This is a genomic window from Ancylobacter mangrovi (assembly GCF_024752335.1).
GTDB lineage: Bacteria > Pseudomonadota > Alphaproteobacteria > Rhizobiales > Xanthobacteraceae > Ancylobacter > Ancylobacter mangrovi.
The window spans coordinates 57246-169252 of sequence record NZ_JANTHY010000003.1 but is presented as its reverse complement, the minus strand read 5'-3'; the positions used below and the strand labels follow the sequence as shown (position 1 = coordinate 169252).

At 69.9% G+C, this 112007-nt stretch carries 103 protein-coding genes and 1 other annotated feature (2 of these 104 cut by a window edge); of the genes, 36 read left to right on the top strand and 67 right to left on the bottom strand.

What is annotated here, in order from left to right; all coding sequences use genetic code 11:
• Both NVS83_RS10500 and NVS83_RS10495 read right to left on the bottom strand, forming a co-directional pair.
• Positions 1–603: the 5' portion of an NAD(P)/FAD-dependent oxidoreductase gene (locus tag NVS83_RS10500; RefSeq protein ID WP_258739255.1), read on the bottom strand. 672 nt of this gene lie to the left of the window's left edge; the window shows 603 of its 1275 coding nt (coding positions 1–603); the start codon lies at positions 601–603; its stop codon lies off the left edge, out of view.
• A gap of 3 nt (positions 604–606) precedes the next feature.
• Positions 607–2190 carry a GMC family oxidoreductase gene (locus NVS83_RS10495; protein ID WP_258739254.1) on the bottom strand — a complete coding sequence of 528 codons (1584 nt, stop codon included), beginning with the start codon at positions 2188–2190 and terminating at the stop codon, positions 607–609.
• A 373-nt stretch (positions 2191–2563) separates the two neighbouring features.
• Here NVS83_RS10495 and NVS83_RS10490 point away from each other — a divergent pair, with 373 nt between their 5' ends.
• On the top strand, positions 2564–4492 hold the full coding sequence (locus NVS83_RS10490) for a sigma-54-dependent Fis family transcriptional regulator (protein ID WP_258739253.1): 1929 nt from the start codon (positions 2564–2566) through the stop codon (positions 4490–4492).
• Positions 4493–4505: 13 nt separating this feature from the next.
• Here NVS83_RS10490 and NVS83_RS10485 read toward each other — a convergent pair whose 3' ends face one another.
• From NVS83_RS10485 to NVS83_RS10445, 9 genes are all read right to left on the bottom strand, one after another.
• Entirely contained in the window at positions 4506–5768 is a 1263-nt protein-coding gene (locus NVS83_RS10485) for an NAD(P)/FAD-dependent oxidoreductase (RefSeq protein ID WP_258739252.1), read from the bottom strand.
• An 8-nt stretch (positions 5769–5776) separates the two neighbouring features.
• Positions 5777–7369, bottom strand: coding sequence for a GMC family oxidoreductase (locus NVS83_RS10480; RefSeq protein WP_258739251.1), 1593 nt, complete (start codon positions 7367–7369; stop codon positions 5777–5779).
• Between the two features lie 10 nt (positions 7370–7379).
• Positions 7380–8921, bottom strand: a complete 1542-nt coding sequence (locus NVS83_RS10475) for an FAD-dependent oxidoreductase (protein WP_258739250.1) — start codon at positions 8919–8921, stop codon at positions 7380–7382.
• The gene (locus tag NVS83_RS10470; protein WP_258739249.1) at positions 8918–10024 is read right to left on the bottom strand and encodes an LLM class flavin-dependent oxidoreductase; all 1107 of its coding nucleotides are present in this window, start codon (positions 10022–10024) and stop codon (positions 8918–8920) included. Before NVS83_RS10470 ends, NVS83_RS10475 begins: the two co-directional genes overlap by 4 nt.
• A 246-nt stretch (positions 10025–10270) precedes the next feature.
• The gene (locus NVS83_RS10465; RefSeq protein ID WP_258739248.1) at positions 10271–11365 is read right to left on the bottom strand and encodes an ABC transporter ATP-binding protein; all 1095 of its coding nucleotides are present in this window, start codon (positions 11363–11365) and stop codon (positions 10271–10273) included.
• Positions 11362–12156: an ABC transporter permease gene (locus NVS83_RS10460; RefSeq protein ID WP_258739247.1), complete on the bottom strand. Its 795-nt coding sequence runs from the start codon at positions 12154–12156 to the stop codon at positions 11362–11364. Before NVS83_RS10460 ends, NVS83_RS10465 begins: the two co-directional genes overlap by 4 nt.
• Positions 12157–12185: 29 nt before the next feature.
• On the bottom strand, positions 12186–13031 hold the full coding sequence (locus NVS83_RS10455) for an ABC transporter permease (protein WP_374115040.1): 846 nt from the start codon (positions 13029–13031) through the stop codon (positions 12186–12188).
• A 64-nt stretch (positions 13032–13095) separates the two neighbouring features.
• Entirely contained in the window at positions 13096–14265 is a 1170-nt protein-coding gene (locus tag NVS83_RS10450) for an ABC transporter substrate-binding protein (RefSeq protein WP_258739245.1), read from the bottom strand.
• 222 nt (positions 14266–14487) lie between these two features.
• Positions 14488–16083 carry a GMC family oxidoreductase gene (locus NVS83_RS10445; RefSeq protein WP_258739244.1) on the bottom strand — a complete coding sequence of 532 codons (1596 nt, stop codon included), beginning with the start codon at positions 16081–16083 and terminating at the stop codon, positions 14488–14490.
• Between the two features lie 360 nt (positions 16084–16443).
• Between NVS83_RS10445 and NVS83_RS10440 the strand changes: the two genes are divergently transcribed.
• Positions 16444–17622 (top strand): MFS transporter, encoded by a 1179-nt coding sequence (locus NVS83_RS10440; protein WP_258739243.1) that lies wholly within the window; start codon positions 16444–16446, stop codon positions 17620–17622.
• 7 nt (positions 17623–17629) lie between these two features.
• On the opposite strand, the gene NVS83_RS10435 is transcribed toward NVS83_RS10440, so the two are convergent.
• Positions 17630–19117, bottom strand: a complete 1488-nt coding sequence (locus tag NVS83_RS10435) for an aldehyde dehydrogenase family protein (RefSeq protein ID WP_258739242.1) — start codon at positions 19115–19117, stop codon at positions 17630–17632.
• A 318-nt stretch (positions 19118–19435) separates the two neighbouring features.
• Here NVS83_RS10435 and NVS83_RS10430 point away from each other — a divergent pair, with 318 nt between their 5' ends.
• Positions 19436–19933, top strand: coding sequence for a flavin reductase family protein (locus tag NVS83_RS10430; RefSeq protein ID WP_258739241.1), 498 nt, complete (start codon positions 19436–19438; stop codon positions 19931–19933).
• A 48-nt stretch (positions 19934–19981) separates the two neighbouring features.
• Here the strand turns inward: NVS83_RS10430 and NVS83_RS10425 are convergent, their stop codons facing one another.
• The gene (locus NVS83_RS10425; protein ID WP_258732904.1) at positions 19982–21301 is read right to left on the bottom strand and encodes an MFS transporter; all 1320 of its coding nucleotides are present in this window, start codon (positions 21299–21301) and stop codon (positions 19982–19984) included.
• Between the two features lie 196 nt (positions 21302–21497).
• On the opposite strand from NVS83_RS10425, the gene cyoA reads away from it, so the two are divergent.
• The 5 genes from cyoA to NVS83_RS10400 are packed head-to-tail and all read left to right on the top strand — an operon-like array spanning position 21498 to position 26500.
• On the top strand, positions 21498–22697 hold the full coding sequence (cyoA, locus tag NVS83_RS10420; RefSeq protein ID WP_258732905.1) for a ubiquinol oxidase subunit II: 1200 nt from the start codon (positions 21498–21500) through the stop codon (positions 22695–22697).
• An 8-nt stretch (positions 22698–22705) separates the two neighbouring features.
• Positions 22706–24715 (top strand): cytochrome o ubiquinol oxidase subunit I, encoded by a 2010-nt coding sequence (gene cyoB / locus NVS83_RS10415; protein WP_258739240.1) that lies wholly within the window; start codon positions 22706–22708, stop codon positions 24713–24715.
• Entirely contained in the window at positions 24712–25338 is a 627-nt protein-coding gene (cyoC, locus tag NVS83_RS10410) for a cytochrome o ubiquinol oxidase subunit III (protein ID WP_258739239.1), read from the top strand. Before cyoB ends, cyoC begins: the two co-directional genes overlap by 4 nt.
• On the top strand, positions 25335–25754 hold the full coding sequence (gene cyoD / locus NVS83_RS10405; RefSeq protein WP_258739238.1) for a cytochrome o ubiquinol oxidase subunit IV: 420 nt from the start codon (positions 25335–25337) through the stop codon (positions 25752–25754). The genes cyoC and cyoD overlap by 4 nt, the downstream gene beginning before the upstream one ends.
• A gap of 35 nt (positions 25755–25789) precedes the next feature.
• The gene (locus NVS83_RS10400; RefSeq protein ID WP_258739237.1) at positions 25790–26500 is read left to right on the top strand and encodes an SURF1 family protein; all 711 of its coding nucleotides are present in this window, start codon (positions 25790–25792) and stop codon (positions 26498–26500) included.
• Positions 26501–26523: 23 nt separating this feature from the next.
• Here NVS83_RS10400 and NVS83_RS10395 read toward each other — a convergent pair whose 3' ends face one another.
• Entirely contained in the window at positions 26524–26883 is a 360-nt protein-coding gene (locus tag NVS83_RS10395) for a winged helix-turn-helix transcriptional regulator (RefSeq protein WP_374115039.1), read from the bottom strand.
• A 103-nt stretch (positions 26884–26986) separates the two neighbouring features.
• Between NVS83_RS10395 and NVS83_RS10390 the strand changes: the two genes are divergently transcribed.
• Positions 26987–27571 (top strand): FMN-dependent NADH-azoreductase, encoded by a 585-nt coding sequence (locus NVS83_RS10390; RefSeq protein WP_258739236.1) that lies wholly within the window; start codon positions 26987–26989, stop codon positions 27569–27571.
• 54 nt (positions 27572–27625) lie between these two features.
• Here the strand turns inward: NVS83_RS10390 and NVS83_RS10385 are convergent, their stop codons facing one another.
• Both NVS83_RS10385 and NVS83_RS10380 read right to left on the bottom strand, forming a co-directional pair.
• Positions 27626–28090 (bottom strand): nuclear transport factor 2 family protein, encoded by a 465-nt coding sequence (locus tag NVS83_RS10385; protein WP_258739235.1) that lies wholly within the window; start codon positions 28088–28090, stop codon positions 27626–27628.
• Between the two features lie 62 nt (positions 28091–28152).
• On the bottom strand, positions 28153–29040 hold the full coding sequence (locus NVS83_RS10380; protein WP_258739234.1) for an aldo/keto reductase: 888 nt from the start codon (positions 29038–29040) through the stop codon (positions 28153–28155).
• Positions 29041–29284: 244 nt separating this feature from the next.
• Here NVS83_RS10380 and NVS83_RS10375 point away from each other — a divergent pair, with 244 nt between their 5' ends.
• On the top strand, positions 29285–30127 hold the full coding sequence (locus NVS83_RS10375; RefSeq protein WP_258739233.1) for a PPK2 family polyphosphate kinase: 843 nt from the start codon (positions 29285–29287) through the stop codon (positions 30125–30127).
• A 37-nt stretch (positions 30128–30164) separates the two neighbouring features.
• Here the strand turns inward: NVS83_RS10375 and NVS83_RS10370 are convergent, their stop codons facing one another.
• The 7 genes from NVS83_RS10370 to NVS83_RS10340 all read right to left on the bottom strand — a co-directional run bounded on the left by NVS83_RS10370 (position 30165) and on the right by NVS83_RS10340 (position 39065).
• The gene (locus NVS83_RS10370) at positions 30165–32489 is read right to left on the bottom strand and encodes a Tex family protein (protein WP_258739232.1); all 2325 of its coding nucleotides are present in this window, start codon (positions 32487–32489) and stop codon (positions 30165–30167) included.
• A gap of 175 nt (positions 32490–32664) precedes the next feature.
• Positions 32665–33600, bottom strand: a complete 936-nt coding sequence (locus NVS83_RS10365) for an acetamidase/formamidase family protein (RefSeq protein ID WP_258732915.1) — start codon at positions 33598–33600, stop codon at positions 32665–32667.
• A 35-nt stretch (positions 33601–33635) separates the two neighbouring features.
• Entirely contained in the window at positions 33636–34328 is a 693-nt protein-coding gene (gene urtE / locus NVS83_RS10360; protein WP_258739231.1) for an urea ABC transporter ATP-binding subunit UrtE, read from the bottom strand.
• Between the two features lie 2 nt (positions 34329–34330).
• Positions 34331–35059 carry an urea ABC transporter ATP-binding protein UrtD gene (urtD, locus tag NVS83_RS10355; protein ID WP_258739230.1) on the bottom strand — a complete coding sequence of 243 codons (729 nt, stop codon included), beginning with the start codon at positions 35057–35059 and terminating at the stop codon, positions 34331–34333.
• Positions 35059–36153 (bottom strand): urea ABC transporter permease subunit UrtC, encoded by a 1095-nt coding sequence (urtC, locus tag NVS83_RS10350; RefSeq protein ID WP_258739229.1) that lies wholly within the window; start codon positions 36151–36153, stop codon positions 35059–35061. The genes urtD and urtC overlap by 1 nt, the downstream gene beginning before the upstream one ends.
• Positions 36150–37757, bottom strand: a complete 1608-nt coding sequence (urtB, locus tag NVS83_RS10345) for an urea ABC transporter permease subunit UrtB (protein WP_258739228.1) — start codon at positions 37755–37757, stop codon at positions 36150–36152. The genes urtC and urtB overlap by 4 nt, the downstream gene beginning before the upstream one ends.
• A gap of 66 nt (positions 37758–37823) precedes the next feature.
• Entirely contained in the window at positions 37824–39065 is a 1242-nt protein-coding gene (locus NVS83_RS10340; RefSeq protein WP_258739227.1) for a transporter substrate-binding protein, read from the bottom strand.
• A gap of 424 nt (positions 39066–39489) precedes the next feature.
• On the opposite strand from NVS83_RS10340, the gene NVS83_RS10335 reads away from it, so the two are divergent.
• The 5 genes from NVS83_RS10335 to NVS83_RS10315 all read left to right on the top strand — a co-directional run bounded on the left by NVS83_RS10335 (position 39490) and on the right by NVS83_RS10315 (position 43843).
• A complete protein-coding gene (locus NVS83_RS10335; RefSeq protein WP_258739226.1) occupies positions 39490–39873 on the top strand; it encodes a transposase in 384 nt (127 codons plus the stop codon).
• Positions 39874–40147: 274 nt separating this feature from the next.
• Positions 40148–41170: an ABC transporter substrate-binding protein gene (locus tag NVS83_RS10330; RefSeq protein WP_258739225.1), complete on the top strand. Its 1023-nt coding sequence runs from the start codon at positions 40148–40150 to the stop codon at positions 41168–41170.
• A 2-nt stretch (positions 41171–41172) separates the two neighbouring features.
• Positions 41173–42000, top strand: coding sequence for an ABC transporter ATP-binding protein (locus tag NVS83_RS10325; RefSeq protein ID WP_258739224.1), 828 nt, complete (start codon positions 41173–41175; stop codon positions 41998–42000).
• A 13-nt stretch (positions 42001–42013) separates the two neighbouring features.
• Entirely contained in the window at positions 42014–42877 is an 864-nt protein-coding gene (locus tag NVS83_RS10320; RefSeq protein WP_258739223.1) for an ABC transporter permease, read from the top strand.
• 42 nt (positions 42878–42919) lie between these two features.
• Complete coding sequence (locus NVS83_RS10315) at positions 42920–43843, top strand: acetamidase/formamidase family protein (RefSeq protein ID WP_258739222.1); 924 nt, start codon at positions 42920–42922, stop codon at positions 43841–43843.
• A gap of 61 nt (positions 43844–43904) precedes the next feature.
• Here the strand turns inward: NVS83_RS10315 and NVS83_RS10310 are convergent, their stop codons facing one another.
• From NVS83_RS10310 to NVS83_RS10275, 8 genes are all read right to left on the bottom strand, one after another.
• Positions 43905–44873: a carbohydrate kinase family protein gene (locus NVS83_RS10310; protein WP_258739221.1), complete on the bottom strand. Its 969-nt coding sequence runs from the start codon at positions 44871–44873 to the stop codon at positions 43905–43907.
• A 65-nt stretch (positions 44874–44938) separates the two neighbouring features.
• A complete protein-coding gene (locus NVS83_RS10305) occupies positions 44939–46381 on the bottom strand; it encodes a mannitol dehydrogenase family protein (protein ID WP_258739220.1) in 1443 nt (480 codons plus the stop codon).
• Complete coding sequence (locus NVS83_RS10300) at positions 46382–47377, bottom strand: ABC transporter ATP-binding protein (protein WP_258739219.1); 996 nt, start codon at positions 47375–47377, stop codon at positions 46382–46384.
• Positions 47378–47390: 13 nt separating this feature from the next.
• On the bottom strand, positions 47391–48221 hold the full coding sequence (locus tag NVS83_RS10295; RefSeq protein ID WP_258732929.1) for a carbohydrate ABC transporter permease: 831 nt from the start codon (positions 48219–48221) through the stop codon (positions 47391–47393).
• 1 nt (position 48222) lies between these two features.
• Positions 48223–49095 carry a carbohydrate ABC transporter permease gene (locus NVS83_RS10290; RefSeq protein ID WP_258739218.1) on the bottom strand — a complete coding sequence of 291 codons (873 nt, stop codon included), beginning with the start codon at positions 49093–49095 and terminating at the stop codon, positions 48223–48225.
• A gap of 246 nt (positions 49096–49341) precedes the next feature.
• Entirely contained in the window at positions 49342–50655 is a 1314-nt protein-coding gene (locus tag NVS83_RS10285) for an ABC transporter substrate-binding protein (RefSeq protein ID WP_374114564.1), read from the bottom strand.
• Positions 50656–50925: 270 nt separating this feature from the next.
• Positions 50926–51891, bottom strand: a complete 966-nt coding sequence (locus tag NVS83_RS10280; protein ID WP_258739217.1) for a sugar-binding transcriptional regulator — start codon at positions 51889–51891, stop codon at positions 50926–50928.
• A complete protein-coding gene (locus NVS83_RS10275; RefSeq protein ID WP_258739216.1) occupies positions 51888–52580 on the bottom strand; it encodes an HAD family hydrolase in 693 nt (230 codons plus the stop codon). The genes NVS83_RS10280 and NVS83_RS10275 overlap by 4 nt, the downstream gene beginning before the upstream one ends.
• A gap of 136 nt (positions 52581–52716) precedes the next feature.
• On the opposite strand from NVS83_RS10275, the gene NVS83_RS10270 reads away from it, so the two are divergent.
• Positions 52717–53679 carry a GntR family transcriptional regulator gene (locus NVS83_RS10270; RefSeq protein WP_258739215.1) on the top strand — a complete coding sequence of 321 codons (963 nt, stop codon included), beginning with the start codon at positions 52717–52719 and terminating at the stop codon, positions 53677–53679.
• A gap of 60 nt (positions 53680–53739) precedes the next feature.
• The gene (locus NVS83_RS10265) at positions 53740–54414 is read left to right on the top strand and encodes a GntR family transcriptional regulator (RefSeq protein WP_258739214.1); all 675 of its coding nucleotides are present in this window, start codon (positions 53740–53742) and stop codon (positions 54412–54414) included.
• A 35-nt stretch (positions 54415–54449) separates the two neighbouring features.
• On the opposite strand, the gene NVS83_RS10260 is transcribed toward NVS83_RS10265, so the two are convergent.
• The 8 genes from NVS83_RS10260 to NVS83_RS10225 all read right to left on the bottom strand — a co-directional run bounded on the left by NVS83_RS10260 (position 54450) and on the right by NVS83_RS10225 (position 60895).
• Positions 54450–55226, bottom strand: a complete 777-nt coding sequence (locus NVS83_RS10260; protein WP_258739213.1) for an SDR family oxidoreductase — start codon at positions 55224–55226, stop codon at positions 54450–54452.
• Between the two features lie 3 nt (positions 55227–55229).
• On the bottom strand, positions 55230–56162 hold the full coding sequence (locus NVS83_RS10255; RefSeq protein ID WP_258739212.1) for a dihydrodipicolinate synthase family protein: 933 nt from the start codon (positions 56160–56162) through the stop codon (positions 55230–55232).
• Positions 56163–56170: 8 nt separating this feature from the next.
• Positions 56171–56845, bottom strand: coding sequence for a GntR family transcriptional regulator (locus NVS83_RS10250; RefSeq protein ID WP_258732938.1), 675 nt, complete (start codon positions 56843–56845; stop codon positions 56171–56173).
• A gap of 99 nt (positions 56846–56944) precedes the next feature.
• On the bottom strand, positions 56945–57733 hold the full coding sequence (locus NVS83_RS10245; protein ID WP_258732939.1) for a transporter substrate-binding domain-containing protein: 789 nt from the start codon (positions 57731–57733) through the stop codon (positions 56945–56947).
• Between the two features lie 80 nt (positions 57734–57813).
• Complete coding sequence (locus tag NVS83_RS10240; protein WP_258739211.1) at positions 57814–58755, bottom strand: agmatinase; 942 nt, start codon at positions 58753–58755, stop codon at positions 57814–57816.
• A gap of 27 nt (positions 58756–58782) precedes the next feature.
• Entirely contained in the window at positions 58783–59445 is a 663-nt protein-coding gene (locus tag NVS83_RS10235) for an amino acid ABC transporter permease (protein WP_258732941.1), read from the bottom strand.
• Positions 59442–60269, bottom strand: a complete 828-nt coding sequence (locus NVS83_RS10230) for an amino acid ABC transporter ATP-binding protein (RefSeq protein ID WP_309486189.1) — start codon at positions 60267–60269, stop codon at positions 59442–59444. The genes NVS83_RS10235 and NVS83_RS10230 overlap by 4 nt, the downstream gene beginning before the upstream one ends.
• On the bottom strand, positions 60269–60895 hold the full coding sequence (locus tag NVS83_RS10225; RefSeq protein ID WP_258739210.1) for a DUF1989 domain-containing protein: 627 nt from the start codon (positions 60893–60895) through the stop codon (positions 60269–60271). The genes NVS83_RS10230 and NVS83_RS10225 overlap by 1 nt, the downstream gene beginning before the upstream one ends.
• 270 nt (positions 60896–61165) lie before the next feature.
• Between NVS83_RS10225 and pxpB the strand changes: the two genes are divergently transcribed.
• The 4 genes from pxpB to NVS83_RS10205 all read left to right on the top strand — a co-directional run bounded on the left by pxpB (position 61166) and on the right by NVS83_RS10205 (position 64435).
• Positions 61166–61936: a 5-oxoprolinase subunit PxpB gene (pxpB, locus tag NVS83_RS10220; protein WP_258739209.1), complete on the top strand. Its 771-nt coding sequence runs from the start codon at positions 61166–61168 to the stop codon at positions 61934–61936.
• A complete protein-coding gene (locus NVS83_RS10215) occupies positions 61926–63002 on the top strand; it encodes a 5-oxoprolinase subunit C family protein (RefSeq protein ID WP_258739208.1) in 1077 nt (358 codons plus the stop codon). Before pxpB ends, NVS83_RS10215 begins: the two co-directional genes overlap by 11 nt.
• Positions 63003–63018: 16 nt before the next feature.
• Positions 63019–63792 carry a LamB/YcsF family protein gene (locus NVS83_RS10210; RefSeq protein ID WP_258739207.1) on the top strand — a complete coding sequence of 258 codons (774 nt, stop codon included), beginning with the start codon at positions 63019–63021 and terminating at the stop codon, positions 63790–63792.
• A gap of 127 nt (positions 63793–63919) precedes the next feature.
• The gene (locus NVS83_RS10205; protein ID WP_258739206.1) at positions 63920–64435 is read left to right on the top strand and encodes a c-type cytochrome, methanol metabolism-related; all 516 of its coding nucleotides are present in this window, start codon (positions 63920–63922) and stop codon (positions 64433–64435) included.
• Between the two features lie 37 nt (positions 64436–64472).
• Here the strand turns inward: NVS83_RS10205 and NVS83_RS10200 are convergent, their stop codons facing one another.
• From NVS83_RS10200 to NVS83_RS10180, 5 genes are all read right to left on the bottom strand, one after another.
• Positions 64473–65741 (bottom strand): Zn-dependent hydrolase, encoded by a 1269-nt coding sequence (locus NVS83_RS10200; RefSeq protein WP_258739205.1) that lies wholly within the window; start codon positions 65739–65741, stop codon positions 64473–64475.
• 38 nt (positions 65742–65779) lie between these two features.
• Positions 65780–66754, bottom strand: coding sequence for a hydroxyacid dehydrogenase (locus tag NVS83_RS10195; RefSeq protein ID WP_258739204.1), 975 nt, complete (start codon positions 66752–66754; stop codon positions 65780–65782).
• Between the two features lie 27 nt (positions 66755–66781).
• Positions 66782–67990 carry a glutamine amidotransferase-related protein gene (locus NVS83_RS10190; RefSeq protein WP_258739203.1) on the bottom strand — a complete coding sequence of 403 codons (1209 nt, stop codon included), beginning with the start codon at positions 67988–67990 and terminating at the stop codon, positions 66782–66784.
• A gap of 154 nt (positions 67991–68144) precedes the next feature.
• Positions 68145–69047, bottom strand: a complete 903-nt coding sequence (locus NVS83_RS10185; protein WP_258739202.1) for a GntR family transcriptional regulator — start codon at positions 69045–69047, stop codon at positions 68145–68147.
• Positions 68995–69204: a hypothetical protein gene (locus tag NVS83_RS10180; RefSeq protein ID WP_258739777.1), complete on the bottom strand. Its 210-nt coding sequence runs from the start codon at positions 69202–69204 to the stop codon at positions 68995–68997. Before NVS83_RS10180 ends, NVS83_RS10185 begins: the two co-directional genes overlap by 53 nt.
• 151 nt (positions 69205–69355) lie before the next feature.
• Between NVS83_RS10180 and NVS83_RS10175 the strand changes: the two genes are divergently transcribed.
• The 7 genes from NVS83_RS10175 (at position 69356) to NVS83_RS10145 (ending at position 76187) form a co-directional block, all read left to right on the top strand.
• Positions 69356–70165 carry an ABC transporter substrate-binding protein gene (locus NVS83_RS10175; protein ID WP_258739201.1) on the top strand — a complete coding sequence of 270 codons (810 nt, stop codon included), beginning with the start codon at positions 69356–69358 and terminating at the stop codon, positions 70163–70165.
• Between the two features lie 53 nt (positions 70166–70218).
• Positions 70219–70947, top strand: a complete 729-nt coding sequence (locus tag NVS83_RS10170) for an amino acid ABC transporter permease (protein ID WP_258739200.1) — start codon at positions 70219–70221, stop codon at positions 70945–70947.
• A 10-nt stretch (positions 70948–70957) separates the two neighbouring features.
• Positions 70958–71746, top strand: coding sequence for an amino acid ABC transporter ATP-binding protein (locus NVS83_RS10165; protein ID WP_309486187.1), 789 nt, complete (start codon positions 70958–70960; stop codon positions 71744–71746).
• 77 nt (positions 71747–71823) lie between these two features.
• Entirely contained in the window at positions 71824–72954 is a 1131-nt protein-coding gene (locus tag NVS83_RS10160; protein WP_258739199.1) for a M20 family metallopeptidase, read from the top strand.
• Between the two features lie 3 nt (positions 72955–72957).
• Positions 72958–74067, top strand: a complete 1110-nt coding sequence (locus tag NVS83_RS10155) for a mandelate racemase/muconate lactonizing enzyme family protein (protein WP_258739198.1) — start codon at positions 72958–72960, stop codon at positions 74065–74067.
• A 1-nt stretch (position 74068) separates the two neighbouring features.
• A complete protein-coding gene (locus tag NVS83_RS10150; RefSeq protein ID WP_258739197.1) occupies positions 74069–75244 on the top strand; it encodes a M24 family metallopeptidase in 1176 nt (391 codons plus the stop codon).
• Positions 75245–75263: 19 nt separating this feature from the next.
• Entirely contained in the window at positions 75264–76187 is a 924-nt protein-coding gene (locus NVS83_RS10145; protein WP_258739196.1) for a dihydrodipicolinate synthase family protein, read from the top strand.
• A gap of 80 nt (positions 76188–76267) precedes the next feature.
• On the opposite strand, the gene NVS83_RS10140 is transcribed toward NVS83_RS10145, so the two are convergent.
• The 11 genes from NVS83_RS10140 to NVS83_RS10090 all read right to left on the bottom strand — a co-directional run bounded on the left by NVS83_RS10140 (position 76268) and on the right by NVS83_RS10090 (position 90485).
• Positions 76268–77488 carry a pyridoxal phosphate-dependent aminotransferase gene (locus NVS83_RS10140; RefSeq protein ID WP_258739195.1) on the bottom strand — a complete coding sequence of 407 codons (1221 nt, stop codon included), beginning with the start codon at positions 77486–77488 and terminating at the stop codon, positions 76268–76270.
• Between the two features lie 116 nt (positions 77489–77604).
• Complete coding sequence (locus NVS83_RS10135) at positions 77605–79953, bottom strand: acetamidase/formamidase family protein (protein ID WP_258739194.1); 2349 nt, start codon at positions 79951–79953, stop codon at positions 77605–77607.
• 79 nt (positions 79954–80032) lie between these two features.
• Positions 80033–81280 carry an acetamidase/formamidase family protein gene (locus NVS83_RS10130; protein WP_258739193.1) on the bottom strand — a complete coding sequence of 416 codons (1248 nt, stop codon included), beginning with the start codon at positions 81278–81280 and terminating at the stop codon, positions 80033–80035.
• Positions 81281–81341: 61 nt separating this feature from the next.
• On the bottom strand, positions 81342–82982 hold the full coding sequence (locus tag NVS83_RS10125; RefSeq protein ID WP_258739192.1) for an amino acid ABC transporter permease/ATP-binding protein: 1641 nt from the start codon (positions 82980–82982) through the stop codon (positions 81342–81344).
• Positions 82983–83055: 73 nt separating this feature from the next.
• Entirely contained in the window at positions 83056–83919 is an 864-nt protein-coding gene (locus tag NVS83_RS10120; RefSeq protein WP_374115050.1) for an ABC transporter substrate-binding protein, read from the bottom strand.
• Positions 83920–84176: 257 nt separating this feature from the next.
• Entirely contained in the window at positions 84177–85574 is a 1398-nt protein-coding gene (uxaC, locus tag NVS83_RS10115) for a glucuronate isomerase (RefSeq protein WP_258739740.1), read from the bottom strand.
• Between the two features lie 18 nt (positions 85575–85592).
• Positions 85593–86882 carry a TRAP transporter large permease gene (locus tag NVS83_RS10110; protein WP_258739191.1) on the bottom strand — a complete coding sequence of 430 codons (1290 nt, stop codon included), beginning with the start codon at positions 86880–86882 and terminating at the stop codon, positions 85593–85595.
• Positions 86879–87370, bottom strand: coding sequence for a TRAP transporter small permease (locus tag NVS83_RS10105; protein ID WP_258739190.1), 492 nt, complete (start codon positions 87368–87370; stop codon positions 86879–86881). The genes NVS83_RS10110 and NVS83_RS10105 overlap by 4 nt, the downstream gene beginning before the upstream one ends.
• Before the next feature lie 64 nt (positions 87371–87434).
• The gene (locus tag NVS83_RS10100; protein ID WP_258739189.1) at positions 87435–88427 is read right to left on the bottom strand and encodes a C4-dicarboxylate TRAP transporter substrate-binding protein; all 993 of its coding nucleotides are present in this window, start codon (positions 88425–88427) and stop codon (positions 87435–87437) included.
• Between the two features lie 73 nt (positions 88428–88500).
• Complete coding sequence (locus NVS83_RS10095) at positions 88501–89775, bottom strand: AGE family epimerase/isomerase (protein ID WP_258739188.1); 1275 nt, start codon at positions 89773–89775, stop codon at positions 88501–88503.
• Entirely contained in the window at positions 89772–90485 is a 714-nt protein-coding gene (locus NVS83_RS10090) for a GntR family transcriptional regulator (RefSeq protein WP_258732964.1), read from the bottom strand. Before NVS83_RS10090 ends, NVS83_RS10095 begins: the two co-directional genes overlap by 4 nt.
• 105 nt (positions 90486–90590) lie before the next feature.
• Between NVS83_RS10090 and uxuA the strand changes: the two genes are divergently transcribed.
• Genes uxuA through NVS83_RS10075 form a run of 3 tightly spaced genes read left to right on the top strand, consistent with a single transcriptional unit; the run spans position 90591 to position 94236 of the window.
• Entirely contained in the window at positions 90591–91808 is a 1218-nt protein-coding gene (uxuA, locus tag NVS83_RS10085) for a mannonate dehydratase (RefSeq protein ID WP_258739187.1), read from the top strand.
• Complete coding sequence (locus NVS83_RS10080; protein WP_258739186.1) at positions 91805–93289, top strand: mannitol dehydrogenase family protein; 1485 nt, start codon at positions 91805–91807, stop codon at positions 93287–93289. Before uxuA ends, NVS83_RS10080 begins: the two co-directional genes overlap by 4 nt.
• Positions 93286–94236, top strand: a complete 951-nt coding sequence (locus tag NVS83_RS10075) for a sugar kinase (protein WP_258739185.1) — start codon at positions 93286–93288, stop codon at positions 94234–94236. The genes NVS83_RS10080 and NVS83_RS10075 overlap by 4 nt, the downstream gene beginning before the upstream one ends.
• Here NVS83_RS10075 and NVS83_RS10070 read toward each other — a convergent pair.
• The 4 genes from NVS83_RS10070 to NVS83_RS10055 form a co-directional block, all read right to left on the bottom strand.
• Complete coding sequence (locus NVS83_RS10070) at positions 94229–95467, bottom strand: CaiB/BaiF CoA transferase family protein (protein WP_258739184.1); 1239 nt, start codon at positions 95465–95467, stop codon at positions 94229–94231. The two genes, NVS83_RS10075 and NVS83_RS10070, sit on opposite strands and share 8 nt — an antisense overlap.
• 131 nt (positions 95468–95598) lie before the next feature.
• Positions 95599–97080 (bottom strand): SulP family inorganic anion transporter, encoded by a 1482-nt coding sequence (locus NVS83_RS10065; RefSeq protein WP_258739183.1) that lies wholly within the window; start codon positions 97078–97080, stop codon positions 95599–95601.
• Between the two features lie 64 nt (positions 97081–97144).
• Positions 97145–97200, bottom strand: a sequence feature (sul1 is cis-regulatory element that is thought to sense ions involved in sulfur or methionine metabolism; They are found in Alphaproteobacteria).
• 118 nt (positions 97201–97318) lie between these two features.
• Complete coding sequence (locus NVS83_RS10060; protein WP_309486186.1) at positions 97319–97717, bottom strand: ArsR/SmtB family transcription factor; 399 nt, start codon at positions 97715–97717, stop codon at positions 97319–97321.
• Positions 97718–97722: 5 nt separating this feature from the next.
• Positions 97723–98376, bottom strand: a complete 654-nt coding sequence (locus NVS83_RS10055; RefSeq protein ID WP_258739182.1) for a peroxiredoxin — start codon at positions 98374–98376, stop codon at positions 97723–97725.
• Between the two features lie 167 nt (positions 98377–98543).
• On the opposite strand from NVS83_RS10055, the gene NVS83_RS10050 reads away from it, so the two are divergent.
• Both NVS83_RS10050 and NVS83_RS10045 read left to right on the top strand, forming a co-directional pair.
• A complete protein-coding gene (locus NVS83_RS10050) occupies positions 98544–100244 on the top strand; it encodes a bifunctional protein tyrosine phosphatase family protein/NAD(P)/FAD-dependent oxidoreductase (protein ID WP_258739181.1) in 1701 nt (566 codons plus the stop codon).
• Positions 100241–101029, top strand: a complete 789-nt coding sequence (locus NVS83_RS10045) for a sulfite exporter TauE/SafE family protein (RefSeq protein ID WP_374115038.1) — start codon at positions 100241–100243, stop codon at positions 101027–101029. The genes NVS83_RS10050 and NVS83_RS10045 overlap by 4 nt, the downstream gene beginning before the upstream one ends.
• A gap of 14 nt (positions 101030–101043) precedes the next feature.
• Here the strand turns inward: NVS83_RS10045 and NVS83_RS10040 are convergent, their stop codons facing one another.
• The gene (locus tag NVS83_RS10040) at positions 101044–103671 is read right to left on the bottom strand and encodes an AAA family ATPase (protein WP_258739180.1); all 2628 of its coding nucleotides are present in this window, start codon (positions 103669–103671) and stop codon (positions 101044–101046) included.
• The gene (locus NVS83_RS10035; protein ID WP_258739179.1) at positions 103668–104798 is read right to left on the bottom strand and encodes a metallophosphoesterase family protein; all 1131 of its coding nucleotides are present in this window, start codon (positions 104796–104798) and stop codon (positions 103668–103670) included. Before NVS83_RS10035 ends, NVS83_RS10040 begins: the two co-directional genes overlap by 4 nt.
• 408 nt (positions 104799–105206) lie before the next feature.
• On the opposite strand from NVS83_RS10035, the gene NVS83_RS10030 reads away from it, so the two are divergent.
• Positions 105207–105671, top strand: a complete 465-nt coding sequence (locus NVS83_RS10030) for a cupredoxin domain-containing protein (protein ID WP_258739178.1) — start codon at positions 105207–105209, stop codon at positions 105669–105671.
• A 51-nt stretch (positions 105672–105722) separates the two neighbouring features.
• On the top strand, positions 105723–105995 hold the full coding sequence (locus NVS83_RS10025) for a hypothetical protein (protein ID WP_258739177.1): 273 nt from the start codon (positions 105723–105725) through the stop codon (positions 105993–105995).
• A gap of 93 nt (positions 105996–106088) precedes the next feature.
• Here the strand turns inward: NVS83_RS10025 and NVS83_RS10020 are convergent, their stop codons facing one another.
• Entirely contained in the window at positions 106089–106355 is a 267-nt protein-coding gene (locus tag NVS83_RS10020; RefSeq protein ID WP_258739176.1) for a DUF2934 domain-containing protein, read from the bottom strand.
• 206 nt (positions 106356–106561) lie between these two features.
• Here NVS83_RS10020 and NVS83_RS10015 point away from each other — a divergent pair, with 206 nt between their 5' ends.
• Positions 106562–107599 carry a hypothetical protein gene (locus NVS83_RS10015; RefSeq protein ID WP_258739175.1) on the top strand — a complete coding sequence of 346 codons (1038 nt, stop codon included), beginning with the start codon at positions 106562–106564 and terminating at the stop codon, positions 107597–107599.
• A gap of 102 nt (positions 107600–107701) precedes the next feature.
• Here NVS83_RS10015 and rpe read toward each other — a convergent pair whose 3' ends face one another.
• From rpe to fba, 5 genes are all read right to left on the bottom strand, one after another.
• Positions 107702–108373: a ribulose-phosphate 3-epimerase gene (gene rpe, locus NVS83_RS10010; RefSeq protein ID WP_258739174.1), complete on the bottom strand. Its 672-nt coding sequence runs from the start codon at positions 108371–108373 to the stop codon at positions 107702–107704.
• Between the two features lie 47 nt (positions 108374–108420).
• Positions 108421–109374 carry a CbbX protein gene (gene cbbX / locus NVS83_RS10005; RefSeq protein WP_258739173.1) on the bottom strand — a complete coding sequence of 318 codons (954 nt, stop codon included), beginning with the start codon at positions 109372–109374 and terminating at the stop codon, positions 108421–108423.
• 198 nt (positions 109375–109572) lie between these two features.
• The gene (locus tag NVS83_RS10000; RefSeq protein WP_258732979.1) at positions 109573–109992 is read right to left on the bottom strand and encodes a ribulose bisphosphate carboxylase small subunit; all 420 of its coding nucleotides are present in this window, start codon (positions 109990–109992) and stop codon (positions 109573–109575) included.
• A gap of 26 nt (positions 109993–110018) precedes the next feature.
• Positions 110019–111488, bottom strand: a complete 1470-nt coding sequence (locus NVS83_RS09995; RefSeq protein WP_258732980.1) for a form I ribulose bisphosphate carboxylase large subunit — start codon at positions 111486–111488, stop codon at positions 110019–110021.
• A gap of 215 nt (positions 111489–111703) precedes the next feature.
• Positions 111704–112007, bottom strand: the 3' portion of a protein-coding gene (gene fba / locus NVS83_RS09990; protein WP_258739172.1) for a class II fructose-bisphosphate aldolase. 782 nt of this gene lie beyond the right edge of the window; 304 of the gene's 1086 nt are visible here — the last part of the coding sequence; the start codon falls outside the window, past its right edge; it ends in the stop codon at positions 111704–111706.

Below are 112007 nucleotides of genomic sequence, written 5' to 3'. Positions count from 1 at the left end.
GTTCTGCTGGAACAGCACGCCGATCGTGTAGTCGTGCGAGATGCTGGGCTCGAACTGCCACAGCTCGTCCTCGCGCAGCACGTCGAACGCGATCCCGTTGTCGCGGCGGAGCTGATAGCCGAGCGCGTCGCCGGCGAAGTCCTGTTCGGTGCGGTAGACCACCAGATGGCCCTGCCGCAGGATCAGCCCCTCGGCGCCGGCATGGCGCACCAGCGGCAGCCAGGCGCCGTAGGAATCGTCGAGCAGCGGCTTGAGCGCGCGCGCCTGCGCCTCGACCCGCGCCCGCGTGCCGGCCCGCACGAAGCGGGCGAGCCAGGGGGCCAGCGTCGGCAGGTAGCGCCAGCGGATCGACAGCGGGCCCAGCGGGTCGAACAGATAGCCCGGCACCTTGGCCAGCGTGCCGGGCATCGACATCGGCACCACGGAGGACGGGTTGAGGCAGCCGGCATTGCCGAACGAGGCGCCCTCGCCGATGCCGCCGCGCTCGATCAGCACCACGTCGTGGCCGTCGCGCAGGAGGAAGCTCGCCGTCGCGACGCCCACCGCGCCGCCGCCGATGACGGCGACGGTGCGTCGCCCGTTCGTCCGTGGTGATGAAGCCATGGTTCAGGCCGCCCTTACGAAGTCGGCGCATCGCTCGCCGATCATGATGCAGTTCGCGTTGAGGTTGCCGCTGACGATGACCGGCATGATGGAGGCGTCGGCGACGTAGAGATTGGCGAGGCCGCGCACCTTCAGCTTCTCGTCCACCACCGCCATCGGGTCGCTGCCCATCTTGCAGGTGCCGGCGGGGTGGTAGATGCCGATCGCGGTGGAGCGGACATAGTCGGCCCATTCGTCGTCGCTTCGCACCTCGTCGCCCGGCTTGAACTCGCCGAGCACGTGGCGGGCCATGGCCGGCGACTGGAAGATGCTGCGCAGCTTGCGTCCGCCGGCAATGAGGGTCGCGACGTCGCGCGCGTCGCCGAGAAGGTTCGGCTGGATCGCCGCGGGCGCCTTCGGGTCGGCGCTGCGCAGCCGGACATGGCCGCGCGACCACGGCCGGTGGATGTTGTTCAGCGCCGTCACCGCCGGCCGGTCGAACAGGATCGGGCCGGTGTCGGTGAGATCGTAGCCCACCGGCGTGAAGTGATACTGCAGGTCGCAGCGCGGCAGGTCGGGATCGGAGCGCAGGAAGGCCAGCACATGGGTGTCGGGCGTCGTTCCCGGCCCGCGCCCGGCGAACAGCCACTGCGCGCCGTAGAGGAGCGCGTGGAACAGCGTGTGCTGCACGTTGTAGGTCGGCTGGTCGACCCAGACGATGTGGCTGGTGCCGGGATGGTCGTGGAAGTTCTCGCCGACGCCGGGCAGGTCGTGCACCACGTCGATGCCGTGGGTGCGCAGCTGCGCCTGCGGCCCGACACCCGAGAGCATCAAGAGCTGCGGCGAGCCGAACGCGCCGGCCGCCAGCACCACCGCCTTCGCCGCCCGCGCCGTGACGATGCGCCCGCCGCGCTCGAACTCGACCCCGCTCGCCCGCTTGCCCTCGAACAGCACGCGGCGGGCATGGGCGTTGGTGAGAACGGTGAGGTTGGGGCGGCGGCGCCAGAGATAGGCGCGCGCGGAGCTGCACCGCCAGCCGCGGCGCTGCGTGGCCTGCACGAAGCCGATGCCCTGCTGCGGCGGGCGGTTGAGGTCCGCCGTCTCGGCGAGCCCCCGCTCGACGCCGGCGCGCAGGAACGCCTGCGACAGCGGGTGCGAGGTGCGCAGGTTCTCCACGCTGAGCGGCCCGTCGGCGCCGTGAATGTCGCTGCCGCCGTTCTCGTTCGCCTCCGCGCGCCTGAAATAGGGCAGCACGCTGGCGAAGTCCCAGCCGGGGCAGCCATCCGCCGCCCAGCCGTCGAAATCCTCCGGCTGGCCGCGCACATAGAGCATGCCGTTGATCGAGCTGGAGCCGCCGAGCACCTTGCCGCGCGGCATGTAGTCGGTGCGCCCGTTGCGCGAGGGGTCGGGCGCCGAGGTGAGCCGCCAGTCGAAGGCGGGGTTGCCAATCGCATAGAGATAGGTCGCGGCCGGCATCAGCACCGGCAGGCGGCGGTCCGACCCGCCCGCCTCCAGCACCAGCACGCGCGCGCCGTCCTGCTCCGCGAGACGCCCGGCGACGGCGCTGCCGCCCGAGCCGGACCCGATCACGATATAGTCGACTTCCATAGACCTGCACGCTTGACTGAAAGCTTATCGGCTTATGCTGGATACAACGCTACGATATGTTGGCAAACACGTTAAGTATAGCATAATTCTTTATTTCATTACTTCTCAATCGTGAGACAGATTGTTCTCACGATTGAGAAAAACGTGGCACGTCTCGAGGCACGACATCGCGAATGACGATCGCCATATTCGTCTTGCTATGAATTTGGGCGTGCCGCATTATGGGTCAAATCGTGCGCCGGAAAGCCGAACGGGAATCCGGTTCGTCTGCCAGAGACCTGGCTGCTGTCACGCAGCTTCGGATGTGAGCCGGCGCTGGCGCGCACCGCGCCGTCGACCCGAATGGCTCACCTACAGAGCGGGATCGAGCGTCATGATGCATCACGGTCGAAAGATATTGGAGGCGGTGCGCCTCGGGCCGGGCCGGCTGCCGCTCGCGCAGGACTTCCCCTACCGGTCCTGGTCGCGCTGCGTCGAGGAATATGGGCTGGAGCCCGGCCGCTGCGGACCGATCCCCCTTGTCAGCCACCGCGAGATCAACACCGCGCGCGAGGCGCTCGAGGACAAGCTGGTCTTCGCCTATGAGGAGGTGGACTTCCTCTATTCCGTGGTCGGCAAGATCGGCTATTGCGTGACGCTGACCAATGCCGACGGCCTCACCCTCGCCGAGCGGGCCGACCGTTCCTCGCGTTTCTATTCGGACACCGAGCGACCCGGCTCGGTGTGGACCGAACGCTTCGCCGGCACCAACGGCGTGGGCACGTGCCTGCGCGACGGCGCGGTGACCTCGGTCTATCAGGACGAGCACTTCTTCGAGGACTTCATCGAGATGTCCTGCGCGGCGGTGCCGCTGTTCGCGCCCGACGCCTCGCTCTGGGCCGCGCTCAACGTCACCGTGCGCAATCCCTCGCTCCAGCGCGAGACCCACGCCATCGCGCTGGAGGTGGTCCGCAAGTCCGCCGAGCGGCTCTCGGAGGCGATCTTCCGGCGCAGCCATGGCGAGCGCACCATCCTCAAGCTGTGGAAGCCGGACGGCGAGCCGTGCCTGCTGGCGGTCGACGCCGACCATGCCGTCGTCGGCGCCGACGTCGCCGCGCGCGCCTTCCTGAAGCTGCCGCGCACCGATTTCTCGCCCTTCTCGCTGTGGCGCCTGTTCGCCCGCGACCCGGCCGCGATCCGCAACGATCCCGGCCCGTCGCTGCCGATGCACCTGACCCGCCTCGACGGCACGGAGCTGCGCGGCTACGTCTATGGCCCGAGCGCGCCCAACGCCGCGCCCCGCGCCCGCCCTGCCCCCGCCCGGGCGCCTGCCGGGGCCGCCGAGGCGGGCGGCGTCACGCTCGACCAGTGGGCCGGCGCCGAGCCGCGCATGACCCGCAGCGTCGACATACTGCGCCGGCTCAGCCGCACCGGCCTGCCGATCCTGCTGCTCGGCGAGACCGGCGTCGGCAAGGACACGCTGGCGCGCGCCTACCACGCCGAATCCCCGCGCGCCGCCCAGCCCTTCGTCGCCCTCAACTGCGCGGCGATGCCCGAGACGCTGATCGAGAGCGAGCTGTTCGGCTATGCCGGCGGCGCCTTCACCGGCGCACGCAAGGAGGGCTCGGCCGGGCGCTTCGTGCAGGCCCATGGCGGCACGCTCTTCCTCGACGAGATCGGCGACATGCCCCCGCACCTGCAGACCCGCCTGCTGAGGGTGCTGGAATCGGGCGAGGTCGCCCCGCTCGGCTCGGGCAAGATCCGCAAGGTCGACGTCCAGGTGATCGCCGCCACCAATCACAGGCTGGAGCAGCGCATCGCCGACGGTGCGTTTCGGGCGGATCTCTACTACCGGCTGGCCGGGGTCATCATCCACGTGCCGACGCTGCGGGAGCGGGCGGACAAGGAGGCGGTGATCGACGCCTGCATCGCCCGCACCGCGGGCCGGCTCGGCGTGCGGGTGGCGCCGGCGGCGCGGCGGATCCTGCTGCAGCACAGCTGGCCGGGCAATCTGCGCGAGCTCTACCTCGTGGTCAGCCGGGCGGTCTCGCTCGCCGAGGGCAAGCTGATCGAGCCGCACGATCTCCTCCTCGCCGTCCCGGCCATGCCGCCCGACCCGCTCCACGCCCCGCCCGAGGCGCGGACACCGGCCGGCCCCGCCGCCGACGTGCGGGCGCGGCTCGACGAGGCCGAGCGCGCGGCGATCCTCGACAACATCAATGCCTGTCGCGGCGACGTGGCGGCCGCCGCGCATAATCTCGGCATGAGCCGGGCGACGCTCTACCGCCGCCTCAAGGCACACGGCATCACCCGCCGCGGCTAGCACCCGCACCCGTTTACCGGCCCCCGCGATTGAACCGCGTCAGGCTGTAGGGAGCGGGATCGATGACCGGCGCCGCGCCGGTGACGAGGTCGCGCACGAGGCGGGCCGTCGTGCTGGCGCCGACGATGCCGGTATGGCCGTGCCCGGCGGCGACGAACAGGCCCCGCATGCCCGGCACCGGGCCGATGGCGGCGACGCTGTCGGGCAGGGACGGGCGGAAGCCCAGCCATTTGCGGTAGGAGGCGCTGCGCAGCGTCGGGAACACCTGCCGCGCGCGGTCGAGCAGCTGGCGCGCGCGCTTCTCGTCCGGCGGCGCGTCGAGCCCGGCGATCTCCACCGTTCCCGCCAGTCGCAGCCCCTCCTCCATCGGCGTGATCGCGAGGCCGCCGTCGCGCAGCAGCAGCGGCAGCCGGGGCGAGATGTTGGCGTCCTCGAGCATCAGGTGGTAGCCGCGCTCGGTCTCCATCGGCAGCTTCACCCCCAGCGGGTGGAGCAGCCGCCCGGTCCAGGCGCCGGCGGCGAGGATGACCGTGTCGGCCCGCCAGTCGCCGAGATTGCCGAACAGCTCGATGCCTCCCTCCATGGGCCGCACCGACAGGACCTTCTGCGACACCATCCTGCCGCCGGCCTCGGTGAAGAGCCGCGCCACGGTCGCGGCCAGCCGGCTGGGATTCACGGTCCAGCCATTATGGGGGAAGAACAGCCCGCGCTGGGCGATCGGCCCGATCTCCGGCATCATCTCCTTGAGGTCGGCATGGTCGAGCTCGTCGATCGCAATGCCGTGCCGGGCGATGAGGTGGCGGATGAACAGTTCGTTCCGCCCCGGCGCGTCGTTGTAGAAGACGTTGAGGCTGCCCTCGGTGCGGATCAGGTCGGCGAAGGGCTCGGGTCCGAGGACCTCGCGATAGGCGTCCATCGTGTCCTTGTGCAGCGCCCGCAGCGCGTCGGAGGCCGCATGAACGGTCGAGGTGCCGCTGGCGAGGATCCATTTCGCCAGCCACGGCGCGGCCTTCGGCAGGTAGGAATAGCGCACCGCCAGCGGGCCCTGCCGGTCGAGCAGCCATTTCGGCACGTTGCGCCAGATGCCGGGCAGCGCAGCGGGCATGTTGGTGCCGGCGCTGAGCAGCCCGGCATTGCCGTAGGAGGTGGCCGTGCCCGGCGGCAGCGGATCGGCGATGGTGACCGACCGGCCCGCGCGCTGCAGCAGCAGCCCGGCGCACAGCCCGACGATGCCGGCCCCGACGATGACGACGTCGCTCTGGCGATCCGAAGACATGCTGTCCCTCAACCCCTGTTGCCGCGGATGAAGTCCGCCGCCCGCTCGCCGATCATGATGGTGGGTCCGTTGAGATTGCCCGAGACCACGAACGGCATGATCGAGGAATCGGCCACCCTCAGCCCGTCGACGCCGTGCACGCGAAGCTGCGGATCGACCACCGCCATCGTGTCCGTCCCCATCTTGCAGGCACCGGACAGGTGCAGCGCGCCCTGCGTCTCGCGCCGTACATACTCGTCATAGTCGGCATGGGTCCTCAGCGGGCCGGAAGGCTTGTGCGAGGCCTTGATGTATTTAGCGATGGAGGGCTTCGACATGATCTCCTCGCCCTTCTTCACCCCCTCGATCAGCACCTCGACGTCATGCGGGTCGGCGAGATAGTGCGGGTCGATCTTCAGCGGCACCGAGGGGTCGGCCGAGCGCAGGCTCACAGTGCCGCGCGAGCGCGGGCGGCAGCCATAGACGTTGAGCGTGCAGCCGTTTCCGCTCGGCGTGCCGTCGACGCCCACCTCCACCCCGGCGCCGGCGAGGAAGTGGTACTGCAAATCCGGCAGCGGGTCGGCGCTGTCGCCCCACCAGAACGCGCCGCCCTCGCAGACATTGGAGGTCACCGGCCCGGTGCGGAACAGGGCGTATTCCAGCCCCGCCACCGCCTGCCAGCGCAGCTTCTTGTACTTGTCGTAGCTGTAGGGGCCGTTGAGGTCGTAGATCAGGAAGCAGTCGGTGTGGTCCTGCAGGTTCTGCCCGACTCCGGGCAGGTCCTGCTTCACCTCGACGCCCACGCCCTTCAGGTCGTCGGCCGGGCCTATGCCGGAGAGCAGCAGCAGGCGCGGCGAGCCGATCGCGCCGGCGCTGACGATCACCTCGCGCCCGGCCCTCAGCACCTTGCGCTCCCGCCCGTCGCGATATTCGACGCCGACCGCCCGCCCCTTCTCGACGAGGATGCGCACCACCGGCTTGCCGGTGAGCACGGTGAGATTGGCCCGCCCGCGCGCCGGCTTGAGATAGGCCACCGCCGCGCTGCACCGCCGGCCGTCGCGCATCGTCACCTGGTAGAGCCCGCAACCGGCCTGCCGGCCGGAATTGAAATCGGTGTTGTAGGGCAGGCCCGCCTCCTGGCACGCCTTCAGCCATTCCTTGGTCAGCGGGCTGGTGTAGCGCTGGTCGGAGACCGAGAGCGGACCTTCGGTGCCGTGCGCCTCGCCGGAGAGGCTCTCGTTGGATTCGGCTTTGCGAAAATAGGGCAGCACCTCGCGATAGGACCAGCCGTCGGCGCCGGAGGCCTCCCAGCGGTCGTAATCCTCCGGGCAGCCGCGGATATAGACCATGGCGTTGACGGAGCTGCCCCCGCCCAGCACACGCGCCTGCCCGGTGGTCGGCGTCATGTTGAACTGGTGCGTCAGCGGCTCGAGCTGGAGCCGGCGCAGCATGCGCTGGGTCTTGTAGTAGGTCACCGGCATGTGGATGAACGGGCTGCTGTCCGACGGGCCGGATTCGAACAGCACCACCGAGGCGTCCACGTCCTCCGACAGGCGCGCGGCGATGGTGCACCCCGCGGAGCCGCCGCCGACGACGATGTAGTCGCATGTGCCGTTGGTCATCTTGGCTCCGTCAACGCGTTCCGATCGTGAGATTGAGCAGGCGCGGCAGCGCGGCGATGGCGCGGGCGGCGGCCGGCGCGCCCCGCCCCTCCTCCTCCGCTTCCTCGCAGGCGAGGATGGCCCGCCTTATGGCGCAGCCGGCAAAATAGCGCGCCGGCTCGGGCGGCAGTGCCGGCAGCCGGCGGGCGCAGAAGGGCGAGCGGGTCCATTCGTCGACCTGCCCCAGCACCAGCGAGGCGAGGCACTGGCCGAGGATCCAGCTCGGATTGACCCCGTGCCCGGAATAGCCGAGCCCGTAGGCGACCCGCCCGCGCTCCAGCAGCCCGGCGAAGGGGAAGCGGTCGGACGACACGTCGATGGCCCCGCCCCAGCGCCCGGCCACCGGCACGTCCGCCAGCGCGGGTAGCAGGCGGGCGAGACCGCGCGCGGTCCGCGCGAAGGAGGCGGCGTCGCCCGTCATCGCCGTGGCCTCGACATGGCCGCCATAGGCGATCGGCCCGGAGCCGGAGCCCATCAGCACCCGCCCGTCGGGGGTGCGGCGGAAATAGTGCGGGAAGGAGCGCGCATCGACGATGCTGATGTCCGATGTCCAGCCGATCCCGGCGAGCCGCTCGGGCGCCGGCCCGGTCATCATCGCGTAGCTGGAGAACGCCATGAAGCGGCGGGCGAGCTCGCCCTGCCCGAGCTGGCCGACATTCCTCGCGAGGATCACCGCATCGGCGACGATCTCGCCGCCGGGCGTGGAAACCCGGCTGGGCTCGGCGCGGTCGAGCCCGGTCATCGGCGTGTGCTCGTGGATCCGCACGCCCGCCGCGAGCGCCGCCGCGCGCAGCGCCCGCACCAGCCGCGCGGGATGGACCGTCGCCTCCTCGGGATAGTAGATGCCGGCCCGGAACGCCGGCGCTTCGCAGATGCCGGCGACCTCGGCGCGCGAGAGCAGGCGCGCCTGGTGCCCGGCGCCGAGGGCGGCCATGGCGCGCGCCGCCGCCGTGACAGCGTTGTCCTGCGCCGGCGCGGCGGAGACCTTGAGCCCGCCGCCCTCGCGCCACCACAGGTCACGCCCGCAATCCCGGGCGAAGGCACGGATCGCCGCCTGCGCGCGCGAGCCGAGGCGCGCCATCTCCCAGGCGTCGTCGGGCCCCAGCAGCCGGGCGAGGCGCGGCAGCGACGACCAGTAGCCATGGACCTTGCCCGCATTCTTGCCGCTGGCGCCAGCGCCGCAGATCTCGTGCTCGATCAGCGTCACCGACAGGTCGGGCCGGCGCTCGCGCAGCGCCAGCGCCGCCCACAGCCCGGTGAAGCCGCCGCCGACGATGGCGATGTCGGTGCGGACCATGCCGGACAGCGGCGGGCAGGGGCGCACCTGCCCCTCGCTCTCCAACGCCTCGTTCAGCCACCAGGAGGGATAGCCCCCGCCCGGAAGCCGATCCTCGCCCATCGTGGCGAAGGTAGCGTGGGCAGCGCGCGGGCGAGTGGCGCGCGGGTCTGCGTCGAAAGCCGCGATCGCGGCTTTCCGTACCCCGACGCTGACCCCCGCGCCGCCGATCGTCATGCGGCGGCGGCCTTCGAGGCGCAGTAGTCGCGCAGCTTCGGCATCACGTCCTGCGCCAGCAGGCGCATCGAGTTTTGCTGCAGCGCCGGCTTGTCCCATTCCTTGAAGCCCTGAAGCAGCGTGCCGAACGGCCCGCCGAGATAGTCGACCAGCGCCACGAGCTGATCCAGCACGCTCGCGGGCGAGCCGGCGATGATCATCGTGTCCATGCAGTATTTCAGCGTCACCTCCTCGTCGCTCATCGAGGGATCGCGCTTCAGCACCGGCAGGATGTCGTAGGTGCGCATGTCGTCGAGCACGAAGTCGTAGTACCAGCGATAGGCGTTGCCCTCGCTCGCCAGATACTCGGCCGCCTCGGCGTCGGTGTCGGTGACGAGGATCGAGCGCGCCACGCGCCACTTCTTTCGGTCCGGCTTGCGGCCCGCCTGCTCCGAGCCGATGACGTACTGCTCCCAGTGCGACTTCACCCAGCAGTCCTGGATGAAGTTGGCGGAGGCGAAGCCCCAGCCGTGCAGCCCCGCCTGCCGGGCGCTGCCGGAATTGGGCGTCATGGCCGAGATGGCGACCTCGGGATAGGGCTTCTGGTAGGGCTTGGCCATCGGGCCGAAGCCGAGCTTGGGCACCACCGTCTCCTCGATCTTGACGTGCCAGTACTTGCCCTTGATGTCGTAGGGCGCATCCGATGCCCAGATCCGGTGGATGATGTCGATCGAATCGACCAGCATGTCCGCGCGGTTCTTGTCCATGATGCCGAACAGCTCGAAATCGCTGGCGAGCCCGCCCGGGCCGATGCCCATGATGAGCCGCCCCCGGCTCAGATGGTCGAACTGCGCCACGTCGCCGGCGATCTTGGCGGGATGGTGCTGGGGCAGCGCCAGCACGCCGGTCGCGAACTTGATGTTCGCCGTCACGTCGATCAGCGAGGCGAAGAACTGGAGCGGGTTCACGATGGGTTCGATGCTGGACGAGTAGTGCTCGCCGACCCAGACCTCGGCATAGCCGAGCTTGTCGGCGAGGATGGCCGCCTGGCGGTCCTCGGCCAGCATGTCGGTGATGCTCCGCTCCGGGTTGTGAAGCGGTTGCATGAAAAGCCCGAGATCCATCTGCCTCTCCCTGGCGCGATTCCGGCCCGGCGCGGACCGGCCCCATCGCTGTTGTGTCACCAATGACGGCCCCGCCGGGGCGTCCCCTCCGGCCTTGCGCGCCGCCTGCCTCTCTGGCGCAAGCGCCGTGCCAGCGGAAAAAAGTTCTTTGAATCAGAGAGGTAGATCGATCGAAGGATTCCGGTACGGCACCCGTGAGACGCCGGCGCGATGAGACGTTTCATCTGCGTGAGACCGCCGGCGCCGTCAGTGGGTGAGCAGCACCGCCGCCTCCGGCCGCCAGCAGGCGCGCACCTCCTCGCCCTGGGCCAGCATGACGCCGTCGACCGAGCGGGTCGCCTGGTACTTGAGCGTCTCGACCGGGGTGCGGATCGAATAGAGCACGCGACTGCCCATGAAGACGACGTCCTCGACCGTGCCTTCCAGCGCGTTGGCGTCGCCCTCCGCTGCGGCGGGCTGGGCGCGCCGGCACACCTGCAGCGCCTCGGGCCGGATGGCGAGCGAGACCTTCTGGCCGACCGCGAGCGCGGTGCCGTTGGTCGGCACCTTCACCGTCCCCGTGCCGAGGTCGACATAGGTCACCTCGCTCTCGCAGGCCCGCACCGCGCCGTCGAGGATGTTGGTCTCGCCGAGGAAGCGGGCGCAGAACAGCGAGCGGGGATGGGCGTACATCTCCTCCGGCGTGCCGATCTGCTCGATGCGGCCCCCGTTCATCAGCACGATCCGGTCGGAGAGGATGGTCGCCTCGTCCTGGTCGTGCGTCACATAGATGAAGGTGGTCCCGGTCTCCTGGTGGATGCGCTTCAACTCGGCCAGCATGTGGTGGCGGATCTTCAGGTCGAGCGCGGCCAGCGGCTCGTCGAGCAGCAGCACCGAGGGCGAGTTGACGAGCGCGCGCGCCAGCGCCACGCGCTGCGCCTGGCCGCCCGACAATTCGTGGATCCAGCGATTGCCGTAGTCGCCGAGCTGCACCAGCTGCAGCATGTTCCGCACCACCTCGCGGATGCGGTCCTTCGGCCATTTCTTCAGCCGGAGGCCGAAGGCGACATTGTCGAACACGTCGAGATGGGGAAAGAGCGCGTAGCGCTGGAACACCATGTTCACCGGCCGCCGGTCGGGCGGCAGGTTGGAGACGTCCGCGCCCTTGATGATGACCCGTCCGTGAGTCGTCGGCTCGAAGCCGGCGATGATGCGCATCAGCGTGGTCTTGCCGCAGCCGGAGGGGCCGAGAAGGGTGAGAATCTCACCCTCGACGATGTTGAGATCGATGTCGTGCAGGACCGTGAGCGCGCCGAAGGCCTTGGTGACGCCGTAGAGCTCGACGATGTTGGAAGCGGTCATTCCTGGATGTCCTTGGCACGAGCGTTCAGGGCCGATCGCCGCTGGTACCAGACCAGCAGTCCGCCGAGCAGGATGATGCCGATCGACAGCGAGAGGGAGAGGACTGACGCCGCGTTGATGTCCGGGCTGACGGCGCGGCGCATCATCGACCAGATGGTCAGCGGCAGCGTCGTGTTGTTGCCGCTGACGAAGACGGTGATGATGAATTCGTCGAAGGACAGGGCGAAGGAGAGGATCGCCGCGCCGCCGATGGTCGGGCCGATGATCGGCAGCGTGACCAGCCGGAACGCCTGCGCCGGCGTGGCGCCGAGATCGCGCGCGGCCTCCTCGAGCGAGAGGTCGAAATACTCGATCCGCGAGCGCACCGCCTCGAGGAAGAAGGGCAGCGTGAACAGCACATGCGCGATGGTCACGGTGAACAGCGAACGCGCGAGGCCGATCTGCGAGAACAGCATCACCAGCGCGATGCCGAGAAACAGGCCCGGCAGCGCGACCGGCCCGAAGGAGAGCAGCCCGAACAGCGTCTGCACCCGTCCCTTCAGCCGGGCGAGGCCGAGCGCGGTGAGCGAGCCGAGCACGGTGGTGGTGGCGGCGGTGGCGGTGGCGACCAGGATGCTGTTCCACAGCGAATCCATGAAGGTCGTGTTGGTGAAGATCCGCGCGTACCAGCGCAGGCTGAAGCCCTCGAACGGGAAGGTCAGGCTCGGCGAGCTGTGGAAGCTGAACAGCGTGATGATCGCGATCGGCGCGTAGAGGAACGCCACGTAGAGCCAGACATAGATTCTCAGCATGAGACCTCCGTGGGCCGGAACGTCGCGGATCAATCGTGGAAACGGCGCCCCGGGGCGAGCCGCAGCAGGTGCAGCAGCCGCACGAAGACGAAGTAGACCAGCAGGAAGGCCGCCAGCAGAAGGAAGGCCATGGCGGCGCCGAACGGCCAGTTGCCGGAGGAGCGGAACTGGTTGGCGATGAGGATGCCGGTCGTCATCCCCTCGCGTCCGCCCAGAAGCTGCGGCGTCACGAAGTCCCCCGCCGAGATGACGAAGGTGAACATGAAGGCGCCGATGATGCCCTTGTAGCACATGGGCAGCATCACCCGGGTCAGCACCTCGAACGGGCTGGCGCCGAGGTCGCGCGCGGCCTCGATATATTCGCGCCGCACGTCGCGCAGCGCCGAGACCAGCAGCAGCAGCCCGAAGGGCAGCATGATGTGGATCAGGGTGAGGATGGTCGCGAAGGGGCTGAACAGCAGCACCTCGATCGGGTGGTCGATCAGCCCGAGCTGCATCAGCGTGGTGTTGATCAGCCCGTTCGACCCCAGGATCACCCGCCAGGCATAGATGCGCACCAGGTAGCTGGAGAACCAGGACACCAGGATCAGGTAGAACAGCAGGTTTCCGCGCGTCCGGTAGACGATGAAATAGGCGGTCGGGAAGCTGAGAGCGACGGTGAACGCCGCCGTGCACAGGCCGTTCTTGAGCGCGTTCCAGGTCAGCACGTAGAAGCCGGACGCCCAGAGCGCCCGGCTGTAATTGTCGAAGCTGAAGGCCGGGATCAGCCGGAACGAGTGGGCCAACCAGAAGCTGCAGACGAACAGGAGAGCTGCCGGGACGATGAAGAACACAAGCAGAAAAAGGAAGGAGGGAGTGACGAGCGCCAATCCCATTGCCTCACGCCGACTTCCCTTCAGCATCTCCGGCACGGTCTCCTCTGGTCGCGGTTCGGTCTGATCAGAACGAGGACTTGAAGTCGGTCCAGGCCTGGGTCCACTCGTCATAGGTGGCGTAGACGTCGGAGGTGCGCGGCGGCTGGCCCTGCAGCGGCGACTTCTTGAACACCTGCTGGAGGTCGCTGTAGTCGAACAGCGCGCGCGTATCGGCGTCCATCAGCTCCGGCGCGTGCTTGTTCACCGCGCCGCCCGTCACCGCCTTGCAGACCTCGGCCTGCACCTTGGCGCTGATGGCCTCGTTCATGAAGGCGTAGCCGGTGTCCATGTTCTGCGCGCTGATCGGCATGAACCACGCGTCGCACCACATCACCGCGCCTTCCTCCGGCACCGCGTAGATGGTCTTCACACCGCGCTTGGCGGTCTCCACCGGCGTGCCGCTCCACACGCAGAAGCAGGCGGCGATCTCCTTGGAGGAGAACAGCGAGATCACGTCGCCATTGGAGGAGCCGAACACTCGGCACTGGTCGCGATAGGGACCGAGGCCCTCGAAGGCCGTCTTCATCTCGTCCTTGGTGAGGTTCGGGAATTTCGGCCCCAGCCCGGCGATGCGCGCGATCATCGGCCAGGTGGCGATGGTGTCGTCGCAGAAGGTCAGCTTGCCCTTGAGCTCCGGCGCCAGCAGGTCCTTGTAGGACTTGATGGGCTGGGTCATCTCCGGGTTGTAGACCAGCGCGTTGAGGCCCCAGACCCACGGAATGGCGTAGTGGGTGTCGTTCCAGTACCAGGTCGGCGCGTTGTAGAATTCGGGCTGGATGTTCTCGGGCGTGAAGTTCGGCACCTTGGCGATGTCGAGCGGCTTCACGATCTTCAGCTCGTCGACGTAGAAGTGCTCGAAGCCCTGCGAATACTCGGCGAGGTCGAGCCGCACCGGGCTGCCGCCGATCAGCTTGGCATGGACGTCGTCCTGCGTGCTGATGATCGCCGCATCGACCTGGACGTTGTTCGCCTCGCGCCAGCCCTTCAGCTCGTTGTCGAGCGTGAAGCCCTCCCACGCCATGATCTTCAGGTCGCCGCCGACCGCCGCCTGCGCGGGCATCGGGCCCGGCCAGCTGCCCAGCGTCGCCCCTGCGCCGAGCGCCAGGCTCGTGCCGAGGAAGCCGCGACGGGACAGGACGTCGTTGCGGAATATGTTGGGGCTCCCGAACGGGCGCCCGTGAGGCGTATCGACCATGCTGTTCCCCTAGTTGGTTTTGTGCGTGATGGAGCCGCGGACTTCCGGGGGGAGGTGACAGCAAGAGGTGTGCCACTGCGATTTTCTGGAATATCCTTGATAAATATCAATACCTTAGAAATATCGGCAGCGGCGGATAGGCGCGTCCTGTCGCAGGGAATCTCAGGCCGCGGCGGAAACGAGAAATCGCGACCGGCAAGGCGCCGCGACAGCGCCGCAGCGTCAGGGCGCGGGGGCGCCGCGGATCAGCTCGGCCGCCTTCTCGCCGATCATGATGGCGCAGGCATTGGTGTTGCCCGAGGGGACGGAGGGCATCACCGAGGCGTCGGCGACCCTGAGGCCGACGATGCCGCGCAGCCGGAGCTGCGGATCGACCACCGCGTCGTCGTCGGTGCCGATCCGGCAGGTGCCGACCGGGTGCAGCGCCCCCTGCGCGCGCTCCCTCACATAGGCCCGCCGCTCCTCCACCGTGCGCAGCACCCGCCCGGGAAGCTGCTCGCGCGCCAGCCGGCCGGCCATGGAGGGCTGCGCCATGATCTCCTGTCCGAGCCGCACCCCCTCGGCCATGCAGTCGAGGTCGTAGGGCTCGGCGAAATAGTTCGGCGCCACCCTGAGCGGGGCGAGCGGATCGGCCGAGGTCAGCTCGACCACGCCGCGCGAACGCGGGCGGGTGAGGCATATGTTCAGCGTCGAGCCGCAGCCGCGCGCCGTCGCCACGCCCTCCTCGATGCCGGTGCCGGGCAAGAAATGGAACTGCAGGTTGGGCTCGGCGCTCTGCGCATCGCCCCACCAGAACGCGCCCGCCTCGATCAGGTTTGAGCAGAGCGGGCCGCGCCGGAACAGCAGCCATTGCAGTCCCGCCATCAGCTTGCGGTCGAACCGGCGGTAGGCGTCGTAGCTCTCGATCCCGTCGAGCTCGTGGACGATGTAGACGTCCATGTGGTCCTGCAGGCCACGCCCGACGCCGGGAAGCTCGTGCTGTACCTCCACGCCGACCCGGCGCAGATGGTCGGCCGGCCCGATGCCGGACTGCAGCAGCAGGCGCGGCGACTGCAGGGCGCCGGCCGAGAGGATCACCTCGCTCGATGCCTGAGCGACCTCGCGCCGCCGCCCGCGCGCGAGGTACTCGACGCCCCGCGCCCGCCCCTTGTCGAGGAGGATGCGCGTCGCCCGGCAGCCGGTGCGCACGGTGAGGTTCGGCCGCCGCCGTGCCGGCTTGAGATAGGTGACGGCGCTCGAGGCGCGCCGCCCGTCGCGCGCGGTGATCTGGTAGAGGCCGCAGCCGGTCTGCACCCCGGCGTTGAAGTCGGCGGTCGGGGGAATGCCGAATTCCTGGCACGCCTTCAGCCACGCCTTGGCGAGCGGGTGCGGCGAGGGCTGGCTCGACACCCAGAGCGGCCCGTCCGTGCCGTGCGCGGCATCGGAGAAGGTGTCGTTGCTCTCCGCCCTGCGGAAGAACGGCAGCACGCCGGCATAGTCCCAACCCGTCGCGCCCTGCGCCGCCCAGCCGTCGAAATCGGAGGGAATGCCGCGCACATAGACCATGGCGTTGACCGAGCTGCCCCCGCCCAGCACGCGCGCCTGCACCATGTGCGGCACCGGCGTGCCGGACGCGGCCCCGTTGGCCGGCTCCCAGGCGATGCGCTGCAGGAGGCTGCCGGTAGCGGTGCGGTAGACCATCGCCGGCAGGTGGATGGAGGGGAACAGGTCGCGCGGCCCCTCCTCCAGCAGCAGCACCGAGACGGCCGGGTCCTCCGATAGCCGGGCCGCCAGCACGCAGCCGGCCGATCCGCCGCCGACGATCACATAGTCGTACATGCCGCTCTCCCTGCCACGGGCGCGATCGCGCCGCGCGGGACCCGCTAGCAAGACCCGGTCCGCGACCGGGCGGCGCGGTCTCGCGCCCCGGGGGCGCCCGCTTTCTCAAGCCGCGCCTGAGATTCTGCGACACGCCGCGCAACGGCGAGACGTCCCGCGCAGTGAAGGCGAGCGGGATCGCCCCTTTTCCGCGGACCGCCGGGCATAACTCGCCGCGAACGCCCCGCGCCTGTTGCGGTTCGCCGGCCGCTGGCGTTGATGCGGGGCCGACGCCGCCCCGGCAGGCGGATGGCACGCATCGTGCCGGGGCAGGCGCATGGCAGGCGGCGGCGCCGTCGTCGAGATCGGTTGGGAACGTGCATGATTGAGTATTCCGCCGCGCGCGAGGAACGCGCGCTGGCTGCGTCGCGTCTGGCCGCGTCGGCCATCTTCTTCGTGGGCGGCGCCGGACTGACGGTGTGGGCGACCTTCATCCCGCTGCTGAAGGTGCGGGCCGGGCTCGACGACGCGCAGATCGGCATGGTGCTGCTGTGCGTCTCGCTCGGCTGCCTGTGCGGCATGCCGGCGGCCGGCGTGCTGCGCCCGCGCCTCGGGCCGATCCGCTCCGGCGCGCTAGCGGGTATCGCCTTCGCCGCCGCCATATGCGCGCCGGGGCTGGGCTGGTCGATGCCGCTGCTGGCGGGCGCGGCCTATCTCATCGGACTGAGCTTCGGCTTCCTCGACGTGTGCATCAACGCCCATGTCTCCGCGCTCGAGCGCGAGCTCGGCCGGCCCATCATGTCGTCCGCCCACGCCTTCTTCAGCATCGGCAACGTGTCGGGAGCGCTGATCGGCGGCGTGCTGATCGGCGCCGGGCTCGGCATCCCCGCCGGGCTCGGCATCGCCAGCCTGCTGCTGATCGCGATCGCCGCGATCGCCTCGTCCTGGCTGTGGCTTCCCGAGGCTCATGTTCGCGAGGCGCACAGCACCTCGGTGTTCCAGCTCCCGAGCCGGACCATCATCGGCCTCGGCGTACTCACCGTGCTCGCCTTCATCGTCGAGCTGGCGCTGATCGACTGGGGCGCGCTGTACCTGGTGCAGGTCACCGGCTCCCCGCCGGCGCAGGCGGCCTATGGCGTGGCGGCGTTCTCGCTCGCCATGGCGATCGGGCGCTTCCGCGGCGACCGGATCGTGCATCGCTACGGCGAGGTGGCGACGATCCGGGTCTCGGCGGTGATCGCCATCATCGGCATCGCCGCCATCGTGCTGGCGCCCACGGCACTGATCGCCCTGCCCGGCTTCGCGGTGGCGGGGTTCGGCATCGCCAACATGGTGCCGATCCTGTTCTCGCTCAGCGGCCGGATGCCGGGGGTGGCGCCGACCGCCGGCATCGCCATGACGGTCACTATCGCCTATGGCGGCGGCCTGTTCGGGCCGCCGCTGGTCGGCTTCGTCGCCCATACGCAGGGCATGCGCGCCGCCTTCGTCATGCTGATCGGCGGCGCGCTGGTCATCACGGCGCTGGTGCGCTGGATCATCCCGCGCAACCTGCGCCAGTGAGCCGCCCTCAGGCGAGCTTCATCACCACCGCCTTGGTCTCGAGATAGGCGTCGAGATGCTCGGTGCCGGACTCGCGCCCGTAGCCGCTGGTCTTGTAGCCGCCGAACGGGACCACCGGGTCGAGGCCGCCATAGGTGTTCACCCACACCGTGCCGGTGCGGATCGCCTTGGCCATGCGGTGGGCGGTCGTGACGCTGCCTGTCCACACCCCGCCGCCGAGGCCGAACACCGTGTCGTTGGCGATCGCGGCCGCTTCCTCCAGCGTGTCGAAGGGGATGGCCGCGGCCACCGGGCCGAAGATCTCCTCGCGGGCGACGCGCATGGTGTTGTCCACGCGGCTCAGCACGGTCGGCTCGAAGAAGAAGCCGTCCTTCAGCGCGCCCTCGGTCAGGCGCCGCCCGCCGGTGGTGGCGGTCGCGCCCTCGCCGAGGCCGATCTCCATGTAGTCGCTGACGCGGTCGAGCTGCTTGGCGTTGACCACCGGGCCGATCTGGGTCGCCGGGTCGAGCCCGTTGCCGACCTTGAGCGACTTCGCATAGTCGCTCACCCGCGCGACGAACTCCTCGTAGATCGGGCGCTGCACCAGGAGCCGCGTGCCGGCGCAGCAGATCTGCCCGGTATTGGCGAACACGCCCATGCCGGCGCCGGCGACGGCGGCGTCCATGTCGCAATCGGCGAAGATGACGTCCGGCGACTTGCCGCCCAGCTCCAGCGTCACCCGCTTGATGTTGCCCTTCGACGCCTCGATGACCTTGCGGCCGGTGATGTCGGAGCCGGTGAAGGCGACCTTGTCGACGTCCATGTGGCGGGCGAGCGCGGCGCCCGCCTTGTCGCCGAAGCCGGGGACGATGTTGACGACGCCTTCCGGCACGCCGGCCTCGAGCAGCAGTTCGCCGAGGCGCAGCGCGGTCAGCGGCGCGTCCTCGGCGGGCTTCAGCACCATGGTGCAGCCGGTCGCCAGCACCGGGCCGATCTTCCAGATGGTCGAGGTCAGCGGCGCGTTCCACGGGGTGATGGCGCCCACCACGCCGACCGGCTCCTTGAGCGTGTAGGAGAAAACCTCGCCGGGAAAGGAGTTCGGCAGCGTGCCGCCGTGGATCACCGTGCACATGCCGGCATAGAAGCGCGGCAGGCCGAGCGCGCGCTGGCGGCGCGCATGCATCGAGGTGATGGGCGCGCCCATGTCGAGCACGTCGATCAGCGCCAGCGATTCGAAGTGCTTCTCGACCAGGTCGGCGAAGCGCAGCAGGCATTGCTGGCGCTCGAACGGCGTGAAGCGGCTCCACGGCCCGGTGAAGGCGCGCCGCGCGGCGGCGACGGCGAGGTCGATGTCGGCCGCGTCGCCCTCGGCGACGTTGGCGAGCAGTTCGCCCGTTGCCGGGTTGCGGGTCTCGAAGGTCCGGCCCGACAGGGCGGGGACGAACTTGCCGTCGATCAGGAGCTGCTTGGGAAGGCCCCCGACGACATTGGCGGTGACGTCTACATTGATGGTCATGGCGGTACTTTCGGTCCGAAAGGGATGCCGGGAGGTCCGCAAGAGCTATGCCACCCCCAGGTCGCGCGCGCCCGGCCTCGGCGCACGCCCGGTGCGCGCGGGTTAACCCGACGTGGCTGCTCGATTTTCCGATTGTTCCGCGCCCCGGCGAAGCGTCTCCGCCGGCGCCGGCGGCCGTCTCAGTTCAGCGACACTTGTCGCAGCCGGCACCGAGACAGAGGCCCTCTACGGCCCGCAACTGCGTGCGATCGCGACGTGGCACGCGACTTGCGGTCCCGGCGGCAACGTGCCCGCGCGGGCCGCGAAGCGGAGTTCGCCATGATCGATCCAGCCCATTTCAAGCACGGCATGCGCCGCCTCGCCGCCGGCGTGTCGGTGATCACCACCTGCGAGGACGGCCAGCCGCACGGCTTCGTCGCCACATCCGTGACCTCGGTCGCCGCCGATCCGACGCCGACCCTGCTGGTCTGCGTCAACCGCTCGGTGTCCTGCCACGACGTAATCGACAAGTCCGGCTCGTTCTGCGTGAACCTGCTGGCCGAGCCCGATCTCGAGCTCGCCAAGGCGTTCAGCTCCGGCCGGGACCGGCACCTGCGCTTCAGCACGCATGAATGGCGCCCGCTTTCGACCGGCGCGCCGGCGCTGGCCAGCGCGCTGGCCAGCTTCGACTGCGTGCTGACCGAGCGCGTGTCGGTGCACACCCACACCATCTTCCTGGGCAGCGTGGTGGATATCGTCCTGCCGGAGGGGCCGCTCCACCCGCTGATCTATGCCGGCGGGCAGTTCGACACGCTGGGCTCGCGCGTGCGGGCCTGAGGCGCCAAACCGGCCTGACGCATCAGGCCGGCCGGGGGCGCGGGCGGCTCAGCCGGCCGCGGCCAGTTCCAGATTGCGGTTGAACCGCAGCGCCAGCAGCGTGCACAGCGCGCCCGAGAGCAGGTAGGCGCCCGAGGCCCCGAGCCCGAAATGGCTGGAGAGCAGCAGCGCCACCAGCGGCGCGAAGCCGGCGCCGAACAGCCAGGCGAGATCGTTGGTCAGCGCCGAGGCGGTGTAGCGGAAGCGGGGCGCGAAGTTGGTCGCCACCACGCCCGAGGACTGACCGAAGGAGATCCCGAGCAGGCTGAAGGCGAGCACCATGAACACCGTCTCGCCGACCACGCCGCCGGCGAGCAGCAGCGGCGCGAAGCCGCTGAAGATGGCGATCGCCAGCGCCGAGCCGCCGAGCAGCGTGCGCCGCCCGATGCGGTCGGCCACCGTGCCGGAGACGACGACCGCGATCAGGCCGCAGAACGCCGCCATCGCCTCGATCAGCAGGAAGCGGGTCGGCCGCTCCGGGGTGAACAGGAACACCCAGGACAGCGGGAACACCGTCACCATGTGGAACAGCGCGAAGGTGGCGAGCGGCGCGAAGGCGCCCACCAGAATGCCCTTGCCCTCGGCGCGCACCGTGTCCGACACGCGCTGCGGCTCCAGGTCGCCGCTCTCGAACAGCTTCTTGTATTCGGGCGTCACCGCCATGCGCAGCCGCGCGAACAGCGCCACCACGTTGATGGCGAAGGCGACGAAGAACGGGTAGCGCCAGCCCCAGCTGAGGAAGTCCGCCGCGGTGAGGCTGCCGAGGAAGAAGGCGAACAGCGCGCTGGCGATGATGAGGCCGATCGGCGCGCCGAGCTGCGGCAACATCGCGAACCAGCCCCGCCGTCCCTCCGGCGCGGTGATCGCGAGGAGCGGGGCGAGCCCGTCCCAGGTACCGCCCCAGGCGATGCCCTGGCCGATGCGCAGCGCCGCGAGCAGCCAGATCACTGCCGGGCCCAGGCTGTCATAGGAGGGCAGGAAGGCGATCACCACGGTCGAGGTGCCGAGCAGGAAAAGCGCCGAAATGAGCTTGGCGCCGCGCCCGTGCTGCCGGTCGATCGCCATGAAAAGCGTCGTGCCGAAGGGCCGCGCGACGAACGCCAGCGCGAAGATCCCGAAGGAATAGAGCGTGCCCGTCAGGGGATCGACGAAGGGGAAGACCAGCTTCGGAAACACCACCACGGAGGCGATGGCGTAGACGAAGAAGTCGAAGAACTCCGAGGCGCGACCGATGAGAACGCCGACCGCGATCTCGCCCGGATGCACATCATCGTCATGCGCATGAATTCGCCGCGGATCGTGCGTAAGCGTAGAGGTCGATGTCGTCATAGATCTTACCGAAACTGGAATAAATATAACTCTTATCAAGATGCCTATGCGGGCATTCCGATTCCGTCCGACACGGTTATCACCCCCGGCCTCCGAGGGGGATGCGACACTTCGACGTGGTATGCCAGACTTGATATTTCGATTGCTGCGGTGCAGCTATGCCTGCAGCGATCCGATATCATAGGTGTACATTCCGTTGCGTCGCCTTCATCTTCTCGCATTGCTTCCGCTGACGCTCGCTCTTGGTGGCTGCAACTTCGTCGTTCTTGACCCTACGGGTGACGTTGCTGCACAGCAGCGCGACCTTCTGGTCGTATCCACGCTGCTCATGTTGCTTATCATCATACCGGTGATGGCCCTGACGGTGTTCTTCGCCTGGAAGTACCGCGCCTCCAACACCGAGGCCCGCTACGAGCCGAACTGGAGCCACTCCACCCAGATGGAGCTGGTGATCTGGGCCGCGCCGCTGGTGATCATCATCTGCCTCGGCGCCCTCACCTGGATGGGCACGCATCTGCTCGACCCCTATCGCCCGCTCGACCGGCTTGCGGCCGACACCGTGGTGCCCGGCGATGCCAAGCCGCTGGAGGTCGAGGCGGTCGCGCTCGACTGGAAGTGGCTCTTCATCTACCCCGAACAGGGCATCGCCACCGTCAACGATCTCGTGACCCCGGTCGGCCGGCCGCTGCGCTTCCACATCACCTCCTCCTCGGTGATGAACGCCTTCTACGTGCCGACGCTGGCGGGAATGATCTACGCCATGCCGGCCATGACGACCGAGCTCAACGCGGTCGCCAACGCCCCGGTCGAATCGCGCGGCTTCTCCAGCAACTATTCCGGCGCCGGCTTCTCCGGCATGAATTTCCGCTTCCGCGCGGTCGACGATGCCGGCTTCGAGGCCTGGATCGCCAAGGCCAAGCAGGGCACCGACCAGCTCACCCGCGCCGCCTATCTCGAGCTGGAGCGGCCGAGCCAGAACGTGCCGGCCCGCTACTTCTCGGACGTCGACCCGACGCTGTTCAACGCCATCGTCAACCTGTGCGTCCAGCCGGGCAAGATGTGCATGAGCGACATGATGGCGATCGACGCCAAGGGTGGGCTCGGGCTCGAGAGCGTCTCGAACACGCTGCCGCTCAACTATGACAAATATGCCCGCCGTGGCACCGTCTTCGGCGGTCCGGCGAGCTACGTCATAGGCGTGTGCTCGCCCGAGGACATGGCCGACATGCAGATGGGCCGCGCGCCCGCCGCGCCGATCGCGCCCGAACTGCGCGAGGCGGTGCACGGCGCCGGCCTGCCGCTGCCCGGCCTGTTCTCGCCGGCGTCCACCTTCACCCCGATCCGACTGCCGTCGAGCGAGGCCCTCGCGGGCCCGCGCCGGCCCTCCAACTCCTGACGGCCCCCATGAACGAGACACAAGCCATCGAGCCGAGCTTCCTCCTGGGCCGGTTCACCCTCGAGGCCATCCCCTATCACGAGCCCATCCTCGTGGTGACCTTCATCGCGGTCGCCATCGGCGGCATCGCGGTGCTGGGGGCGATCACCTATTTCCGCCTGTGGGGTTATCTCTGGAAGGAGTGGTTCACCAGCGTGGACCACAAGAAGATCGGCATCATGTACATGGTGCTCGGCACCATCATGCTGCTGCGCGGCTTCGCCGACGCCATCATGATGCGCCTGCAGCAGGCGCTCGCCTTCGGCGGCAGCGACGGCTATCTGCCGGCCCACCATTACGACCAGGTCTTCACCGCGCACGGCGTCATCATGATCTTCTTCGTGGCCATGCCGATGGTCACGGGGCTGATGAACTACGTCGTGCCTCTGCAGATCGGCGCGCGCGACGTCTCCTTCCCGTTCCTGAACAACTTCTCGTTCTGGATGACGGTGTCGGGCGCGATCCTGGTCATGACCTCGCTGTTCGTCGGTGAGTTCGCGCGCACCGGCTGGCTCGCCTATCCCCCGCTCTCGGGCATCGCCTACAGCCCGGATGTCGGCGTCGACTACTACATATGGTCGCTGCAGATCGCGGGCGTGGGGACATTGCTGTCCGGCGTGAACCTCATCTGCACCATCGTGAAGATGCGCGCGCCCGGCATGACCATGATGAAGATGCCGATCTTCACCTGGACCGCGCTCTGCACCAACGTCCTGATCGTCGCCGCCTTCCCGATCCTGACCGCGGTGCTCGCCCTGCTCGCCGCCGATCGCTACCTCGGAACCAACTTCTTCACGAACGACTTCGGCGGCAACCCGATGATGTACGTGAACCTGATCTGGATCTGGGGCCACCCGGAGGTCTACATCCTCATCCTGCCGTGCTTCGGCATCTATTCCGAGGTCACCTCGACCTTCTGCGGCAAGCGGCTGTTCGGCTACACCTCCATGGTCTACGCGACGGTGGTCATCACCATCCTGTCGTACCTGGTGTGGCTGCACCACTTCTTCACCATGGGCTCCGGCGCCAGCGTGAATTCCTTCTTCGGAATCACGACCATGATCATCTCGATCCCCACGGGCGCGAAGATGTTCAACTGGCTGTTCACCATGTATCGCGGCCGCATCCGCTTCGAGCTGCCGATGATGTGGACCATCGCCTTCATGCTGACCTTCGTCATCGGCGGCATGACCGGCGTGCTGCTCGCGGTGCCGCCGGCCGACTTCGTGCTGCACAACTCGCTGTTCCTGATCGCGCACTTCCACAACGTGATCATCGGCGGCGTGCTGTTCGGCGCCTTCGCCGGCATGAACTACTGGTGGCCCAAGGCGTTCGGCTTCAAGCTCGACGATTTCTGGGGCAAGTGCTCGTTCTGGTTCTGGGTGGTGGGCTTCTACTTCGCCTTCATGCCGCTCTACGTGCTCGGCCTGATGGGCGTGACGCGGCGCCTGCGCGTGTTCGACGACCCCTCGCTGCACATCTGGTTCATCATCGCGGCGTTCGGCGCGGTGCTCATCGCCTGCGGCATCGCCTGCCTGCTGATCCAGATCGGCGTCAGCATCCTGCGGCGCGAGCAGCTTCGCGACACCACGGGCGACCCGTGGGACTCGCGCACGCTGGAATGGGCGACCTCCTCGCCGCCGCCGGACTACAACTTCGCCTTCACGCCGGTCGTGCACGATCTCGACGCGTGGTGGGACATGAAGGCCCGTGGCTACAGCCGTCCGCTCGCCGGCTTCAAGCCGATCCACATGCCGAGGAGCTCCGGCACCGGCCCGATCCTGGCGGCGATCTCCTTCGTCCTCGGCTTCGCGCTGATCTGGTACATCTGGTGGCTCGCCGCGATCGCCTTCGTCGCCCTGATCGGCACCGCGATCGGCCACACCTTCAACTACAACCGCGACTTCGACATCCCCGCCGATGACGTCGCCCGCACGGAGGACGCGCGCACCCGGCTGCTCGCGCAGGTGAACGCATGAATTCCGTCATGACGACCGCCGACCAGGCGCCCGTCTTCTACGAGGTCGACGAGCACCCGCACCCGGAAGGCCACAGCACCTCGCTGGGCTTCTGGATCTACCTGATGAGCGACTGCCTCATCTTCGCGGCGCTGTTCGCGGTCTATGGCGTGCTGAACGGCAACTTCGCCGCCGGCCCGGGGCCGAAGGAGCTGTTCGAGCTGCCGCTGGTGGCGCTCAACACCACCATGCTGCTGTTCTCCTCCATCACCTATGGCTTCGCCATGCTGACGATGGAGAAGGACCGCGTCGCCGCGACCCAGGCCTGGCTCGTCGTCACCGCGCTGTTCGGCCTCGCCTTCCTCGGCATCGAGCTCTACGAGTTCCACCACCTCATCGCCGAGGGCGCGACGCCCCAGCGCAGCGCGTTCCTGTCCGCCTTCTTCACGCTGGTGGGCACGCACGGGCTGCACGTCACCTTCGGCACCATCTGGCTGGTGACGCTGATGGTTCAGGTCGCCCGGCGCGGGCTGATCACCGCCAACAAGCGCCGGCTGATGTGCCTGTCCATGTTCTGGCACTTCCTCGACGTGATCTGGATCGGCGTCTTCACCTTCGTCTATCTGATGGGAATGGTGCGATGAGCGCTCACGACACCACCGCCGGTCACGCGCACGACGACACCGGCGCCCTTTCGCCCGTCCATCACGGGCACGAGGATCACGGCGCCGAGCCGCACGGCTCGCTGCGCGGCTATCTCATCGGCTTCGGCCTGTCGGTCGTCCTCACCGCCATCCCGTTCTGGCTGGTGATGACCGGGGTGCTGGGCAACGCGACCGCGACGGCGCTGGCCATCATGGGCTTCGCCGCCGTGCAGATCGTGGTGCACATGATCTACTTCCTGCACATGAACTTCCGCTCCGAGGGCGGCTGGACCATGCTGGCGCTGGTGTTCACCCTGATCCTGGTGGTGATCACGCTCGCCGGCTCGCTGTGGGTCATGTACCACCTCAACACCAACATGATGCCCGGCGCCTACGAATCGAGACCGATGCCGTGAGCCATGCGCCTGCCGGGGCGCGGGGGGAGACGACGATGCTCGCGCGGGACCCGCTCCCGCGCCGCGGGCGGGGACTGCCGCTGGTCCTGTGCGCGCTGTTCGCGCTCGTCTTCACCGCGCTCGGCGTCTGGCAGGTGCAGCGCCTTTCCTGGAAGCTCGACCTGATCCACCGGGTCGAGACGCGGATCCACGCCGAACCGGGCCCTGCCCCCTCGCCGGCGGCCTTCACGCCCGACGACGCCTATCGCCGCGTGCGCCTCACCGGGCATTTCCTGAACGGACGCGAGACGCTGGTGAAGGCCGTCACCGAGCTTGGCGGCGGGTTCTGGGTGGTCACGCCCTTCGTAACCGACGAGGGCTTCACCGTGCTGGTCAATCGCGGCTTCGTCCCGCCCGAGCGGCGCGCGCCCGACAGCCGCGGGACGGCGGCGGACGAGGCGCCCGCGAGCATCACTGGGTTGATCCGCCTCACCGAGCCCGGCGGCGCGTTCCTGCGCTCAAACGATCCGCAGGCCGGCCGCTGGTACTCGCGCGACGTCGCCGCCATCGCGAGCGCCCGCGGCCTCGGTGCCGTCGCGCCCTATTTCGTCGACGCCGAGGCGGCGCCGGGAGCCACCGACTACCCGGTCGGCGGGCTGACGGTGGTGCGCTTCGCCAACAACCATCTCAGCTACGCGCTGACCTGGTTCGCCATGGCCGCCATGAGCGTCGCGGCGGGCGTGCTGGTCTGGCGCCGCCGGATCTAGGCCGGCCGGCGCGCGACGTTCCGTCAGCGCGGCTCGCGGGCGTCGAACTCTGCCCGCCGGGAGTCGATCTCGGGCAGGTGGTCCCTCACCCAGCTCCCGAGCCGCATGCCCTCGGCGGCGAGCGAGAGGCCGAGCGGGGTCAGCGCATATTCGACCTGCGGCGGCAGGGTGGGGTGGACCGTGCGCGTCACCATGCCGTCGCGCTCGAGCGCCTTCAGCGTCCGGGTCAGCATCTGCTGGGAGATGCCCTCCACCGCGCGGCGGATGCGGTTGAAGCGCAGCGGCCCGTCATTGAGCGCCACCGCCACCCGCAAGGTCCAGCGGTCGCCGATCCGGCCCAGAAGCTCGCCGATCTGCGTACATTCATGGTGTGATGGCTTCATGTCGGTCATATCCATATGACCTCACCTCAAAAATATGCGTTCTTGTGAGATCTGCCGGGGCTTCGTACCTCCATGTGGACACGTTTTCACATGGACCTACCCGATGAAACTCCTGCACGTCGATTCCAGCATCCAGGCCGATTCGTCCGCCAGTCGAGCGATTACCTCCGAGATCGTCAAGCAGTTCCGCGCGCGCGATCCCGGCCTCGAGATCGACTATCGCGACCTCGCCGCCGCGCCGCTGCCCCACCTCTCCTTTGCCGGCCTCGCGACGCCCGAAGCGCAGGCGGTGCTGGAGGACTTCCTCGCCGCCGACATCGTGGTCATCGGCGCGCCGATGTACAATTTCACCGTCTCCAGCCAGCTCAAGGCGTGGCTCGATCACATCCTGATCGCCGGCCGCACCTTCAGCTACGGCCCTGAGGGCGTCACCGGCCTCGCCGGCGGCAAGCGCGTGGTGGTCGCGCTCTCGCGCGGCGGGCTCTATTCGGAGGGAATGCCGGGCGCGGCGAACGAGCATGCCGAGACCTATCTGCGCGCCGTGCTCGGCTTCATCGGCATCGCCGATCCCGAGTTCATCGTCGCCGAGGGTGTCGCGCTCGGCCCGGACCAGCGCCAGGCGGCGCTTGAGGCCGCGCTCGCCCGCTCCGCGCCGGTCGCCGGCAGCGTGCTGGCCCGCGCCGCCTGAGAACGCACCGGTGCCCCGCTCCCGCGCAACAGCGTGCCGGGAGCGGGGTTCGGCTCAGAAGCCGAAATCGCTGAGGCCGGGGTGCTCGTCCGGCCGCCGGCCGAGCGGCCAGTGGAACTTGCGCTCGCTCTCCGCAATCGGATGCTCGTTGATGGAGGCGAGGCGCCGGCGCATCAGCCCGTCCTCGTCGAACTCCCAGTTCTCGTTGCCATAGGCGCGGAACCAGGTGCCGCTGTCGTCATGGAACTCATAGGCGAAGCGCACCGCGATGCGGTTGCCGGTGAACGCCCATAATTCCTTGATCAGGCGATAGTCCAGCTCGCGCGCCCATTTGCGGGTGAGGAAGGCGACGATCGCTTCGCGGCCGTTGACGAATTCGGCGCGGTTGCGCCAGGCGCTGTCGACCGTATAGGCCAGCGACACCTTGGCCGGGTCGCGGCTGTTCCAGCCGTCCTCGGCGAGGCGGACCTTCTCGGTCGCGCTCTCCTCGGTGAAGGGGGGAAGGGGCGGACGGGACATGGGCTGTTTCCTTCAGCTTCAACGAATGCGGGCCGCAGCACGCTGCGGCGGCCCGCTCGCGCTCAGGGACGAGCGAGCGCGCTCAAGCCGGCGAAATCCTCTTCGGAGAGCGCGATCGAGGCCGCCGCGACGTTCTCTTCCAGATGCGCCCGCTTCGAGGTGCCCGGGATCGGCAGCATCACCGGGCTGCGCTTCAGCACCCAGGCGAGCGCGATCTGGCCCGGGCTCGCCGCGTATTTGTGAGCCAGCGCGTCAACCACGCCGCCGGGACGGGCGAGATCGCCGGCCGCGAGCGGGAACCACGGGATGAAGCCGATGGCGTTGCGCTCGCAATAGTCCAGCACCGCCTCGCTGGCACGGTCGGCGAGATTGTAGCGGTTCTGCACCGTGGCGACGGGAAAGACCTTACGCGCCGCCTCGATGTCCTCGACCGAGACCTCGCTGAGGCCGGCGAAGCGGATCACGCCCTCGTCGAGGAGCTGGCGCACCGCCGCAAACTGCTCGTCGCGCGGCACCGCCGGGTCGATGCGGTGGAGCTGCCACAGGTCGATCCGCTCGACGCCGAGCAGCTCGCGGCTGCGATGGGCCTGGCCGATCAGGTAGTCGGGCTTGCCGTTGGGCGTCCAGACGCTCGGTCCCGGCCGCAGCAGCCCGCCCTTGGTGGCGACGAACAGCCCCTCATAGGGATGCAGCGCCTCGCGGATCAGCTTCTCCGACACTTCGGGACCGTAGGAATCGGCGGTGTCGATGAAGTCGACGCCGAGCTCGGGCAGCGCCTTCAGCGTGCGCAGCGCCTCGGCGCGGTCGGCCGGCTCGCCCCAGATGCCGGGGCCGGTCAGGCGCATGGCGCCGAAGCCGAGACGATGGACCGCCCGCTCGCCGCCGATGCGGAACGAGCCGGCGGCGGAAGCACTGATGGCGGAGGAGGGGGAAGCGGAGGTGGGAGACATGAAGCACCCTTGATGTCGCGGTCGAACGGACAGAATTGCTGGCCGCAAGGTAGTCCTTTCTGCCGCCCTGTCTTCCCGATCCGAACGTGCCGCGACGCCAGCGAGGGCAACGCCGGAGTCATCTCTTCGTGTACGGGGCCGAGACTGCCGCCGACCGGATGCGGTTTTTCCTCGATCCCGGCTTCAGCCTGCGCGGTTAAGATGGCGGGAAACGTCGCTGACGTCCCGCAGCGAGGAGGGCCGCATGAGCCTGCGCAAGAAATTCGTCGTCGAGCCCGGCACCCGGATCAGGCTGAAGGACGTCGACGCCTCCTTCCACGGCGACTATGCCTCCGCCGAGCACGCCAAGGAGGACCTCGCGCGCAAGGTGGCACGCCTCGCCGAGCTGCAGCAGAAGCTGTTCGCCGAGAAGAAGCACGCGCTGCTGGTGGTGCTGCAGGGCATCGACGCTGCCGGCAAGGACGGCACCTGCTGGCACGTCATGGCAGCGATGAACCCGCTCGGCACCTATGTGAAGAGCTTCAAGCAGCCGACCGAGCAGGAGCTGCGGCACGATTTCCTGTGGCGCGTGCATCCCTTCGCGCCCGGGCTCGGCCAGGTCGCCGTGTTCAACCGGTCGCATTACGAGAACGTGCTGGTGGTGCGGGTGCACGAGCTGGCGCCGAAGCCGGTCTGGTCGACCTATTACGACACCATCAACGCCTTCGAGACGACGCTCGCCAATGCCGGCGTCACCATCCTCAAATTCTTCCTCTACATCACGCCCGAGGAACAGCTCGAGCGCTTCCGCCAGCGCCTCGACGACCCGGCGCGGCAATGGAAGATCAGCGAATCCGACTACACCGAGCGCGCCTGCTGGAACCAGTACATCGAGGCCTATGAGGACATGCTGGAGAAGTGCTCGACGGCGCACGCGCCGTGGTACGTCATCCCCTCCAACCACAAATGGTTCCGCAACCTCGCGGTCTCCAGCATCATCGAGGCGACGCTCGACGACATGAAGCTGCAACTGCCCGAGCCGAGCGTCGATATCGACGAGATCCGCCGCAAATACCATCAGGCGGCGAAGGAAGGCTCGCCGCACTGACCATTTGTAGCCGGCCAACTACAAGCCCCTCGACTTTTTACCGCCGCTTCAGCGCGTCCATCAGCGCGGCGCCGAGCGCGCCCTGCGGCTCGCGTGCCGGCGCCTTGGCGGGTGGGCGGACGCCGCCCGGCTTGCCCCGCTCCTCGCGGGCGCCGCGCCCGGGCGCGTCCCGCCCGGCCGGCCCGCCGGCCTCGCGGCGCATGGAGAGGGCGATGCGCTTGCGCTTCAGGTCGATATCCAGCACCCGCACCTTCACCACGTCGCCGACCTTCACCACCTCATGGGCGTCCTTCACGAAGCGGTCGGCGAGCTGGGAGACGTGCACCAGCCCGTCCTGATGCACGCCGATGTCGACGAAGGCGCCGAAGGCGGCGACGTTCGTCACCGTACCCTCCAGCTCCATGCCGGGCTTGAGGTCCTTCATCTCCGAGACGTCCTCGGCGAAGGTCGCAGTGCGGAAGGCCGGGCGCGGGTCGCGGCCCGGCTTTTCCAGCTCGGCGATGATATCGCGCACCGTCGGCAGGCCGAAGCGCTCATCGGCGAAGGCACGCGGGTCCACCGCCCCCAACGCCGCGCTGTCGCCCATCAGCGTGCGCAGGTCGCGCCCGCAGGCGGCGACGATCCGGCGCGCCACGCCATAGGCCTCGGGATGCACGGCCGAGGCGTCGAGCGGCTCGGAACCGTCGCGGATGCGCAGGAAGCCGGCGCACTGCTCGAAGGTGCGCGGGCCGAGCCGCGCCACGTCGAGAAGCTGGCGGCGGCTGGCGAAGGGGCCGTTGGCGTCGCGATGCGCCACCACCGCCTCGGCAAGCGAGGCGCCGAGGCCCGACACCCGCGCCAGCAGCGAGGCGGAAGCTGTGTTGAGGTCGACGCCGACCGCGTTTACCGCGTCCTCGACCACGCCGTCGAGCGCGCGCGCCAGGTGATACTGGTCGACATCGTGCTGGTACTGGCCGACGCCGATCGACTTCGGCTCGATCTTCACCAGTTCGGCGAGCGGGTCCTGCAGCCGCCTTGCGATCGAGACCGCGCCCCGCAGCGAGACGTCGAGGCCGGGGAACTCGGCGGCCGCCGCCTCCGAGGCCGAATAGACCGAGGCGCCGGCCTCCGAGACCACCACCTTGATCGGCTTGGGCGGCGGCATGTCGGCGAGCATCTCGGCCACCAGCTTCTCGGTCTCGCGGCTGCCGGTGCCGTTGCCGATCGCCACCAGCTCGACGCCGTGCCGGCGGATCAGGCTCGCGAGCTCGCCCTGCGTGCCGCGCAAATCGTTCTTCGGCGGGAAGGGATAGACGGTGGTCGTCGTCACCAGCTTGCCGGTGCCGTCCACCACCGCCACCTTGACGCCGGTGCGGATGCCCGGATCGAGCCCCATCGTCGCCCGCGAGCCGGCCGGCGCGGCGAGCAGCAGATCCTTGAGGTTGCGCGCGAAGACGTTGATGGCCTCGGTCTCCGCCCGCATCCGCAGTTCGGTCATGAGGTCGATCGACAGATGGAGCGCGAGCTTGACCCGCCAGGTCCAGCCGGCCACCTCCATCAGCCAGGCGTCGCCCGGCAGCCGCGCGCCGATGTCGTAGGCCTCGGCGATCATCCGCACCGCCGGCTTCACCGGCGCGGGATCGTCCGCATCCGCCTCGATCTCCAGCGCCAGCACCTCCTCGTTGCGCCCGCGCAACATGGCGAGCGCGCGGTGGCTCGGCACGTTCGCCCAGCGCTCCACATGGTCGAAATAGTCGGAGAACTTGGCGCCCGCCTCCTGCTTGCCGTCGACCACACGCGCGCGCAGGCTGGCATTGGCCTTCAGGTAGCCGCGCAGCCGGCCGATCAGCTCCGCATTCTGGGCGAACTGCTCGGAGAGGATGTCGCGCGCGCCTTCCAGCGCGCTCTTCGCGTCCGGCACCTCGTCGGTGAGATAGGTCTTGGCGAGCTCCGCCGGCACCTGCGCGCGGTCCGCCAGGATCGCCTCGGCCAGCGGGCCGAGGCCGCGCTCGCGGGCGATGTCGGCCCGGTTCCGGCGCTTCGGCTTGAACGGCAGGTAGATGTCCTCGAGCTCGGCCTTGGTCGCCGCCCCGGCGATCGCCGCCTCGAGCTCGTCGGTCAGCTTGCCCTGCTGGCGCACGGATTCGAGGATCGCGCCGCGCCGCGCCTCCAGCTCGCGCAGATAGATCAGCCGCTCGCCGAGCAGGCGGAGCTGGGTGTCGTCGAGCCCGCCGGTCGCCTCCTTGCGGTAGCGCGCGATGAAGGGAATGGTGGCCCCCTCGTCGAGCAGGGCGATGGCGGCGGCCGCCTGCGGGGGCCGCGCGCCGATCTCGTCGGCGATCTGGCGGGCAAGGCGGGCGGCGAGGGAAGAGCTGTCGGTCATGCGCAACACGGAATCGCTTCGGGAAGCGAGACCATAGTCAGCCCGGCCCGCCCGCGCCACGCCCCCCGACCTCGGCACCGCCGGCCTGTGGGCGGCGCACGGCGCCGTCGCGCCTCACGCGGGCCGGAGTCCCGGCACCCGCGCGAGCCGCGCCCTCCTCAGAGCAGCGACTTCCTCAGAGCAGCGACTTCGGCAGCATCATGTGGATGCCCTTGTTGCCGTCGACGAGCTGCGTCACCCGCAGGTTCCCCGCCAGCGAGCAGAGCATGTAGGCCTGGTTGCGCGAGAGGTTGGTGCGCTCGCAGATATGCTTGACCATCTGGCGCGTCGCCTGCTTGGCGGCGTCGTCGAGGTCCTCGTCGAGGCCGATTGAGATGAGATGGGTCGCGCTCTCGGCGAACGGCCAGTCGAGCTCCATGTCCTTGCGCAGCGTCAGCCGGAAGGTGCCGGTGACGCCTGTCTCCAGCGCCGTGATGCACACCTCGCCGTCGCCCTGCACGCCGTGGCCGTCGCCGGCAAAGAACAGCGCGCCCTCGTTGAACACCGGCAGATAGAGCGTGGTGCCCGCGCGCAGCTCCTTGTTGTCCATGTTGCCGCCGAACGCGCGCGGCACCGGCGAACCGCAGCGCCCCCAGGCCGGCGGCGGGGCGGTGGCGATGATGCCGAAGAACGGGTCGAGCGGGATCTCCGTGCCCCAGGGCATGACGCAGACATTGCGCGCATGGTCGACCACCGGGTGGATGGTCTCGTAGTCGGTGAAGTCGTCCGGCAGCGTGCCGAGCAGCGGCAGGATGGAGACGAAGCCCCAGTCCTGGCGCACCTTCACGTCGAGGATGTCGACCTGCAGCACGTCCCCGGGCCGGGCGTCCTTCACGAATACCGGCCCGGTGATGAAGTGCGGGCCCGCGCCCTGCGGCAGCGTGTCCAGCGCCAGCGCGTAGTCCTCGGGGACGGGAAGGTTGTCGGGCAGCGTCTCCTTGCCGCCGGCGGGGAAGGAATGCAGCGTCACCACGTCGCCGGAGCTCACCTCCAGGATCGGCGGGGTCGAGCTGTCGAGATAGCCCCAGACCATGTTCTCCGGCGTGGAGGGGATTTCAAAGCGGCGCGACATGCGTAACTCCCGATGCGGTGGGCAAAAAACGAGGATCAGACGGCGATGAAGCGGGTGAGGTTCTCCCGGTTCATTACCTCGGCTCGGCCGGTCTCCACGACCGCGCCGCGCGACAGCACCACGAACGCGTCGGCGGTGGCGATCGCGAAGTCGAGATACTGCTCGACCAGCAGGATCGACATCCGCCCCTTCAGCGCGCGCAGCACCTCGCCGATGGCGGCGACGATGTTGGGCTGGATACCCTCGGTCGGCTCGTCGAGGATGAGGAGCCGTGGGCGGGTGACGAGGGCGCGGGCGATGGCGAGCTGCTGCTGCTGGCCGCCCGAGAGCGCGCCGCCCGAGCGCTTCCACATCTCGCGCAGCACCGGAAACAGGCTCACCGCCTCCTCCACCACCCCGGTGCCATAGGTGCCGTGGGCGCGGGCGGCGGCCTCGATGTTCTCGCCGATGGTGAGCTCGGAGAAGATCTCGCGCCCCTGCGGAACATAGGCGATGCCGGCGCGCGAGCGCCGGTGCGGCGACCAGCCGGTGATGTCCTGCCCGTCCAGCAGCACCCGGCCGGAGGTGGGCGCGAGCAAGCCCATGATGCAGCGCAGGAGCGTGGTCTTGCCCGCCCCGTTGCGCCCGAGCACGGCGAGGCACTCGCCCGGCGCGATGCCGAAGCCGACATGGCGCAGCACCTGGGCCGAGCCGTAATGCTGGTCGAGCTCTTCGATGCGAAACTGCATGTTCAGCGCCCCAGATAGACCTCGACCACCGCCGGGTCCGCCCGCACCCTGTCCATCGAGCCTTCGAACAGCGTGCGCCCCTCGTGCAGCACCGTCACCCGGTCGGCGATGCGCTCGACGAAATCCATGTCGTGCTCGACGACCACTATCGCCCGGTCCGGACGCTTCAGCGCGCGCACCAGGCTTGCCGTGCGCTCGGTCTCCTCGTCGGTGAGGCCGGCGACCGGCTCGTCGAGCATCAGCACCTTGGGCTCGGAGGCGAGCACCATGCCGATCTCCAGCCACTGCTTCTGGCCGTGGCTGAGCGCGCCGGCGAGCGCGTCCGCCTTGTCGGCGAGCCGTACCGTCTCCAGCACCTCGCCGACGCGGTCTTCCAGCGCAGGCGTGTCGAGCCGGCTGCGGAAGCCGACATCGGCGCCGATGGCGATGTGCTGGCGCACGCTCAGCCCCTCGAACACGCTCGGCTTCTGGAACTTGCGGCGGATGCCCGCCCGCGCGATCGCCGCCTCGCTGCGGCCGAGGATCTCGTGCGCGCCGTCGAACAGCACCCGCCCCTGCTTCGGCCGGGTGATACCGGAAATGACGTCGAGCAGCGTCGTCTTGCCCGCCCCGTTGGGGCCGATCACCGCGCGCACCTCGCCATAGTCGATGGCAAGCGAGAGGTCGTCGATCGCCTGGAAGCTGCCGAAGCGCACGCTCAGGCCGTCGACGAGAAGCGCGGTCATCGCCATCAGCGCGCCTCCCCGACTTCGGCCGCGATCCGCTTCGGCCCCATGGGGCGCACCAGCTTCAGCCGGGCGAGGTCGATCAGCCCGTTGGGGAACACCAGCACCACCAGCACGATGAGGCCGGAGAGGATGAAGGGCCACACGTCCGGCGCCGCCGAGGAAAGCCAGAACTTCACCGCGTTGACGAGCAGCGCCCCGATCACCGCGCCGACCAGATGGCCGCGCCCGCCGATCGCCACCCACACCGCGATCTCCAGCGACAGCTCCGGCGAGAGCAGGCGCGGGTTGATGATGCCGACCTGCGGCACGTAGAGCATGCCGGCGATCATCGCGATCACGGCGGACAGGCACCAGACGGTGAGCTTGAGCCGCAGCGTCTCGTAGCCGAGCGTGCGCAGGCGGGTCTCGTCGTCGCGCGTCGCCAGCATCAGCGCGCCGAAGCGGCTGCCGACCAGCCAGCGGCACCCGACCAGCACGCCGGCCAGCACCACCAGCGAGGCCACGGCGAGCCCGGTGATCATGCCGCTGGTGCCCATCGGCCAGCCGAACATGACGGTGAAGCCGGTCATGCCGTTATTGCCGCCGAAACCGGTGTCGTTCCGGAACATCAGCAGCATCGCCACATAGACCAGCGCCTGGGTGATGATGGCGAAATAGACCCCGCTCACCCGCGAGCGGAACGAGACGTAGCCGAACACGCCGGCGATCAGCAGCGTGACGACGACCGCCGCCAGCAGCGCATAGGGGAAGAAATCGAAGCCCGCCCAGTAGAAGGGGAAGTCCTTCCAGCCCATGAACTGGAGGAAGTCCGGCACCGTGCCCGTCACCACGAAGGAGTGCTTCAGGAGGTACATGGCGACGACATAGCCGCCGACGGCGAAGAACAGGCCGTGGCCGAGCGACAATATGCCGAGATACCCCCAGATGAGGTCGAGCGAGAGCGCCAGCACCGCGAAGGCGGCGAGCTGGCCGATCGCGTTGGCGAGGTAGCGCGACAGGCCGAACGGCGTGCCGGCGAACAGCGCCATCGCCAGAGCCACCGCGACGAGCAGCCCGACGAGGCCGAGGAAGGGCCAGTCCGCGGTCCAGCGTTTCATTTGCGCCGCCCCTTCACCGCGAACAGGCCCTCGGGCCGCCATTGCAGGAAGGCGATGATCATCAGCAGCACGATCACCTTGGCCGCAACCGCCCCCCAGAGCGGCTCGATCAGCACGTTGATCTGCCCGATGCCGAGCGCGGCGACAACGGTTCCGGCGATGGTGCCGACCCCGCCGAGCACCACCACCATGAAGCTGTCGATGATGAAGTTCTGCCCCATTTGCGGGTTCACCGAATAGATCGGCGACAGGGCGAGCCCGGCGAGACCCGCGAGCCCGGAGCCGAGCCCGAACGCCATCATGTCGACGCGCCGGGTGGGAATGCCGATGCAGGCCGCCATGTCGCGGTTCTGCGTCACCGCCCGGATGTTGAGCCCGAGCGGCGTCTTGCGCACCACGAGCCAGGTCAGGGTGAGCGTGACGATCGCGAAGGCAATCGCGAACATGCGGTTCCAGGTGAAGATGAAGTCGCCGATCACCGGCACCCCGCCGGAGACGTAGAACGGCGTCTCGAACTGCAGGTTCTGGGTGCCGAACACGACCCGCACCAGGTTGATCAGGAACAGGCTCACCGCCCAGGTGGCGAGCAGGCTCATCAGCGGGCGCCGGTAGAGATGGCGCAGCAGCGAGACCTCGATGGCGATGCCGATGGCGGCGGTGACGAGGAAGGCGGCCGGGATCGCGAGCACGAGGTACCAGTCGAGCAGCGAGGGCGCGGCGTAGCGCAGCCCCTGCTGCACCAGCCAGGTGACATAGGCGCCGATCATGATCAGCTCGCCCTGGGCGAGGTTGATGACCCCCATCAGCCCGAAGATGATGGCGAGGCCGATCGCCGCCATGAACAGGATCGAGGCGAAGCTCAGCCCGTTATAGAGCGTCGCCAGCGCGTCGCCGATGGCGATGCCGCGCTCGATCCGCGCGCTCGCCGCATCCACCGCCCGCCGGAAGTCCTCGTTGGAGGCGTAGGCGGGATCGCTGGTGAGCGCCGAGACTTTGGTCAGCGCCCGGCGGCTGGGGTTCTCCGCGATGCTCGCCAGCGCCCGGATGCGGGCGGCGGGATCCGAGGCGTTGAGCGCGGCGGTCTGCGCCAGCGCGTCGATCTGCTCGCGCAGGCCGGCATCGGTCTCGCTGGCCGCGGCCGCCTCGAGGAGCCCGTCGGGGATCTGCGACGGCTTGCGCTCCAGCGTCTTGAGCGCCGCCTCGCGCGCGCCGACCGCGCTCGCGCTGCGCAGAGCGAGCGCGGCATCGGCGAGCTGGAACACGGAGCGGTTCTTGAGGCTGGCGAGCGGCTTGCGCGCCTTCTCGCCCGGCTCGCGCGGGGCGCGGGTGAGCGCGTCGAGCCCGGCTTCCGCCAGCACCGCGCCCTCCTCGTCGCAGGCGAGGCCGCGCGCCAGCACCGCCCCGGCGAGCGGCGCCGCCCAGGCGCGGTCCTCCGCGCTGCCGTTCGCCGCCACGTCGAGCAGCGCCGTGCCCGCCTGCCCCATCTGCCCCGCATCGCCGCACAGGTCGGCGACGAGCGCGGCGCGGTCGAGCGGCGCCGCCTGGGCACCGGACACCAGCAGCAGGAGGCAGGACAGGAGGATCGGCAGGCGCCAGAAGCTCATCAGGCCATCAAGACGGCCGCCCCGGACAGGACGGCCGCCCCTTCATGTTGCGGGAATGCCGGGGGATCAGCTGTAGGGGCTGAACGGCACCGGCTTCGGCGTGCCTTCCGACTGCCAGAGCACGTCGAAGCCCTGCTTGTCGTTGACCGAGCCGATGAACACGCCGCGCGCGACGTAGTTGTTCTCGCCGGTCATGGAGATCTTGTAGCCCGACGGGCAGTCGAACGTCAGACCGTCGAACGCCTTGGTGACCTCCGGCACGTCGAACGAACCCGCCTTCTGCGCCGCCATCGCCCACAGATGCACCGAGTCGTAGGCCGACACCATCGGGTCGATCGAGACGTCAGCGCTGAAGGGCACGTTGTTGGCCTTCACATAGTCCGCCCAGTTCTTCAGGAAGGTCTGGTTGGCCGGACCCTTGGCGTTCTGCAGATACGCCCAGCAGTTCAGGTGGCCGACCAGCTTCTGGGTGTCGAGGCCCTCGAGGTCGGCCTCCACCATGTCGAGGCCGAGCACCGGGATGTCGGTGGCGAGGATGCCCTGGTTGGCGAATTCGCGCAGGAAGTCCGGGATCGAGGAGCCGACCACGGTCAGCACCACGATCGGCTGCCCGCCGCCCTCGTCGGCGAAGGCGCGGATCTGGTTCACCAGGGTCTGGAAGTTGGAGAAGCCGAAGGGGACGTATTCCTCTTTCCAGGCGCTCTCGGTGATGCCCTTGGTCTTCCAGTAGCCCTTGAGCTGCTTGTTGATGGTGCGCGGCCACACATAGTCCGAGCCGAGCATGAAGAAGCGCTTGGCCGAGACGCCGTCGTCGCTCATCAGGTAGTCGACCGCGGGCAGCACCGAGCTCGCCGGCGGGGAGTTCACATAGACGACGTTCTTGGAGTTCTCGTCGCCCTCGAAATGCAGCGGGTAGTACAGCAGGCCCTTCTCCTGCTCGACCACCGGCAGCACGGTCTTGCGCGACACCGAGGTCCAGCAGCCGAACAGCGCCGCGGCCTTCTCCTGCTGCAGCATCTGCTTGGCGGTCTGGGCGTAGAGCGGCCAGTCGGAGGCCGGGTCGGACACCATCACCTCGATGGTGCGCCCGTTGACGCCGCCCTTGGCGTTGATCTCGTCGGCCGCCATCTTCACCACGTAGTTCAGGCGGCCCTCGAGATTGGCCATGGTGCCGGAGGAGGAGAACAGGCAGCCGAGCTTGACCGGGCCGGACTGTGCCTGCGCGCTGCGCAGGATGGCGGGAGAGGCGAGCCCTGCAACGGCAAGGCCGCTCGCCTGCAGGAGTGAACGCCGCGAGATCTTGACCATGGACGACACCTCAATGTTCGAAGATGCCGCGAATTCTGTTGAGCTACGGCGCGGGCGCAACTTCATATAATGTTCAGCCCTGCCCAAAGCGGCGCCAACCGCGTCCCGCTGCGGCACTTTCTGGCACTATTGTCATCCCTGTCGCCGGGCCTGCCCCGCCTCGCCCGGACGCGCCGCCGTCCCGTGCCCCGGCACCGGCGGCGGCCGTGCACGCGCAAGGCCCGGATCGGCCGGTGCGGCAACGATTGAGCATTCACTTAACGAGCCGATCGGCTATAGTGCTGCTCACGATAAACGCATGCCCACACAATGTGCGGCTGACGGCCGCCGCGCGTATCGTCAACCGGGCAGGCACAGGGGGAGATCGTCCTCGCGCGAGGGCCGACCGTCATCCGATCCGTCAACACCTTCCGAGGGCGATCCGATGCGACGTTCGCAATTCACCGACAGCGAAATCATCCACCTCCTGCGCGAAGCCGATTCCGGGGTCCCGGTCGGCGAGATCTGCCGCACCGCCCAGGTCTCCCTGCGCACCTTCTACCGCTGGCGCCGGCGTTTCGGCGGGCTGACGGCCCCGGCCGTGATGCAGATGAAGGAGCTGGAGGCGGAAAACCGCCGGCTGCGCTCGCTGGTCAGCAACCTGTCCGAGCGCCTGCACGCGCCCCTCCCCGGCGAGATGCTGCATCTGCCCGAGCGCGCGGCGCGCAGCGACACCCGGCTGCAGCCGGGGCGCGCCTCCATGCTGGCGGCCGAGCGCTGCGGCGGCGCCGTGGTGGGGCGCTTCGCCTCCGTGCGCATCACCCGCTGAGGGCGGCGCCCTTTTGTTGGGCGGCCCAAATGTCAAAAGCGCCATAATGGGCGGGGCGCGCGGATAAATGCGCCATGCTGCCGGCCCGGCGCACAGGCCGGGGCGTGCAAACTGTGCAGCGAAAATGTCAAAGGCGTCACTTTGGCAGCACCGCCGATACATGCCGATGGCGAGGGCATCTCCTGCGATCTATTTCGACTTGAGGACGAGCGGGCGAGGCTTTCTCCTAATTTCCCAAGGCATATGCCCTTCCAGGAATGTGGAGAACGACCCGATGTCCAGCTTCATGCGCAGCGGCCTTGATCGTCGCGGCTTTCTGAAAACCTCGGCGCTGGCCGCCGGCGGCCTGATCGCCGCGCCCTATGTCAGCCGGTCCGCGCGCGCGGCGACGCTGAAGACGGTCAATTTCAGCGAGGCGGTGCACAATCTGGGCTACATCAACCTCTATGTCGGCATGCATGACGGGATCTTCGAGAAGAACGGTCTCGACATGAAGGTCTCCGCCGCCGGCGGCGACACCCAGACCTTCGCGGCCGTGCTCGGCGGCTCGGCCGACTTCGCCATCGGCGACGCCACCATGGCGGTGATCTCGCGCGAGAATGGCGGGCCGGGCGAGGTGGTCGGCACGGTGGTGCAGCGCGCCCACTATTTCGGCGTGTCGAAGACCATGGAGCCCTTCACCGACCCGAAGGACCTCAAGGGCAAGAAGGTCGTGACCTCGCCCGAGCCGAACACCAACTACTCGGTGACCAAGCGCATGGTCGAGCAGGCCGGCCTCAAGCTGGGCGAGGACGTCACCATCGTGACGGTGAACCCGGGCACCGAGATCGCCGCCATGCTCGCCGGCCAGGCCGACATGGCCGTCGCCTACCAGCCGAGCGTCGCCGCGGCGGAATCGCAGGGCGCCAAGGTCGTGTTCGACTTCTCGAACTATATCGGCCCGTTCTGCAACACCGGCATCATGGTGCTGCCGAGCACGATCAAGAACGATCCGGAGATGGTGCAGGCGCTGGTCACCTCCTTCGAGGCCGCCTCGCGCAAGACCTATGCCGACCCGGACTTCTCCAAGAAGGTGGCCCGCGCCGAATTCCCGGACCTGCCGGGCGACGTCGTCGACAAGGCGATCGACGCCGAGCTGAAGTACCTGATCCCGGCCCAGTCCGTCATCACCAAGAAGGACCAGTGGCAGAACCTGATGGACATGCAGCTCTACCTGAAGAACATCAAGGGCACGATCAGCTTCGACCAGATCATCGACAACTCCTTCGCGGAGAAGGCGATCAAGCAGCTCGGGTGAGCATGGTGCGTTCCCCCAACCACGCCGCCGGAGCGGGCGCCGCCAATGGCGCCCCCGCCGGCGCGCCGCCCCTCGTGGTCGAGCACGTCGCCAAGAGCTACGACGCGGACGGGCGCATCGTGCCCGTCATCGGCGACCTGTCGCTGACGCTGGACGAGGGCGAGATCGTCGCCATCGTCGGCCCCTCGGGCTGCGGCAAGACCACCCTGCTCAACACGCTGTGCGGGCTCATCACCGCCGATACCGGGCGCATACGCTGGCACGGGCGCGACATCGCCGGCCAGCCCGCCGGCGTCGGCTACATGCTGCAGAAGGACCTGCTGCTGCCCTGGCGCACGGCGCTGAAGAACGTGATGCTGGGGCTGGAGATCCGCGGCGTCGGCCTGTCCGATGCCGAGGAGCGCAGCCATGTGATGCTCGACCAGCTCGGCCTGCACGGCTTCGCCGAGCATTATCCCTCCACGCTGTCGGGCGGCATGCGCCAGCGCGTGGCGCTCGCGCGCACGCTGGTGAACGAGCCCGACGTGCTGCTGCTCGACGAGCCCTTCGCCGCGCTCGACTTCCAGACCAAGCTGCTGATCGAGAGCGACACCGCCAAGCTGGTGCGCGAGAGCCGCCGCTCGGTGCTGCTCATCACCCACGATATCGAGGAGGCGGTCTCGCTCGCCGACCGGGTGATCGTGCTCTCCAAGCGCCCGACGCGGGTGAAGGCGGTCTACGAGATCGAGCTCGGCACCGAGCGCACCGACATGATCGCCGCGCGTGAGAGCGCGGGCTTCTCCAACTATGTCCGCCGCATCTGGGCCGACCTCGACGTCGGCCGGCAATAGGGAGCGAACGGCCATGGACAGTTCCGCCCGCTACGACGCGCCCCCCGCCGGCCCGCTGCCCGACGCCTCCGCGGCGCCGCCCGCGCCAGTGGTCTCGGCCCGGCGCTCCTCGCGCCTGCGCCTGACGGCGCTGGTCGTCGCGACGCAGATCGTCGTGCTCGCCGCCTTCCTGGCGTTCTGGGAGTACATGACGGTCTTCGACAAGCAGGCCGCCTTCATGTTCGGCTCGCCGACCGCGATCGCCGGCTTCCTCATCGCCATGGCGCAGGACGGCAGCCTGTGGCGCGACAGCTACGTGACCGGCATGGAGACGCTGCTCGGCTTCGCCGTGGGCAACGTCATCGGCACGCTGATCGGCCTGTCGCTGTGGTATTCGCGCTTCGTCTCGCGCGTCATCGAGCCCTTCGTCATCGCGCTCGGCTCGATCCCGATCATCGCGCTGGCGCCGATCATCATCATCTGGTTCGGCACCGGGCTGATGTCGAAGATTGCCATGTCGACGCTCTCGGTGGTGATCGTCGCGCTGGTGACCTCCTACAAGGGCGCGGTCGGGGTGGACCCGGACCAGATCAACCTGATGCGCACGCTCGGCGCCTCGAAGTTCCAGATCTTCCGCAAGCTGGTGGTGCCCGCCTCGCTCACCGACATCTTCGCCGGGCTGAAGCTCACCGTCGGCTTCGCGCTGATCGGCGCCATCGTCGGCGAGTTCATGTCCTCCTCCGAGGGGCTCGGCCACGCCATCTTCAAGGCCGGCTCGCTCTACATCATCCCGAAAGTGTTCGCCGCGCTGGTGGCGACCATCGTGCTCGCGCTCCTGCTGACCTTCGTGGTCGGCAAGGTCGAGCGTCTTCTCATGCCCTGGCGCCGCCTTGCCTGAGGCGACGCCGCCCACTTTCTTTCAGTGCCTCGTGGAGTGACCATGACCCAACGTGTCAGCAAGGCCGACAACATCAAATACGCCTTGTCGGCGAATGACGGCTTCATCGCCAGCGTCGAGCCGGGCGAGACCTTCATCGTCGAAGCCGCGATCAACGCCAATGACGGCACGATCCGCCATGTGGGTCAGCAGCTCACGGAGGCGGACGTCACCTTTCCCTTCGTCAACGGCGCGACCGGGCCGATCGAGGTGAAGGGCGCGAAGCCCGGCGACATGCTGGTGCTGGAGATCGTCGGCATGGAGCTCGACACGCTCGGCTTCACCGCGCTGTGGCCCGGCGTCGGCATGTTCCCGGACTGGGTGCGCCAGAAGGAGTTCGGCCGCCTCACCCGCGTGGTCGAGGTGAACGACGGCGTGGTGCACTGGAGCGACAAGGTGAAGCTGCCGGTGCGCCCGATGATCGGCGTCGCCGGCGTCGCCCCGGTGGCGGGCGCGGTGCTCACCGTCGACAACGGCCCGCATGGCGGCAATCTCGACGTGCAGGAGATCACGCCTGGCAACACGGTGATGTTCCGCGTCAATCACGAGGGCGCGCACCTGTTCCTCGGCGACTGCCACGCGCTGCAGGGCGACGGCGAGGCCAACGGCATGGGCGCCATCGAGATCGCCGCCACCCTCACCGTGAAGGTCTCGCTGAAGCCGGCGCCGAAGCGCCTCGGCCATCCGCGCATCGACACGCCGACGCATATCTGCACGCTCGGCTGCGCCCGCCCGCTCGAGGACGCGATGCGCATCGCCTTCCAGGAGATGATCTACTGGCTGGAGGACGATTACGGCATCCCCGCGCCGGAGGCCTACATGCTGCTCGGCCAGATCGCCGAGGCGCGCTGCACCCAGGTGGTGAACCCGAAATACACCTACATCTGCAAGGTCGACAAGAAACTGCTCGCCCAGTTCGCCGGCTGACCCGGGACGCCGGAAGAACGCGGCCGGCGCGGCGGAAATTGCCCGTGCCGGCCCTCCCCGCTCAGCCGAGTTCGTGCCGCCAGGGCGGGTTGGCCCCCGCCCGCGTGACCGAGACCGCCGCGGCGCGCACGGCGAAGTCGAGCGCCGCACGCAGCGCATCGGCGCTCATTCCCGCCAGCCCGGTGGGGATAAGCGCGCCCTGCTCGGCCAGCGCCGAGAGGAAGCCGGCATTGAAGGTGTCGCCGGCCCCGACCGTGTCGGCGACGGTGACCGCGGGCGCCGGAACCTCGACGTCGAGCCCCTCGCCGAAGGCGCGCGCACCGCGCCCGCCCAGCGTCACCAGCACTAGGCGCGGCCCCAGCGCCTGCACCTTGCGCGCCTGCGCGGCGAGATCGCCTGCCCCGGTCAGCCAGAACAGATCCTCGTCCGAGAGCTTCACCACATGGGCGAGCCGGATCAGGCGGCCGATCCGCGCGCGATAGGTCGCCTCGTCGCGGATGAAGCCCGGCCTGATGTTGGGGTCGAGCATGATGAGGCGGCCCATCCCGTCCGCCGCCACCTTGGCCGCCAGCGCCTCCATGGTGGAGCCGACCGGCTCGCCGACCAGGCTGATGCCGCCGACGAACAGCGCCCCGACCTCCGCCGGCATCTCCGGCAGGTCGGCCGGGGTGAGCATGCGCCCGGCGGTGTTCTCGTCGAGGAAGAGATAGCGCGCCTGCCCCTCCGACAAAGTGACGAAGGCGAGCGTGCTCGGCCGGTCGACCGCCTCGCACAGCCGCGTGTCGACCCCCGCCGCGGCAAGCGCATCGCGAAGCTGGTCGCCGAACATGTCGGTCGAGAGCCCGTACCAGAAGAAGGTCCGGGTGCCGAGCCGGGCGCTGGCGATGGCGGTGTTGAACACCGATCCGCCGGGCAGCGGCAGGAAGGCCTGACCCTCCGCGATCTGCCGGGGCACCATGTCGATCAGCGCCTCGCCGGCGCACAGGATGACCGGCGGGGAGGACGGGGTCGGCGAAGAAGGCTCGGGCATGTTTCCTGTCCCTGCCGCGGGAGGGCGGCGCCGGCCCTTGGGGCGGCGCTACCGTTGTGGGGGCGTCAGCCCTCGAGATACTCGGTCAGCACGGCGCGCGCACCATTCGTCCACAGCGCATCCAGCGCCTCGGCGAAGGCCGCGACCACCTCCTCGTCGGCGCCGAGGTCGCCATAGACCTCGCCCATGGCGAGCCAGGCCGCCGGGTTCTGCCGCGCCTCCCGGGCGCGCGCGGTCAGCGCCTCCCAGTTCGGGTCGTTCGGCGCGATGACGGTGCCGGAATCGGTGGTGCCGGCGCAATAGCGGCACCACAGCGCGGTGCCGAGGATGAGCCCGCGCGGCAGGCGCCCGGCCGCGCGGTTGTCGCGGATCGAGGGGACGATGAACTTGGGCTGCCGGTTCGAGCCGTCGAGGCAGAGCCGGCGCACCGTGTCCGCCACTTCCGGGTTCGCGAAGCGCTCGCGGATCACCTGGTAATAGGCGTCGAGGTCGGTGTCCGGCACCGGCGGCACGATGGGGATGATCTCCTCGCGCTCGACCTTCTCGAGGAAGGCGGCGACCAGCGGCTCGGCCATCGCCTCGTGCACGAGGTCGACATCCATCAGCCCGGCGGGATAGGCGATCAGCGCGTGCCCGCCATTGAGGATGCGGATCTTCATCGTCTCATAGGCATGGACGTGCTGGGTGAAGACGACGCCGACCTTCTCCAGCGCCGGCCGCCCGGCGGGGAAATCGTCCTCCAGCACCCATTGCCGGAACGGCTCGCAGGTGACCGGCACCGGGTCGTCGAGCCCGAACGCCAGCGCCATGGCGCGCTCGCGCTCGCCGGTGGCGGGGGTGATGCGGTCGACCATGGCGTTGGGGAACGCCACATGGGCGTCGACCCAGTCGGCGAAGGCGGGATCGGACAGCCGCGCCAGCCCGACCACCACCTGCCGCGTGACGTTGCCGTTGCCCGGCAGGTTGTCGCACGACATCACGGTGAAGGGGGGGATGCCGGCGGCGCGGCGCGCCTTCAGCGCGGCGAGGATGGCGCCGAAGGCGGTCCCCGGCGCCTCGGGATCGGCGGCGTCGGCGGCGATCTCGGCCGCGCCGGTGTCGAGCCGGCCGGCATGGTCCATGAAATAGCCGCCCTCGGTCACCGTCAGGCTGACGATGCGGATTTCCGGCTGCGACATGGCGGCGATCAGCGCGCCGTTGCCCGTCTCCACCGGGATGAAGTCGATCATGGCGCCGACCCGGCGCGCGCGCTTGCCGGTCGGGTCGAGCTCGATCACGGTGGAGAGGCAGTCCTGCGCCTTCAGCGCGTCGCGCATCGCCGCGTCGGCCGGGCGCACGCCGGCGCCGATGATGGCCCAGTCATGGCCCTCGCCGAGCGCGAACAGGTCGTCGAGATAGACCGCCTGGTGCGCGCGATGGAAATTGCCGAGGCCGATATGGACGATGCCGGGCGTGAGCTGCGCGCGGTCATAGGCGGGGAGCGATACGGCAGGCAGCGTCGTACTCATCTAGATGGCCTTCCCGGCACTGTCGAAGCGATGGAGCTTGTCCTGCTGCGGCGCGAGGCCGATGGGGTCGCCGAAGCGCAGCCTCACCTCGCCGCCGGCGCGGACGTTGATCTGGCCGATGCCCTCGACATCGACCTTCAGGAAGGTGTCGGAGCCGAGATGCTCGCAGAGCCCGACCTTGCCCTTCCATGGCCCGTCCGCGCCGATGTCGATATGCTCGGGCCGGATGCCGATCGTGTGCGCGCCGTGCTTCTTCGCCTCGGCGCCCTCGACGAAGTTCATCTTCGGGCTGCCGATGAAGCCGGCGACGAACAGGTTGGCCGGCGTGCGGTAGAGCTCCAGCGGGCTGCCGACCTGCTCGATCTGGCCCGCATTGAGCACCACGATCCGGTCGGCCATGGTCATGGCCTCGACCTGGTCGTGGGTGACGTAGATCATGGTCGTGCGCAGCGACTGGTGCAGCTCGGAGATCTCCTGCCGCATCGACACGCGCAGCGCCGCGTCGAGATTGGACAGCGGCTCGTCGAACAGGAACGCGTCCGGCTCGCGCACGATGGCGCGGCCGATGGCGACGCGCTGGCGCTGGCCGCCGGAAAGCTGGCTCGGCCGGCGGTCGAGATAGGCGGTGAGGTTCAGCACCTTCGCCGCCGCCTCCACCTTGCGCGTCTGCTCCTCGGCCGGCACGCCGGCCATGCGCAGCGGGAAGGCGATGTTCTTGCGCACTGTCATGTGCGGGTAGAGCGCGTAGCTCTGGAACACCATCGCCAGCCCGCGGCGGGCGGGCGGCAGGTGGGTCGCGTCGTGCCCGCCGATCGAGATGGTGCCCGAGGTGGTGTCCTCGAGCCCGGCGATCAGGCGCAGCAGGGTCGACTTTCCGCATCCCGACGGGCCGACGAAGACCACGAACTCGCCATCGGGAATGGTGAGGTCGATGCCCTTGATGATCGACACGCCGCCGAACGACTTCTTGACCTGGGACAGGACGATTTCGCCCATGGTTCTTTCCCCCCTATTTCACGGCGCCGAAGGTCAGGCCGCGCACGAGCTGCTTCTGGCTGAACCAGCCCAGAATCATGATCGGTGCGATGGCCATGGTGCTGGCGGCCGACAGCTTGGCGTAGAAGAGCCCTTCCGGGCTCGAATAGCTGGCGATGAAGGCCGTGAGCGGGGCCGCGTTGGCGGCGGTGAGATTCAGCGTCCAGAAGCTCTCGTTCCAGGCGAGAATGACGTTGAGCAGCAGCGTCGAGGCGATGCCCGGCACCGCCATCGGCGTCAGCACGTAGAGGATCTCCGAGGACAGCGTCGCCCCGTCCATCCGCGCGGCCTCCAGGATCTCGCCGGGGATCTCCTTGAAGTAGGTGTAGAGCATCCAGACGATGATCGGCAGGTTGACCATGGTCAGCACGATGACGAGGCCGATCCTGCTGTCGAGCAGGCCGGTGTCGCGGGCCAGCAGATAGATCGGCACCAGCACGCCCACCGCCGGCAGCATCTTGGTGGAGAGCATCCACATCAAGAGGTCCTTGGTCCGCCGGCCCGGCACGAAGGCCATCGACCATGCGGCCGGCACGGCGATGACGAGACCGGCCAGCGTCGAGCCGATCGAGATCACCACCGAGTTCCAGAAGTGCAGCAGGTAGTCCGAGCGCTGGTTGACGGTGGTGTAGTTCTCCAGCGTCCAGTGAAAGTCAACGAAGGCCGGGGGCGAGGCGATCGCCTCGGCCTCGGTCTTGAACGAAGTGATCACGGTCCACAGGATCGGGAAGAAGATCAGCAGCCCGATGCCCCAGGCGACCACGGTGAGCACGGCCTTGCGGCCCTTGGTTGCCTCGCGCGCCATCTCATGCCTCCAGGTTCTTGCCGATCATCCGCATCAGGAAGATCGCGACGATGTTGGCGAGGATGACGGCGACGATGCCGCCGGCGGAGCCGAGCCCGACGTCGAACTGCAGCATGGACTGCACGTAGACGAGGAAGGTCAGCGTGGTGGAGGCGGTGCCCGGGCCGCCATTGGTGGTCACCAGGATCTCGGCGAACACCGAGAGCAGGAAGATGGTCTGGATCAGCACGACCACGGTGATGGCGCGCATCAGGTGCGGGATGGTCAGGTGCACGAAGCGCCAGACCGGCCCTGCCCCGTCCATCTCCGCCGCTTCCATCTGCTCGCGGTCGAGGCTCTGCATCGCCGTGAACAGGATCAGCGTGGCGAAGGGCAGCCACTGCCAGGCGACGATGGCGATGATCGAGGCCAGCGGCGCGTCGGCGAAGAAGTCGAACGGCCTGAGCCCGAGCCCGCGCGCGATGGCGGCGAACAGCCCGTTGACCGGGTTCATCAGCATGTTCTTCCACACCAGCGCGGACACGCTCGGCATGACGAAGAACGGCGCGATCACCATGATCCGCACGATGCCCTGGCCCCACATGGGCTGGTCGAGCAGCACCGCGAGCCCGACCCCGCCGATGACGGTGATCGCCAGCACGCCGAAGACGAGGATCAGCGTGTTGACCAGCGCCGGCCAGAAGGAGGGGTCGGTGAAGAAGTAGTAGTAGTTCTCGAACCCGGTGAAGTCGTTCGTTCCCGGCATCAGCAGGTTGAAGCGCAGGAACGAGAAATAGACGGTCATGCCGAGCGGCACGATCATCCACAGGAACAGCAGGACGACCGCCGGGGAAAGCATGAGCCGGCCTGCTGCGCGGGAGGCTTGCGTCGCCATGGGAATGGCCACCTTGGCTGGAGCAGGCCGCGGGCGGCGTTCGCCGCGGACATGCAGGCAACGGACAGGGCGCGGCAGGGCAGCGGAAGCGCGATCGGTCGAGTTCACCGCGGTTGGCGGGCCGCTCGCCCCCGACCGCGTCCGGTGCCCCCCGGCGCGGGGCGGGCGAACCTGAGGTTCAGCCGCCCCTTCGATGGTGTTCCGGGCCGGTTCCCGAGGGAACCGGGCCCATATCGATGGCCGGTCCTACTTGGGATAGCCGGCGCGCTGCATCTCGCGCGTCGTCACCGCCTGGGCGGCGCCGAGCGCCTGGGCGGCCGAGGCCCGGCCGGCGAGCGCGGCGGAGAACTGCTGGCCGACCGCGGTGCCGATCGCCTGGAATTCGGGGATCGCCACGAACTGCCCGCCCGTATAGGGCACGTCCTGGTCGGAAGGATGCTGCGTGTTCGCCGACTGGATGGCGGTGAGAGTCATCTTCGCGAAGGGCGCGACCTTCAGATATTCCGGGTTCTTGTAGAGCGAGGTGCGGGTGCCGGGCGGCACATTGGCGATGCCGTCCTTCTGCGCCACCAGCTCGGTATAGGCCGGCGAGGTCGCCCAGGCGACGAAGGTCTTGGCGGCGTCGGCCTTCGAGGTCGTCGCGGGGATCGCGAGGTTCCACGACCACAGCCAGTTGCCGTGGTTCTCGCCGCCCTTGCGCACCGGCGCCGGCGCGAAGCCGACCTTGTCGGCGACCTTCGATTCCTTCGGGTCGGAGATGAAGGAGGCGGCGACAGTGGCGTCGATCCACATGCCGCACTTGCCGGTCTGGAACAGCGCGAGGTTCTCGTTGAAGCCGTTCGAGGAGGCGCCGGGCGGGCCGTACTTGGTCATCAGCTCGAGATAGGTCTCGAGCGTTTTCTTCCACTCGGGGCTGTCGAACTGCGGCTTCCACTGCATGTCGAACCAGCGCCCGCCCATGGAATTGTTCATCGAGGTGATGAACGCCATGTTCTCGCCCCAGCCCGCCTTGCCGCGCAGGCAGATGCCGTACACGCCGTCCTTCTTGTCAGTCATCTTGGCGGCAGCTTCGGTGATGAACGCCCAGTCCGGGTTCTCGGGCATCTTCAGCCCGGCCTTCTCGAGCAGGTCGGTGCGGTACATCAGCATCGAGCTCTCGGCGTAGAACGGCACGGCGTAGAGCTTGCCGTCGACGGTCAGGCCCTCGGCCACCTGCGGCAGCAGGTCGGCCTGGTCGTAGTCGGCGCCGAGATTGTCGAGCGGCATCAGCCAGTTCTGCTTGGCCCAGATCGGCACTTCGTAGTTGCCGATGGTCAGCACGTCGTACTGGCCGCCCTTGGAGGCGATGTCGGTGGTCACGCGCTGGCGGAGCACGTTCTCCTCCAGCGTCACCCAGTTGACCTTGATGTCGGGATGCTTGGCGTAGAAGTCCGGCATGAGACGCTGCATGCGGATCATGTCGCCATTGTTCACCGTCGCGACGGTGATGGTCGTCTCAGCCGAGGCCGTACCAGCGAGCGCAAGCACCAGCGGCACGCCCAGAAGAGCGCGGAACGTCACGGTCATGTCTCTCCTCCCTAACGGCGAATTGAGCAATTCATCGCCTTGTGGGCAAATATTCATACCGTTTCGCGGATCGTCAAGCTTCTTCCATGCTGCAGGCGCGAAGGCGCGCCCAGCCCAGAGGGCGCGTTCCAGAGGAACGCGGGAAGGGGGTAAAAGGATCCGCCGTGCCGGTAATATCGCTGCAGCGGGCGCGAGGGACGGCGCGGGCAAAGCCGCGGGGAACCGTGCGTAACCCCTGCGGAACCTGTGCGCCTCGGCGCCAGCCTATTGGCTGCGCGCCAGAATTCCGCGTGCCGTCGGCTCGTCCGTGACCAGCCCGTTGATGATGCCGGACCTGAGCGCAGCAGTGGCGGCTACGACCTTGGACGCACCCGCCGTGATGCCGATTACCGGCCGGTCGGCGCTCGTCTCCGGCACCCGCACGCCAGTCATCCGGCGGTTGATCGAGAGGTCGAGATAGCGCCCCTCCTCATCGAAGATCCAGCCCGCCACCTCGCCGGCGGCGCCGAGCTGCTGGATCTCGCGCAGCTCCTCCGGCGTCAGGAAGCCGTCGGTCAGCAGCGGCGCGTCGTCGCCCATCTGGCCGATGCCGACGAAGGTGACGTCGGCGTTGCGCGCGAGGTCGCGCACCTTGCGCAGCACGCCGAGCGCCTGCAGCGCCGCGTTCTCCTCCGCGCTGTCGGCCATCACCGGGACCGGCATCGGGTAGTGTGGGGCGCGCACCTTCTCCGCCAGCCGCATGATGACCTCGAAGAAGGAGGCCGAGCCGTCCGGCGCGATGTTGCCGAGCAGCGAGACCAGCCGGTGCTGCGGCGCCTCGGCCGGCCCCAGCGCGTCCACCATGCCGCGCAGCGCCCGGCCGGTGCCGAGCGCGATGACCAGCGAGCGCGGCTCGCGCAGCACGCGCTCCATCTCCTCCGCCGCGGCGGGCGCGATCGAGCGCACCGGGTCGCGGTCCGGCCCCAGCCCCGGCATGACCCGGCAGCGCACCAGCCCGAACCGCTCGCGCAGCGCCGATTCCAGCGCCTGGCAGGTCGCGAGGTGATGGTTGAGCCGCACATGGATCAGCCCGGCCGCCACGGCGCGGCTGACGAGCCGCTGCGCGCGCTGGCGCGACAGTCCCATCTCGCTGGCGATCTGGTCCTGGGTCAGGCCGCCGACATAGTAGAGCCAGGCGGCGCGCGCGGCCTGGTCGTCGGTCGAGGAATCGGTGGTGATGGGCAGGTTCATACCGGGCTAGCGACCCCAGCGGGCGGGTGGAACAGATCGGGCATCGCCCCCTTCAGCTCGGCGAAGCTCGCATAGCTGGAATGGGGACGCACATCCTCGGGCAGCGCCCATGCCGCCCCGGCGAGGTGGCTGCCGCCGGTGAAATGCCACACCTGCATCCCCGCGGCGAGCCCCGCGCGCAGGCCGGCGACGCTGTCCTCCACCACCGCGCAGTCGGCGGGGTCGAACCCCATCCGCGCGGCGGCGTGCAGGAACAGGTCCGGCGCCGGCTTGCCGTGGGCGACCTCGCTCGCCGTGAAGGCGCGGCCGGCGAACAGCCGCTCGAGCCCGGCGATCCGCAGCGAGGCGGCGAGCCGCGCCGGGCTGGAGGAGGTGGCGACGCAGTAGGAGACGCGCAGCGCCTCGACCAGCTCGACCGCGCCGGCCATGGCCGCGAGCTCGGTCTCGAAGCGGGCGAGCAGGCGCGTCCGGTAATCATGCTCGAACCGTGCGGGAAGTTCGAGCCCGAACTGCACGCGCACCTCGGCCTGCACCACCGGATAGGCCCGGCCGATGAAATGGCGCGCGACGAAATCCATGTCCACGGCGATGCCATGGCAGGCAAGCTCGTCGATCAGCGCGCGGGCGCTGAGAACCTCGCTGTCGATCAGCACGCCGTCGCAGTCGAAGATGATGAGGGTCGGGCGCATGGCTAGCGGTCTAATCCCCATCCCGCCCGTCGTCCAGTGACGCGCCGGCGGCGGGTCCCGCCGAGTCCCTCCGGGGCGCCTCGCTTGCGCGCCGGCGGCCGGCCGATAAGCTGTCGGTCTCCTCACGCCCGCGAACATGATGCAGCGCCGCGACAAGACCCAGGCCCGCCACGCCCTCGCCAATCTCATCCTCGGGCTCGTCGGCACGCTCCGCCTCGCGGCCGGCCACCACATGACCGAGGAATGGCTGGCGGCCCAGCTCTCGGTCTCGCGCACGCCGATCCGCGCCGCGCTCTCCCTGCTGGCGCAGCGCGGCGTGGTGGTGGCGCGCCCGCGGCAGGGCTTCTTCCTCGCCGTCTCCTGGGACCGGATCACCCGCCAGCACGCGCTGGAGATTCCCTCCACGCCCGAGGAGGCCTTCTATTCGGCGCTGCTGCGCGACCGGCTCGCCGGCGCGCTCGCCAACTCCTTCACCCAGACCGAGCTGGCACGCCGCTACAAGGTCAACCGCACCGTCATGCTGCGCGCCCTCACCCGCATGGCGGACGAGGGTCTGGTGATGCGCAACAAGGGGCAGGGCTGGCACTTCCTGCCGACGCTGGATTCCGAGCGCGCGCTTCACAACAGCTACGATTTCCGGCGCATGGTGGAGTCGGCCGCGCTGCGGCTGCCCGGCTTCCGCGCCGACCCGGCGGTGCTGGCGCGCCTGCGCGCCGATCACGAATACGCGCTCGCCAGCGAGGCGGGCATGAACGAGCGCGCCCTGTTCGAGCTCGATTCCGGCTTCCACGAGACGCTCGCCGGCTTCGGCGGCAATCCCTATTGCGTGCAGAGCGTGCAGCAGCAGAACCGGCTGCGCCGCCTGCTCGAATATCAGGGCTACGCAAATCGCCGCCGCGTGCGCGACTGGGTGCAGGAGCATCTCGCCATCATCGCCGCGCTGGAGGCGGGCGAGCCCGGCCGCGCGGCCGAGCTCATGCGCGCCCATCTCGACAATGCGGTCGCCGCCACCCCGTCGCCGGCGGACGCCGGGCGCGACGGGCCCCCAGCCGCGCCGGACGCCGGGCGCGCGATTGCCTCGCCCCTCGTTCGCCGATAGACAAAAGCCTCATTCTCCGCGAGCGGACGCCTTCGCCCGCCGCGCCCGATGCAGGACACGATGAACGAGTCGGCCCTCGACGAAGCCGCCCCGCGCCGCCTTGCCCATGAGGTCCACCGCCGCCTCGAGGACATGATCTTCTCCGGCCGGCTGCGCGGCGGCGAGGTGCTCACCGAACGGCGGCTCGCCGACGCGCTCGAGGTCTCGCGCACGCCGCTGCGCGACGCGCTGCTGATGCTGGAGAGCGAGGGCCTGCTGAAGCGGCGCGGCACGCGCTATCTCGAAGTGCGCCAGATGACGGTACCCGAGTTCATGCAGGTGCTGAACATCCGCCGCCTGCTGGAGCCGGAAGCCGCGCGGCTGTGCATCGGCCGGGCCGACCTCGCCCGCCTGCGCGAGTTACGCGAGCGGCTGGAGGAACTGGTCGCCGACGGCGCCAGCGGGCGCAACGGCGAGGACCCGGAGGCGAGCGCGGCGATCGACGCCGCCATGCATGACGAGATCGCCGCCGCGTCCGGCAACCCGCTGATGGCGAACATGATCCGCGACCTGCGCCGACGCACCCGCATCTTCGATCTCGGACGCATGCCGGACCGCGCGGTCGCGGTCTATCGCGAGCACATCGAGATCATCGCGGCGGTCGAGAAGGGCGACGCGGACGCGGCGGCGGGCGCGATGGTCCGGCACATCGACAATGTGAAGGCCTGCATCATCCGCCATCTGTCGACGATCTGACGCCGACGCCCGCGCCGCCGCCTTACGGATCGCCCTCACACCCCCCGGATCAGCCCGCCATCGACCCGCACCTGCGAGCCGGTGACGTAGCTCGCCCGCGCGCTCGCCAGGAACGTCACCACGTCGGCGAATTCCTGCGGATCGCCGTAGCGCCCGGCGGGGATGGTCGCGCGCGAGGCCTCGGCCACCGCTTCCGGGGTCGAGCCGGTGCGCTTGGCCGCCGCCGCGTCGAGCTCGTCCACCCGCGAGGTGTGGATGCGTCCGGGCAGCACGCAGTTCACCGTCACCCCGTCCTTCGCCACCTCGCCGGCCAGCGTCTTGGCCCAGCCCACGATGGAGGCGCGCAGCGCGTTCGACAGGCCGAGATTGGGGATCGGCTGGGCGACGCCGGAGGAGACGAGGTTGACGATGCGCCCGAAGCCGCGCGCGCGCATGCCCGGCAGCAGCTTCGTGGTGACCGCGAAGATCGCGCCCACCATGGCCTCGAAGCTCGCACTCCACTGCTCTTCGCTCGCCTGCGCGACCGGGCCGGGCGGCGGGCCGCCGCTGTTGTTGATCAGGATGTCGACCGGCACGGCGATCGTGTCGAGCGCGGCCATCAGGCCGGCTCGGTCCGACAGGTCGAGCACCAGCGTGTCCGCGTTGCCGCCGGCGGCGCGGATGTCGCCGGCCACCTTGGCGACGCGCTCCGCATCGCGCCCGGTGACGATCACCCGCACGCCCTCCTTCGCCAGGGTACGGGCGATGGCCTCGCCCAGCCCCCGGCTGGAGCCGAGCACGAGCGCGGTGCGCCCATCAAGTCCGAGGTCCATGGTTCACTTCCCCAGCTTGGCGTCGAGGCGGGCCATCAGCTCGTCGAGCTCCTGATGGTCGCGCGCGGTCATCTTCGGCCCGGGATGGCGCGTGGCCGAGCAGGCGATGGCGCCGCGCCGGCGCAGGATCTCCTTGCGCACCGCGAGGCCGAAGCCGAGCTGCTGCTCGTGGCGCAGGATCGGCAGGTAGATGTCGAACAGGTCCTCGGCCGCCTCGACCTCGCCGGCGAAGAACTTCTCGCACACCCCGACCAGCATCTCGGGATAGGCGAAGCCGGTCATCGCCCCGTCGACGCCGCGCCGCAGCTCCTGCGGCAGGTAGAGCCCGCCATTGCCGACCAGGATCGAGATGCGCCGGCCCTTGCCGGCGTCCGAGCGCTCGCGCAGCCGGCTGATCTTGGAAAGGCCCGAGCCCTCCTCGTGCTTCAGCATGACGAAGTTCGGGAAGTCGTCGATCAGCCGGTTGAGCACCGACACCGAGGTCACGACCTGCGTGGTCTGCGGGTAGTCCTGGTAGCAGACCGGGATGTCCGGGCCGAGCCGGGTGAGCACGGCCTGCCAATAGGCGTAGATCTGCTCGTCGGTCTTCAGCCCCGGCAGCGGGGCGATCATCAGCCCGGCGGCGCCCTTCTCCATCGCCCGGTTGGCGAAGCGCACCAGATTGTCGGTGCCCGGGTTGCTGGCGCCGACCACGATCGGCCTGGTCCCGTCCACGCGCTTCATCACATGGTCGAGGAAGGTCGCGGCCTCCTCCGGCGTCAGCTTCCCCGCCTCGCCGAGCACGCCGAGGATGGTGATGCCAGTGACGCCCTTCGCGTCGTAGAAGTCCAGCAGCGTGTCGGTGCTGGCGAGATCGACCTTCCCGTCCTCGGTGAAGGGCGTCGGCGAGATGATGTACACGCCGCGCGTGGTCTCGCTGATTCGGTGTTGAGACATTTGCGTCCTCAGATGCTGCTGAGCTTCAGGATGATGCTGTGCTTCACATTCTCGATGTGCTGCTGGATCGCCGCGCGCGCCCCCTCGCGGTCGCGCCGGCGCAGTGCGTCGATCATGACGAGGTGCTCGCGATGGCCGATCTCGAAGCGCTCGGGCATGCGGTCGAGATTGAACGTATACGTCTTCACGCGCAGGTTTTCGATCATGCCGGCCAGCACGCCGTTGCCGCTGTGATGGGCGATCATGCGGTGCAGGGCGCTGTCGACCTGCCAGTCGTCCTCCGCGCTCGGGTTCTGCTGCGCCAGCAGGGCGTGGATGTCGGCCTCGACCGCGTCGAGCTCCCCGGGCGGGATGCGCGGCGCAGCCAGCGAGATCGCCTCGCTCTCCATGATCTGGCGCACATGCAGCGTCTCGATCAGCTCGCGGGTGGAGAACTCCTTCACCACCAGCACGCGCCCGGGCTTGCGGGTGACGAAGCCCTCGCTCTCCAGCCGGTTCAGCGCCTCGCGCACCGGGGTGCGCGAGATGTCGAGGGATTCGGCTAGCCGGCGCTCCTGAAGCACGGCGCCGACCGGGATCTCGCGCTTGATCAGCCGGTCGAGCAGCTGGTCGTAGGCCATCTGGCTCAGCGCCCGCGGGGCGGGCTCCAGCGTGGCGCGCGTCTCCTCTTCCCTGTCCTTCATCTCAACTCTCGTCGCGGTGGCGATGCCTGCCGTCCCGTCGAAACGTGAAGGGCACGCCGGAAGGCTCCGGCGTGCCGTCGCGAATGACCGCCCGAAGGCTCAGAACTGCGTGCGGATGGGGTCCTTCGGCGCGGGCGAATAGCCGATCAGCGGGGTGGTCAGCTTGGCATAGGTGCCGTCGGCGATCATGTCGGCGAGCGCCTTGTTCACCGCCTTGACGAGGTTCGGCTTGCCCTTCTTGAAGGGGAAGCCCTTCTGGACATGGCTGACATAGTCCTCGGTCATGGTCAGCGGCAGCTTGGATTCCTGGATCGCGTAGGCGGCGGCGATCGAATCGGTGATCACCCCGTCGATATTGCCGTTGACGAGGTCCTGCAACGCGTCGGATTCGGCCTTGTAGGTCTTCACCTTGGCGCCGCGCTCCTCGGCCAGCTTCTGCCAGGTGGAGGCGACCAGCACGCCCACCGTGCGGCCCTTGATGTCGGCCGACTTCTTGATGTCCGAGCCCTTCTTGACGACCACGCGCCCGCCCGACTCCAGCCAGCCATCGGCGAACATCACCTGCTTCTGGCGCTCGGCGGTGATGTCCATGGCGTCGGAGGCGAAGTCGTACTGGCCGGCCTCGAGGCCGACCAGCAGCGACTCCCACTTGATGATGACCGGCGTGTATTCGAGGTTCAGCCGGCGCGCGATCTCCTTGCCGACGCGGATCTCGAGCCCGTCGAGCGTGCCGTCGGGCGCGCGCATGGAGAAGGGCGGGTAGGTGCCCTCGGTGGCGATCATGAGCTTGCCGGGCTGGATCAGCTCGAGGTCCTGCGCGGCGGCCGGCTGGGCGAGCAGCGCGCCGAGCGCGGCAGCGGCGAGCACGGAGAGAAATGGAAGACGCATGATGTTCCCCTTTGTGAGGCCTTGCGGAGAGGTCTGACGGTGGAAGGTGGCGGCACGTCTTTTTGGTTGTTCGAAAGGCGTCAGCGGTCGGCCCGGAGCGCGATCAGCTCGGCCATCACGGTCGCGGCGAGCAGCGCCGTGATCTGCGAGGGCTGGTCGAAGCCCGGGCTCAGCTCGACGACGTCGGCGCCGACGAGGTTGATTTCCTTGAGCGCGCGCAGCAAAGCGAGCGTCTCGCGGGCATTCGGCCCGCCCGATTCCGGCGTCTGCACGCCGGGCGCGGCGGCCGGGTCGACGAAGTCGAGGTCGAAGGTCAGGAAGGCGGGGCGCCCAGCGGTGCGCGCGGCGATTCGCTGCGCCAGCGTGGGCAGGCCCATCTCGAACATCGCGTCGGTGGTCACCACCTCGTAGCCGAGATCGAGCGACTGGCTGACGTCGTCCGGGGCGAAGAGCGAGCCGCGCATGCCGATCTGGATCGAGTGCGAGGGATCGATGATGCCCTCCTCCACGCCGCGGCGGAACGGCGTGCCGGCGCTGTACTTCTTGCCGGCGAAATAGCTGTCCCAGGTGTCGGAATGGGAATCGAACTGGATCAGCGCCAGCGGCCCGTGGGTCGCCGCCACCGCGCGCAGCTCCGCCAGCGTCACCGAATGGTCGCCGCCGATGCCGAACGGGGTGAGCCCGGCCTGCGCCAGCGCCCGCACCGCGGTCTCGATCTGCGCCAGCGTCTCCTCGAGATAGCCCGGCACCACCGCCGCGTCGCCCGCATCGGCGACGCGCAGCCGCTCGAACACGTTGATGCCGCCGCGATAGGGGTTGATCGGGCGTAGCATGATCGACATCGCCCGCACCGCATTCGGCGCGAAGCGCGCGCCGGTGCGGAACGGGGCGCCGGAATCCGACGGCAGGCCGATGATGGCGGCGTCCAGCCCTTCGAGGCTGGTCGCCTGCGGCAGCCGCATGAAGGTCGGCACCCCGCAGAAGCGCGGCGTCGCCAGCGAATCCGTCGGCAGGACGCTCATGGCACGCGCCTCCGGAGAGGACGGCGGTCAGACGTAACGGGCATTGTAGCGCTCCAGCATGGCCGCGACCTGCGAGAGCATCGTGGTCATGACCAGGTAGATGACCGCGGTCGCGGCGTAGAACTCGAACGGGCGGAAGGTCGTGGCGATGATGGTCTGCGCGTAGAGCGTCAGCTCGACCACGGTGATGGTGGAGAGGAGCGAGGTGTTCTTCAGCGTCGAGATCGCCTCGTTGGTGATCGCCGGCAGGATGATGCGCACCACCTGCGGCAGCACGATGCGCCGCATCGTCTCGCTCCGGCTCATGCCCAGCGCCAGCGAGGATTCGACCTGGCCCTTGGGAATGGCCGAAAGCCCCGAGCGGATGATCTCGGCGACATAGGCGCCGCTGTTGATGCCAAGCGCCAGCACGCCGGCGACGAAGGGCGAGAGCCCGAGCCCGAGCTGCGGCAGGCCGAAATAGACGATGAAGATCTGGATCAGCGCCGGCGTGCCGCGCACGAACCAGATATAGAACACGCTCGCCTGCCGGATCACGCCGATCTGCGAGGCCTTGCCCAGCGCGACGACCAGCCCGCACGCCCAGCTCACCAGGATCACCAGCACGGTGAGCACCAGCACCAACCAGGAGGCGTGCAGGAAGCCCGGCACGTAGGGCAGGAAGAAGTCGAGCCATTCGGAGAAGCTCATGGCGCCTCTCCCGTCGGGCCGGCGACGTGCTCGTGCAGCACGCGCTTGAGGAACTGTTGCAGCCGCTCGCTCGCCGGCCGGTAGAGCACGTCGCGCGGCGGGCCGTCCTCGGCGATGCGACCCTGGTCGAAGAACACGGTGCGGGTGGACACCTCGCGCGCGAAGCCGATCTCGTGGGTGACAAGCAGCATCGTCATGCCCTCCTTGGCGAGGGACGCCATCAGCGCCAGCACCTCGCCCACCAGCTCCGGATCGAGGGCGGAGGTCACCTCGTCGAACAGCATCAGCCGCGGCTTCATGGCGAGCGCGCGCACGATGGCGACGCGCTGCTGCTGGCCGCCCGACAGCCGGCTCGGATAGGCGCCGCGCTTGTCGGCGAGGCCGATGCGCTCCAGCAGCCCCTCGGCGAGCGCCACCGCTTCGGCGCGGGCAACGCCCTTCACCCGCATCGGCGCCTCGATGACGTTCTCCAGCACGCTCATGTGCGGCCACAGATTGTAGCTCTGGAACACCATGCCGATGCGCGCGCGCAGCGCCCTGAGCTGGGCCGGAGTCGGCCGGCCGCGCGCGCCGGGCGCGAAGTCGAAATGGGCGTCCTCGAAGTCGAGCAGCCCGCCGTCGGGCATCTCCATCACGTTGATGCAGCGCAGGAAGGTGCTCTTGCCCGACCCGCTGGCACCGATGATCGACACAACCTCGCCGGCATGGACCTCAAGCGAGATGCCCTTCAGCACCTCGTGCGCGCCGAAGCTCTTCCTCAGCTCGCGGATGCGCAGCAGCGGCGCGGGCGATGTCGGCGCGGATGGTGTCGGCGCCGCCGCCATCAGGGCGCGTCCGCCGGCGGCAGGATCTCGAGCACGCAGTCGCGCGGCGTACGGTCCGGCCCGTTGATGGTGGTCACGTCCTGCGGGCAGTTGGAGAACACCAGCACCGCGTCGAACTCCGCGCGCAGCTCGACATGGGCGCCGGGCTTGGAGCGCGGGAGGATGCGGTCGAGCGAGCCGTCCGGGCGCACGTCGACGCTCATGAACATGTTCAGCGGCGCGGGGGTGAAGGGTACCTTCCAGCCGATCTCGCCCAGCGCCTCGTGCAGGTTGTCCGAACAGCTGCGGTGATAGCCCTTCACGCCGAGCTCGCGGTAGATCGCCGGGTTGCAAGCGCACAGCAGCGTGTCGTGCTGGCCGGCCGAGGTATCCTCGGTCATGCACACGATCGGCCGCCGCTGCGTGGTGACGAGCGCCGTCTCCTTCTCGACATAGGCGACGGAGTTGAACGAGCGCACGTTGTCCATCGACAGGAATTCGGACGGGTCCGCCGCGTTGAAGGCCCAGAAGTCGAGCGCCTGCGTGCCGTGGGGATTGACCACCCGCACCCGCCAGCCGGCCCGCAGGCAGATGGCCTTGCCGTGGGCGGCGGGCAGCACGAGGGTGCCGGCTTCCTCGAAATCCATGAGTTCTCGCCATCGAAAAAGGCGCCTCCGAAAGCGGGTGGAGACGCGGTGGATCGGGGGTCGCTGGCTGGAATTTCTTTGGTATACCGTCGGAATTCAAGTGGATTTTTTATGCAGGAACTGCCTTGGATTTGATCTTTGCGGATCGCCGGACGTGATCGATCATGCGCAGCCGGCCGACCGCCGGACGTACGTAATATGTTGATATAACATACGATTTCAGAACCCCTCTCCCGAGACCGACCGCAAGCACGAGCGCCCGCACGCACCATGACGCCGAAGGACCCGCCCTTCCCCCGCCTGCTCGACGCCGGAGAAAGCGGGCTCGTCGTCGAGTTCGGCGACGGCATCGACGAAGCGGTGAATGCGCGCGTCATCGCCCTCGACCGGGCGCTTGCCGCGGCCGCGATCGAGGGAGTGCGCGAGGCGGTGCCGACCTATCGCTCGCTGCTGATCCTGTTCGACCCGCTGGTCGTCGACCGCGTCACCCTGGCCGGGCGCGTCCGCGAGCTGGAGACGGCGCCCGGCGTTGAGGCCGCCGGCACGCTTTGGCGCGTGCCCGTGCTTTATGGCGGCGCGCACGGGGTCGATCTCGAAGCGGTGGCAAGCCAGCACGGGCTGACGCCGGACGAGCTGGTCGCGCTGCACGCGGGCGCGCTCTACCGTGTCTACATGATCGGCTTCGCGCCCGGCTTCGCCTATCTCGGCGGCCTGCCCGAGCGGCTGCACACGAGCCGCCGCACCGATCCGCGCCCGAAGACGCCGCCGCGCAGCGTCTCCATCGGCGGACGGCAGGCGGCCGTCTCGCCGCCGATCGAGGTGCCGAGCGGCTGGCACCTGCTGGGCCAGACCCCGGTACGCTCCTACGATCCCGCGCGCGAAAAGCCGTTCCTGTTCGCGCCCGGCGACACGATCCGCTTCATGCCCATAGACGCCGGCGCGTATCGCGACCTGCTCGCCGCCGCCGAGGCGGGCGAGATCGTCGCCACGCCCGAGACCATGCTCGACGCAACACCCGCGGGAGGCGCGCATGACGCCTGACCCGCACGGCGCGCCCCATCTCGCCGTCACCGATGGCGGGCTGTTCTCGACCCTGCAGGATGCCGGGCGGTTCGGCTATCAGCGCTTCGGCATCTCCGGCTCGGGAGCGATGGACCCCGCCGCGATGCGCCTCGCCAACGCCCTCGTCGGCAACCCGCCCGGCACTGCCGTCGTCGAGATGACCATGACGGGCCTCGCCTTCACCGTCGTCGCCGATGCCTGCCGGATCGCCCTCGCGGGCGCGGAAATGGCGCTCACCATCAACGGACGCCCGGCCGAGCCGCTGCAGGCGCACGATCTGGCGCGCGGCGACCGGGTCGCCATCGGACGGGCGCGGACCGGCATGCGCGCCTGCCTCGCCATTGCCGGCGGCCTCGACGTCGCCCCGGTGCTCGGCAGCGTCTCGACCCATACGCGCTCGGGCCTCGGCGGGCTCGACGGCGGCCCGCTCCGGGCGGGGACGGTCTTGCCGCTGCGCGGCGGCGGCGCCGGCCCGCTGCTGCGGCAGGGCCGCCGCCATCTGGCACCCGCCGAAGGGCCGCTGCGCGTCGTGCTCGGGCCGCAGGCGGACGCCTTCACCCCCGCCGGCCTCGCCACCTTCCTGTCGGCGACCTATACGCTGTCGACCCGCGCCGACCGCATGGGCTGCCAGCTCGAGGGCCCGGCGGTCGAGCACGCCGCCGGCTTCAACATCGTCTCGGACGGCATCGCCAATGGCAGCGTCCAGGTCCCGGGCCACGGGAGGCCGATCGTCCTGCTGGCCGACCGCCAGAGCACGGGCGGCTATCCCAAGATCGCCACCGTGATCGGCCCCGATCTCGGCCGCCTCGCCCAGCTCCGCCCCGGCGACACGCTGAGCTTCACCGCGATCGACGCCCGGGAGGCCGCCGAGGCGGCACGGCGCGCCGCCGCCGCGCTTGAGGACGCCATCGCCGCCATGGAGCCGGTGGTGCTGGGCGCCGCCGCCCTTTCCAGCGAGCGGCTGCTCGGCCTCAATCTCGTCAGCGGCGTCGCCTCCGCCGCCCACGATCCCTTCTGCCCCTATCCTCCCAGCCACCCCTCTTGAGCGAAGCGAGACAGACATGGCCGTGATCGACCTCAACAGCGACATGGGCGAGGGCTTCGGCGTCTATTCCCTCGGCGACGACGAGGCGATGCTCGGCATCGTCACCTCCGCCAACATCGCCTGCGGCTTCCATGCCGGCGACCCGCTGGTGATGGCGAAGACGCTCGCCGCCGCGCAGGCGAACGGCGTCGGCGTCGGCGCCCATCCGAGCTTCCTCGACCTGTGGGGCTTCGGCCGCCGCCCGATCATGGGCGAGCGGCCCGAGGATGTGGAGAAGCACCTCATCTACCAGATCGGCGCGCTGCAGGCGCTCGCGCACGCGAACGGGCAGAAGCTCCAGCACGTGAAGACCCACGGCTCGCTGGGCAATCTCGCCAACGAGGACGCCAGCCTCGCCCGCGCCGTCGCCCGCGCCATCCGGGCGGTCGATTCCGGCCTCGTCTTCGTGGTGATGCCGGGGCTGGAGATGGAGCGCGCCGGCGAGGCGGAGAACCTTCGCCTCGCGCGCGAGATCTATGCCGACCGCGCCTATGCCGACAACGGCAACCTGGTCTCGCGCAAGCTGCCCGGCGCCGTGATCCACGACGCCGACGACGCCGCCACGCGCGTGCTGCGCATGGTCGAGGACGGCGAGATCGTCACCGCCGGCGGCGGCCGGCTGAAGGTGAAGGCGGACACGGTCTGCGTCCATGGCGATACCCATGGCGCGGTGGAGATGGCCCGCCACATCCGCGCGCGGCTCGAAGGCGCGGGCATCGCGGTGCGCCCCTTCGGCGAATGGCTGGCCTGACGCCGGCCAGCGCCGCCCTTCGCCGCCCTTCACTGCCGGCTTGCCTCCCGGGCCCGGCGACGGAATCATCCCCCGTCCCCGGCCTTCCACGCCGCACAACAAGAAGCCGGGGTGTGGGAGGCTACACATGCATCATGCGCGTACCGGCGCCGCGATCGCGGCCGCTCTTCTTCTCATGACGTCGCAGCTCTGCGCCGACGGGTCGGGCGATCCCGCCGCCGCCAGCTCGTCCGACGGCGAATATAGCGACAGCCAGGGCAACCCGACCTTCAAGATCGACAAGGACGGCACCGTCGACTGGTACACCTCGGTCGGCTACATCCGCTACACGGCGAACTGCATGCAGTGCCACGGCCCGGACGGGCTGGGCTCCAGCTTCGCGCCCTCGCTGGTCGATGCGCTGCAGAACCTCAGCTACAGCCAGTTCCTCGACACCGTGACCAACGGCAAGAAGAATGTGAGCGCGAGCCAGGATCTGGTCATGCCCGCCTTCGGGGTGAACCCGAACGTCATGTGCTACATCGACGCCATCTTCGTCTATCTGCGCGCCCGCTCCGACGGCGCGCTCGGCCGCGGGCAGCCCCAGAAGAGCGCCCCGCGCCCCGCCGGCTACAGCGCGGCGGAGGATGCCTGCATGGGCTGAGGCCAAGGCCGAACCCGAGGCTGGGCGCGGGGCGCCGTCACCCGTTGTCGTCACGCGCCAGCAGATGGGCGATGACGTCGGCGGCGACGACGAAATCCGCCATCTCCATCGCCTCGTCCGGGTTGTGGCTGCCGTTCTGGTTGCGCAGGAAGACGAGCGCCGAGGGCACGCCGGCATTGGCGAAGACCGCCGTGTCGTGCCCGGCCCCGCTCGCCATCTCCACATGCCCCGCCCCGCGCGCGGCGGCTACGCCGGCGAGCCGGGCACGCAGCGCGTCGTCGAGCCGGGCGGGAGCCGAGCCGGTACGCGCCCCGAGTTCGAAGCGCACGCCGCGCGCCGCCTCGATGCCCGCCACGATCTCCATCAACCCGGCGTGGATGCGATCGAGGCAGGCCGGCGACAGGCTGCGCACGTCGAGGCAGAAGGAGACCTCGCCCGGCACCTTGCTGAAACCGTGCAGCGCCGGGTCGGTGCCGACCTCGCCGAAGGTGACGGTCGCGCCCTCGCCTTCCGCCAGCACCTCGCCCCACAGCCGGTCGAGCGCGGTGACGAGGTCGGCCAACGCGAACACCGCGTCGTGGCGATGGCCGCGCGGCACCGCGCCGGAATGGCCCCATTCGCCGAGGATGTGCGCGCGGCGGTAGCGGAAGCTGCCCGAGATGCCGGTGACGAGGCCGATCGGCACGTCCGCCGCCTCCAGCACCGGCCCCTGCTCGATATGGAGCTCGATGAAGCCGTGGAGCCGCGCCGGGTCGAGATGCACCCTGCCCTCGCCGACGCGGGTGGGATCGAGCCCGAGGCGGCGCATGTGCTCGGCGAGCGCGACGCCCGTATCCGAGCGCGGCGTGGCCAGGCTTTCCTGTGGCAGCAGGCCGAGCGCGGCGCGGCTGCCGAGATAGGAGAGCGGGAACCAGTTGCTCTCCTCCGCCCGGATCGCCATCACCGTGATCGCGCGGCGCGGGCGGATGCCGGCCTCGACGAGCGCGCGCACCGCGCACAGCCCGGTGATCACGCCGGCCGCGCCGTCGAAATTGCCGCCATGCGGCACCGAATCGAGATGCGAGCCGACCACCCACGAGGCGAGCGAGGGATCGCGCCCCTCATAGGTCAAATAGAGATTGCCGGCCGGATCGACATGGCGCGTGAGGCCCAGTGCCGCGGCCTCGCGGCTCATCACGTCATGGGCGATCTGCTCGCCCTCGCCATAGGCGGCGCGGGTGATGCCGGGCGCATCTCCGGTGCGCGCCGCCAGCTCGTCGAACAGGCGTTCGGCGAAGGCGCGGTCGATGGCGATCGGCTCGGTCACGCGACGCTCCTTCCGGGCACCATTTCTCGCGCTGCCGCTCACGCGCGCGGACCGGGCGGCCAGGTTTCGGGATTGACGAGATGGGATGGACGGCGGCCGGCGAAGACGTCGACGACCTGCTCCGCCACGAGGCGCGCGGTCCGCTCCAGCGCCTCCACCGCCGACCCCGCGACATGCGGGCTCAGCACCACATTGTCGAGCGCGGCGAGCCGGGAGCCGGCCGGCAGCGGCTCAAGGGCGAACACGTCGAGCCCGGCGCCGCCGATCCGCCGGGCCGCCAGCGCCGCCACCAGCGCGTCCTCATCGATCAGCGCGCCGCGCGAGGTGTTGAGCAGGAACGCGCCGGGCTTCATCAGCGACAATTCGCGCGCGCCGATTACCCCGCGCGTCGCAGGCGTGCTCGGCAGATGCAGCGACACGACATCGGCGACGCGTAGCAGCGCGTCGAGCGTCGCCATACGTTCGACCCCGGCGCGGGCGAACGCCTCGTCCGGCTGGCTGCGCGAGAAGCCGGCCACCTTCATGCCGAAGGCCCGCGCCAGCGCGGCCGTCGCCTGGCCGATATGGCCGAAGCCGACGATGCCGAAGGTGGCACCGGCAAGTTCGCGCAGCGGCACCCGGTACTTGAAGCCGAAATCGCCCGAGCGCGACGCCGCGTCCGCCGCCGGAACCTGCTTGGCGAGCGCCAGCGCGAGGGCGAGCGTCTGCTCCGCCACGGCGCGCACATTGGCGCCGGGCGTGTTGACGACACAGACACCGCGCCGGCTCGCCTCGGCGATGTCGACCGGGTCGGTGCCCACGCCATGCACGCCGATCACCCGGAGCACCGCCGAGGCGCTGATTGCCGGGCTCCGCAACCCGGCGTCGCGTGTGATCACCGCCTCCATGCCCGGCATCGCCGCGACGATGGCCTCGGCATCATAGGCCGGCGCCGGCACCGGGGTGATGCCGGCCTTCTCGAGCAGTTCGAGGCCCGCGGCATGGATGGGCTGGACAATCAGGCAGCGGGGCACGGGCAAATTCCGGAACGGTGGGGGAGGTCATCGGGACGCCATCGCGGCGAGCAGGCCGGCGAGGAGCGGATGCGGCCGGCCGCGGCGGCTGGCAAGCTCGGGATGGCCCTGCATGCCGACGAAGAAGCGCAGCGCCGGCAGTTCGATCGCATCGGCGTAGGCGCGTTCGCCTTGCCGGGCGCAGACGGCGAGGCCCGCCGCCGCGAGCGGGCCTTCCAGCGCCGGATCGAGCACGAAGCGGTGGTTGTAGTGCACGTCGAGCCGCTCCGCGCCGCCGGCCAGCGCGGCGAGGCGGCTGCCCGGTTCGAGCCGGCTGGCAAGCAGGCCGAGCCGGTGCGCGGGACGGCCCAGCTCGTCGTGCAGGCGCACGAAGGTCTTCGTCTGCGCGTCGGGATCGGCCTCTTCGAGATTGGCGTCGTTCATGCCGCACAGTTCCTGCGCCACCGCGCTCGCCATGGTCTGCATGCCCAAGCACAGGCCGGCGGTCGGCAGGTCCCGGCGGATCGCCGCCCGCGCCGCCGCGATCTGCCCCTCCACCTGCTCCATGTCCGAACCGCCGGGCAGCAGCAGCCCGTCGACGCCGGCGAGGAGCCGGTCCCACACCAGTGCGGGCTCGGCGCGCGGATCGGCGAAGACCGGCGTCAGGTCGAGCCCGAGCGCCTCGGCTGCATCGCCCAGTGCGGCGAGCGGGGCGGGATAGACCTCGCGCTGCAACGCCTCGTCGCCGACGATCAGCACACGCAGCGCACGCCCCTCGTGGATGGGGAGCGTCGCGTCGAGGGGTAGCGGCCGGCCGAAGCGGTCGCGCCGCCACGCCGCGACGATTTCCCCGCCGGCGGTGAGCAGCTCCAGGCGGTCGTCCACCCCGCGGACGTCGAGGGTCTCGACCGCCCGGCCGGCCCGCTCGGCAGTGGCGAGGATGCGCGCCTCCGCATCGCGATAGGCGGCCAGATGAGGATTGATCGGCACGACGACGGTGCCTGGGATACGGGCCACCGCTCCTCGGTCGACCGGCGCGACGACCGGCCGGTCGCCCGCCCGCTCCGCCCAGAGCAGCCCGTTGGCCGCCAGCTCGCCATGGGCGAGCACATGCTGGGCGCAGTCGAAGCGGGCATGGCCGGCCCCGCCGGTGGCGAGCGCCGCGAACCGCGTCCCGCGCGCGGCGGCGAATTCGCCGGCGACCATGCCGTCGAGCGCGGGCAGGCACGTGTCATGACGGACGAGCAGGATGGTCATGAAATCCTCGCGGACGAACGCGGCTCACACTGTCGAGCCGGCCGAAGCCGCCCCGTTCCAGCGCGTCTGCACGAACCGCGCCATTGGTTCTTAATCGGTATACTATTGGTCGACAATGGGGGACCTCCTCCCGGCGTCGGCCCCCACCGCACGCTCAGGCGCGCCGGCCGGTCTCGAAGCTCGGCACGGCGGAAAAGGCGTTGGTGAGGTGGAGGCGCATGATCTCGGCCGCCCCCGCCTGGTCGCCCGCGGCCACCGCGTCGAGGATCGCGAGATGCTCGCGGCACCAGTCGCGCACGCGGCGGCGGTTCACATAGCCGCCGAATTCGAGCAGGCGCCGCAGCCGGTTCTGCTGCTGGATCGCCTGCAGCAGGAACACGTTGCCGCTGAAGCCGGCGATGGCCTCGTGGAAATGGGCATCGGTGTCGAACAATTGCCGCGCGTCGACGGTCGCGATGCGCGGATGGGTCTCGAGATAGAGATGCTGGATGCGCAGCCGCTCCAGCGCCGCCGGATCGGCCTTGAAGGTCGGCACCAGCAGCCCCTGCGGCTCGGTGATGAGGCGGAAATCATAGCTGTTCTGCAGCGCCATCCCGGTGTCGAGCGTCGGCAGGAAGGTCCAGCCCCGGCCCGTATTGCGCTCCAGCAGCCCGTCGTCGACGAGGCGCGTCAGCGTGCGTTGCAGCAGCGCGCGGTCGACGTCGTAGCGCCGGGCGATCCCGGTCTGGGTGAAGGAGGCCGGCAGGCGGCCGGCCAGCCGGTCCTGCACGATGTCGCTGTAGAGGTCCTGGTCGGCGCTCGGCGGCACTTCGAGGCTGAAGCGGTGCAGTTCCTCCGGCGTCGCCTTCAGGAAGAAGCCCTGGTGGCGCCGGGCCTCGACCACGCCGTGCTCGGCGAGCAGGGACAGCGCTGCGCGCACCGGCGTGCGCGAGACCTGCAGCAGGTCGCCGAACTGCTGCTCGCGCAGGTGATGGCCGACTTCGAAACGCCCGTCGCGAACCACCTCAAGAATCTGATTCGCCAGACGAAAACGGTTCTGGCTCGGACTGCGCGCCATAGGCCACCAGCTTTGTATGAAATTTGAACTCGCATACAATAGATGAAATCGCCGAGGCAAGCCTTTCCGCCATCTTGGAGGTGCGGAGGAGCGCCGCTGCGACGGTCGTTCGGCGCGGACTGACGCGTGCCGACTTCGGCAAATGCTCATTTTTCATCAGCCATCGTCCATCATTTGTGCACCGCCTCCAAAGGTGCACGCTTGACAGTTCGGCCCGACGGATTTGTATAAATGTCGTCATAAAGTGCAATTTAGAACAAGACGCCTTCGACAACCAGAGCCATCCAGATCGCACCCAGGGGACCAACATGCTTCGTAAAATCGTCGCTGCCCTCGTCCTTCCGCTCGGCATGATGCAGGCCGCAGCCGCCGCCGAGATGCCCAAGAGCGGGCTCGTGGAAGACGGCGCCATCACCTACGGCGTCGCCGCGACCTTCGCGCCGTTCGAGTTCCAGAAGGACGGCAAGCTCACCGGCTTCGACATCGACCTGATCGAGGCGCTCGGCAAGAAGCTGAACGCCACGCCCAAGGCCATGAACATGGAGTTCAAGGGCCTGATCCCGGCGCTGCAGGGCGGGCGCATCGATATCATCAACTCGGCCATGTACATGAACCCGCAGCGCGCCGAGCAGGTCGACTTCGTGCCCTATCTCAAGATCGGCAACCGGGTGATGGTGAAGGCGGGCAACCCCGCCAAGATCACCGGCCGCGACGACACGCTGTGCGGCAAGACCATCGCCGTCACCCTCGGCGGCATCCAGGAAAGCCAGGCCCGCGCCGATGACAAGCGCTGCCAGGGCAAGGGGCTGGCCGCGGTCACCGTGCTGACCCTGCCGACCGCGCAGGATTCCGCGCTCGCCCTGCGCCAGGGCCGCGCCGACGCCTATTACGACTCGACCCCCGGCTCGGTGAAGCTGATGCAGGAGCTGCCGGACGTGTTCGAATCCGTCGGCGACGAGTTCGAATCCAACACCTCGGTCGGCATGGCCACCCGCAAGGGCGACGCCGCCATGCAGGAGGCGCTGAAGGGCGCGCTGAAGGAGATCGTCGACGACGGCACCTACACCGCGCTGATCAAGAAGTGGAACCTGCCGCCCACGGTGTCGATCTTCAACTGACGGCACCCGCCTGATCGCCGGCCCGCAATGCCCCGGAACGGGAGAAGACGCGCATGATGTCGCTCGACCTCGTCTTCGACTACGTCGTCTCGCCGCCCTTCTTCCACGGTGCGGTGCTGACCCTGCTCATCACCGTCACCTCGCTGTTCTTCGGCATCCTCGCCGGGCTCGTCATCGCCCTGATGCAGGAGACGCGCTCGCGCCCCCTGCAGCTCTTCACGCTGATCTACATCTGGCTGTTCCGCGGCACGCCGGTGCTGTTCCAGATCATCTTCATCTACAACGTGCTGCCGAGCTACGGCATCCGCCTGTCCGCCTTCCTCAGCGCAGTCATTGCGCTGGCGCTGAACGAGGGCGCCTACATGGCCGAGATCCTGCGCTCGGGCCTCAACGCGGTGAAGAAGGGCCAGCGCACCGCCGGCCTCGCGCTCGGGCTCACCACCTCGCAGGTGATGCGCTTCATCGTCCTGCCGCAGGCCGCCCGCATCGTGCTGCCGCCCATGGGCAACCAGATGATCGGCATGCTCAAGACTAGCGCCCTGGTTTCGGTGATCGCGGTCGAGGAGCTGCTGCTGGTCGCCAACCAGACCGCCAGCGCCTCGTTCCGCTATCTCGAGGCGCTCACCGCCGCCGGCGTCTACTACCTCGTGCTCACCACCATCTTCATGGCGCTGCAGGCGATGCTGGAGCGCAGCCTTGACCCGAAGAAGCGCCGCCGCCGCGAGAAGCGCCCGCTGCTCGACCGTCTCCTGCTCGCCACCGAGAGCGCCGATGTCCGCTGAGGGGGCCGCCATGAACGACGCCAACCGCGCCGACCCGCCGACGGGGCGCCCCGCCACCCGCGCCGACGCGCCGCTGCTGGAGATCGTCGGCATCGACAAGAGCTTCGGCCAGTCCCGCATCCTCAAGGGCTGCTCGCTCGACGTGCGGCGCGGCGAGACCGTGGTGCTGATCGGCCCGTCCGGCTCGGGCAAGTCCACCCTGCTGCGCTGCGTGAACCTGCTCGAGCCCGCCGATGGCGGCGACATCTTCTTCGAGGGCGCCAACATCACCGGCGACTTCGCCAACGCCGCGCGCATCCGCCGCGAAATCGGCATGGTGTTCCAGAACTTCGAGCTGTTCCAGCACCTCTCCGCCGCCCAGAACATCATGCTGGCGCCGATGAAGGTGCTCGGCCTGTCGCGCGCCGACGCCCACGACGTCGCGCTCGACCTGCTGCGCAAGGTGCGCATCCCAGACAAGGCCGACGCCTTCCCGGACGAGCTTTCCGGCGGCCAGCAGCAGCGCGTCGCCATTGCCCGCGCGCTCGCCATGAAGCCCAAGCTGATGCTCTATGACGAGCCCACCTCCGCGCTCGACCCCGAGATGATCCGCGAGGTGCTGGACGTGATGGCGGACCTCAGCGCCGAGGGCATGACCAGCCTCGTCGTCACCCACGAGATGGGCTTCGCGCGCCGGGCCGCCGACAAGATCGTGTTCATGGAAGACGGCCGGATCGTCGAGACCGCCTCGAGCGAGGCCTTCTTCGGCGGCTCGGTCAATGAACGCGCGCAACGCTTCCTCGACCAGATCCTCCACTGACGAGTGCCCCGATGCCCGTCCCCGCGTCTCCCGCCCCCACCTCTCCTGTCAGTTCCTCTGCGCCGGACCTCGCCCGCATGAAACGCGAGCTCGCCGAGCTCGTCGCCATCCGCAGCGAGAACCCGCCCGGGCGCGAATACGAGGTCGCGCTTTATCTGCGCGAGGCGCTCGCCCCGGCCGGCTTCGAGATCGCCTTCGACGAGTTCAGGCCGGGACGCGTGAACATCGAGGCCAGGCTCGTCAACGGCCCGGGGCCGGTCTTCGCCTTCAACACCCATATGGACGTGGTGCCGGCGGGCGAGGGCTGGAGTTCGGACCCGTTCGTGCTGCGCGAGAGCGAGGGACGGCTCTACGGGCGCGGCGCCTGCGACTGCAAGGGCCCGCTCGCCGCGATGCTGGAGGCGGCGCGCCTGCTCGCCGCCGACCGCGCCTCCTGGTCGGGCACGCTGCTCGCCGTCTTCGTCGCCGACGAGGAGATCGCCAGCGAGGGGGCGAAGCTCTACGCCGCGCGCCGGCCGAAGATCGACTTCGCCATCGTCGGCGAGCCGACCTCGAACACCGTCTATTCCGCCCACAAGGGCAGCCTGCGCCCGCTGGTGCGCGTGCACGGCGTGCCGGCCCATTCCGGCTCGCCGCATCTCGGCGAGAATGCGATCTACCGCGCCGGCGAATTGCTGGCTCTGGTCGCCGAGACGCATGAGAACGACGTGCGCCACCGCACCCACCCGCTGGTCGGTGCGGCGAGCCTCACCGTCACCCGCATCCATGGCGGCCACGCCGACAACGTGCTGCCCGGCGCCTGCGAGATGCTGCTCGACCGGCGCCTCGTGCCCGGCGAGGACGAGGAGGCGGTGAAGGCCGACATCGCCGCCATGCTGCGCCGCGCCCATGAGCGCACCGGGCTGCGCGCCGAGATCGTCGACTGGAAGCCCACCACCGGCGGGGCGACCGAGACCGCGCCCGACCGGCCGATCGTCGCCGCGAGCCTTGCCGCCTGCCGCGCCCGCGGGATCGCCGAGCCGGGGCCGTTCGGCTTTCAGGGCGCCTGCGACCTCGTCCATTTCCGTGCCGCCGGTGCCGAGGGCGTGGTGATCGGCCCGGGCTCGCTCGCCGTCGCGCACAAGGCGGACGAGTTCGTGCCGGTGAACGAGTTCGCGGCCGCGAGCCTGATCTACCGCGACATCGCCCGGACCATGCTGGCGGGCTGAACCATGTGGGCATCCCTTCATCGCGCCATGCTGACCTATCGGGAAGGGCTGGTGCTCCACACCGCCTCCTCCGGCCGCGTCGACGGGCTCGACACGCTCTATCTGCGGCTCGAGCAGGACGGCCTCGTCGCCGCCGGCGAGGTGCGCATCAACATCGCCTATCTCAACGGCCTCGCCGCCGAGGCGGTGCTGGCCGAGGCGCTCGACGTCCTTAGCGGGATCGATTTCGCCCGCGATGCCGCCTGCCTCCTCGCCGAGCCGCCCGCCGCCGTTGCCCGCGCCAGCGCGCCGGTACGCACGCTGATCGACTGCGCGCTGCACGACATGTGCGCCCGGCAGGCGGGCGTGCCGCTCGCGGTTCGTCTCGGCGCGCCCGACGGCGCCCCGATCGCCCACGCCACCAACCAGACGCTGTTCGTCTCCTCCGATGAGACCTTCCTCGCGCGCGCCGCGGCCTATGTCGCGCGCGGCTTCACCGAGCTGAAGGTGCGCATCGGCGCCGGCGATATTGCCGACGATCTCCGCCGCGTGGCGCTGCTGCGCGAGCGCTTCGGCAGCGGCGTCACGCTCGCCGCCGACGCCAACGGCGCCTGGGAGCTGCCCGCCGCCCTCGGCCATCTCGAAGCGCTCGCGCGCTACGACCTCGCCTATGTCGAGCAGCCGGTCGCCCCCGGCGACTGGAAGGCGCTGGACGAGCTCGCGGCGCGGAGCCCCATCCCGGTGATGCTCGACGAGAGCGTGACCGGCCTCGACGAGGTGCGCCGCATCGCCGACGCCGGCAACGGGCTGATGGCCCATCTCAAGCTGGTCAAGCTCGGCGGCCTCACCCCCGCGCTCGAGGCGGCCCGCCTCCTTTCCCGCGCCGGCGTGCCCTTCATGATCGGCCAGATGAACGAGGGCGGGCTTGCCACCTCCGCCGCGCTCCATCTCGCCTGCGCCACCTGCCCACGCTTCGCCGAGCTCTACGGCGCGGACGGCCTGGAGAACGACCCCGCCAGCAACCCCGCCACCTGCCTCGCCTATGGCGACGGCCGCGTGAGCGCCCCCCCGACCCCCGGCCTCGGCCTTCGTTTCGATGCGTCGTGCACGCATCTCATCAGGGAGTTTTCGTGACATGACCGCCACCGGCAGTGTGGTTCAGGGGCAGGAATCCGCCTTCCCCAAGGCCGAATACGACGCGCGTGTCGCCAAGGCCCGCGAGGGCCTCGCGCAGGCGGGGCTCGACGTGATGATCGTCACCGGGCCGGAGAACCTGTTCTATCTCACCGGCCAGCAGACGCCCGGCTACTACACCTTCCAGGCGCTGGTGCTGCCGGTGGAGGGCGACCCGGTCTTCGTGGTGCGCCAGCTCGAATATTTCAACTTCGTCGCCAACACCTTCATCACCGACGCGGCGATCTACCAGGACACGGACGACCCGGTCGCCTTCCTCGTCGCGCTGATCGATGCGAAGGGGCTGAAGGGCCGGCGCGTCGGCATCGACAAGCGCGGCTGGTTCCTGCCCATCGCCACCTACGAGGCGCTGCAGGCCGCGCTCGGCACGGTCCACGACGCCGCCGGCATCGTCGAGAAGCTGCGCGTGGTGAAGTCGCCGCTGGAGATCGGCAAGCTGGAGCGCTCGGCCGCCTATGTCGACGCCGGGCTGAAGGCCGGCCTCGCCGCGGTGAAGGTCGGCAATACCGAGAACGACATCGTCGCCGCCATGATGGGCGCGGCGATCGCGGCCGGCTCGGAATATATGGGCATGGAGCCGCTGGTCTCGTCCGGTCCGCGCAGCGGCGTGCCGCACGGCACCTGGAAGCGGCGCCGGCTGGAGGCGGGCGACCCCGCCTTCCTGGAAATGGCCGCCAGCCACGACCGCTACCACGCCGCGCTGATGCGCTCGGCCTGGATCGGCACCCCGCCGGCCGAGGCGCTCGACATGATGAAAGTCTGCCAGGAGGTGCTCGCCGCCGCGCTCGACGCCATCCGGCCGGGCGTGGCCTGCGAGGTGCCGCACCTCGCCGGGCAGAAGATCATCGACGCCGCCGGCTACACCGACAATTTCCGCAAGCGGCTCGGCTACAGCGTCGGCATCTCCTTCGCGCCGGACTGGGGCGAGGGCGGCATCCTCAGCCTCAATGCCGGCGTGAAGACGCCGCTCGCGCCGGGCATGACCTTCCACCTGCCGCCGGCGCTGCGCATCTATGGCCGCTTCACCGTGGGGGTGAGCGAGACCATCGTCGTTACCGACACCGGCTGCCGGGTGCTGGGCACGCTCGACCGGGCGCTGGTCCAGGTCGCGGCCTGAGCGCGGGAGGTCTCGAATCATGAAGGACGTGAACGAATGCCGCGCGCGCCTCGCGGGCATCTTCAACATCACCGTCACCCCGTTCGACGCCTCCGGTGCGCTCGACAGGGCGGGCCTTGCCCGCTCGATCGAGCGCGTCATCGGGCTCGGCTATGACGGCATCCTCATCGGCGGCACCTATGGCGAGTTCCCCGCCATGTCGCCGGCCGAGCGCGCGGAGCTGTTCCGCGTCGCGATGGAAGTGGCGGGCGACCGGGTGCCGGTCATGCTGTGCTCGGCCGCCTCGGATGCGCGCACCGCGCGTGAGCTGACCGTGCTTGCCGGCGAGCTGGGCGGCCTGCCCATGGTCACGCCGCCCTTCGTCTCCGAGGTCACGGACGGTCAGATCGCCGCCTTCTTCGAGGAGATGGCGCCGCTCTCGCGCACCGGCATCCTGATCTACAACGCGCCCGGCATCGGCATCACGCTGGCGCCGGATCTGATCGAGCGGCTGGCCGATATTCCCGGCGTGGCCGGCATCAAGCAGGGCGACCTGTCGGTGACCGCGATCGACCGGATCGCCAACCGGCTCGGCGGCCGCATCAAGCTGTTCTGCGCCTCCGACCTCGCCTTCCTCGGCCCGATGATGGCCGGCTTCGATGGCATCTCCTCGACCAATTCCTGCGCGCTGCCGGAGCTGATCCTGGCGACCTATCGCGCGCTCGAGACTGGCGATGCCGCCACCGCGCGCGAGATGCACAAAGCCTGGTACGCGTTCCGCGCCCTCGCCCGCCGGCACGGCCAGCCGCAGATGGTGAAGGCGGCGATGAATTTGCGCGGCTTCGACGGCGGCCATGTGCGCGCCCCGCTGCGCGATCTCGACGCGGAGGCCTTCTCCGAGGTGACCGCGATGATGCAGGCCCTCGCCGCCGATCCGCGCACCAAGGTCACGCTGAAGGGCTGACGCCCGCCTGCGAGCGCGCTCAAAAAAAGGCCCGGCGGGACGACCTGCCGGGCCTTTTATCGTCGAGTGAGGCGGGAGGCTTAGGCCGCCGCCTTCAGCGACAGGGCGCGGCAGGCGGCCTCGATCCGCCGGCAGGCCGCGCGCAGCGTCTCGGTGTCCACCGCATAGGCGATGCGGATATAGCCGGGCGCGCCGAAGGCCGCGCCATGCACCACGCCGACATGGGCGGCCTCGAGCAGGTAGGTGGCAAAGTCGAGATCGCTGGCGATCACCCGCCCGGCGGGGGTCGTCGCGCCGATCATCGCCCGGCAGTCCGCGAACACGTAGAAGGCGCCCTCGGGCACGTCGCTCGCGAGCCCGTCCACGCGGGCGATCATGTCGAGCACGATGTCGCGGCGCGTGCGCAGCGTCTCCAGCCACCCGGCCATGAAGTCGCGCACGCCCTCCAGCGCCGCGATGCCCGCGCGCTGGCTGATGGTGCTCGGGTTGGAGGTGCTCTGCGACTGCAGCACCTGCATTGCGGCGACGAGCCACGCCGGCCCGCCGGCATAGCCGAGGCGCCAGCCGGTCATCGAATAGCCCTTGGACAGGCCGTTGACGGTCAGCGTGCGCTCGCGCAGCGCCGGCTCGACCGCGGCGGGCGTGGCGAACGCACCCTCGAAACGGACGTGCTCGTAGATGTCGTCGGCCAGCACCAGCACCTGCGGGCAGGCGAGCAGCACCTCGGTCAGCGCCCTCATCTCGTCCGGGCTGTAGACCGCGCCGGTGGGATTGTTCGGCGAGTTCAGCACCACCCAGCGGGTGAGCGGGGTGATCGCCTGCTTCAGCGCCTGCGGCGTCAGCTTCCAGCCCTGCGCGGGGGTGCAGGGCACGATCACCGGCACGCCCTCGGCGAGGCGCACCATGTCGGGATAGGACACCCAGTAGGGCGCCGGCACGATCACCTCCTCGCCCGGCGCCAGCGTCGCCAGCAGGGCGTTGAAGATGAGCTGCTTGGCGCCCGCCCCGGCGATCACCTCCTCGTCCGAATAGTCCAGCGCGTTCTCGCGCGCGAACTTGGCGCGGATCGCCGCCTTCAGCGCCGCCGTGCCGGCGACCGCGGTGTATTTGGTGTCGCCCTCCTCGATGGCGGCGATGCCGGCAGCGCAGATCGCCTCCGGGGTCGGGAAGTCGAGCTCGCCCTCGCCCAGATTGACCACCGCATGGCCCTGCGCGGTCAGGGCGCGCACCTTGTTGGAGATTTCGGCGGTGGGCGACGAACCGGCGCCGTTCATTCGCGGCGCAAGCCGGGCGTGGGACATTCGATGGCTCCTCAGTCAGGAGCACGCATTGTATCGATTGATATAAAATGTGCAATTAAACGGAAGGCAAAGCCGGCGCCCCTGCCGCGCCACCGCAGGGCGGGGCCGGCCGCCCGTCAGGGTTCGAACAGGCGCTTGGCGAGGATGGCGTGCACGCCCCAATTGCCGTCCACCACCTGGGTGATGCCGAAATCCACCGCTGCCGACATCAGCGCGATCGCCTCGTCCTCGTCGAGGCCCTTGGTGGTCATGAGGAAGCGCCGCACCTTGCGGAAGGCGTCGCGCATGGCGAGGTCGAGCGAGGACTTGTTGTAGACGTCGCTCTGCCCGTTGGCGCCGAACTCGGCGAGGTAGTTCGGGTGGCTGAACCCGGTCAGCACCCAGTTCTCCGGCGTCTCGATCAGCGGATAGGTGAGATCGGTGAGCACGGTGCCGACCGTGTCGGCCTTCTTGTGGAGCACGACCCGGAAGGTGCCGGTCATCGAGCATTCGATCGCGGTGCCCGAGAGCTCGCCGTCGCCCTGCGTGGCATGGGGGTCGCCCACCGAGAGCAGCGCCCCGGGCACGGAGACCGGGAGATAGACCGTCGCCCCCTTGCCCAGCCGCCAATTGTCGAGGTTCCCGCCGAAATAGGCCGGCGGCACGGAATCGATCAGGTCCGCCTCGCGCGGCGCCACCGCGATCACGCCGAAATGGGGACGCAGCGGGATGCGTATGCCCTTCAGCACCTCGCGCCGCAGCGTGACGCCGGCAAGGTCCACCGGCACGCCGGGATAGTCGTAGAGCGCGTGGCGCACGCCGAACGGATCCGCCTGCGGCTCCCAGCGGAAGGCGTGCACGGCCTGCGCATAGGGCTCGTCCGCGTCGGCGAAGATCTCGTAGATCGTCACCGTCTCGCGCGGGCGCGGCTCGGTGAGGAATTCGGAATAGTGGTAGCCCCACCACGCCGCCACGCTGCTGCCGAACACCTGCCCGGCGAAGCGCGGGTTGCGCGATCCCCGCGGCTCGATGTCGAGGATATTGACCTCCAGCACGTCGCCCGGCTCGGCGCCGCGCACCGCGATCGGCCCGGTGCAGATGTGCACGCCGAAGCCCTCGCCCGCCCCGCGCCCGAACACCGAGGCGTCGAGCGGCCCCGCGCCGCGGCGGTCGACATTCTTGGCCTTGGCGGTCCAGTGGAACACGCTCTCCGCGCCGGCATCGCCGCGGATCATCCGCTCGGGATCATCGGAGGCGTGCTGGGTCAGGGTCTCGATCGTCACCGCGTCGCCCGAGCCGATCTCGATCAGCGGCTTCAGCGAGCGGCTGAAATAGCCCCAGTGCACGGTCGAGGCATCGACCGCGAGGTGATGGTGGAGCGGGGCGTGGGCGGGCGCCGGCCGGGCCTCGCCGCGGCCGGAGGCGACGCCGGCGCGCTCGCCGCCCTCGACCCGGCCCTGCAGCGCGCGAAGGCGCACCAGTGCCTGCTGCGGCCAGCCCCGGTGGCCGCCGGTCGACACGCTGGCGCTCTGGCGGTCGGCCTCGCGCCGGCGCAGCTCGCGCGGCGGCAGGCCGAAGCGCTCGCGGAACAGCCGGCTGAAATGGGCCGAATCCGAGAAGCCGTGACGATAGGCGATCTCCGAGATCGGCACCGCGCTCTCGGCCGGATTGACGAGGTCGTGCCAGGCGCGCTGCAGCCGGCGCTCGCGCACATAGTGGCTGAAGCTGTCGCCGGTGCCCTCGAACAGCTTCTGCACGTAGCGCTCGGAGATGCCCTCGCCCTGCGCGATCTCGGAGACGCTGAGCCCCTCGCTGCCGAGGTTGCGCTCGATGCTGGCGTAGAGCCGCTGCAGCAGCGCGGCCCGGCCCGAGGGCGTGTCCACATTGTCGGCCGCGCGCTCGCTCGCCAGCGCCAGCAGCCATTCGGCCGCGCTCTGCGCCACCGCCTCCCATTCCGGCTCGGAGAGGCGGTCGAGCGCCTGCGCCGCCGCCTCGATGGTGCGGGCCAGCACGTCCGGCAGGCCCTCGGGATCGACGATGAGCGGCTGGATGAGGTGCAGCGGCGCCACCTTTCGGCCGCGGAACACGTCGGCCGGCACCGCCAGCACGAGGGCGCGCAGGCCACGCGGGAACTGGAGCTGCCAGTCGCCGCTGCGCGGGCCGAGCAGGAACTGCCCGGTGCCGAGTATCTTGCGGCCCTCGGCGGTGTGGAGGACGCTCCCGCCCTCCAGCGGCAGCACCAGCAGCGGCAGGCCGGCACCGCCCGGGGCCGGTCGGGAGGGCGCCGGGCGCAGCGCCTGCGCCTCCGCCGACAGCCGGCCGAGCCGGACGCCGAGCGAGGAGGCGCGGCACATGGCGGTCGCGTGCGAGGGAAGGGCGGCCCGCCCCGCGAGCGACTGGAGGCCGAATCCGCCGAGAACCTCCTGCCAGGCGCGCTCACGGGAGTCCTCGGAATAGGATTCGCTCGTGAACGGCTGCGCATTCATGGTTCGAACCCCTGTGCAGGGGTCCGTCCAAGCAAGGATCATGCCCTCGAGGAACCTCCGCTCGCCGGCTTCGGCCGGGTCAGCCGCGCGCGCGGCCGGCGAAGATCGCCTTGCGGATGGTGCCGGTCACGCCCCAATTGGCGTCGACCACCTGTGTCACCGCGAAATCGGCCGCCACCGACATCAGCGAGATCGCCTCGTCCTCGGTGAGCTTGTGCACCGTCATCAGGAAGCGCCGCAGCTTGCGGAAGGCGTCACGCATGGCGTTGTCGAGGCTGGAGCGATTCAGGATCTCGCTCTGGGGGTCGGGACCGAGCTCGGCGAGATAGTTGGTGACACTGAAGCCGTAGACGGACCACACATCGTCGGTCTCGAGCAGCGGATGGGTGAGCCCTTCGAGCACCGTGCCGGGCAGGTCCGCCTTCTTGTGCAGGACGAACTCGAACTCGCCGGTGAGCGAGATCTCGATCGCGGTGCCGGAGAGCTCGCTGTCGCCCTGCGAGGCATGGGCATCGCCGCAGGAGAACAGCCCGCCGGGCACGGCGACCGGGTAGTACATGCGCGCGCCCCTGGCGATGCGCCAGTCGTCCATGTTGCCGCCGGTGTAGTTGGGCGGGATGGTGCTCACGAAATCGGCCTCGGCCGGGGCGAGCCCCATCGTGCCGAAATGGAGCCGCGCGGGCACCTTGATGCCGGCGAGCACGCCCTCCTTCTTCGCGATGGTCGCGTGGTCGACCCGCACGCCGGGGTAGTCGATGGTCGGGTGGACGATGCCGTCCGGGTCGGTCTGCGGCGTCCAGACATAGGAATAGAGCGCCTTCACCGCCGCCTCTTCCATGTCGAGCTCGTAGATGGTCACGCTCTCGCGCGGCTTCGGCTCCTCGATCAGGTCCTTGTACTGGAAGCCCCAGTTCGCCGCCGGGTTGGAGCCGAAGAAGCGCCCCTCATAGGCCGGGTTGGCGCTCGGGCGCGGCCAGGTGTCGATCACCCGCACCTCGATCACGTCGCCCGGCTCCGCGCCCTCGACGGCGATCGGCCCGGTCAGCAGGTGCACGCCGAGCCCCTCGCCCGAACCGTAGGTGAACGGCCCCTCGGTCGCCCCCGCCCCGCGCCGGCGCATGGTCTTCTTCTCGCCGGTCCAGAGGAAGATCTCCTCCGCCGCCTTGTCGCCGGCGATCATGCGCTCGTAGTCGTCATTGGCGTGGTGGGTGATGGTCTCGATCACCGCGCTGTCGCCGGACTTCAGCGTCAGCACCGGCGCCAGGGTCCGGCTGAAATACCCCCAATGGACGGTCTCGGGCGTGGCGGGCAAATGGTGCTTGGTCATGGCAAACCTCGGTCTGGAAGCGGTATGCGCGGCGGCCGGGCCGCCTGTCGGGTTCGCGCCGCTATTCGGCGCTCATCTTGCTGAGGAAGCGCGCGGTGAGAGGGTGGCGGGGCGTGTTGAGCACCTGGTCGGCCGGGCCCTCCTCCACGATCCTGCCGCCGGAGAGGAACACCACGCGGTCCGCCACCTCGCCGGCGAAGCGGAGCTGATGGGTGGAGATGACCATGGCGAGCCCCTCCTCCACGGCGAGCCGCTGGATCACCTCCAGCACCTCGTTGACGAGTTCGGGGTCGAGCGCCGAGGTCGGCTCGTCGAGCAGCAGCACGCTCGGGCCCGGCGCCACCGCGCGGGCGATGGCGACGCGCTGCTGCTGGCCGCCCGAGAGGTGGCGCGGCAGCGCGTCGGCGCGGTGGGCGAGGCCGACGCGCTCCAGCAGCTCCTGCGCGCGGCGGTCGGCATCGAGGCGCGAGAGCCCCTGCACCCAGCGCAGCGGCCCGGCGATGTTCTCGCGCGCGGTCAGGTGGCCGAACAGGTTGAACTGCTGGAACACCATGCCGACGCCGACGCCGGCACGCATCTGCGCCACGTCGCGCGGGGAGAGCGCGCGCCCGGCCTCGTCGGTGCCGAGGAAGCGCCCGCCGACGCGGATCGCGCCCTCGTCCCAGCCCTCAAGGCGGTTGATGCAGCGCAGCAGGGTCGACTTGCCCGAGCCCGAGGGGCCGAGCATCGCCACGATCTCGCCGGCGCGCACGGTGAGGTCGACGCCCGCGAGCACGGTCTGCGGCCCGTAGGACTTGCGCAGCCCCGTCACCTCGACCGCCACCGCATTGCCGGCGAGGCGCCGGGCGCGGGCCTCGCGGTCGATGCCGCGCACATGCAGGTTCACCACCTTGGGCGAGGCCGGCGGCAGCGGGTCGGTCTCGATCTCCTCGAGGATCTCCCCGGCGACGTCGGCCGGCGTCTGCGGCGCCGCGCCGGCGGTGGCGAGCGCGCTCTCGCCGCGGCCCGGCAGCAGGGCGCGCATGAAGCGGGCGAACTGCTCCTTGGGCGGCGGGCGGTCGAGGTCGAGCAGCAGCTCGATGACGATCTGGATCACCGCGACGGCGCCGGTGAGGACCAGATACATCAGCCCCGAGGCGAAGAAGATGGAGAAGAAGTCGAAGGTCGCCGAGGCGAGCTGGGTCGAGCGCAGGGTCAGCTCCTGCACCGCGACCACCGAGGCGAGCGAGGAGTTCTTCAGCGCGCTGATGGTCTCGTTGCCGAGCGCGGGCACCATGGAGCGGATCGCCTGCGGGGCGACGATGCGGCGCATGATGGCGGCCGGCGTCATGCCCAGCGCCTGGCCGGCGCTGACCTGTCCGCGATCGACCCCGATCACGTTGGCGCGCAGGATCTCGGCGATAAAGGGCGCCTCGTTCAGCGCGAGGGCGAGGCTGGCGGCGGAGATGGCGGTCAGCTTGATGCCGATCAGCGGCAGGGCGTTGTAGCAGAACACCATCTGCAGGATCAGCGGCGTGCCGCGGAAGATGATGGAATAGCCGCGCGCGACGATGGCAAGGGCGCGGAAGCGGCTGAGCTGCATCCAGGCCAGCACCAGCCCCATGGCGAAGCCGCCGAGCAGGCCCAGCACGGTGATGAGCAGCGTGTAGCCGACCCCTTCCACGAGGTACGGCATGCTCAGATAGTGTACGAAGAGATCCATCGGCCTGTTTTCACGGCGTTGGGATGGAAACGGCCGCGGGGCGTGCCGCGGCCGTTCCGGCAAGGGCCTTGCGTCAGTCGGCGAGCACCAGCTTGGGTGCCTCGATCTGGTCGGTGGGCAGGTTCCACTTCTTCATCATCTCGGCCTGCATGCCCGACTTCTGGATCTCGACCAGCGCCGCCATCACCGCGTCGCGGAACTCGGTCTTGCCGCGCGGCACGGCGATGCCCACCGAATAGGGCAGCGTCACCGCGGTCGCCTTGGCCAGCTTGTCGGGATAGGCCTTCACCGCGCCGTCGACCGTGTTCACGTCGTTGATGTAGGTGTCGGCGCGCCCGGCGAGGATCGCCTGGATGCAGTTGGCGTTGTTGTCGAACAGGAGGATCTCCGGCGCCGGCTTGCCGGCCTTCTTGCACTCCTCCTCCAGCGCCTGGATCAGCGGTACCTCGACATAGCCGGTGTTCTCCGCCGCCACCGTGCCGCACAGCGACAGGTTGATGCCGTCGATCTTCTTCGGGTTGCCCTTGGCCACCAGAACGCCGTCGAACACCTTCAGATAGGTGATGAAGTCGGCCGCCTTGGCGCGCTCCTTGGTGGCGTAGATGTCGGAGATGACGATGTCGGCCTGGCCGGCCTGCAGCGTCGTCAGCAGGGCGGCGAAGGTCACCGGCTTGTAGGTGAGCGAGAAGCCGAGGCACTCGCCGATCGCCTCGCCGAGGTCGATGTCGAAGCCGATATACTTGCTCGGGTCCTGGGGATCGATGGTCTCGTAGCCCGGCGTGTGCGGGTTGACGGCGTTGGTGAGGGTCTTGCCCTTCAGGTCCGGATATTTCGTCTGCAGCGCGGCGCAGCCGTCGGGCATCGCCGCCTCGGCCTTCCGGGGCAGCGCGCCGGTCGCGACGGCGAGAGCGAGTGCGGCGAACAGCACGCCCCGCAGGCGCCGGGCGACGCCCGTGGAACGCACGCCGGCGGGCGTGTCGAATTTGAGTGCCACTGAACCTTCTCCTCTGATTCCGCGTGCTCATGGGCACGGTCACGGGTACCGAGGAGAGGATTGTCGCGCAGACGCGCCGGCCGGACTTGTCTCAGGGCGCACCGATTATTGGATCGGGCGCCGCCAAGTTTCAGGCAGGAATTGCCCGTTTGTTAGGCGGCGGCACCGGCCGCCCGCCGCTTCCGCACGCCCTCGCACGCTCACAGCCGGTAGGCGGAGCGGGCGAGGTCGGTGGCGAGCAGGCGGGCGATCTCGTGCGCCTCGTCCTCGTCGAGCCGGTGGCTGGTGACGAGCTCGGCGAGGAACGCGCTGTCGACCCGCCGGCTGACGTCGTGGCGCGCGGGGATCGAGCACAGCGCACGGGTGTCGTCGTTGAAGCCCGCCGTGTTGAGGAAGCCGGCGGTCTCGGTCACGCGCCGGCGATAGCGGCTGATGCCCTCGAAGCTGTCGTGGAACCACCAGGGCGGGCCGAGCAGCAGCCCCGGATAGGCCCCGGCAAGCGGCGCCAGCTCGCGCGCGTAGACGCTCTCGTCGAGCGTGAACAGGATCAGCCGCAGCCGCGGGTCCATGCCCACCGCGTCGAGCAGCGGCTTGAGCGCGGCGGTGAAGCTCACCGGCTGGGGAATGTCGAAGCCCCGGTCGCGGCCATAGGCGGTGAATACGCCGGCGCTGTGGTTGCGGAACGAGCCGGAATGGAGCTGCATGACCAGCCCGTCCTCGGCCGACATGCGCGCCATCTCGGTCAGCATCTGGGCGCGGAACAGATCCGCGTCCTCGCCCTCGGCGCGGCCGGCGAGGACGCGCTGGTAGAGCGCGGCGATCTGCGGCTCCGGCAGGTCGGCGGTGCGCGGCGTCGGGTGGCCGTGATCGGTAGCGGTCGCACCCATGGAGCGGAAGAAGGCCCGGCGCCGGCGATGCGCCTCGAGATAGCCCTGCCAGTGGCCGATGTCGCATCCGGCGAGTTCGCCGAGACTCTCCACATTGGCGCGGAAGCCCTCGAAATCCGGGTCGACCACCGAATCCGGCCGATAGGTCGGCACCACCCGGCCGGTCCAGCCCGAGGCTTGCACCGCCGCGTGCCAGGCGAGATCGTCGAGCGCCCCGTCGGTGGTCGCGATCACCTCGATGCCGAAGCGCTCATAGAGCGCGCGCGGACGGTAGGCGGGATCGGCCAGCCGCTCGGCGATGGCGTCGTAGTGCCGGTCCGCATTGTCCGCGTCGAGCCGCTCCTCGAGCCCGAACACCTGCGACAGCGCATGATCGATCCACAGCCGCGAGGGCGTGCCGCGGAAGACATGGTAGTTCTCGGCGAAGCGGCGCCAGATCGCGCGCGGATCGGCCTGCGCGCCGGCGCCGATGCCCAGCGCCTCGAACGGTACGCCGCGGCTCACCAGCATGCGCACGACGTAGTGGTCCGGCGTCACGAACAGCTCGGCCGGGTTCGGGAAGGCCGGGTTCTCGCCCCACCAGCGCGGGTCGGTGTGCCCGTGCGGCGAGATGATCGGCAGGTGCTCGATGCCGGCGAACAGGCGCCGGGCGAGGCTGCGGGTGTCGGGGTCGGCCGGGAACAGCCGGTCGGGATGCAGAAGCATGGCGATTCCTCGGCTCGGCGTTCCCTAGTGCATCACGTAGTCGGGCAGGAACAGGACCACCTGCGGGAACAGGATCATGATCACGACCACCGCCAGCACCGCCACGGCGAGCGGGATCATCTCCGCCGTGTAGTCCTTGTAGGAGCATTTCAGGATGCCGCAGACGGTGAACATCGACACGCCCACCGGCGGCGTCATGCCGCCGAAGGTGACGAGCGTCATCATCACCAGCCCGAAATGCACCGGGTCGATGCCGGCCGCCGTGACGACCGGGACGAGGATCGGGGTGAGCAGCATCACGATCACCGTCGCCTCGACCAGCATGCCGAACACCAGCAGGAAGCCGGCGATGACGAACAGCAGCGACGCCTGGCTGGAGAACAGGCCGAGCGTCACCTCGGCGATGGTCTGCGGCACGCGCTCGAAGGTGATGACGTAGCCGAAGGCACCCGACAGCAGGATGATCAGCATGATCATGCCGATGTCGCGCACGCTGGCGACCAGCGCGTCGACCAGCCGCTCGAAGGTGAGCTCGCGATAGATCACCATGCCGACGAACAGCGCGTAGGCGACCGCGAAGGCGCCCGCTTCCGACGGGGTGAAGACGCCGAAGCGGATGCCCACCAGCAGCCACACCGGGAACAGAATGGCCCAGAAGCCGGCCCGCACGCCCGACGCCACCTCGCGGAAGGTCGGCAGGCGGTCGTTCACCGGGCGGTAGTCGCGCCGGCGCGCGACCCAGGAGGTGGCGATCATCAGTGCGATGGTCAGCAGCACGCCGGGCATGACGCCGGCGATGAACAGCCGCCCGATCGAGACCTCGCCCAGGAAGCCGTACAGGATCAGCCCGAGGCTCGGCGGGATCGTCGCCGTGATCAGGCCGCCGATCGAGAGCAGCGCCCCGGTGAAGCCGGGCGAATAGCCGCGCGAGATCATCGGCTCGCCGAGCACGCGCGACTGCATCGCCGCGTCGGCGACCGCCGAGCCCGAGATGCCGCCCATCAGCGCGCTGAGCACGAGGCTCGCCTGCGCGAGGCCCCCGCGCATCCAGCCCGCCAGCGTGGTGGAAAGGGCCGTCAGGCGCGGGGTGATGCCCGAGCCGTTCATCAGGTGCCCGACCAGGATGAACAGCGGCACCGAGAGCAGCGGGAAGGACTGGCTGGCGGCGACGATGCGCTGCACCGCCACCGTGTCGGGCATGAAGGTGCCCGGCAGCAGGAAGTAGACGAGGCTGGCGATGCCGATGGCGAACGCCACCGGCGTGCCGATGGCCATGTAGCCGAGCGCCAGGACGAGGATCAGGGCCGAGGTCACAGGGGGTACTCCTGATCGGGGACTTCCGGCTCGAGGCTGTAGAGCAGGCCATGCGTCGCCAGCCGGCGCAGCAGCGAGACGATCATCAGCACCGAGCCGACCGGCAGCGCCAGCGTCACCCAGGCATAGCTGAGCCCCGACGTGCCCATCGGGCGCGCCCAGTTCGACATGGCGAGCTGGAAGCCGAGCCACGCCACATAGGCGAGGAAGGCGAGGATGCTGGCCAGGCTGACGACGATCAGCACCCGCCGGTAGCGCGGCGCGAGCGCGTCGGGCAGCGCGGAGATGCGGATATGGTCGCCGCGCTTGATCGTGAGGTCGGCGCCGAACATGCAGGTCCAGATGAGCAGGAGCTGCGCGATCTCGGGACCCGCCGGGATGGGCACGCCGACCGAGCGGCCGACGGCGCCGACCAGCACGGCGGTCACCGTGCCGGCCAGGAACACGAGGGCGAGGATCTCCTCGGCGCGATCGAAAATCTTCGACATCTTCCCCTCCCCAATGGTGCAGATGCACCATTGGCCATGCGGTGGTTCGCGGTTGAGGGACCCGTTACTGGGTCTTGTTGATGTAGGGCTGGAGCGCCTTGCGCGCGTCCTCGAGCCCCATCTTCTCGTAGACGACCGGCACCAGCGCGCTGAACTGGCTGACGTCGACGTCGTTCACCTGGACGCCCGCCTTCTTCATCGTCTCCAGCACTTCCTTGCCCTTGGCGACGGTGTTGCGCGTCGCCTCGTCGCCGGCCGCGGCGAGTTCCTCGACCACGATCTTGCGCAGGTCCTCGGGCAGCGACTGGTACCAGGCTTCCGAGGTCAGAAGGCCGGTGAAGAGCTGGACGTGGTTGGTGAAGGCGAGATTCTTCGTCACTTCGTGCAGCTTGATGCCGTAGGCGCCGGTGAGTTGGGCCTCGGCACCGTCGATGGCGCCGAGCTGCAGCGCCGAATAGACCTCCGACCACGGCATCGGCACGGCGGTGGCGCCCATGGCGTTGACGGTGGCGACCCAGCCCGGCGCGTCGATGGTGCGCACGCGCACGCCCTTCAGGTCGGCCGGGGTGTGCACCGGCTTGTTGGTGAACATCTCGCGCGTGCCCTGGAACCAGTTGTAGTTCAGCAGGCGCAGGCCCGAGGTCTTCGCCATGTCCTCGACCCACTCGTGATAGACCGGCGAGGAGGTGATGGCGGCGTACTGCGTGTAGTCGTCGACGAGGTAGGGCGCGGCGAGGATGCCGAGCTCCTTCTTGAACGGCGCGAGGCGGCCGGCGTCGACCAGCACGGCGATGTTGGCGCCGTTGCGGATCTGCTCGATCACGTCATTGTCCGAACCGAGCTGCGAGCTCGGATAGATGGTGATCGTCACCTCGCCCTTGGTGCGCTCCTCGATCTTCTTCTTGGCGCTCTGCATGGCGAGCACCAGCGGGTCCTGCGCGGTCTGCGAGGTCGAGAGGTTGAGCTTGTAGTCGGCCATCGCCGTGCCGGCGAACAGCGTGGCGAGGCCGGCGGCCAGGCCCAGGGTCTTGAAACGGCTCAGTGTGCCATTGAACATGAGGCTTCCTCCGTTGTGTTTTCGACGGCGCGCATCCCGCGCCTTGGTTCATGTGCCTTCGTTCACGCGCCTTTCACGCGTGCCGGGGCCCGGGCCACAGCCCGAGGCGCTCGCCCTCCGTCACTAACATCGCCACGTGGTAGAGAAGTCGGCTCAGCGCCTCCGGCTGCAACACCCGCCCCTGCGCGTCGAGCTGGTTGCACCACACGGTGCGCCCGGCGAAGTAGCGCTCGAACACCAGCACCGCGATCTCGCGCGCGCGCCGCGCATCCTCCGCCGCATCGCCCGCCTCGCCGCCCAGCTCGAAGCGGGCGACGAAGGCCTTGGCCGCCTCTGTCTGCGGCCACAGCAGGAAGGTCCCGGCCATCAGGGAGCCGTCCGCCGCCACGCCGTCATAGGCGGCGCCGCGCATCGGCCCCTCCGGGCAGAAGCCGAAGGCGAGGGCGAAGTCCATCATGCGCCCGGCGGCGGCGCGCACGGGCGCCGTGCCGCCGAGCCGCTCGTAGCGGTGCAGCAGCCAGGCCCATTCGCACTGGTGGCCGATCTCGCGCCACGGCCCGGCCGTGCCCGGCGCGGGCGAAAGGTCGGGCGCGCGGAATTCCATGATCGTGCCGGTGTCGGCATCGAGGAAATGCTTCAGCGCGACCGCCAGCAGGCCGTCCGCGCGCGCGAGCCAGCGCGCTTCGCCGGTCATCTCGAACGCCTGCAGCGCCGCCTCGAACATGTGCATGTGCGGGTTCTGCGCCCGGAGCGGCGCGTCCGGCGCGGCGGGATCGGCGACGCCGTCATCCTCCAGCAGCAGCCCGCTCGCGCGATCCACCAGCCGGGTCTCGATGAAGGACCAGCAGTCCTCGAGCGCGGCGACGATCTCGGTTGCCGCCGCGGCGGACGGCGCCAGCCGGCCATAGGTCGCCAGCGCCAGCACTACGAAGGAGTGGTCGTAACTGCGCGAGACGCGGTCGCTCGCCACACCGGTCGGCCGGCCGTCGCGGGCGACCGCCCGCACATAGCCGCCGGTGGCGGGGTCGAGGATGTGATCGCGCAGGAAGCGATACGCTGCATGCGCGCCCGCGACCAGCGCCGGTTCGTCGCCGCCCAGCGCCAGATGCGAGAGGGTGAACAGGGTGCGCGCCTGCGCGAGGCAGGTCTTGGCCTCCCCGGCCGGCACGTTGCCGTCAGTCAGCAGGCGGTCGAAGAAGCCGCCGAAGTCGGGATCGGCCGCGCGCCACGCCCACCAGGGCATCAGCTCGCGCCGGAACCACGCGGCCCAGGCCCCGGCATCGCGCCGGATCGGCGCCGGCGGCTGGCCGGGCTGGTACAGCGGCGAGAGCACGGGACGCGCCGTCATCGCGCATCTCCCTCGGCCGGTGCGTCGAAGAATTCCGGCTCGGTGCGCGCGATCAGCGGCAGGTCGGTCATGATCTCCTGGAGATGGCCGCGCATGGCGGCCTCGGCCGCGCCCTGGTCGCCGGCGGCGATCGCCTCGACGATGGCGGCATGCTGGTCGATCAGCCGCTCGCGCGGGAGCTGGCGCGCGGTGAGGTAGCGCACCCGGTCCATCTGGGTCTTCAGGCCTTGCAGGATGTCCCAGACCGCGACCTGCCCCGCCGCCTCGGCGAGGGTGCGGTGGAACGCCTCGTCGAGCCGCAGGAACACGGCGGGGTCGCTCTCCTGCACGATCGCCTTCTGCTGCTCGATCAGGCGCCGCAGCGCGGCCAGCGCCGCCTCGGTGGAGGCACCCGCGACCTGGCGGGCGATGTCGGCCTCGACCGCCTCGCGGATGAAGCGCGCCGTCATCACCGCCGCCACCGAGATCCGGCGCACATAGGTGCCGCGCTGCGGGCGCACCTCGACCAGCGATTCCTCGGCCAGCTTGATGAAGGCCTCGCGCACCGGCTGGCGGCTGACATTGTAGCCGACCGCGATCTCGGCCTCGGAGATGCGCGCGCCGGGGGGAAGGTCGCCGCGGATGATCCGCTCGCGCAGCAGGCGATAGAGCTGGGGGCCGACGGCCACGCCCATTTCCAGTCGCGTCGAATGCAGCTGCTGCGGCTTCATGCGTTCCTCCCGCGGACGATATAGCTACATACTTCCATACTAGTCAACAATATCGGAAGGTGATATTCCCCGGCGGGTAGTTCGCAGGCAGAGGGACGCGCGGAAATGCGGCAGACGTGGCGCTGGTTCGGTCCGAAGGATCTCGTATCGGTCGACGACATGATGCAGGCGGGGGTCGAGGGCGTGGTTTCCGCCCTCCACCACGTGCCGACCGGCGCGGTGTGGACGCCGGAGGAGGTCGCGCTCCGGCAGGCGCAGATCGGGCGCATGACCGACGGCGCGGCCTCGGGCCTGCGCTGGGAGGTGGTGGAGAGCCTGCCGGTCTCCGAGGACATCAAGAAGCAGAAGGGCGAGTGGCGCACCCACCTCGCCAACTACAAGGCCTCGATGCGCGTGCTGCGCGATGCCGGCATCGAGGTGATCTGCTACAATTTCATGCCGGTGCTCGACTGGACCCGGACCGATCTAGCCTGGCGGCGGCCGAACGGTGCGACCTGCATGCGCTTCGACCTCGTCGACTTCGCCGCCTTCGACATCCACATCCTCGCCCGTCCCGGCGCGGCGGAGAGCTTCCCCCCCGAGGTGGTGGAGGCCGCCGCCGTCCGCTTCGCGCAGATGGACGAGGCGACCCGCGCCGGGCTGGCGCGCAACGTCGTGTTCGGCCTGCCGGGCGCGGCGGAGAGCTTCACCCTCGACGACGTGCGCCTGCACCTCGCCGAATATGCCGCGGTTTCGGACGAGCGCCTGCGCACTCATCTCGTCGACTTCCTGTCCGAGGTCGCCCCGCTCGCGCAGGAGCTGGGCCTGCGCCTGTGCTGCCATCCCGACGACCCGCCGTTCCCGCTGCTCGGGCTGCCGCGCGTCATGTCGACCGAGGCCGACTACGGCACCGTCATGGAGGCGGTCGACCTTCCCGCCAACGGCATCACCCTGTGCGCCGGCTCGCTCGGCACGCGGCCGGACAACGATCTGCCCGGCATGATGGAGCGGCTCGGGCCGCGCGTGCATTTCCTGCACCTGCGCAACGTGCACCGCGACACCGACGCTGTCGTCGGCAGCTTCTACGAGGCCGAGCATCTGGGCGGGCACACCGACATGGTCGCCCTCGTCGGCGCCGCGCTGCGCGAGGAGGCCCGCCGGCGCGCCGAGGGACGCGCCGACTGGTCGATCCCGATGCGCCCCGACCACGGGCAGGACATCCTCGACGACCTCAAGCGCAAGGGCCAGCCGGGCTATCCGGCGATCGGCCGGCTGAAGGGGCTGGCGGAGCTGCGCGGCATCATGACCGCCCTGTCCCACCCCGCGCTGGGAGCGGGCGCATGAGCGCGCCCCGCCTCGCCCGGCTGGACATGGTGCGCGAGCCCGCGCTCCGCCCGGCCTACGACCCCGCCGCCCATGGCGTCGGCATCGTCCATATCGGCGCCGGCGCCTTCCACCGCGCCCATCAGGCCGCCTATACCGACGCGGCGCTGGCCGAGGCCGGCGGGGACTGGCGCATCACCGGCGTCAGCCTGCGCAGCCGCGAGGTCGCGGAAGCGCTGAACCCGCAGAACGGGCTCTACACGCTGCTCGAACGCGGCGCGGAGGGAACGCAGGCCCGCGTCATCGGCGCCCTCGCCGGCATCCTCGCCGCCGACCCGGCCGCGACGCTCGAGGCGATGTGCGATCCGGCGGTGAGGATCGTCACCATCACCGTCACCGAGAAGGGCTACGGGATCGACCGCGCCACCCGCGGGCCGGACCGGACCCACCCGGCGGTGGCGGCGGACCTCGCCGCGCCGGACGCACCGGCCGGCGTGCTCGGGCTCCTCGTCGCCGCCCTCGCCCGGCGGCGCGCGGCCGGCATCGCCCCCTTCACCGTGCTGAGCTGCGACAACCTGCCGGAGAACGGCGTCCTGCTGCGCGACGGCGTGGTCGGCTTCGCCCGGCTGGTCGCGCCCGAGCTCGCCGACTGGATCGCCGCCGAGATCGCCTTTCCCTCCTCCATGGTCGACCGCATCACCCCGGCGCCCACCGCGCAGACTCTGGCCGACGCCGAGCGCCTGACCGGCTGCACCGACCTCGCCGCGATCGAAACCGAGCCGTTCCACCAATGGGTGATCGAAGACCGCTTTCCCGCCGGACGCCCGGCCTGGGAGGCGGGCGGCGCGCTCTTCGTCGCCGACGTGACGCCCTATGAGCGCATGAAGCTCACCATGCTCAACGGCAGCCACTCCATGCTCGCCTATGCCGGCTTCCTCGCCGGGCACCGCTATGTGCGCGACGTGATGGCCGATGCCGCGCTCGCCGGGCTGGTGCAGCGCCATCTGGCGGCCGCCGCCGCGGTGCTGCCGGCGCTGGAGGGAATCGACCTTCGCGCCTATGCCGAGGCGCTGGCCACGCGCTTCGCCAACCCGGCGATCGCGCACGAGACCTACCAGATCGCCATGGACGGGACCGAGAAGCTGCCGCAGCGCCTGCTGAACCCGGCCGTCTGCGCCGAAGAGGCCGGCCTGCCGCTGCGCCCCTTCGCCTTCGCCGTCGCCGCCTGGATGCGCTACTGCCTCGGCGAGAGCGACGCTGGCGAAACCTACGCGCTGCGCGACCCGCGCGAGGCCGAGATCAAGGCCGCGCTGACCGGCCACGGGCGCGATCCCGGCGCCATCTCGCTCGCCCTTCACGGCTTGCCGGGCCTGTTCCCGGAGGCGCTGAAGACCTCCGCGTCCTGGCGCGCCGAGGTGGAGGACGCGCTTTCCGCCATGCTGGCGGAGGGCATGAAGGGCGCGATCGGCCGCGAGTTCGCCCGGCTGGAGCCCGCCGGATGAGCAACCGGCTGTTCCTCTCCATCGGCGAGGCGATGGTGGAGCTGTCGCAGGAAGGCGGCGATTTGTGGCGTATGGGCTTTGCCGGCGACACGCTGAACACCGCCTGGTACGCCCGCGCCTTTCTCGGCGAGGCGTGGCGGGTCGCCTATTTCTCCCGGCTCGGCACCGATCCGTTCTCCGAACGCATGGCCGGCTTCCTCGAAGCCAACGGCATCGGCACCGGCTTCATTGCCCGCGACCCGAAGCGCAATGTCGGGCTCTACTCGATCGAGCTGCACGAGGGCGAGCGCAGCTTCGCCTATTGGCGCGGCCAGTCGGCGGCGCGCCACCTCGCCGATGACGAGACGGCACTGAAGGCCGTCATCGACGCGGCCGATCTGGTCTATTTCTCCGGCATCACCCTCGCCATCCTCGCCCCCGACCGCCGCGCCTTCCTGCTGGACGAGGTGGCCCGCGCCCGTCGGGCCGGCACGACCACCGTGTTCGATCCCAACCTGCGGCCCGCCCTGTGGGAGGACGCCGCGACCATGAGGGACTGGGTGAGGAAGGCCGCCGCCACCGCCGCCATCGCCCTGCCGAGCTTCGACGACGAGGCCGCCGCCTTCGGCGATGCCAACCTCGCCGCCTGCGCCAGCCGCTGGCACGAGGCCGGCGCCGGCGAGGTGGTGGTGAAGAACGGCGGCGGGCCGATCGCGCTGCTCGATGGCGAAGCCCGGAGCGAAGTGATCGACTGCGCGCGTGTCGCGCCGGTCGACAGCACCGGGGCGGGCGATTCCTTCAATGGCGGCTATCTCGCCGCCCGGCTGCAGGGGCTCGCCCCGGCCGAGGCGGCGCGGCGCGCCCACGCCCTTGCCGCGCGCGTCATCGGCCGGCGCGGCGCGCTCATGCCGATGGCGGAGCTCGTCGCGCTGCGGGGCTCAGCGCCGGCCGCTCCACTCCTCAGATGATCCCCTCGCGCCGCAGCCGGTCGCGCTCGGCTTGAGGTACGCCGAGGATGCGGGCGAGCACCTCGTCCGTATGCTGGCCCAGCGTCGGCGGGGCGAGCGGCGCGCCGGACGGGGAATCGCTCAGCCGCAGCGGGCTGCGCACGCCGGGCGCGATGCCGCCCAGCACGTGCGGGAGTTCGAGCGCCAGCCCGCGCGCCAGCGCCTGCGGCTCGGCGAAGGCCTGCGCGATGGTGTTGATCGGCCCGGCGGGGATGCCGGCAGCGTCCAGCATGGCGAGCCATTCCGCCGTGGTCTGCCGCTTCAACGCGGCCGCGACCGCCGGCAGAAGCTCGGCGCGGTGCGCCACGCGACCGGCATTGGTGAGGAAGCGCGGATCGGTGGCGAGGTCGCCGAGATCCGCCAGCCGGCAGAAGCGGGCGAACTGGGCATCGTTGCCGACCGCGAGGATGAGGTGCCCGTCCCCGGTCTCGAACGCCTGGTAGGGCACGATGTTGGGATGAGCGTTGCCGAGCCGGCGCGGCGCGGTGCCGCCGACCAGATAGTTGAGCGCCTGGTTGGCGAGGCTCGCCATCGCCACGTCGAACAGCGCGACATCGATGCGCTGGCCGCGCCCGGTGCTGTGGCGCTGCTGAAGCGCGGCGAGGATGGCGATGGCGGCGTTGAGCCCGGTCAGCACGTCGACCAGCGCCACGCCGATTTTCTGCGGCTCGTCATCCGGGCTGCCGGTCACCGACATCAGCCCCGACATGCCCTGGATCATGAAGTCGTAGCCGGCGCGTCCCGCCTCCGGCCCGTCCTGCCCGAAACCGGTGATCGAGCAGTAGACGAGGCGCGGGTTGAGGGCAGCGAGGCTATCATGGTCAAGGCCGTAGCGCGCCAGGCCGCCGACCTTGAAATTCTCGATCACCACGTCGCTCGCCTGCGCCAGCCTGCGGATCAGCGCCTGCCCGTCGGGATGCGCCATGTCGACGCTCACCGAGCGCTTGTTGCGGTTGGCGGCGAGGAAATAGGCGCTCTCGCCGGTCTCGCGCCCCTCGCCGTCCTTCAGCCAGGGCGGGCCCCAGCCGCGCGTGTCGTCGCCCGCGCCGGGCCGCTCGATCTTGATCACCTCGGCGCCGAGGTCGCCGAGCACCTGCGTCGCCCAGGGGCCGGCCAGCACGCGGGAGAGGTCCAGCACCCTTATGCCGGTCAGCGCCTGCCCGGCGCGCGGTGTCTCGTCAGTGTCGCTCATGGGACGTCCGTTCATAGCGCCGCCCGCGCCCCGGGAGGCGGGACGGGGATGCGGCGGGCGTTGCTTAGCGCAATCCGCGCCGCCGCGAACGTCGTCTCTCGTCGGATGCGCGCGAAGCGCCGCCCGCCGAGCTAGTGCGGCGAGACGTCCGCCAGCACGTCCTTGTCGTGCCGGCCGAAGCGGTCGACCATGGTGGCGCTCGCCTCGTTGAGGCCGAGCACGGTGACCTCCGCGCCGGCCTTGCGCAGCTTGAGCACCGCCTTGTCGAGCGCGCCGATCGAGGTGATGTCCCAGAAATGCGCGTGCGTGACATCGATCACCACCTCACGCGGGCGCCGGTCGAAATCGAAGCCGCGCAGGAACACCTCGGCCGAGGCGAAGAAGATCTGCCCCGTGACGGTGTAGACCACCCGCTCCGCCGCCTCGTCGGCGCTCACCGAGACGTGCACCAGTCGCGCCACCTTGCCGGCGAAGAACACGCCCGAGAGCATCACCCCCACCAGCACGCCGATGGCGAGGTCGCGCGTCGCCACGACGGTGACGACGGTCGCCAGCATCACCACCGAGGAGGAGCGCGGATTGGTGCGCAGGTCGAGGATCGAGCGCCAGGAGAATGTGCCGATCGAGACCATGACCATGACCGCCACCAGCGCGGCCATCGGGATGATGCGCACCAGGTCGTCGAGCACGAGGATCAGCACCAGCAGGAAGGCGCCGGCGACGAAGGTCGACAGCCGCCCGCGCCCGCCCGAGGTGACGTTGATCACCGACTGGCCGATCATCGCGCAGCCGCCCATGCCGCCGATCAGCGCCGAGGCCAGGTTGCCCGCGCCCTGGCCGATGCATTCCTGGCTCTTGTTGCTCATCGTGTCGGTCATGTCATCGACGATCTGCGCGGTGAGCAGCGATTCGAGCAGGCCCACGGCCGCCAGCGTCAGCGAATAGGGAAGGATGATCTTCAGCGTCTCGAGGTTCAGCGGCACATCGGGCAGCGCCAGCGCCGGCAGGCTGGAGGGCAGCTCGCCGAGGTCGCCGACCGTGCGAAGTTCTATCCCGCTCCACCAGGCGAACAGCGTCAGCACCGCGATCGCGACCAGCGGCGAGGGCACGGCGCGGGTGAGGCGCGGGAACAGGTAGATGATGGCGAGCCCGGCCGCGACCATGGCGTAGGTCACCGGCGGCACATGGATCAGCTCGGGCAGCTGCGCCATGAAGATCAGGATGGCGAGGGCGTTGACGAAGCCGGTGATGACCGAGCGGGAGACGAACCGCATCAGCCGGCCGACGCGGAGCAGGCCGGCGACGATCTGGATCGCGCCCATCAGGATGGTGGCGGCGAACAGGTACTGAAGCCCGTGATCGCGCACCAGCGAGGTCATCACCACCGCGGTCGCGGCGGTGGCGGCCGAGATCATGCCCGGCCGCCCGCCGACGAAGGCGGAGACGCAGGCGATGGCGAAGGAGGCGAACAGCCCCACTTTCGGGTCGACCCCGGCGATGACGGAAAAGCCGATCGCCTCGGGGATCAGGGCAAGGGCCACGACGATGCCGGCAAGGACATCGGCGCGGATATTGAAGAACCAGTCGCGGAAATAGCGTGAGCTCGTCGTCATGGAATTGTTTCTGCGCAAAGAGCGGCCGTCCGCCGGCAGGCGGTGCGGGCAGGCGCTGCATCTGCGTTGTCCGGCGGATCGGCGGCCGGAAGAGCCACCCGGAATTTCACCGGGTCCGGATGATTGGGTCCGGGCTACATCAGCTTTTGCTGCAATGCAATACGCGCAGCCCATCTGCGCCGCCTCGCGCGCCCCCGAAGCGGGCCTGCGTGACGCAGAACCCACAAATGGGCGGTCTCTAGCGCGAGTCCTCGCGGATGACGCGGGCGAACATGGCGGCGCCCTTCTGCGGCGGGCGCCCGGCCGCGCGCGTGTCGGCGGCGGGACCCTCCGGCTCGGGCCCGGCCTCGGCGCCGCCGAACTGGGTCTCGATGCTGCGCACGCAATGGGCGACCGAGACGTCGGCGAGGCGATAGAATACCTGCTTGGAGACGCGCCGCGTCGCCACCAGCCCGGCGCGGCGCAGTTCGGCGAGCTGCTGGCTCAGCGCCGGCTGGCCGATGCCGGTGGCGGCGTCGATCCCGCCAACCGTCAGTTCGCCCGCCTGCAGGTGCGAGAGGATCATCAGCCGCTGCGGCTGGCCATAGGCGCGCAGCCGCTCCACCGCCTGCTCCGCCTGCTCGCGTGTCAGCGCCATGGCGCTCAGCTCTCCTCGATCCGCCGGCAGAACCAGTCGTCCCCACCGTCGAACAGCGCCTGCTCGCCCGGCAGCGGCAGCAGCACCGCATCGCCCGGCTCCCAGCCCTCGGGCGTGACGGCGTCGCCGCGCTCCACCCGCTTCAGCGCGGCGGCGAGGCGCAGCATCTCGTCGGCGGAGCGCCCCACCGTCATCGGGTACCAGCTTATCGCCCGGACGATGCCGTCCGGGTCGATGAAGTAGCTCGCCCGCACGGTGGAGGAATCGCGCGCCTCCTCGTCCAGCATGCCGTAGGCGCGCGCGATCTCGAGCGAGGGGTCCTCGATCACCGGGAACGGCACCTCGACGCCGAAGGTGGCGTGGATCGCCCGCAGCCAGGCGAGGTGGGAATAGAGGCTGTCCACCGACAAGCCGAGCAGCGCGCAGCCGAGCTGCTCGAACCGGGGCGCGAGCCGGGCCAGCGCGATGAACTCGCTGGTGCAGACCGGCGTGAAGTCCGCCGGGTGCGAGAAGAACACCAGCCAGCGCCCCCGATAGGCGGAGAGCTCCACCGACCCGTGGGTCGAGCGGGCGCTGAACAGCGGCGCGCGATCGCCGATCCGCAGCGGGCGTGGCGGGGCGGCGAGGGTGCCGGTCGCGGAAGTGTGTTCGCCAGTCATTCCCCCTGATTGCCTTCGCCGTTGCGTTGACGCAATGCGTATCTATAGTTACATATTATCTGAAATTATGAAATCAAAGAGCAGGCAAACCGCCTTGCCCTCGGCTCCTCGCCCGGCTGACCGCCGGCGGCCGGTCCGGCGGGGCGGACAGATCAGGGAAACGCATCATGGCCCCGAGGCAGATCACGCCGGACGTCTCCGTCACCAGCCAGATGGACGGCGCCGCCCTCGCCCGCGCCGCCTCGGCCGGCTACAGGACCATCGTCTGCGCCCGTCCGGACGGCGAGGAGCCCGGCCAGCCCGACGCCGCCGAGATGGCCCTGCTGGCCGACGCGCTGGGCATGGCCTTCGTCCATATCCCGGTCGCCCCCGGCGCCTTCGACGACGAGGCGGTGGCGCAGATGCGGGCCGTGCTCGACAAGCTTCCCTCACCCATTCTCGGCTATTGCCGAAGCGGCATGCGCGCGGCCACGCTCTGGGCGCTGGCCGAGGCGGGCCATCGCCCGGCCGAGGACATCCTCGGCCTCGCCAGCCGTGCCGGATTCGACCTTTCGGCCCAGTGCCCGCGCCTCGCACCCGCGCCGACGGAGACGGACCCCGGGAGCGCGCCGGCGCCCCGCGTGCATGACGTCGTCATCGTCGGCGGCGGGGCGGCCGGCATCGCCACCGCCTCCAGCCTGCTGAAGCGCCGCCCCTCGCTCGACATCGCGATCGTCGAGCCCGCCACCTGCCACTACTACCAGCCGGGCTGGACCATGGTCGGCGCCGGCATCTTCAAGCCGGAGACTACGCGCCATCCCATGGCCGAGGTCATGCCGGCGGGCGTCACCTGGATCCGGCAGGCCGCCGCCGGCTTCGCGCCGCAGATGCGGGAGGTAGTGCTGGCGGACGGCGCCTCGGTGCGCTACCGCGCGCTCGTCGTGGCGCCGGGTCTGCGTCTCGCCTGGGACGCCATTCCCGGCCTGTCGGAAACGCTGGGCGAGAACGGCGTCACCTCGAACTACCGCTACGACCTCGCCCCCTACACCTACCGCCTCGCCAGCGACATGCGCCCCGGCCGGGCGCTGTTCACCCAGCCGGCCATGCCGATCAAATGCGCCGGCGCGCCGCAGAAGGCGATGTATCTGTGCTGCGACATCTGGCGCGAGGCCGGCATCCTGCCGCGCATGGAGGTCGAGTTCCACAATGCCGGCGGCGTGCTGTTCGGCGTGCCGACCTACGTCCCGGCGCTGATGGACTATGTCGAGCGCTACGGCATCGACCTCAATTTCGGCTCCGCCCTCGTCGCCGTCGACGGGCCGGCCCGCATCGCAACCTTCGAGCGCAAGCGCGCGGACGGACGGCCCGAGCGGGTCGAGCGCACCTTCGACATGCTCCACGCCGTGCCGCCGCAGACGCCGCTCGACGTCGTCGCCGCGAGCCCGCTCGCCGGGCCCGGCGGGTGGATCGAGGTCGATCCGGCGACGCTCCGCCATGTCCGCCACGAGGACGTGTTCGCGCTCGGCGACGCCACCGACACGCCGAACGCCAAGACCGCCGCCGCCGCGCGCAAGCAGGCGCCGGTGGTCGCCGTCAACGTCCTCGCCGCGCTCGACGGCAAGGCGCCGGCGGCGCAGTACAACGGCTACGGCTCCTGCCCGCTCACCGTCGAGCGCGGCCGGATCGTGCTGGCTGAGTTCGGCTATGGCGGCGCGCTGCTGCCGACCTTCCCGAAATGGATGCTGGACGGCACCCGGCCGACGCGCCGGGCCTGGTTCCTGAAGGACCGCATGCTGCCGCCGATCTACTGGTACGCGATGCTGCGCGGGCGCGAATGGCTGTGCGCGCCCGAGCCGATCGCGGCGCCGCCGGAAAGCGGGCCGGCGTGATGCTCGAACCGGTGCAATACGCGCTCGGCGGCGGGGCCGGCGTGCTGGTGGGCTTCACGCTCGGCCTAGTGGGCGGCGGCGGCTCGATCCTCGCCGTGCCGCTGATCGTCTATCTGGTCGGCGTGCGCAACCCGCACATCGCCATCGGCACCAGCGCCTTCGCGGTCGCCGTCAACGCCGCGGTCGGGCTGCTCAGCCATGCGCGGGCGGGCACGGTGAAGTGGCGCTGCGGCGGCATGTACGCCGCCGCCGGCATTCTCGGCGCGCTGGCGGGCTCGACCTTCGGCAAGCTGATCGACGGCCAGAAGCTGCTGTTCCTGTTCGCCCTGCTGATGCTGGCGGTGGGCGTGCTGATGCTGCGCGGGCGCGGCAATCCCGGCGAGCCGGGCGCGGAATGCACGCGCGAGAAGGCGCCCCGGGTGCTCGGCTTCGGGCTCGGCACCGGCGCCGTCTCCGGCTTCTTCGGCATCGGCGGCGGCTTCCTCATCGTGCCGGGGCTGATCGGCTCGACCGGCATGCCGATCCTGAACGCGGTCGGCACCTCGCTGGTCGCCGTCACCGCCTTCGGCCTGACCACCGCGTTCAACTACGCGCTGTCGGGCTTCGTCGACTGGACGCTCGCCCTCGTCTTCATCGCCGGCGGCGCGGCGGGAAGCTTTGCCGGCATGAAGGCGGCGCAGCACCTCGCCGGGCGGGCCGGCCATCTGGCGACGGTGTTCGCGGCGATCATCTTCGTCGTCGCCTCCTACATGCTGTTCCGCAGCGCCTCGGTGCTGCTGGCCTGACCGTCGCGGCCCGCTCAGCCGAGGTCCGGCTCCCAGTCGCTCATGTGCAGCACATTGCCGCCGAGCTTCGCGAAGGCGCGCTGGCGGCAGGAGAAGACGATGATCTGCTGGTCCCGCGCCTGCCGGTGCAGCGCATCGAACATGCGCTCGATCCGGTCGTCGTCGGAATAGACCAGCGCGTCGTCGAGGATCACCGGCGCCGGCCGGCCGTCCTGCGCCAGCAGCCGGGCGAAGGCGAGCCGGGTCAGCACCGAGAGCTGCTCGCGCATGCCCCCGCTCAGCCGCTCGACCTCCTCCTCCTGCCCGTTGCGGCGGATGGTCTGCGGCAGCAGGGACTTCTCGTCGAACACGATCGAGACGTCGTCGAACAGCAGGCCGAGAAGCGGGCGCAGCTCGTTCAGCACCGGCTGGAGATAGAGGTCGCGCGCCGCCGAGCGCGAGGCCTGCAGCGCCTCGCGCAGACGGTCCAGCACCGCCACCTCGGCCGCGAACGCGCCAACGCGCGCATCGGCCGCCTCGCGGGCCTCGCCGGCCTCGCGCCACGCCTCCTCGACCGCGTCGTCCGAGCGGGTCCTGATTTCGGCGTTGAGGCCGGCGAGATCGCGCCGCAGCCGCTCCTCCTCCTGCCGCGCCCCCTCCTCGACCGAACGGGCGCGGCGCAGCGCCGCCTCGGCCGAGGCGAGGTCCGGCGCGGCGGCCTTCAGTTCGCCGGCGCGGGTCTCGCAGGTGCCGAGCTCGCCTGCGGCCGCATCATGGGCGGTGGCGAGCGCCGCCTCCTGCCCGCCGCGTTCCGCTTCCGGCCCCAGCTCTGCCGCGAGCCGCGCGAGCTCGCCGTCGAGCGCCGCGACCGAGCTCTGCGCCGCCATCAGCGCCTCCAGCGCCCGCTCGCGCCGCGGCTCGGCCTCGTGGACGCGCGCGCGCCCGGCGCCGACCCGCGCCTCGGCACGCTCCAGCGTCTGGCGGACCTCGTCGGGATCGCCCTTCAGCTCCAGCGCCTCCGCCGGCACCGCCGCACGCCGCGCGACCTCCTCGCGCAGCGCCTTCAGACCCTCCGGCACCAGATGGCGCGCCTCGATGCGCAGCCCTTCGAGCGCCGCCGCCTGCCTCTGCGCCTCGCCGGAGCGGCGGCGCGCCTCGGCGAGGTCGGCGACGGAAATCTCCGCCAGCAGGCGTCGCCGCTTCTCTTCCGCCGCCTCCAACGCCCCGTCGGCACCGGCCGGCCGGTTGGCGCGCACATGGAGCGTGCCGATGCCGGGCAGGTCGAGGCGGGCGACGTCCCTCACCGCCTGTTCCTCGCCATCGCCGAGCGCGCGGCCGTCGATCGTCACCCGCGCCGGCGCCTCGCCCTCATAGGCGATACGCAGCGAGGGCAGCCCCGCCTCCTCGGCCGTGCGCAGGCGGAAGATCTCCTCGTCCAGCCGCTGCAATTTCTCGATCGCCGCGTCGGGGATCGCGATCGACGCCAGCGCGGCCTCGCCCTCCTCCAGCCGTGCGCGGATCGCCTCGGCCCGGCCGAGCCGCAGCTTCAGCGCGTCGAGCTCCTCGGCCGCCTTGCGCGCGGCGAGCGCGCGCTCGAGCCGGGCCAGCAGCGCGCGCGTCTCGCGCTCCTCGCGCTCGGCCGCCTGCACCTCGGCGCCCGCCTGCTCCATCGCCGCGGTGGCCGCGCCGCGCTTCGCCTGCGCCTCCTCGCGCCGCGCCTGCATCGCCTGCCGCTCGACCCGTAGCGCGGCGAGACGCTCCATAGCCGCGCGGAATCCCTTCAGCGCCCGCTCCGCGGCCTCGAACCGGCTGCGCGCCAGCGCCGCTTCCGCCCGCGCCGCCTTCAGCGTCTCGGCATGGCTCTTCGCGGTCTCGAACGCCGCCTCGGCCTCGACCACGGCGGCGCGACGGGCCGCCTTCTCCTCGGCCTTGTCGAGCTCGGCGAGCTGGCGCAGCGCCCCGGCGCGCCGGTCGAGCGCCGCACGCAGCGTGTCGACGTCGGCCTTGAGCCGCGCCTCCTCCTCGGCGAGGCGGGCCTGCTCCTCCAGCGCCGCCGCATAGGGGCCGCCCGCCTTCGGGCGCCCCGTGGCGGTGACCAGCGCGCCGAGTTCGCCGGCGCACAGCTCGATGATCTGCGACATGCGCCGCCCGCCGGTGATCGCCTCGACCTCGCCCTGCACGGAGGTGAGCAGGCTCTCGCGCACCTGCCGCTCGTCCTCGTCCTCCTTGCGCTTCTCGAGGCCGGTATTGCCCTGCCGAACCCAGAGCAGGCCGGCCGGCCCGGCGGTGCCTCCGCGTATGAGTCCGGCAATGAAGTTCTCCGCCTCGTCCGCCTGGGCGACGAGCCGGCCGCTGTCGAGCGCCATGACGCTCGCCCGCCGGCCGCCGAGGAACTGCTTGGTGAGCCGGAACCGCCCCTCCGGCACGATGATGTCCGCCTCCACCAGCGGATTGCCGCCGCTATAGGGCTGCAGACGCTTCAGCTCCTTCGCCTGCCCGGTATGGGGCTGGAAGAACAGCGCGTGCAGCGCGTCGAAGCTGGTCGACTTGCCGTATTCGTTGGCCGCGCACAGCACGTTGACGCCGTCGCCGATCCCCTCGATCGCCACGCCCCGGCGGGCGAAGCGCCGCACGTTGAAGAGCCGGAGCGCCGCGATCTTCATGCGCCGGCCTGCTGGCTGTAGGAGAACAGGCGCATCAGCGCCGCCCGTGCGACCTCCCGCTCGGCGGCCGAACGGGTGGCGTCGAGGCTTTCCGCCCGCAGCGCCTCGGCGGCCTCGCGCAGGGCGCCGCCGCGATCGATCAGGTCGAGATCGGTGGCCTCGCAGTCGATCGCGAGCCCGGCCTCGTCGAGTTCGAGACGGGCGAATTCCGGCGCCGCCTGCGCGATGGCGGCGGCGAGCGCGGTGTGGCCGGCAAGGCTCGCCCGGCCGGCGGCCGCCACGCGCAGGAGCGTCTGCCGGCGCTCCCGCCCCTCGGGAAGCCGCCCGGCGAGCAGAGCCGCGCCGTCATCCTGCGACAGCAGGTCGAGGCGCAGCGTGCGCCAGGCGAAGCTCGCGGTCTCGACCGGCGTCACCTCGGGCACGGCGCCGGCCGCTTCGATGCTCACGATCAGCGCGGTGCCGGGCCGGTCGTGCTTGAAGCGGTCGGGCTCGGGCGTGCCGCTGTAGCGGGTGCGCGCGTCGACCTCCAGCGAGCCGTGCCAGTCGCCGAGCGCCAGATAGTCGAGGCCGGCGCGGGCCGCCCGGTCGGGGGCGATGACGTCGGTGGCGCCGCCCTCCTCGGCGAAGTCGCGGATCGCGCCATGGGCGAGGCCGATGCGGATCGCCCCCTCCTCCCGGCCCGCCCCGTCCATCCATTCGGTCAGGTCGCGTCCGGGCCGGCGGGTGGTGCAGGGCGCGGGCAGCAGCGTGACGCCGGGCGCCAGCGCCAGCGGGGCCGGCTCGACGGCGAGCACGACATTGTCCGGCGCCTCGGGGCGCAGCGCGCCCCAGAGCTGCGAGGCCTGCAGCGAATCGTGGTTGCCCGGCAGCAGCACCCAGCGCAGCGGGGCGTGATGGCCCATCTCCGCCAGCGCCTGCCGGCGAATGTCGGGGGCGGGCGTCTCGGTGTCGAAGGTGTCGCCCGCCAGCAGGATGGTGGAGGCCCCGTTCTCGCGCGCCCGCGCCGCCAGCCGGCCGATCGCCGCGTGGCGCGCCTCGCGCAGCCGCCCGCGCAGCTCCTCCGGCAGATTGCCGAAGCGCCTTCCCAGATGGAGGTCGCTGGAATGGAGGAAGCGGAATGCGCTCATCGCGCCGCCCGTCGCGCCCGCGCAGGCCGGGAACGGGTCCGGCGGGCGGTCGGATTGCCGGCGCAGGGTTGGGCTCGATCGGCGGGCACGGCGGTCGCGTTCTCCTGCTGCGGGCGGGAGAGGCGCCGCGTCGCGCGAATCCCCGCCGCTTCCTGCCCCGACCATGGGCTCGCGCCGGCGCCCGCGCAAGGCGCGCGCGAGCGCCACGCGGAGCGGTCGCCGAGGCAAGATGCCCGCCCGCCGGCTTTACATGAGAAGACTTCCAGATTCATGAGAAATGAATAAAAACTTTATAAGAATCAATATTATAGACAGGTGGTTACATGGTGACTACGGTCTTGCGAAAAGAAGAACGGGACCGGCCGGCGCCGGCACCCGCGCTCGACATCAGGGAAGGGAGAGAAACGCATGAACGCCCGTTTCGTAAATCGCCGCCACATGCTCGCGCTCGGTGCCGGCACCGTCGGCCTCGCGGCCATCCCCGCCGCCATCCCCGCCGCCTTGGCCGAAGACATCGCCAAGGGCCGCCAGCGGCTGCCGGAAATCGTGCTCGGCGATACCAACGGCAACGACTACGCCGTGCCGGTGAAGGACATCACCATGGAGGGCGGCAAGTCCTACCAGCTCGATGTCACCTCCAATGGCGGCAAGGAATACAAGTTCATGGCGCCGGAATTCTTCCGCAACATCTGGATGAACCAGATCGTCATCAACCATCTGGAAATCCATCCCTACGGCTCGCCGCACCATATCGAGTTCGACGACGAGGGCACGATCTCGCTCGAATTCGTGCCGATCCGCACCGGCACCTACAAATGGTGGATTGAGGGGCTGGAAGAGAAGGGTATGCAGGGCACGCTGACCGTCAAATAGGCGGCAGCGCAAACGGGAAGCCGGCAACGGCGTCATTCGGGAGGAAGAACCATGCGGGAAAGAACCCTGAGAATTCTGCTTTCGGCGGCGCTGCTGGCCGGCGCGGCGACCTTCGCCACCCTCGGCAGCGCCCTGGCGGACGACGCCAAGGATTGCTCGGACGGCGTCGCCATGATCAAGGCGGAAATCGCCAAGGGCCCGCCCAAGGCGACGCTCGACAAGCTGAACAAGGCGCTGCGCGGCGCCCAGCGCGAGATGGGCGAAGGCGAATATGACGAATGCCTCGACTTCGTCGGCGACGCGAAGAAGGCGATCAAGGGCTAGACACTGGCCCTCGGGCGGGAGGACGGGCGCGGCGACCCCGCGCCCGTTTCCTTTTTTGCGGCCACGCGGCCCGGCGGCATCACATGTCCTGCGTCAGCCGGTCGGCGGCGCGACGTCCGGGTCGTCGCCGTCCACCGACGGCAGCGCGCCGGAACCGGGAGTGGCGTCCTCGTTGATCAGGTCGCGCCGCGCGTGCGGGCCGGCGCCGGGGAACGGGCGCTCGTCGCCGGCGCGGCCGGCTTCGGCCTTCTCCAGCCGGTGCGCCGATATCCAGGCGTCGAGCGCCGCCCCTTCCGGACGCCCTTCCGCCTCCCAGACCCGATAGGCGGCTTCGCGTACCCGCTGCTCGTTCCTGTCCATGGCGAATCTCCTTGTTGAATCCCGCTTGGCCGGCCCTTGCGGCCGACGGCGCGGGCATCCGGGCCAACCGCCCAACCGAGGCCATGGTTCCTCGTCCTTGATGCAAATGGCGCGAGTCGGGTGCGAAAAGCGGAGGGCTCGGCTACAAGCATCAGGTCCGCCCGTCCGGTCTCCGGGATCGCGGGCGGACCGATCGGGAGTGCGAGATGACGGAAGACAGCGAGCCGCAGGTGCCGCCGCACGCGCAGCCGCCGCAAGGACAGACGGCAGAGGGGCAGCCCTCATACGGGCAATCACCGCAAGCGCCGGACTATCCCCCGGCCCCGCGCGAAGCGGCCGCCCGGCCCGCTTCCGCCGCCCCCCGTCCCGCCGCCGCCGGCGCCCGTAGCAAGGGCCCGCCGCAGGACCCGGAGGCTTTTCATCGCTGGATCGAGATCGAGCGGCTGAAGGTCGAGATGCGCCGGCTGGAGCTGGAGACGCGCCGCAGCGAAGCACCCGCTTCCGCCCCGCCCTCCAGGACCGGCGGGCGCGTGCTGCCGATCGCGGTGGCGGCCGGATTCGTGGCGATGCTGCTCCTGCTGGTCGCGGCGGTGATCCAGATCGGCCTGCTGCGCGGCGAGCTCGGCACGCTGCGCGATGCGCAGGCGGGGCTGGAGCAGCGGCTCGACGACCGTCTCGCCGCCATGGTCGAGACCCGTCTGGCCGCGCTCGGCCCCTCGCTCCAATCCGCGGCCCCCACGGCCCAATCCGCACCAGCACCCACCGCCACAGCGCCGCAGCCGGCGGCGAGCGATGCCGCCGCGCCGTCCCCGGCCGACATGGCCGCCACGCCGGCGCCCGATGGCGATTCGCAGGCTCCAGCCACGCAAACCGCGCCGACGCAGACCGCGGCGGCCGCGCCCACGACGCCCGACCCGCCCGCCAAGCCGGCCCTGCTCGGCACCGGCTATGTGGTGCGGATGTTCGCCCCGACCGGCTCCGTGCCGGCGGCGCGGGTCAACGCCTTCACCAGCATCCTGAAGAATGCCGGCTTCGAGGTGGTGGTGTCGGATTCGGGAGTGGTCCAGCCGACCGCCAACACGCTGTCCTACCACGCCTCCGCCGCCGGGGTGGCGGAGAAGCTGGCGACGCTGGTGCAGTCGAAGCGGCCCGCGCTCGACCTCGAGCTGAGGACGTCGACCGCGATCCGCGAGGACGCCAAGCAGGTGCTGATCCTCAACGTGACCGAGGGCGCGCTGAACTGACGTTCTGGGGGTGACAGCCGGGAGCCCGCCCGCGAGCGCGGACGGGTTCAGGAATCGTCGTTCTCCGGCGGTCCTGCCGCGTGGACAGGAATCCGCCCCGCCCTACGCCGCGGCAGCCGGACGTTCGGCGGCGGCGCGCAGCGCGGCGATGTTGGCGCGGTAGCCTTCCGCCCCGCCCCGGAACACGGCCGATCCCGCCACCAGCACGGTGGCGCCCGCCGCGGCGCAGAGCGCGCCGGTCTGCGGGTTCACCCCGCCGTCGATCTCCAGATGGATCGGCCGCTCGCCGATCATCGCCCGCAGGCGGTGCACCTTGGGCAGAACGTCGGCGATGAAGGCCTGCCCACCGAAGCCGGGATTGACGGTCATGGCGAGGATGAGGTCGACCTTGTCGAGCACATAGGCGAGCGCGCTCTCATGGGTCGCCGGATTGAGCGCGACGCCCGCCTTCTTGCCCAGCGAGCGGATGAGCTGCAGGCAGCGGTCGAGATGGCGGGTGGCCTCCGCCTGCACCGTGATGACGTCGGCGCCGGCATGGGCGAAAGCCTCGATATAGGGCTCCACCGGCTCGATCATCAGATGCACGTCGAAGGTCCGGTCGGTATGGGGCCGCATGGCGCGGATCACGTCCGGCCCGAAGGTGATGTTCGGCACGAAATGCCCGTCCATCACGTCGAGATGGATCCAGTCGGCGCCGGCGGCCGTGACGTCGCGCAGTTCCTCGCCGAGACGTGCGAAGTCGCAGGCGAGCATGGAAGGGGCGATGAGCGCCATGAGATGTCTCCCGTCGATGGGGTCGGGGGCGCGGCGGCCCGCGGCTTTCAGCGCGCGGGCAGCGGCGGGTAGCTGTCGATGCCGCCGGAGAACACCCGGCTCGCCAGAATGTCCTCGGCCTCGATGGTGGTGAGGTCGCCGGCCGTCACCGGCCGCTCGCTGGCGAACAGCCGGTTGGCCTGCCTCAGCCGCGCGCGGTCGAGCGCGTTGCGGACCGAACGGCCATTGGCGAAATGCGGCTGCGCCATGCGCAGCTCGACATAGCGGTGGAACGCCTCCTCGGCCGCCGGGCTGAGCCGGTAGTTCATGCCGTCGAGGATCCGCGCCCCGATCGCCTCCAGCTCCCCGCCCGTATAGTCGGGGAAGTCGATGTGATGGGCGACGCGCGAGCGGAAGCCCGGATTGGCGGTGAAGAAGCGCTCCATCCGGTCGGCATAGCCGGCCAGAATCACGACCAGGTCGTCGCGCTGGTTCTCCATCACCTGCAGCAGGATCTCGATCGCCTCCTGCCCGTAGTCGCGCTCGTTCTCGGGGCGGTAGAGATAATAGGCCTCGTCGATGAACAGCACGCCGCCCATGGCGCGCTTCAGCACATCCTTCGTCTTGGGCGCGGTGTGGCCGATATACTGGCCGACGAGGTCGTCGCGGGTGACGGTGACGAGGTGACCTTTGCGCACATAGCCGAGCCGGTGGAGGATCTCCGCCATCCGCAGCGCGACCGTGGTCTTGCCGGTCCCCGGATTGCCGGTGAAGCTCATATGCAGGGTCGGGCTGACCGCCTGCAGGCCGAAGCGGGCGCGGGCGCGGTCCACCAGCAGCAGGGCGCCGATTTCGCGCAGGCGCTGCTTCACCGGCACCAGGCCGACGAGGTCGGTGTCGAGCTCGTCCAGCACCCGGGCGAGCCCGCTTTCGGTGAACTCGGCCCGCAGGTCGATCGCCTGTTCGCCCCCGTCGGATGCGGCGGGGGGCGCGGTCGGCGGGGTGTCGATGACAGCTTCCATGAGAAGGGCTCCCGCTGTTTTCGAGGAAGGAAAGAGGACCGGTTCCGGGCGCGGCATTCCGGAACCGGTCCTTCGCGGCCGGGGAGGAAACCAGGCGGCCGCGATAGTCCGTCGGGGGAGTAGTGGGAGACCGACGGATCGGCAGCGCTCCCGCGCGGCGCAAGAAACCGCGCGCGGCGGGAGCGCGTCATGGCAGTGCTAGTAGCGCGCGCCCTCCGGGCGATCGGCGGCGTAGGCGCGCGTGGTGTAGCGGATCGACCGGCCATCCACCTCCTGCCGGTCCAGCGCGAAGCCGGGCTCGTCTGCGGGGCGGTCGGTGATGAAGGACAGGCGCAGCGATTCCCACGTATGGGTGGAATCGAAGGCGCTGACCCGGATGTAGTTGCGGCCGGCATGGGCCTTGCGGCAGGCGTTCAGCTCGAACATGACGCCGGCGGCGTCGGGCACGTCGAACATCGGCATGCCCCACATTTCCCAATAGGTGTTGCGGGGGTGGGGATCGTCGGTGAACTCGATGTTCACCGCCCAGCCCTTGTCGATGCAGTACTGGACCTGCCGGGTGATCTGCCCGTCATCGAGGTCCGGCAGGAAGGAGAAGGCTCCCTGAGTGATGCGCATGATGTGTCTCCTCGCTCTGTCCGGCCTCACTCGGCCGCGGTGGCCTGCGGCACGAAGTCGGGCGTGTCGGTCGACGAATAGTTGAAGGTCACGTCCTTCCAGGTATCGAGCGCCTGCCGCAGCGGCAGGCAGTGGCGGGCGGCGTCCTGCAGGATGTCCGGCCCCTCGACCACGATGTCGCGGCCCTCGTTGCGGGCGAGGATCATCGCCTCCAGCGCCACGCGGTTGGCGGTCGCGCCGGCCTGGATGCCCATCGGATGGCCGATCGTGCCGCCGCCGAACTGCAGCACCACGTCCTCGCCGAGCAGGTCGATGAGCTGGTGCATCTGGCCGGCATGGATGCCGCCCGAGGCGACCGGCATCAGCTTGCGGGTCGAGGCCCAGTCCTGGTCGAAGAACACGCCATGGGCGAGGTTCTGCGGCACGTAGTCCTCGCGGCAGATGTCGTAATAGCCCTTGGTGGTGTGGGGGTCGCCCTCGAGCTTGCCGACCACCGTGCCGGCATGGATGTGGTCGACGCCGGCGAGGCGCATCCACTTGGCGATGACGCGGAACGACACGCCATGCGTCTTCTGCCGCGTATAGGTCGAGTGGCCGGCGCGGTGCAGGTGCAGGATCATGTCGTTGCGCCGCGCCCACTTCGCCATCGACTGGATCGCGGTGTAGCCGATGATCAGGTCGATCATGACGATCGAGGAGCCAAGCTGCTTGGCGAACTCGGCGCGCTCGTACATGTCCTCCATCGTGCCGGCGGTGATGTTGAGGTAGGTCCCCTTCACCTCGCCGGTGGACGCCTGCGCCTTGTTCACCGCCTCCATGCAGTAGAGGAAGCGGTCGCGCCAGTGCATGAAGGGCTGCGAGTTGATGTTCTCGTCGTCCTTGGTGAAGTCGAGACCGCCCTTGAGCGCCTCGTAGACCACACGGCCATAGTTGCGCCCGGACAGGCCGAGCTTCGGCTTCACCGTGGCGCCGAGCAGCGGCCGGCCGAACTTGTCGAGCCGCTCGCGCTCCACCACGATGCCGGTGGCCGGCCCGTCGAAGGTCTTCACATAGGCGACCGGCAGGCGCATGTCCTCGAGGCGCAGCGCCTTGAGCGGCTTGAAGCCGAACACGTTGCCGATGATCGAGGCCGACAGGTTGGCGATCGAGCCCGGCTCGAACAGGTCGAGATCGTAGGCGATGTAGGCGAACCAAGAGCCCGGCGAGTTGGGCACCGGGTCGACCCGGTAGCACTTCGCCCGGTACTTGTCGCAGGCGGTCAGCCGGTCGGTCCAGACCACGGTCCAGGTGGCGGTGGAGCTTTCCCCCGCGACCGCCGCCGAGGCCTCGATCGGGTCGACGCCGTCCTGCGGGGTGACCCGGAACAGGGCGATGACGTCGGTGTCCTTGGGCTCGTAGTCGGGCTGCCAGTAGCCCATCTTGCGGTATTCCATCACGCCGGCGCTGTAGCGGCTGCGCGGTGCATCAGCGGACGTCGTCTTGTCGATCGCGTTCATCGATCTGCTCCGTTCGAAATGGGCACGGCTCGTGCGCGGCTTGCGCGCCGACCCTGCCGGCGTCCTCTCCGGAGGAGCGGCCGAAGGCCCCTCACTCCAATCCCGCCCCTCGCGAAGAGGGGGTAGGCACGTTCGCGTCCCGGCTCTCCGTCACCTCGCCACCGCATGGGGGCCCCGGCCCGGCGGGCCGGATGAGGGGGAGCGCCGCGTGGTCCTCATTCCGCCGCCGCCCGTGCGCCGCCGATCACCGGATCGAGCGCGCCGCTGGCGTAGCGCTTGGCCATGGCCGCCAGCGGCAGCACCTTGATCTTCGAGGCGTTGCCCGCGGTGCCGAACGCCTCGAAACGCTCGCGGCACAGCGCGCGCATCGCGTCCATCGCCGGCTTCAGGAACTTGCGCGGGTCGAACTCGGAAGCGTCGCCGACGGCGACCTTGCGGAACTGCGCGGTCATGGCGAGCCGGCAGTCGGTGTCGATGTTGACCTTGCGCACGCCGTGACGGATGCCGCGCACGATCTCC

Excerpts from the sequence above, each read along its gene's own strand:
- NVS83_RS10495 (WP_258739254.1), bottom strand. The coding sequence starts at position 2,190 with ATGGAAGTCGACTATATCGTGATCGGGTCCGGCTCGGGCGGCAGCGCC.
- NVS83_RS10490 (WP_258739253.1), top strand. The coding sequence starts at position 2,564 with ATGATGCATCACGGTCGAAAGATATTGGAGGCGGTGCGCCTCGGGCCG.
- NVS83_RS10485 (WP_258739252.1), bottom strand. The coding sequence starts at position 5,768 with ATGTCTTCGGATCGCCAGAGCGACGTCGTCATCGTCGGGGCCGGCATC.
- NVS83_RS10480 (WP_258739251.1), bottom strand. The coding sequence starts at position 7,369 with ATGACCAACGGCACATGCGACTACATCGTCGTCGGCGGCGGCTCCGCG.
- NVS83_RS10475 (WP_258739250.1), bottom strand. The coding sequence starts at position 8,921 with ATGACGATCGGCGGCGCGGGGGTCAGCGTCGGGGTACGGAAAGCCGCG.
- NVS83_RS10470 (WP_258739249.1), bottom strand. The coding sequence starts at position 10,024 with ATGGATCTCGGGCTTTTCATGCAACCGCTTCACAACCCGGAGCGGAGC.
- NVS83_RS10465 (WP_258739248.1), bottom strand. The coding sequence starts at position 11,365 with ATGACCGCTTCCAACATCGTCGAGCTCTACGGCGTCACCAAGGCCTTC.
- NVS83_RS10460 (WP_258739247.1), bottom strand. The coding sequence starts at position 12,156 with ATGCTGAGAATCTATGTCTGGCTCTACGTGGCGTTCCTCTACGCGCCG.
- NVS83_RS10455 (WP_374115040.1), bottom strand. The coding sequence starts at position 13,031 with ATGGGATTGGCGCTCGTCACTCCCTCCTTCCTTTTTCTGCTTGTGTTC.
- NVS83_RS10450 (WP_258739245.1), bottom strand. The coding sequence starts at position 14,265 with ATGGTCGATACGCCTCACGGGCGCCCGTTCGGGAGCCCCAACATATTC.
- NVS83_RS10445 (WP_258739244.1), bottom strand. The coding sequence starts at position 16,083 with ATGTACGACTATGTGATCGTCGGCGGCGGATCGGCCGGCTGCGTGCTG.
- NVS83_RS10440 (WP_258739243.1), top strand. The coding sequence starts at position 16,444 with ATGATTGAGTATTCCGCCGCGCGCGAGGAACGCGCGCTGGCTGCGTCG.
- NVS83_RS10435 (WP_258739242.1), bottom strand. The coding sequence starts at position 19,117 with ATGACCATCAATGTAGACGTCACCGCCAATGTCGTCGGGGGCCTTCCC.
- NVS83_RS10430 (WP_258739241.1), top strand. The coding sequence starts at position 19,436 with ATGATCGATCCAGCCCATTTCAAGCACGGCATGCGCCGCCTCGCCGCC.
- NVS83_RS10425 (WP_258732904.1), bottom strand. The coding sequence starts at position 21,301 with ATGACGACATCGACCTCTACGCTTACGCACGATCCGCGGCGAATTCAT.
- cyoB (WP_258739240.1), top strand. The coding sequence starts at position 22,706 with ATGAACGAGACACAAGCCATCGAGCCGAGCTTCCTCCTGGGCCGGTTC.
- cyoC (WP_258739239.1), top strand. The coding sequence starts at position 24,712 with ATGAATTCCGTCATGACGACCGCCGACCAGGCGCCCGTCTTCTACGAG.
- cyoD (WP_258739238.1), top strand. The coding sequence starts at position 25,335 with ATGAGCGCTCACGACACCACCGCCGGTCACGCGCACGACGACACCGGC.
- NVS83_RS10400 (WP_258739237.1), top strand. The coding sequence starts at position 25,790 with ATGCTCGCGCGGGACCCGCTCCCGCGCCGCGGGCGGGGACTGCCGCTG.
- NVS83_RS10395 (WP_374115039.1), bottom strand. The coding sequence starts at position 26,883 with ATGAAGCCATCACACCATGAATGTACGCAGATCGGCGAGCTTCTGGGC.
- NVS83_RS10390 (WP_258739236.1), top strand. The coding sequence starts at position 26,987 with ATGAAACTCCTGCACGTCGATTCCAGCATCCAGGCCGATTCGTCCGCC.
- NVS83_RS10385 (WP_258739235.1), bottom strand. The coding sequence starts at position 28,090 with ATGTCCCGTCCGCCCCTTCCCCCCTTCACCGAGGAGAGCGCGACCGAG.
- NVS83_RS10380 (WP_258739234.1), bottom strand. The coding sequence starts at position 29,040 with ATGTCTCCCACCTCCGCTTCCCCCTCCTCCGCCATCAGTGCTTCCGCC.
- NVS83_RS10375 (WP_258739233.1), top strand. The coding sequence starts at position 29,285 with ATGAGCCTGCGCAAGAAATTCGTCGTCGAGCCCGGCACCCGGATCAGG.
- NVS83_RS10370 (WP_258739232.1), bottom strand. The coding sequence starts at position 32,489 with ATGACCGACAGCTCTTCCCTCGCCGCCCGCCTTGCCCGCCAGATCGCC.
- NVS83_RS10365 (WP_258732915.1), bottom strand. The coding sequence starts at position 33,600 with ATGTCGCGCCGCTTTGAAATCCCCTCCACGCCGGAGAACATGGTCTGG.
- urtE (WP_258739231.1), bottom strand. The coding sequence starts at position 34,328 with ATGCAGTTTCGCATCGAAGAGCTCGACCAGCATTACGGCTCGGCCCAG.
- urtD (WP_258739230.1), bottom strand. The coding sequence starts at position 35,059 with ATGGCGATGACCGCGCTTCTCGTCGACGGCCTGAGCGTGCGCTTCGGC.
- urtC (WP_258739229.1), bottom strand. The coding sequence starts at position 36,153 with ATGAAACGCTGGACCGCGGACTGGCCCTTCCTCGGCCTCGTCGGGCTG.
- urtB (WP_258739228.1), bottom strand. The coding sequence starts at position 37,757 with ATGAGCTTCTGGCGCCTGCCGATCCTCCTGTCCTGCCTCCTGCTGCTG.
- NVS83_RS10340 (WP_258739227.1), bottom strand. The coding sequence starts at position 39,065 with ATGGTCAAGATCTCGCGGCGTTCACTCCTGCAGGCGAGCGGCCTTGCC.
- NVS83_RS10335 (WP_258739226.1), top strand. The coding sequence starts at position 39,490 with ATGCGACGTTCGCAATTCACCGACAGCGAAATCATCCACCTCCTGCGC.
- NVS83_RS10330 (WP_258739225.1), top strand. The coding sequence starts at position 40,148 with ATGTCCAGCTTCATGCGCAGCGGCCTTGATCGTCGCGGCTTTCTGAAA.
- NVS83_RS10325 (WP_258739224.1), top strand. The coding sequence starts at position 41,173 with ATGGTGCGTTCCCCCAACCACGCCGCCGGAGCGGGCGCCGCCAATGGC.
- NVS83_RS10320 (WP_258739223.1), top strand. The coding sequence starts at position 42,014 with ATGGACAGTTCCGCCCGCTACGACGCGCCCCCCGCCGGCCCGCTGCCC.
- NVS83_RS10315 (WP_258739222.1), top strand. The coding sequence starts at position 42,920 with ATGACCCAACGTGTCAGCAAGGCCGACAACATCAAATACGCCTTGTCG.
- NVS83_RS10310 (WP_258739221.1), bottom strand. The coding sequence starts at position 44,873 with ATGCCCGAGCCTTCTTCGCCGACCCCGTCCTCCCCGCCGGTCATCCTG.
- NVS83_RS10305 (WP_258739220.1), bottom strand. The coding sequence starts at position 46,381 with ATGAGTACGACGCTGCCTGCCGTATCGCTCCCCGCCTATGACCGCGCG.
- NVS83_RS10300 (WP_258739219.1), bottom strand. The coding sequence starts at position 47,377 with ATGGGCGAAATCGTCCTGTCCCAGGTCAAGAAGTCGTTCGGCGGCGTG.
- NVS83_RS10295 (WP_258732929.1), bottom strand. The coding sequence starts at position 48,221 with ATGGCGCGCGAGGCAACCAAGGGCCGCAAGGCCGTGCTCACCGTGGTC.
- NVS83_RS10290 (WP_258739218.1), bottom strand. The coding sequence starts at position 49,095 with ATGGCGACGCAAGCCTCCCGCGCAGCAGGCCGGCTCATGCTTTCCCCG.
- NVS83_RS10280 (WP_258739217.1), bottom strand. The coding sequence starts at position 51,891 with ATGAACCTGCCCATCACCACCGATTCCTCGACCGACGACCAGGCCGCG.
- NVS83_RS10275 (WP_258739216.1), bottom strand. The coding sequence starts at position 52,580 with ATGCGCCCGACCCTCATCATCTTCGACTGCGACGGCGTGCTGATCGAC.
- NVS83_RS10270 (WP_258739215.1), top strand. The coding sequence starts at position 52,717 with ATGATGCAGCGCCGCGACAAGACCCAGGCCCGCCACGCCCTCGCCAAT.
- NVS83_RS10265 (WP_258739214.1), top strand. The coding sequence starts at position 53,740 with ATGAACGAGTCGGCCCTCGACGAAGCCGCCCCGCGCCGCCTTGCCCAT.
- NVS83_RS10260 (WP_258739213.1), bottom strand. The coding sequence starts at position 55,226 with ATGGACCTCGGACTTGATGGGCGCACCGCGCTCGTGCTCGGCTCCAGC.
- NVS83_RS10255 (WP_258739212.1), bottom strand. The coding sequence starts at position 56,162 with ATGTCTCAACACCGAATCAGCGAGACCACGCGCGGCGTGTACATCATC.
- NVS83_RS10250 (WP_258732938.1), bottom strand. The coding sequence starts at position 56,845 with ATGAAGGACAGGGAAGAGGAGACGCGCGCCACGCTGGAGCCCGCCCCG.
- NVS83_RS10245 (WP_258732939.1), bottom strand. The coding sequence starts at position 57,733 with ATGCGTCTTCCATTTCTCTCCGTGCTCGCCGCTGCCGCGCTCGGCGCG.
- NVS83_RS10240 (WP_258739211.1), bottom strand. The coding sequence starts at position 58,755 with ATGAGCGTCCTGCCGACGGATTCGCTGGCGACGCCGCGCTTCTGCGGG.
- NVS83_RS10235 (WP_258732941.1), bottom strand. The coding sequence starts at position 59,445 with ATGAGCTTCTCCGAATGGCTCGACTTCTTCCTGCCCTACGTGCCGGGC.
- NVS83_RS10230 (WP_309486189.1), bottom strand. The coding sequence starts at position 60,269 with ATGGCGGCGGCGCCGACACCATCCGCGCCGACATCGCCCGCGCCGCTG.
- NVS83_RS10225 (WP_258739210.1), bottom strand. The coding sequence starts at position 60,895 with ATGGATTTCGAGGAAGCCGGCACCCTCGTGCTGCCCGCCGCCCACGGC.
- pxpB (WP_258739209.1), top strand. The coding sequence starts at position 61,166 with ATGACGCCGAAGGACCCGCCCTTCCCCCGCCTGCTCGACGCCGGAGAA.
- NVS83_RS10215 (WP_258739208.1), top strand. The coding sequence starts at position 61,926 with ATGACGCCTGACCCGCACGGCGCGCCCCATCTCGCCGTCACCGATGGC.
- NVS83_RS10210 (WP_258739207.1), top strand. The coding sequence starts at position 63,019 with ATGGCCGTGATCGACCTCAACAGCGACATGGGCGAGGGCTTCGGCGTC.
- NVS83_RS10205 (WP_258739206.1), top strand. The coding sequence starts at position 63,920 with ATGCATCATGCGCGTACCGGCGCCGCGATCGCGGCCGCTCTTCTTCTC.
- NVS83_RS10190 (WP_258739203.1), bottom strand. The coding sequence starts at position 67,990 with ATGACCATCCTGCTCGTCCGTCATGACACGTGCCTGCCCGCGCTCGAC.
- NVS83_RS10185 (WP_258739202.1), bottom strand. The coding sequence starts at position 69,047 with ATGGCGCGCAGTCCGAGCCAGAACCGTTTTCGTCTGGCGAATCAGATT.
- NVS83_RS10180 (WP_258739777.1), bottom strand. The coding sequence starts at position 69,204 with ATGAAAAATGAGCATTTGCCGAAGTCGGCACGCGTCAGTCCGCGCCGA.
- NVS83_RS10175 (WP_258739201.1), top strand. The coding sequence starts at position 69,356 with ATGCTTCGTAAAATCGTCGCTGCCCTCGTCCTTCCGCTCGGCATGATG.
- NVS83_RS10170 (WP_258739200.1), top strand. The coding sequence starts at position 70,219 with ATGATGTCGCTCGACCTCGTCTTCGACTACGTCGTCTCGCCGCCCTTC.
- NVS83_RS10165 (WP_309486187.1), top strand. The coding sequence starts at position 70,958 with ATGAACGACGCCAACCGCGCCGACCCGCCGACGGGGCGCCCCGCCACC.
- NVS83_RS10160 (WP_258739199.1), top strand. The coding sequence starts at position 71,824 with ATGAAACGCGAGCTCGCCGAGCTCGTCGCCATCCGCAGCGAGAACCCG.
- NVS83_RS10155 (WP_258739198.1), top strand. The coding sequence starts at position 72,958 with ATGTGGGCATCCCTTCATCGCGCCATGCTGACCTATCGGGAAGGGCTG.
- NVS83_RS10150 (WP_258739197.1), top strand. The coding sequence starts at position 74,069 with ATGACCGCCACCGGCAGTGTGGTTCAGGGGCAGGAATCCGCCTTCCCC.
- NVS83_RS10145 (WP_258739196.1), top strand. The coding sequence starts at position 75,264 with ATGAAGGACGTGAACGAATGCCGCGCGCGCCTCGCGGGCATCTTCAAC.
- NVS83_RS10140 (WP_258739195.1), bottom strand. The coding sequence starts at position 77,488 with ATGTCCCACGCCCGGCTTGCGCCGCGAATGAACGGCGCCGGTTCGTCG.
- NVS83_RS10135 (WP_258739194.1), bottom strand. The coding sequence starts at position 79,953 with ATGAATGCGCAGCCGTTCACGAGCGAATCCTATTCCGAGGACTCCCGT.
- NVS83_RS10130 (WP_258739193.1), bottom strand. The coding sequence starts at position 81,280 with ATGACCAAGCACCATTTGCCCGCCACGCCCGAGACCGTCCATTGGGGG.
- NVS83_RS10125 (WP_258739192.1), bottom strand. The coding sequence starts at position 82,982 with ATGGATCTCTTCGTACACTATCTGAGCATGCCGTACCTCGTGGAAGGG.
- NVS83_RS10105 (WP_258739190.1), bottom strand. The coding sequence starts at position 87,370 with ATGTCGAAGATTTTCGATCGCGCCGAGGAGATCCTCGCCCTCGTGTTC.
- NVS83_RS10100 (WP_258739189.1), bottom strand. The coding sequence starts at position 88,427 with ATGTTCAATGGCACACTGAGCCGTTTCAAGACCCTGGGCCTGGCCGCC.
- NVS83_RS10095 (WP_258739188.1), bottom strand. The coding sequence starts at position 89,775 with ATGACGGCGCGTCCCGTGCTCTCGCCGCTGTACCAGCCCGGCCAGCCG.
- NVS83_RS10090 (WP_258732964.1), bottom strand. The coding sequence starts at position 90,485 with ATGAAGCCGCAGCAGCTGCATTCGACGCGACTGGAAATGGGCGTGGCC.
- uxuA (WP_258739187.1), top strand. The coding sequence starts at position 90,591 with ATGCGGCAGACGTGGCGCTGGTTCGGTCCGAAGGATCTCGTATCGGTC.
- NVS83_RS10080 (WP_258739186.1), top strand. The coding sequence starts at position 91,805 with ATGAGCGCGCCCCGCCTCGCCCGGCTGGACATGGTGCGCGAGCCCGCG.
- NVS83_RS10075 (WP_258739185.1), top strand. The coding sequence starts at position 93,286 with ATGAGCAACCGGCTGTTCCTCTCCATCGGCGAGGCGATGGTGGAGCTG.
- NVS83_RS10070 (WP_258739184.1), bottom strand. The coding sequence starts at position 95,467 with ATGAGCGACACTGACGAGACACCGCGCGCCGGGCAGGCGCTGACCGGC.
- NVS83_RS10065 (WP_258739183.1), bottom strand. The coding sequence starts at position 97,080 with ATGACGACGAGCTCACGCTATTTCCGCGACTGGTTCTTCAATATCCGC.
- NVS83_RS10060 (WP_309486186.1), bottom strand. The coding sequence starts at position 97,717 with ATGGCGCTGACACGCGAGCAGGCGGAGCAGGCGGTGGAGCGGCTGCGC.
- NVS83_RS10055 (WP_258739182.1), bottom strand. The coding sequence starts at position 98,376 with ATGACTGGCGAACACACTTCCGCGACCGGCACCCTCGCCGCCCCGCCA.
- NVS83_RS10050 (WP_258739181.1), top strand. The coding sequence starts at position 98,544 with ATGGCCCCGAGGCAGATCACGCCGGACGTCTCCGTCACCAGCCAGATG.
- NVS83_RS10040 (WP_258739180.1), bottom strand. The coding sequence starts at position 103,671 with ATGAAGATCGCGGCGCTCCGGCTCTTCAACGTGCGGCGCTTCGCCCGC.
- NVS83_RS10035 (WP_258739179.1), bottom strand. The coding sequence starts at position 104,798 with ATGAGCGCATTCCGCTTCCTCCATTCCAGCGACCTCCATCTGGGAAGG.
- NVS83_RS10030 (WP_258739178.1), top strand. The coding sequence starts at position 105,207 with ATGAACGCCCGTTTCGTAAATCGCCGCCACATGCTCGCGCTCGGTGCC.
- NVS83_RS10025 (WP_258739177.1), top strand. The coding sequence starts at position 105,723 with ATGCGGGAAAGAACCCTGAGAATTCTGCTTTCGGCGGCGCTGCTGGCC.
- NVS83_RS10020 (WP_258739176.1), bottom strand. The coding sequence starts at position 106,355 with ATGGACAGGAACGAGCAGCGGGTACGCGAAGCCGCCTATCGGGTCTGG.
- NVS83_RS10015 (WP_258739175.1), top strand. The coding sequence starts at position 106,562 with ATGACGGAAGACAGCGAGCCGCAGGTGCCGCCGCACGCGCAGCCGCCG.
- rpe (WP_258739174.1), bottom strand. The coding sequence starts at position 108,373 with ATGGCGCTCATCGCCCCTTCCATGCTCGCCTGCGACTTCGCACGTCTC.
- cbbX (WP_258739173.1), bottom strand. The coding sequence starts at position 109,374 with ATGGAAGCTGTCATCGACACCCCGCCGACCGCGCCCCCCGCCGCATCC.
- NVS83_RS10000 (WP_258732979.1), bottom strand. The coding sequence starts at position 109,992 with ATGCGCATCACTCAGGGAGCCTTCTCCTTCCTGCCGGACCTCGATGAC.
- NVS83_RS09995 (WP_258732980.1), bottom strand. The coding sequence starts at position 111,488 with ATGAACGCGATCGACAAGACGACGTCCGCTGATGCACCGCGCAGCCGC.